116 protein-coding genes and 4 tRNA genes (1 of these 120 running past the window's edge) are annotated in these 109463 nt (G+C 73.5%); 55 read left to right on the top strand and 65 right to left on the bottom strand.

Going from position 1 to position 109463, the window contains the following annotated elements; translation table 11 throughout:
- Nucleotides 1-921: the 3' portion of a DNA topoisomerase IB gene (locus ACXJKA_RS14670; RefSeq protein ID WP_456825941.1), read on the top strand. It extends 84 nt beyond the left edge of the window; 921 of the gene's 1005 nt are visible here — the last part of the coding sequence; its start codon lies off the left edge, out of view; the stop codon is at nucleotides 919-921.
- Between the two features lie 52 nt (nucleotides 922-973).
- The gene (locus ACXJKA_RS14665; protein WP_456825940.1) at nucleotides 974-2587 is read left to right on the top strand and encodes an SDR family oxidoreductase; all 1614 of its coding nucleotides are present in this window, start codon (nucleotides 974-976) and stop codon (nucleotides 2585-2587) included.
- On the opposite strand, the gene ACXJKA_RS14660 is transcribed toward ACXJKA_RS14665, so the two are convergent.
- The 7 genes from ACXJKA_RS14660 to ACXJKA_RS14630 form a co-directional block, all read right to left on the bottom strand.
- Nucleotides 2568-3062, bottom strand: coding sequence for an acyl-CoA thioesterase (locus tag ACXJKA_RS14660; protein ID WP_456825939.1), 495 nt, complete (start codon nucleotides 3060-3062; stop codon nucleotides 2568-2570). The two genes, ACXJKA_RS14665 and ACXJKA_RS14660, sit on opposite strands and share 20 nt — an antisense overlap.
- A gap of 20 nt (nucleotides 3063-3082) precedes the next feature.
- Nucleotides 3083-4684 (bottom strand): GTPase, encoded by a 1602-nt coding sequence (locus ACXJKA_RS14655; protein ID WP_456825938.1) that lies wholly within the window; start codon nucleotides 4682-4684, stop codon nucleotides 3083-3085.
- 14 nt (nucleotides 4685-4698) lie between these two features.
- Nucleotides 4699-6552: a dynamin family protein gene (locus ACXJKA_RS14650; protein ID WP_456825937.1), complete on the bottom strand. Its 1854-nt coding sequence runs from the start codon at nucleotides 6550-6552 to the stop codon at nucleotides 4699-4701.
- 111 nt (nucleotides 6553-6663) lie between these two features.
- On the bottom strand, nucleotides 6664-8346 hold the full coding sequence (gene ettA / locus ACXJKA_RS14645; RefSeq protein WP_456825936.1) for an energy-dependent translational throttle protein EttA: 1683 nt from the start codon (nucleotides 8344-8346) through the stop codon (nucleotides 6664-6666).
- A gap of 160 nt (nucleotides 8347-8506) precedes the next feature.
- Nucleotides 8507-9028, bottom strand: a complete 522-nt coding sequence (locus ACXJKA_RS14640; RefSeq protein ID WP_456825935.1) for a single-stranded DNA-binding protein — start codon at nucleotides 9026-9028, stop codon at nucleotides 8507-8509.
- Between the two features lie 267 nt (nucleotides 9029-9295).
- Nucleotides 9296-10783 (bottom strand): GTPase, encoded by a 1488-nt coding sequence (locus ACXJKA_RS14635; protein WP_456825934.1) that lies wholly within the window; start codon nucleotides 10781-10783, stop codon nucleotides 9296-9298.
- Nucleotides 10780-12546, bottom strand: a complete 1767-nt coding sequence (locus ACXJKA_RS14630) for a GTPase (RefSeq protein WP_456825933.1) — start codon at nucleotides 12544-12546, stop codon at nucleotides 10780-10782. Before ACXJKA_RS14630 ends, ACXJKA_RS14635 begins: the two co-directional genes overlap by 4 nt.
- A gap of 118 nt (nucleotides 12547-12664) precedes the next feature.
- On the opposite strand from ACXJKA_RS14630, the gene ACXJKA_RS14625 reads away from it, so the two are divergent.
- Nucleotides 12665-12737 (top strand) — tRNA-Arg (locus tag ACXJKA_RS14625).
- Here ACXJKA_RS14625 and ACXJKA_RS14620 read toward each other — a convergent pair.
- Entirely contained in the window at nucleotides 12699-14117 is a 1419-nt protein-coding gene (locus ACXJKA_RS14620; RefSeq protein WP_456825957.1) for an APC family permease, read from the bottom strand. The two genes, ACXJKA_RS14625 and ACXJKA_RS14620, sit on opposite strands and share 39 nt — an antisense overlap.
- Nucleotides 14118-14587: 470 nt before the next feature.
- Here ACXJKA_RS14620 and ACXJKA_RS14615 point away from each other — a divergent pair, with 470 nt between their 5' ends.
- Nucleotides 14588-14839 (top strand): hypothetical protein, encoded by a 252-nt coding sequence (locus ACXJKA_RS14615; RefSeq protein WP_456825932.1) that lies wholly within the window; start codon nucleotides 14588-14590, stop codon nucleotides 14837-14839.
- A gap of 3 nt (nucleotides 14840-14842) precedes the next feature.
- Here the strand turns inward: ACXJKA_RS14615 and ACXJKA_RS14610 are convergent, their stop codons facing one another.
- A complete protein-coding gene (locus tag ACXJKA_RS14610; protein WP_456825931.1) occupies nucleotides 14843-15544 on the bottom strand; it encodes a phosphatase PAP2 family protein in 702 nt (233 codons plus the stop codon).
- A 70-nt stretch (nucleotides 15545-15614) separates the two neighbouring features.
- On the opposite strand from ACXJKA_RS14610, the gene orn reads away from it, so the two are divergent.
- Together orn and ACXJKA_RS14600 are read left to right on the top strand one after the other, a co-directional pair.
- On the top strand, nucleotides 15615-16286 hold the full coding sequence (orn, locus tag ACXJKA_RS14605) for an oligoribonuclease (protein WP_456825930.1): 672 nt from the start codon (nucleotides 15615-15617) through the stop codon (nucleotides 16284-16286).
- A 19-nt stretch (nucleotides 16287-16305) separates the two neighbouring features.
- Nucleotides 16306-18567, top strand: a complete 2262-nt coding sequence (locus ACXJKA_RS14600; protein ID WP_456825929.1) for an FUSC family protein — start codon at nucleotides 16306-16308, stop codon at nucleotides 18565-18567.
- On the opposite strand, the gene ACXJKA_RS14595 is transcribed toward ACXJKA_RS14600, so the two are convergent.
- From ACXJKA_RS14595 to ACXJKA_RS14585, 3 genes are all read right to left on the bottom strand, one after another.
- Nucleotides 18546-18621 (bottom strand) — tRNA-His (locus ACXJKA_RS14595). The two genes, ACXJKA_RS14600 and ACXJKA_RS14595, sit on opposite strands and share 22 nt — an antisense overlap.
- Nucleotides 18622-18721: 100 nt before the next feature.
- Complete coding sequence (locus tag ACXJKA_RS14590; protein WP_456825928.1) at nucleotides 18722-19651, bottom strand: ATP-grasp domain-containing protein; 930 nt, start codon at nucleotides 19649-19651, stop codon at nucleotides 18722-18724.
- Nucleotides 19648-20700 (bottom strand): ABC transporter ATP-binding protein, encoded by a 1053-nt coding sequence (locus ACXJKA_RS14585; protein ID WP_456825927.1) that lies wholly within the window; start codon nucleotides 20698-20700, stop codon nucleotides 19648-19650. Before ACXJKA_RS14585 ends, ACXJKA_RS14590 begins: the two co-directional genes overlap by 4 nt.
- Before the next feature lie 99 nt (nucleotides 20701-20799).
- On the opposite strand from ACXJKA_RS14585, the gene ACXJKA_RS14580 reads away from it, so the two are divergent.
- The 4 genes from ACXJKA_RS14580 to ACXJKA_RS14565 all read left to right on the top strand — a co-directional run bounded on the left by ACXJKA_RS14580 (nucleotide 20800) and on the right by ACXJKA_RS14565 (nucleotide 23820).
- Complete coding sequence (locus ACXJKA_RS14580) at nucleotides 20800-21474, top strand: ABC transporter permease (RefSeq protein ID WP_456825926.1); 675 nt, start codon at nucleotides 20800-20802, stop codon at nucleotides 21472-21474.
- A 1-nt stretch (nucleotide 21475) separates the two neighbouring features.
- Nucleotides 21476-22252, top strand: coding sequence for an ABC transporter permease (locus tag ACXJKA_RS14575; RefSeq protein WP_456825925.1), 777 nt, complete (start codon nucleotides 21476-21478; stop codon nucleotides 22250-22252).
- A 71-nt stretch (nucleotides 22253-22323) separates the two neighbouring features.
- Nucleotides 22324-23328, top strand: a complete 1005-nt coding sequence (locus tag ACXJKA_RS14570; protein ID WP_456825924.1) for a glycine betaine ABC transporter substrate-binding protein — start codon at nucleotides 22324-22326, stop codon at nucleotides 23326-23328.
- Between the two features lie 90 nt (nucleotides 23329-23418).
- The gene (locus ACXJKA_RS14565; protein ID WP_456825923.1) at nucleotides 23419-23820 is read left to right on the top strand and encodes a nuclear transport factor 2 family protein; all 402 of its coding nucleotides are present in this window, start codon (nucleotides 23419-23421) and stop codon (nucleotides 23818-23820) included.
- Between the two features lie 55 nt (nucleotides 23821-23875).
- Here the strand turns inward: ACXJKA_RS14565 and ACXJKA_RS14560 are convergent.
- From ACXJKA_RS14560 to ACXJKA_RS14550, 3 genes are all read right to left on the bottom strand, one after another.
- Nucleotides 23876-23951 (bottom strand) — tRNA-Lys (locus ACXJKA_RS14560).
- A gap of 66 nt (nucleotides 23952-24017) precedes the next feature.
- Nucleotides 24018-24221, bottom strand: a complete 204-nt coding sequence (locus ACXJKA_RS14555; RefSeq protein WP_456825922.1) for a hypothetical protein — start codon at nucleotides 24219-24221, stop codon at nucleotides 24018-24020.
- A gap of 132 nt (nucleotides 24222-24353) precedes the next feature.
- Nucleotides 24354-24650 carry a GroES family chaperonin gene (locus tag ACXJKA_RS14550; RefSeq protein ID WP_456825956.1) on the bottom strand — a complete coding sequence of 99 codons (297 nt, stop codon included), beginning with the start codon at nucleotides 24648-24650 and terminating at the stop codon, nucleotides 24354-24356.
- 112 nt (nucleotides 24651-24762) lie between these two features.
- On the opposite strand from ACXJKA_RS14550, the gene bcp reads away from it, so the two are divergent.
- Complete coding sequence (gene bcp, locus ACXJKA_RS14545) at nucleotides 24763-25230, top strand: thioredoxin-dependent thiol peroxidase (RefSeq protein ID WP_456825921.1); 468 nt, start codon at nucleotides 24763-24765, stop codon at nucleotides 25228-25230.
- A gap of 47 nt (nucleotides 25231-25277) precedes the next feature.
- A tRNA-Leu gene (locus tag ACXJKA_RS14540) sits at nucleotides 25278-25363 on the top strand.
- A gap of 76 nt (nucleotides 25364-25439) precedes the next feature.
- Here the strand turns inward: ACXJKA_RS14540 and trxA are convergent.
- The gene (gene trxA / locus ACXJKA_RS14535) at nucleotides 25440-25808 is read right to left on the bottom strand and encodes a thioredoxin (RefSeq protein WP_370503817.1); all 369 of its coding nucleotides are present in this window, start codon (nucleotides 25806-25808) and stop codon (nucleotides 25440-25442) included.
- A 159-nt stretch (nucleotides 25809-25967) separates the two neighbouring features.
- Here trxA and ACXJKA_RS14530 point away from each other — a divergent pair, with 159 nt between their 5' ends.
- Nucleotides 25968-26522, top strand: a complete 555-nt coding sequence (locus tag ACXJKA_RS14530; RefSeq protein ID WP_456825920.1) for an NUDIX hydrolase family protein — start codon at nucleotides 25968-25970, stop codon at nucleotides 26520-26522.
- 12 nt (nucleotides 26523-26534) lie between these two features.
- On the opposite strand, the gene ACXJKA_RS14525 is transcribed toward ACXJKA_RS14530, so the two are convergent.
- The 7 genes from ACXJKA_RS14525 to clpS form a co-directional block, all read right to left on the bottom strand.
- Nucleotides 26535-28208: an ABC-F family ATP-binding cassette domain-containing protein gene (locus tag ACXJKA_RS14525; RefSeq protein WP_456825919.1), complete on the bottom strand. Its 1674-nt coding sequence runs from the start codon at nucleotides 28206-28208 to the stop codon at nucleotides 26535-26537.
- 6 nt (nucleotides 28209-28214) lie between these two features.
- Nucleotides 28215-28841 (bottom strand): RdgB/HAM1 family non-canonical purine NTP pyrophosphatase, encoded by a 627-nt coding sequence (rdgB, locus tag ACXJKA_RS14520; protein WP_456825918.1) that lies wholly within the window; start codon nucleotides 28839-28841, stop codon nucleotides 28215-28217.
- A complete protein-coding gene (rph, locus tag ACXJKA_RS14515) occupies nucleotides 28838-29632 on the bottom strand; it encodes a ribonuclease PH (RefSeq protein WP_456825917.1) in 795 nt (264 codons plus the stop codon). The genes rdgB and rph overlap by 4 nt, the downstream gene beginning before the upstream one ends.
- A 131-nt stretch (nucleotides 29633-29763) precedes the next feature.
- Nucleotides 29764-30552, bottom strand: a complete 789-nt coding sequence (locus ACXJKA_RS14510) for an MBL fold metallo-hydrolase (protein ID WP_456825916.1) — start codon at nucleotides 30550-30552, stop codon at nucleotides 29764-29766.
- Nucleotides 30549-31364, bottom strand: a complete 816-nt coding sequence (gene murI / locus ACXJKA_RS14505; protein WP_456825915.1) for a glutamate racemase — start codon at nucleotides 31362-31364, stop codon at nucleotides 30549-30551. The genes ACXJKA_RS14510 and murI overlap by 4 nt, the downstream gene beginning before the upstream one ends.
- Before the next feature lie 25 nt (nucleotides 31365-31389).
- Nucleotides 31390-32040 (bottom strand): DUF2017 domain-containing protein, encoded by a 651-nt coding sequence (locus tag ACXJKA_RS14500; RefSeq protein ID WP_456825914.1) that lies wholly within the window; start codon nucleotides 32038-32040, stop codon nucleotides 31390-31392.
- The gene (gene clpS, locus ACXJKA_RS14495; protein WP_456825913.1) at nucleotides 32040-32333 is read right to left on the bottom strand and encodes an ATP-dependent Clp protease adapter ClpS; all 294 of its coding nucleotides are present in this window, start codon (nucleotides 32331-32333) and stop codon (nucleotides 32040-32042) included. Before clpS ends, ACXJKA_RS14500 begins: the two co-directional genes overlap by 1 nt.
- A 70-nt stretch (nucleotides 32334-32403) precedes the next feature.
- On the opposite strand from clpS, the gene ACXJKA_RS14490 reads away from it, so the two are divergent.
- On the top strand, nucleotides 32404-33747 hold the full coding sequence (locus tag ACXJKA_RS14490) for a nicotinate phosphoribosyltransferase (RefSeq protein WP_456825912.1): 1344 nt from the start codon (nucleotides 32404-32406) through the stop codon (nucleotides 33745-33747).
- Nucleotides 33748-33876: 129 nt separating this feature from the next.
- Here ACXJKA_RS14490 and ACXJKA_RS14485 read toward each other — a convergent pair whose 3' ends face one another.
- The 10 genes from ACXJKA_RS14485 to ACXJKA_RS14440 all read right to left on the bottom strand — a co-directional run bounded on the left by ACXJKA_RS14485 (nucleotide 33877) and on the right by ACXJKA_RS14440 (nucleotide 43810).
- A complete protein-coding gene (locus ACXJKA_RS14485; RefSeq protein ID WP_456825911.1) occupies nucleotides 33877-34032 on the bottom strand; it encodes a hypothetical protein in 156 nt (51 codons plus the stop codon).
- Between the two features lie 295 nt (nucleotides 34033-34327).
- Complete coding sequence (locus ACXJKA_RS14480; RefSeq protein ID WP_456825910.1) at nucleotides 34328-34864, bottom strand: dihydrofolate reductase family protein; 537 nt, start codon at nucleotides 34862-34864, stop codon at nucleotides 34328-34330.
- A gap of 250 nt (nucleotides 34865-35114) precedes the next feature.
- Nucleotides 35115-36926, bottom strand: a complete 1812-nt coding sequence (locus ACXJKA_RS14475) for a DEAD/DEAH box helicase (RefSeq protein ID WP_456825909.1) — start codon at nucleotides 36924-36926, stop codon at nucleotides 35115-35117.
- Nucleotides 36923-37297 carry a DUF3039 domain-containing protein gene (locus ACXJKA_RS14470; protein WP_456825908.1) on the bottom strand — a complete coding sequence of 125 codons (375 nt, stop codon included), beginning with the start codon at nucleotides 37295-37297 and terminating at the stop codon, nucleotides 36923-36925. The genes ACXJKA_RS14475 and ACXJKA_RS14470 overlap by 4 nt, the downstream gene beginning before the upstream one ends.
- An 82-nt stretch (nucleotides 37298-37379) precedes the next feature.
- Nucleotides 37380-38162 (bottom strand): glucosamine-6-phosphate deaminase, encoded by a 783-nt coding sequence (gene nagB, locus ACXJKA_RS14465; protein ID WP_456825907.1) that lies wholly within the window; start codon nucleotides 38160-38162, stop codon nucleotides 37380-37382.
- The gene (locus ACXJKA_RS14460; protein ID WP_456825906.1) at nucleotides 38162-39160 is read right to left on the bottom strand and encodes an ROK family protein; all 999 of its coding nucleotides are present in this window, start codon (nucleotides 39158-39160) and stop codon (nucleotides 38162-38164) included. Before ACXJKA_RS14460 ends, nagB begins: the two co-directional genes overlap by 1 nt.
- A gap of 1 nt (nucleotide 39161) precedes the next feature.
- Nucleotides 39162-40034, bottom strand: coding sequence for a carbohydrate ABC transporter permease (locus ACXJKA_RS14455; RefSeq protein ID WP_456825955.1), 873 nt, complete (start codon nucleotides 40032-40034; stop codon nucleotides 39162-39164).
- 47 nt (nucleotides 40035-40081) lie between these two features.
- The gene (locus ACXJKA_RS14450; protein ID WP_456825905.1) at nucleotides 40082-41026 is read right to left on the bottom strand and encodes a carbohydrate ABC transporter permease; all 945 of its coding nucleotides are present in this window, start codon (nucleotides 41024-41026) and stop codon (nucleotides 40082-40084) included.
- A gap of 193 nt (nucleotides 41027-41219) precedes the next feature.
- Entirely contained in the window at nucleotides 41220-42548 is a 1329-nt protein-coding gene (locus tag ACXJKA_RS14445; protein WP_456825904.1) for an extracellular solute-binding protein, read from the bottom strand.
- Nucleotides 42549-42634: 86 nt separating this feature from the next.
- The gene (locus ACXJKA_RS14440; protein ID WP_456825903.1) at nucleotides 42635-43810 is read right to left on the bottom strand and encodes an ROK family transcriptional regulator; all 1176 of its coding nucleotides are present in this window, start codon (nucleotides 43808-43810) and stop codon (nucleotides 42635-42637) included.
- 195 nt (nucleotides 43811-44005) lie between these two features.
- On the opposite strand from ACXJKA_RS14440, the gene ACXJKA_RS14435 reads away from it, so the two are divergent.
- Complete coding sequence (locus tag ACXJKA_RS14435; RefSeq protein ID WP_456825902.1) at nucleotides 44006-45055, top strand: LLM class flavin-dependent oxidoreductase; 1050 nt, start codon at nucleotides 44006-44008, stop codon at nucleotides 45053-45055.
- Here ACXJKA_RS14435 and ACXJKA_RS14430 read toward each other — a convergent pair.
- The 4 genes from ACXJKA_RS14430 to ACXJKA_RS14415 all read right to left on the bottom strand — a co-directional run bounded on the left by ACXJKA_RS14430 (nucleotide 45052) and on the right by ACXJKA_RS14415 (nucleotide 48175).
- Nucleotides 45052-45708 (bottom strand): response regulator, encoded by a 657-nt coding sequence (locus tag ACXJKA_RS14430; protein WP_456825954.1) that lies wholly within the window; start codon nucleotides 45706-45708, stop codon nucleotides 45052-45054. The genes ACXJKA_RS14435 and ACXJKA_RS14430 overlap by 4 nt on opposite strands.
- A 49-nt stretch (nucleotides 45709-45757) precedes the next feature.
- Complete coding sequence (locus ACXJKA_RS14425; protein ID WP_456825901.1) at nucleotides 45758-46900, bottom strand: sensor histidine kinase; 1143 nt, start codon at nucleotides 46898-46900, stop codon at nucleotides 45758-45760.
- 79 nt (nucleotides 46901-46979) lie between these two features.
- Nucleotides 46980-47858 (bottom strand): PfkB family carbohydrate kinase, encoded by an 879-nt coding sequence (locus ACXJKA_RS14420; RefSeq protein ID WP_456825900.1) that lies wholly within the window; start codon nucleotides 47856-47858, stop codon nucleotides 46980-46982.
- Entirely contained in the window at nucleotides 47858-48175 is a 318-nt protein-coding gene (locus tag ACXJKA_RS14415; protein ID WP_456825899.1) for a hypothetical protein, read from the bottom strand. The genes ACXJKA_RS14420 and ACXJKA_RS14415 overlap by 1 nt, the downstream gene beginning before the upstream one ends.
- A gap of 222 nt (nucleotides 48176-48397) precedes the next feature.
- Between ACXJKA_RS14415 and pgi the strand changes: the two genes are divergently transcribed.
- On the top strand, nucleotides 48398-50068 hold the full coding sequence (gene pgi / locus ACXJKA_RS14410) for a glucose-6-phosphate isomerase (protein ID WP_456825898.1): 1671 nt from the start codon (nucleotides 48398-48400) through the stop codon (nucleotides 50066-50068).
- A 139-nt stretch (nucleotides 50069-50207) separates the two neighbouring features.
- On the opposite strand, the gene ACXJKA_RS14405 is transcribed toward pgi, so the two are convergent.
- A complete protein-coding gene (locus ACXJKA_RS14405; RefSeq protein ID WP_456825897.1) occupies nucleotides 50208-51443 on the bottom strand; it encodes an amidohydrolase in 1236 nt (411 codons plus the stop codon).
- Nucleotides 51444-51533: 90 nt separating this feature from the next.
- Here ACXJKA_RS14405 and ACXJKA_RS14400 point away from each other — a divergent pair, with 90 nt between their 5' ends.
- Entirely contained in the window at nucleotides 51534-51902 is a 369-nt protein-coding gene (locus ACXJKA_RS14400; protein WP_456825896.1) for an RNA-binding S4 domain-containing protein, read from the top strand.
- A 35-nt stretch (nucleotides 51903-51937) separates the two neighbouring features.
- On the opposite strand, the gene ACXJKA_RS14395 is transcribed toward ACXJKA_RS14400, so the two are convergent.
- Nucleotides 51938-52813, bottom strand: a complete 876-nt coding sequence (locus ACXJKA_RS14395) for a DUF72 domain-containing protein (RefSeq protein ID WP_456825895.1) — start codon at nucleotides 52811-52813, stop codon at nucleotides 51938-51940.
- Nucleotides 52814-52870: 57 nt separating this feature from the next.
- Between ACXJKA_RS14395 and ACXJKA_RS14390 the strand changes: the two genes are divergently transcribed.
- The 4 genes from ACXJKA_RS14390 (at nucleotide 52871) to ACXJKA_RS14375 (ending at nucleotide 56152) form a co-directional block, all read left to right on the top strand.
- On the top strand, nucleotides 52871-53803 hold the full coding sequence (locus ACXJKA_RS14390; RefSeq protein ID WP_456825894.1) for a DNA-3-methyladenine glycosylase family protein: 933 nt from the start codon (nucleotides 52871-52873) through the stop codon (nucleotides 53801-53803).
- 85 nt (nucleotides 53804-53888) lie between these two features.
- The gene (locus tag ACXJKA_RS14385) at nucleotides 53889-54224 is read left to right on the top strand and encodes a YciI family protein (RefSeq protein WP_456825893.1); all 336 of its coding nucleotides are present in this window, start codon (nucleotides 53889-53891) and stop codon (nucleotides 54222-54224) included.
- A 121-nt stretch (nucleotides 54225-54345) separates the two neighbouring features.
- Nucleotides 54346-55851 carry an MDR family MFS transporter gene (locus tag ACXJKA_RS14380; RefSeq protein ID WP_456825892.1) on the top strand — a complete coding sequence of 502 codons (1506 nt, stop codon included), beginning with the start codon at nucleotides 54346-54348 and terminating at the stop codon, nucleotides 55849-55851.
- A 76-nt stretch (nucleotides 55852-55927) separates the two neighbouring features.
- Nucleotides 55928-56152: a hypothetical protein gene (locus tag ACXJKA_RS14375; RefSeq protein WP_456825891.1), complete on the top strand. Its 225-nt coding sequence runs from the start codon at nucleotides 55928-55930 to the stop codon at nucleotides 56150-56152.
- 3 nt (nucleotides 56153-56155) lie between these two features.
- On the opposite strand, the gene ACXJKA_RS14370 is transcribed toward ACXJKA_RS14375, so the two are convergent.
- The 3 genes from ACXJKA_RS14370 to ACXJKA_RS14360 form a co-directional block, all read right to left on the bottom strand.
- The gene (locus ACXJKA_RS14370) at nucleotides 56156-56716 is read right to left on the bottom strand and encodes a DnaJ family domain-containing protein (RefSeq protein ID WP_456825890.1); all 561 of its coding nucleotides are present in this window, start codon (nucleotides 56714-56716) and stop codon (nucleotides 56156-56158) included.
- 64 nt (nucleotides 56717-56780) lie between these two features.
- A complete protein-coding gene (locus ACXJKA_RS14365) occupies nucleotides 56781-58097 on the bottom strand; it encodes an ATP-binding protein (RefSeq protein ID WP_456825889.1) in 1317 nt (438 codons plus the stop codon).
- 2 nt (nucleotides 58098-58099) lie between these two features.
- The gene (locus ACXJKA_RS14360) at nucleotides 58100-58753 is read right to left on the bottom strand and encodes a response regulator transcription factor (protein WP_456825888.1); all 654 of its coding nucleotides are present in this window, start codon (nucleotides 58751-58753) and stop codon (nucleotides 58100-58102) included.
- Between the two features lie 83 nt (nucleotides 58754-58836).
- Between ACXJKA_RS14360 and ACXJKA_RS14355 the strand changes: the two genes are divergently transcribed.
- The 4 genes from ACXJKA_RS14355 to ACXJKA_RS14340 all read left to right on the top strand — a co-directional run bounded on the left by ACXJKA_RS14355 (nucleotide 58837) and on the right by ACXJKA_RS14340 (nucleotide 62418).
- On the top strand, nucleotides 58837-60075 hold the full coding sequence (locus ACXJKA_RS14355) for a LolA family protein (RefSeq protein ID WP_456825887.1): 1239 nt from the start codon (nucleotides 58837-58839) through the stop codon (nucleotides 60073-60075).
- Nucleotides 60072-61070, top strand: coding sequence for an ABC transporter ATP-binding protein (locus ACXJKA_RS14350; RefSeq protein ID WP_456825886.1), 999 nt, complete (start codon nucleotides 60072-60074; stop codon nucleotides 61068-61070). Before ACXJKA_RS14355 ends, ACXJKA_RS14350 begins: the two co-directional genes overlap by 4 nt.
- A complete protein-coding gene (locus ACXJKA_RS14345) occupies nucleotides 61057-61917 on the top strand; it encodes an ABC transporter permease (protein ID WP_456825885.1) in 861 nt (286 codons plus the stop codon). The genes ACXJKA_RS14350 and ACXJKA_RS14345 overlap by 14 nt, the downstream gene beginning before the upstream one ends.
- Before the next feature lie 99 nt (nucleotides 61918-62016).
- The gene (locus tag ACXJKA_RS14340; protein WP_456825884.1) at nucleotides 62017-62418 is read left to right on the top strand and encodes a helix-turn-helix domain-containing protein; all 402 of its coding nucleotides are present in this window, start codon (nucleotides 62017-62019) and stop codon (nucleotides 62416-62418) included.
- Here ACXJKA_RS14340 and ACXJKA_RS14335 read toward each other — a convergent pair.
- Together ACXJKA_RS14335 and ACXJKA_RS14330 are read right to left on the bottom strand one after the other, a co-directional pair.
- Nucleotides 62415-63026 (bottom strand): ClpP family protease, encoded by a 612-nt coding sequence (locus tag ACXJKA_RS14335; protein ID WP_456825883.1) that lies wholly within the window; start codon nucleotides 63024-63026, stop codon nucleotides 62415-62417. The genes ACXJKA_RS14340 and ACXJKA_RS14335 overlap by 4 nt on opposite strands.
- Nucleotides 63026-63634 (bottom strand): ClpP family protease, encoded by a 609-nt coding sequence (locus ACXJKA_RS14330; protein ID WP_456825882.1) that lies wholly within the window; start codon nucleotides 63632-63634, stop codon nucleotides 63026-63028. The genes ACXJKA_RS14335 and ACXJKA_RS14330 overlap by 1 nt, the downstream gene beginning before the upstream one ends.
- Before the next feature lie 109 nt (nucleotides 63635-63743).
- On the opposite strand from ACXJKA_RS14330, the gene ACXJKA_RS14325 reads away from it, so the two are divergent.
- Nucleotides 63744-64535 (top strand): pentapeptide repeat-containing protein, encoded by a 792-nt coding sequence (locus ACXJKA_RS14325; protein WP_456825881.1) that lies wholly within the window; start codon nucleotides 63744-63746, stop codon nucleotides 64533-64535.
- A 95-nt stretch (nucleotides 64536-64630) separates the two neighbouring features.
- Nucleotides 64631-65122, top strand: a complete 492-nt coding sequence (locus ACXJKA_RS14320) for a VOC family protein (protein ID WP_456825880.1) — start codon at nucleotides 64631-64633, stop codon at nucleotides 65120-65122.
- A gap of 21 nt (nucleotides 65123-65143) precedes the next feature.
- Here the strand turns inward: ACXJKA_RS14320 and ACXJKA_RS14315 are convergent, their stop codons facing one another.
- Nucleotides 65144-66019 (bottom strand): LLM class F420-dependent oxidoreductase, encoded by an 876-nt coding sequence (locus ACXJKA_RS14315; protein ID WP_456825879.1) that lies wholly within the window; start codon nucleotides 66017-66019, stop codon nucleotides 65144-65146.
- A 62-nt stretch (nucleotides 66020-66081) separates the two neighbouring features.
- Entirely contained in the window at nucleotides 66082-67005 is a 924-nt protein-coding gene (locus ACXJKA_RS14310) for a UbiA family prenyltransferase (RefSeq protein WP_456825878.1), read from the bottom strand.
- 36 nt (nucleotides 67006-67041) lie between these two features.
- Here ACXJKA_RS14310 and ACXJKA_RS14305 point away from each other — a divergent pair, with 36 nt between their 5' ends.
- From ACXJKA_RS14305 to ACXJKA_RS14295, 3 genes are read left to right on the top strand one after another with little or no spacing between them, the layout of a single operon-like run.
- Nucleotides 67042-68115: a type III polyketide synthase gene (locus tag ACXJKA_RS14305; protein WP_456825877.1), complete on the top strand. Its 1074-nt coding sequence runs from the start codon at nucleotides 67042-67044 to the stop codon at nucleotides 68113-68115.
- The gene (locus ACXJKA_RS14300) at nucleotides 68116-68649 is read left to right on the top strand and encodes an isoprenylcysteine carboxyl methyltransferase family protein (RefSeq protein WP_456825876.1); all 534 of its coding nucleotides are present in this window, start codon (nucleotides 68116-68118) and stop codon (nucleotides 68647-68649) included.
- On the top strand, nucleotides 68646-69683 hold the full coding sequence (locus ACXJKA_RS14295) for an NAD(P)/FAD-dependent oxidoreductase (protein WP_456825875.1): 1038 nt from the start codon (nucleotides 68646-68648) through the stop codon (nucleotides 69681-69683). Before ACXJKA_RS14300 ends, ACXJKA_RS14295 begins: the two co-directional genes overlap by 4 nt.
- A gap of 4 nt (nucleotides 69684-69687) precedes the next feature.
- Here the strand turns inward: ACXJKA_RS14295 and ACXJKA_RS14290 are convergent, their stop codons facing one another.
- Nucleotides 69688-70395 carry an SDR family NAD(P)-dependent oxidoreductase gene (locus ACXJKA_RS14290; protein WP_456825874.1) on the bottom strand — a complete coding sequence of 236 codons (708 nt, stop codon included), beginning with the start codon at nucleotides 70393-70395 and terminating at the stop codon, nucleotides 69688-69690.
- A 122-nt stretch (nucleotides 70396-70517) separates the two neighbouring features.
- On the opposite strand from ACXJKA_RS14290, the gene ACXJKA_RS14285 reads away from it, so the two are divergent.
- Complete coding sequence (locus ACXJKA_RS14285) at nucleotides 70518-71378, top strand: helix-turn-helix transcriptional regulator (protein WP_456825873.1); 861 nt, start codon at nucleotides 70518-70520, stop codon at nucleotides 71376-71378.
- Between the two features lies 1 nt (nucleotide 71379).
- Here the strand turns inward: ACXJKA_RS14285 and ACXJKA_RS14280 are convergent, their stop codons facing one another.
- Nucleotides 71380-71850 (bottom strand): NUDIX hydrolase, encoded by a 471-nt coding sequence (locus tag ACXJKA_RS14280; protein WP_456825872.1) that lies wholly within the window; start codon nucleotides 71848-71850, stop codon nucleotides 71380-71382.
- A 98-nt stretch (nucleotides 71851-71948) separates the two neighbouring features.
- Here ACXJKA_RS14280 and ACXJKA_RS14275 point away from each other — a divergent pair, with 98 nt between their 5' ends.
- The 5 genes from ACXJKA_RS14275 (at nucleotide 71949) to ACXJKA_RS14255 (ending at nucleotide 76795) form a co-directional block, all read left to right on the top strand.
- Complete coding sequence (locus ACXJKA_RS14275) at nucleotides 71949-72410, top strand: S-ribosylhomocysteine lyase (protein WP_456825953.1); 462 nt, start codon at nucleotides 71949-71951, stop codon at nucleotides 72408-72410.
- Nucleotides 72407-73126, top strand: a complete 720-nt coding sequence (gene mtnN / locus ACXJKA_RS14270) for a 5'-methylthioadenosine/S-adenosylhomocysteine nucleosidase (protein WP_456825871.1) — start codon at nucleotides 72407-72409, stop codon at nucleotides 73124-73126. Before ACXJKA_RS14275 ends, mtnN begins: the two co-directional genes overlap by 4 nt.
- Nucleotides 73127-73154: 28 nt before the next feature.
- Entirely contained in the window at nucleotides 73155-74681 is a 1527-nt protein-coding gene (locus tag ACXJKA_RS14265; RefSeq protein ID WP_456825870.1) for an MmgE/PrpD family protein, read from the top strand.
- Nucleotides 74681-75574, top strand: coding sequence for a methylisocitrate lyase (gene prpB / locus ACXJKA_RS14260; protein WP_456825869.1), 894 nt, complete (start codon nucleotides 74681-74683; stop codon nucleotides 75572-75574). Before ACXJKA_RS14265 ends, prpB begins: the two co-directional genes overlap by 1 nt.
- 96 nt (nucleotides 75575-75670) lie before the next feature.
- The gene (locus ACXJKA_RS14255) at nucleotides 75671-76795 is read left to right on the top strand and encodes a bifunctional 2-methylcitrate synthase/citrate synthase (RefSeq protein ID WP_456825868.1); all 1125 of its coding nucleotides are present in this window, start codon (nucleotides 75671-75673) and stop codon (nucleotides 76793-76795) included.
- Between the two features lie 153 nt (nucleotides 76796-76948).
- On the opposite strand, the gene ACXJKA_RS14250 is transcribed toward ACXJKA_RS14255, so the two are convergent.
- On the bottom strand, nucleotides 76949-77539 hold the full coding sequence (locus tag ACXJKA_RS14250; protein ID WP_456825867.1) for a carboxymuconolactone decarboxylase family protein: 591 nt from the start codon (nucleotides 77537-77539) through the stop codon (nucleotides 76949-76951).
- Nucleotides 77540-77563: 24 nt separating this feature from the next.
- Nucleotides 77564-78082 (bottom strand): RDD family protein, encoded by a 519-nt coding sequence (locus ACXJKA_RS14245; RefSeq protein ID WP_456825866.1) that lies wholly within the window; start codon nucleotides 78080-78082, stop codon nucleotides 77564-77566.
- A 55-nt stretch (nucleotides 78083-78137) separates the two neighbouring features.
- Between ACXJKA_RS14245 and ACXJKA_RS14240 the strand changes: the two genes are divergently transcribed.
- Nucleotides 78138-78815, top strand: a complete 678-nt coding sequence (locus tag ACXJKA_RS14240) for a hypothetical protein (protein WP_456825865.1) — start codon at nucleotides 78138-78140, stop codon at nucleotides 78813-78815.
- A gap of 3 nt (nucleotides 78816-78818) precedes the next feature.
- Here ACXJKA_RS14240 and ACXJKA_RS14235 read toward each other — a convergent pair whose 3' ends face one another.
- Nucleotides 78819-79436, bottom strand: a complete 618-nt coding sequence (locus tag ACXJKA_RS14235) for a TetR/AcrR family transcriptional regulator (RefSeq protein WP_456825864.1) — start codon at nucleotides 79434-79436, stop codon at nucleotides 78819-78821.
- Nucleotides 79437-79538: 102 nt separating this feature from the next.
- On the opposite strand from ACXJKA_RS14235, the gene ACXJKA_RS14230 reads away from it, so the two are divergent.
- On the top strand, nucleotides 79539-80978 hold the full coding sequence (locus ACXJKA_RS14230; RefSeq protein WP_456825863.1) for an FAD-dependent monooxygenase: 1440 nt from the start codon (nucleotides 79539-79541) through the stop codon (nucleotides 80976-80978).
- A gap of 4 nt (nucleotides 80979-80982) precedes the next feature.
- Here the strand turns inward: ACXJKA_RS14230 and ACXJKA_RS14225 are convergent, their stop codons facing one another.
- Complete coding sequence (locus ACXJKA_RS14225; protein ID WP_456825862.1) at nucleotides 80983-81252, bottom strand: acylphosphatase; 270 nt, start codon at nucleotides 81250-81252, stop codon at nucleotides 80983-80985.
- Complete coding sequence (locus tag ACXJKA_RS14220; RefSeq protein ID WP_456825861.1) at nucleotides 81249-81599, bottom strand: cupin domain-containing protein; 351 nt, start codon at nucleotides 81597-81599, stop codon at nucleotides 81249-81251. The genes ACXJKA_RS14225 and ACXJKA_RS14220 overlap by 4 nt, the downstream gene beginning before the upstream one ends.
- Nucleotides 81600-81672: 73 nt before the next feature.
- Between ACXJKA_RS14220 and ACXJKA_RS14215 the strand changes: the two genes are divergently transcribed.
- The 7 genes from ACXJKA_RS14215 (at nucleotide 81673) to ACXJKA_RS14185 (ending at nucleotide 89072) form a co-directional block, all read left to right on the top strand.
- The gene (locus ACXJKA_RS14215) at nucleotides 81673-82401 is read left to right on the top strand and encodes a Clp protease N-terminal domain-containing protein (RefSeq protein WP_456825860.1); all 729 of its coding nucleotides are present in this window, start codon (nucleotides 81673-81675) and stop codon (nucleotides 82399-82401) included.
- Nucleotides 82402-82511: 110 nt separating this feature from the next.
- Complete coding sequence (locus ACXJKA_RS14210; protein WP_456825859.1) at nucleotides 82512-83834, top strand: NYN domain-containing protein; 1323 nt, start codon at nucleotides 82512-82514, stop codon at nucleotides 83832-83834.
- Nucleotides 83835-84191: 357 nt separating this feature from the next.
- A complete protein-coding gene (locus ACXJKA_RS14205) occupies nucleotides 84192-85052 on the top strand; it encodes a class II fructose-bisphosphate aldolase (RefSeq protein WP_456825858.1) in 861 nt (286 codons plus the stop codon).
- A 16-nt stretch (nucleotides 85053-85068) separates the two neighbouring features.
- Complete coding sequence (locus ACXJKA_RS14200) at nucleotides 85069-85845, top strand: HAD-IA family hydrolase (RefSeq protein ID WP_456825857.1); 777 nt, start codon at nucleotides 85069-85071, stop codon at nucleotides 85843-85845.
- Between the two features lie 38 nt (nucleotides 85846-85883).
- Nucleotides 85884-86504, top strand: coding sequence for a dihydroxyacetone kinase subunit DhaL (dhaL, locus tag ACXJKA_RS14195; protein WP_456825856.1), 621 nt, complete (start codon nucleotides 85884-85886; stop codon nucleotides 86502-86504).
- Between the two features lie 68 nt (nucleotides 86505-86572).
- Complete coding sequence (dhaK, locus tag ACXJKA_RS14190) at nucleotides 86573-87568, top strand: dihydroxyacetone kinase subunit DhaK (RefSeq protein ID WP_456825855.1); 996 nt, start codon at nucleotides 86573-86575, stop codon at nucleotides 87566-87568.
- A 214-nt stretch (nucleotides 87569-87782) separates the two neighbouring features.
- Nucleotides 87783-89072 carry a glycoside hydrolase family 6 protein gene (locus tag ACXJKA_RS14185; protein WP_456825854.1) on the top strand — a complete coding sequence of 430 codons (1290 nt, stop codon included), beginning with the start codon at nucleotides 87783-87785 and terminating at the stop codon, nucleotides 89070-89072.
- 70 nt (nucleotides 89073-89142) lie between these two features.
- Here the strand turns inward: ACXJKA_RS14185 and ACXJKA_RS14180 are convergent, their stop codons facing one another.
- The 4 genes from ACXJKA_RS14180 to ACXJKA_RS14165 all read right to left on the bottom strand — a co-directional run bounded on the left by ACXJKA_RS14180 (nucleotide 89143) and on the right by ACXJKA_RS14165 (nucleotide 94130).
- Nucleotides 89143-90267, bottom strand: coding sequence for a PP2C family protein-serine/threonine phosphatase (locus tag ACXJKA_RS14180; protein ID WP_456825853.1), 1125 nt, complete (start codon nucleotides 90265-90267; stop codon nucleotides 89143-89145).
- A complete protein-coding gene (locus ACXJKA_RS14175) occupies nucleotides 90248-91060 on the bottom strand; it encodes an alpha/beta fold hydrolase (RefSeq protein WP_456825852.1) in 813 nt (270 codons plus the stop codon). The genes ACXJKA_RS14180 and ACXJKA_RS14175 overlap by 20 nt, the downstream gene beginning before the upstream one ends.
- A 273-nt stretch (nucleotides 91061-91333) precedes the next feature.
- Nucleotides 91334-92890, bottom strand: coding sequence for a DUF222 domain-containing protein (locus ACXJKA_RS14170; protein ID WP_456825851.1), 1557 nt, complete (start codon nucleotides 92888-92890; stop codon nucleotides 91334-91336).
- Between the two features lie 463 nt (nucleotides 92891-93353).
- Nucleotides 93354-94130, bottom strand: a complete 777-nt coding sequence (locus ACXJKA_RS14165) for a glycoside hydrolase family 16 protein (protein ID WP_456825850.1) — start codon at nucleotides 94128-94130, stop codon at nucleotides 93354-93356.
- A 43-nt stretch (nucleotides 94131-94173) separates the two neighbouring features.
- Between ACXJKA_RS14165 and ACXJKA_RS14160 the strand changes: the two genes are divergently transcribed.
- Nucleotides 94174-94839: a DUF998 domain-containing protein gene (locus ACXJKA_RS14160; protein ID WP_456825849.1), complete on the top strand. Its 666-nt coding sequence runs from the start codon at nucleotides 94174-94176 to the stop codon at nucleotides 94837-94839.
- On the opposite strand, the gene ACXJKA_RS14155 is transcribed toward ACXJKA_RS14160, so the two are convergent.
- Both ACXJKA_RS14155 and ACXJKA_RS14150 read right to left on the bottom strand, forming a co-directional pair.
- Complete coding sequence (locus tag ACXJKA_RS14155) at nucleotides 94788-95240, bottom strand: SRPBCC family protein (protein WP_456825848.1); 453 nt, start codon at nucleotides 95238-95240, stop codon at nucleotides 94788-94790. The genes ACXJKA_RS14160 and ACXJKA_RS14155 overlap by 52 nt on opposite strands.
- Nucleotides 95237-95584, bottom strand: coding sequence for an ArsR/SmtB family transcription factor (locus tag ACXJKA_RS14150; RefSeq protein ID WP_456825847.1), 348 nt, complete (start codon nucleotides 95582-95584; stop codon nucleotides 95237-95239). Before ACXJKA_RS14150 ends, ACXJKA_RS14155 begins: the two co-directional genes overlap by 4 nt.
- A 106-nt stretch (nucleotides 95585-95690) precedes the next feature.
- On the opposite strand from ACXJKA_RS14150, the gene ACXJKA_RS14145 reads away from it, so the two are divergent.
- Together ACXJKA_RS14145 and ACXJKA_RS14140 are read left to right on the top strand one after the other, a co-directional pair.
- The gene (locus ACXJKA_RS14145; RefSeq protein WP_456825846.1) at nucleotides 95691-96278 is read left to right on the top strand and encodes a dihydrofolate reductase family protein; all 588 of its coding nucleotides are present in this window, start codon (nucleotides 95691-95693) and stop codon (nucleotides 96276-96278) included.
- Between the two features lie 33 nt (nucleotides 96279-96311).
- Nucleotides 96312-96743, top strand: a complete 432-nt coding sequence (locus tag ACXJKA_RS14140) for a DoxX family protein (RefSeq protein ID WP_456825845.1) — start codon at nucleotides 96312-96314, stop codon at nucleotides 96741-96743.
- Here the strand turns inward: ACXJKA_RS14140 and ACXJKA_RS14135 are convergent.
- On the bottom strand, nucleotides 96740-97918 hold the full coding sequence (locus tag ACXJKA_RS14135) for a flavin-containing monooxygenase (RefSeq protein ID WP_456825844.1): 1179 nt from the start codon (nucleotides 97916-97918) through the stop codon (nucleotides 96740-96742). The two genes, ACXJKA_RS14140 and ACXJKA_RS14135, sit on opposite strands and share 4 nt — an antisense overlap.
- A 137-nt stretch (nucleotides 97919-98055) precedes the next feature.
- Nucleotides 98056-99180 carry a 23S rRNA (uracil(747)-C(5))-methyltransferase RlmC gene (rlmC, locus tag ACXJKA_RS14130; protein WP_456825843.1) on the bottom strand — a complete coding sequence of 375 codons (1125 nt, stop codon included), beginning with the start codon at nucleotides 99178-99180 and terminating at the stop codon, nucleotides 98056-98058.
- 419 nt (nucleotides 99181-99599) lie between these two features.
- Here rlmC and ACXJKA_RS14125 point away from each other — a divergent pair, with 419 nt between their 5' ends.
- From ACXJKA_RS14125 to ACXJKA_RS14115, 3 genes are all read left to right on the top strand, one after another.
- Nucleotides 99600-100709, top strand: coding sequence for an ABC transporter substrate-binding protein (locus ACXJKA_RS14125; RefSeq protein ID WP_456825842.1), 1110 nt, complete (start codon nucleotides 99600-99602; stop codon nucleotides 100707-100709).
- Nucleotides 100710-100771: 62 nt separating this feature from the next.
- The gene (locus ACXJKA_RS14120; protein WP_456825952.1) at nucleotides 100772-101497 is read left to right on the top strand and encodes an ABC transporter ATP-binding protein; all 726 of its coding nucleotides are present in this window, start codon (nucleotides 100772-100774) and stop codon (nucleotides 101495-101497) included.
- Nucleotides 101487-102392 carry an ABC transporter permease gene (locus ACXJKA_RS14115; protein ID WP_456825841.1) on the top strand — a complete coding sequence of 302 codons (906 nt, stop codon included), beginning with the start codon at nucleotides 101487-101489 and terminating at the stop codon, nucleotides 102390-102392. Before ACXJKA_RS14120 ends, ACXJKA_RS14115 begins: the two co-directional genes overlap by 11 nt.
- Here ACXJKA_RS14115 and ACXJKA_RS14110 read toward each other — a convergent pair.
- Entirely contained in the window at nucleotides 102389-102901 is a 513-nt protein-coding gene (locus ACXJKA_RS14110; RefSeq protein ID WP_456825840.1) for a mycothiol transferase, read from the bottom strand. The two genes, ACXJKA_RS14115 and ACXJKA_RS14110, sit on opposite strands and share 4 nt — an antisense overlap.
- A gap of 84 nt (nucleotides 102902-102985) precedes the next feature.
- On the opposite strand from ACXJKA_RS14110, the gene ACXJKA_RS14105 reads away from it, so the two are divergent.
- Both ACXJKA_RS14105 and ACXJKA_RS14100 read left to right on the top strand, forming a co-directional pair.
- Nucleotides 102986-103735 carry an NAD-dependent epimerase/dehydratase family protein gene (locus ACXJKA_RS14105; RefSeq protein ID WP_456825839.1) on the top strand — a complete coding sequence of 250 codons (750 nt, stop codon included), beginning with the start codon at nucleotides 102986-102988 and terminating at the stop codon, nucleotides 103733-103735.
- The gene (locus ACXJKA_RS14100; RefSeq protein ID WP_456825838.1) at nucleotides 103732-104028 is read left to right on the top strand and encodes a DUF1905 domain-containing protein; all 297 of its coding nucleotides are present in this window, start codon (nucleotides 103732-103734) and stop codon (nucleotides 104026-104028) included. Before ACXJKA_RS14105 ends, ACXJKA_RS14100 begins: the two co-directional genes overlap by 4 nt.
- On the opposite strand, the gene ACXJKA_RS14095 is transcribed toward ACXJKA_RS14100, so the two are convergent.
- Nucleotides 104025-104525: an AAA family ATPase gene (locus ACXJKA_RS14095; protein ID WP_456825837.1), complete on the bottom strand. Its 501-nt coding sequence runs from the start codon at nucleotides 104523-104525 to the stop codon at nucleotides 104025-104027. The genes ACXJKA_RS14100 and ACXJKA_RS14095 overlap by 4 nt on opposite strands.
- Before the next feature lie 106 nt (nucleotides 104526-104631).
- Between ACXJKA_RS14095 and ACXJKA_RS14090 the strand changes: the two genes are divergently transcribed.
- The gene (locus tag ACXJKA_RS14090) at nucleotides 104632-105000 is read left to right on the top strand and encodes a DoxX family protein (protein WP_456825836.1); all 369 of its coding nucleotides are present in this window, start codon (nucleotides 104632-104634) and stop codon (nucleotides 104998-105000) included.
- Here ACXJKA_RS14090 and ACXJKA_RS14085 read toward each other — a convergent pair.
- A complete protein-coding gene (locus tag ACXJKA_RS14085; RefSeq protein WP_456825835.1) occupies nucleotides 104997-107171 on the bottom strand; it encodes an alpha/beta fold hydrolase in 2175 nt (724 codons plus the stop codon). The genes ACXJKA_RS14090 and ACXJKA_RS14085 overlap by 4 nt on opposite strands.
- Nucleotides 107168-108247: a class I SAM-dependent methyltransferase gene (locus tag ACXJKA_RS14080; protein WP_456825834.1), complete on the bottom strand. Its 1080-nt coding sequence runs from the start codon at nucleotides 108245-108247 to the stop codon at nucleotides 107168-107170. Before ACXJKA_RS14080 ends, ACXJKA_RS14085 begins: the two co-directional genes overlap by 4 nt.
- Nucleotides 108248-108353: 106 nt before the next feature.
- Between ACXJKA_RS14080 and ACXJKA_RS14075 the strand changes: the two genes are divergently transcribed.
- Nucleotides 108354-109463, top strand: a 1110-nt coding sequence (locus ACXJKA_RS14075) for an ATP-binding protein (RefSeq protein ID WP_456825833.1), incomplete at its 3' end; no start/stop codon positions are given.

Raw genomic sequence — 109463 nt, 5'->3', positions numbered from 1 at the left:
GACAAGCTCCGGATCGTCGACGAGGAGCACCTCGAGCGGATCTCGACGCTCGCGATCCCGCCCGCGTGGAGCGACGTGTGGATCAGCCCGTGGCCGAACGGGCACATCCAGGCGGCCGGGCTCGACGACGCGGAACGGCGCCAGTACCTGTACCACCAGCAGTGGACGGTGCGCCGGGGCCGCCTCAAGCACGACCGGGTGCTCGAGATCGCCCGCCGGCTGCCCGCCGCGCGGCGCCGCGTCCGCGCGCACCTGGCGCTCGAAGGCATGCCGCGCGAGAAGGTCCTCGCCCTCGCGTTCCGGCTGCTCGACCTCGCGTACCTGCGCGTGGGCGGCGAGGGCTACGCGCTCCAGCACGGCTCGTACGGACTGGCCACCCTGCTGCGCACGCACGTCCGCGTCCTGGCGCCCGAGAGCGACGGCGACCCGGGCCGGGTGCACCTGCACTTCCCCGCCAAGTCCGGCCAGGTGCGGGACACGGTCGTCGAGGACGACGTCGTCGCGACGCTCGTCCGCGCGTTGACCCGCCGTCGGGACGACGGCGAGGAGCTGCTCGCGTGGCGCGACGACGACGGCGGCTGGCACGACGTGACCAGCGCGGACGTCGGTGCCTACGTCAAGCAGCAGCTGGGCGACGAGGCCACGCCGAAGGACTTCCGCACCTGGCACGCCACGGTGCTGGCCGCCCGCGGGCTCGCGGACGCGGGCGCGCCCCCGACGTCCGAGCGCGCCCGCCGCCGCGTGGTGACGGCGGTGGTGCGCGACGTCGCCGAGGAGCTGGGCAACACGCCCGCGGTGTGTCGGGCGTCGTACATCGACCCCCGGATCATCGACCTCTGGGAGCACGGCCAGACCATCCGGCCGACCCGGTCGCAGGCCGTCGCCGAGAAGGCGACGCTCGCGCTCCTGAGCGCAGGCTGAGGATCGGGCGCGACCGGGTGCGGGTCGGGCCCGCGCACCACAGACTGCCCAGATGGCCACCGCCCCGGACGACCTCCTGCCCGCACCCGTCGCCGAGACCCTCGTCGGGCTCGTGCCGGGTCTCGGGCCCGACGGTCGGGCACGGGCGGACGCGCCGCTCGTCGCGGTCACCGGCGTCACCGGGTACGTGGGCGGCCGGCTGGTCCCCGAGCTGCTGGCCGCCGGCTACCGCGTCCGTGCCGTCGCCCGGCACCCCGACCGGCTGCGCGGGCACCCCTGGTACGCCGACGTCGAGACCGCCGCGGCGGACGCCGACGAGCCGTCGCAGATCCGGGCGGCCCTCGAGGGCGCGGACATCGCCTACTACCTCATCCACTCGCTCGGCTCCGGCCGCAGCTTCGAGTCGACCGACCGGCACACCGCGCTCACGTTCGCGCGGGCCGCCCGCGAGGCGGGCGTGGGGCGCATCGTCTACCTCGGCGGGCTCTACCCCGAGGGTGAGGACCTCTCCCCGCACCTGGCGTCGCGCACCGAGGTGGGCGAGATCCTGCTTGCCTCCGGCGTGCCGACCACCGTCCTGCGGGCGGCCGTCATCCTGGGCTCGGGGTCGGCGTCGTTCGAGATGATGCGCTACCTCACCGAGCGGCTGCCCGCGATGACGGTGCCGCGCTGGGTGGAGAACCGGATCCAGCCCATCGCGATCCGCGACGTGCTGCGCTACCTCGTCGGGTCGGCCGCGATGCCGTCCGAGGTCAGCCGGGGGTTCGACATCGGCGGCCCGGACGTCCTGACCTACCGCGACATGATGCAGCGCTACGCGCAGGCGGCCGGGCTGCACCGACGCATCATCGTCGGGGTCGGGGTCCTGACGCCGCGGCTCTCGAGCCTCTGGGTCTCGCTGGTGACGCCCGTGCCGTCGGGTCTCGCGCGCCCGCTCGTCGAGTCCCTGGTGCACGAGGTGGTGTGCGACGAGCACGACATCGCCGCCCATGTGCCCGACCCGCCCGACGGGCTCATCGGGTTCGACCGTGCGGTGCGGCTCGCCCTGCGGCGGGTGCAGGAGGCGGCGGTCGCCACGCGGTGGTCGTCGGCCGCCGTGCCCGGCGCGCCCAGCGACCCGTTGCCCAGCGACCCCGACTGGGCGGGCGGCTCCCTGTTCGTCGACGAGCGCCAGGTCACGGTCGACGCCTCGCCCGCGGCGCTGTGGCGGGTGCTCGAGGCCGTCGGCGGCGAGCACGGCTGGTACTCGTGGGGGCTCGCGTGGCGCGTGCGGGGGCTGGCCGACCGGCTGATCGGCGGACCGGGGCTGCGCCGTGGCCGGCGGGACCCGCGGGTCCTGCTGGTGGACGACGCCGTCGACTTCTGGCGCGTCGAGGCCGTCGAGGAGGGCCGGCTGCTGCGCCTGAGGGCCGAGATGCGGGTGCCGGGCCTCGCCTGGTTGGAGCTGCGCGTCGAACCGGGCGGCTCCGCCCCCGACGCCCCGCCGACGGTCTTCGCGCAGCGCGCCCTGTTCCACCCCAAGGGGCTGCTCGGACAGCTCTACTGGTGGTCCGTCTATCCGTTCCACGGCGTGGTGTTCGGCGGCATGCAGCGCAACATCGCCCGGGCCGCCGAGACGGCCGAGCGGGCCCGCACGGATCGACGGGTCAGCGCCGCCGGCGGATGACGACCGGCTCCTCCAGGTACGCGCTCCATGCCTCGCGCCCCGCGCCGTCGATGCGCCGCGGGGTCCCGGTCGCGGCGTCGACCAGCACGAGGGTCGTCAGCGCGCGCGCGTACGTGACGCGCTCGGGGCCGGGCTCCCCCGCGTCCCGGACCTCGTAGCAGACGTCGAGGCTCGCACCGCCGAGGTGCCCGATCCACATCTCGACGATGACCGGCGTGCGGCGGTAGCCGAGCGGCTTGAGGTACTCGATCTCCTGCCGCGCGACCAGCGTCGACAGCTCGGCGCCGGGGCCCGCGTCGAGCACGGCCGTGGGCCACGTGCTCTCCACCCGGCTGCCGTCGGGCGCGGGCGGGTGGCTCCAGAAAGCCTCGATCCGGGCCTCCTCGAGGAGCCGCAGCATCTCCACGTTGTTGACGTGCTGGTACGCGTCCATGTCCGACCAGCGCAGCTGGACGGGAACCTCGAGGCGAGTCATGCGCTCGATCCTAAGAGCGGTCAGGCCGCTGCCCGCGACGCGGCCGCGCGGCACCGGGCCAGGGCGTCCATCTCGGCGCTGACCGGGCCGATGACGTGCTCGTTCACCGCGAGCGCGACCGACGCACCGAGCCCCCGCCGGGCGCGCGCGGCGCGGTGCCGGCCCGCGAGGGCGCCGAGCACCCACCCGACACCGGCGACCAGCAGGCCCGCGAGCAGGCCGGCGGCCAGCAGGAGCGTCGGCGCGGGCAGGCCCCACCACGCGGGCGTCTCGGGCGACGGCAGCTGCAGCCAGCCCAGCCCGACGAGCAGCAGCAGCCACACGAGCCCGGTCGCCGCGACCGCGAGCAGCAGCCACTGCAGCAGCGCGAGCACCCGCCACGTCCACGGGACGCGGGACGTCCCGACGGGCACCCGCACGACGCTCCGGTCGAGCACGTCGTCGAGGTCCACGTCGGCGGCGCGCGAGCGCGCGGCCAGGACCCAGTCGTCCGGCGCCCCGGAGGTCGCGGCGTCGACGTAGGTGCGCAGAGAGCTGACGGCCGCGGCGCGCTCCCCCGCGGCCGGCGCCGAGCGCGACGACCGCAGCAGGTCGTCCTGGCCTGCCTGGGACCGCTCGCGGCCGAGCCCGATCCGGCGCAGCGGGTCGGGACGCAGCCGGGCGACCCAGCGCGTCACGGGCCAGCCGGTGGCCGCCCGCGCGGACCGCTTGGTCGAGCGGCGGACGGCGTCGGCGACCTCGTCGATCCCGGCCGCCGCCTCCCACGCACGCACCAGGGCCGCCGCGGCCCCGACCTCGCGGCGGGTGTTCGGCGGACGACCGCAGGCCTCGACCAGCGCGCGCGCCGCCAGCCGCACGTCACCCGTGACGCGCTCCGTCGCGGCGAGCCTGCGCTGGGCGGCCCGCGCGAGCAGGTCGCGCAGCTCCGGCACCCCGGCACCCGTCGACGCGCTGACGGCCAGGACCGGTGACGCGGCCAGCCCGTCGTCGGCCGCCAGCCGCTGCAGGTCGGCCACCATCGCCCGCTGCTCGGCGAGACTGAGGCGGTCGGACTGGTTGAGCACGAGCACGACGACGCTCGCGTGGTCGGCGAGCCCGCGCAGGTAGCGCGCGTGCAGGGCGGCGTCGGCGTACTTCTGCGGGTCGACCACCCAGACGAGCAGGTCGACGCGCTCGTACAGCCGCTCCGCGATGGTGCGGTGCTCCGTCACCACCGAGTCGTGGTCGGGCAGGTCCAGCAGCACCAGGCCCGTCGCCGACTCCTGGAGCGCACGGCTGCCCGCCACGTGGCGCTCCTGCACGTCGAGCCAGTCGAGGAGCTCGTCGGCACCGTCGTCCATGGACCCTCGCGCGGGCACGATCACCGCGACGGGCCGTCCCGTGGTCGGTCGCCGGACCCCGGCCTCCGCGATCCGCGCCTCAGCCAGGGCGTTGAGCAGCGACGACTTCCCGGACCCCGTCGCGCCGGCGAGCGCGACGACCGTGTACTCACCCGAGAGCGCGGCGCGGTCCCGCGCCCGGGACACGACCACCGCGGGGACGTCGAGCGTCGCGTCGGGCAACCGGCCCCGCGCCAGCCCGACTGCCTCGTCCAGCGCCGCGACCCGTTCCCGGAGGGTCACGACAGCCTGGGGACTCACTCGGACCCCCGACGCCACCGGGTCCACCAGTGGCCGCGGGACGCCGGCTGCCGACCGTCGTCCGCCGGTGCGGCCGACCGTGCGACTACCCCGGTCCCCCGCAGGAAGCCGTCGCCCCCGGCGGGCAGTCCACCCTCGCCCCAGGCCGCCGCCGTCGGGCGGGCGGCCATCGCGGCGTGCAGCCGGGCCGCGGAGCGGCGCAGGCCGTCGCCGTCGCGCGACGCCGCGCCCGTCGCGTCCAGCTGCCGCGTGAACCGCGCGGCCTCCTCGTCCAGCAGCGCTTCCGTGCGCACGGCCAGCCGCTCGTGCGCCTCCCGGGTGAGCCGGCGGACGGCGTCGTCGCCGAACACCGCCTCGAGCGCGCGCTGAGCGAGGAGCGCGGTCCCGCCGACGATGCCCACCTCAGCGCCCGTGAGGCCGCCCGTCGACGCGAAGACCGCGACCATGAGGACGGCGCCGAGGCCGTTGATCCCGTACGAGTACGCGCGCGCGGCCGTCCGTCGCCCTGCGCCCTCCGTCTCGACCAGCGCCAGCACGTCGCTCTGCCAGGCGCGCACCTGCTCGGCCGCGCGGGTGCGCAGGTCCCCCGACGCCCGCGACAGGGCAAGCCCGTCGAGCAGCGCACGGCCCGCCGGGTCGTGCCTCCAGGCCGAGTGCGCGGTCTCGGCGGCCTCCTCGGCGGAGTCCTGCAGGACGGCGGCGAGACCGTGCGCGACGGCCTCGACGAGCGCCGGCTCCGCCGGTCGGCGACCGCGCACGAAGCCGACGACGCGGTCGCGCAACCGGGAGACGCCCTGCTCCAGGGACCGGAACCACTCGCTCGTGCCGACCACGTCCTGCCACCGGGCCAGGACCTCGCCCCGCAGCAGCGATCCGTCGGATGTCGCCTGCTCCACCCGCGTGGCCGCCGCGGCGTACGCAGCCGCGACCGCCCCGCGCAGGCGCACGTCCGCCGCCCGCTGGTCGTCCGCCGCCGTCGCCAGGTCGAGCGCTCGGCGGGACACGTCCGCCACCGCGCCGTCCCACGTCTCCGCGAGCGCGGCGGCGCGCACCTGGGGATCGGTGGCCGTGGTCGTGAGGAAGTCGGCGATCGGGCCGACGGCCGCCTCGGGCAGCAGCCCGTCCTCGAGCTGCACCTCCGGCACCACGACGACGGTCGCCGACGCGAGGCCCGCCTCGGCGAGCATCTGGCGCAGGTGGTCCCCGACCGCGGTCTCCGCGCCGGCGTCGACCCGGTCCAGCACGAGGGCCAGGTGGGTGCCGCGGCGGGCGGCGTCCGCCAGCAGCTCCCACGGCACGGCGTCGGCGTAGCGCGCGGCGGTGGTCACGAACAACCACACGTCCGCGGCGCCCAGCAGCTGGGCGGCCAGGATGCGGTTGCCCTCCTCGACCGAGTCGACGTCCGGCGCGTCCAGCAGCGCGAGGCCCACCGGCAGCGCCTCCGACGCGACGAGCCGCAGCCCAGGCCGGGTCCCGGCCTCCGGGGCGGCGGTCGCGCGGGTCAGGGACGGCAGCACCCGGTCCGAGCTGAACCACCGCACGTCCAGCGGGTGGTGCACCAGCACCGGCCACCGGGTGGTCGGCCGCAGCACCCCGGACGGGCTGACCTCCGCCCCGACGAGAGAGTTCACCACCGTCGACTTGCCGGCGCCGGTCGAGCCACCGACCACCACGAGCACGGGGGCGCCGGGGTCGCGCAGGCGGGGCAGCAGGTAGTCGTCGAGCTGGTCGAGGACCCTCGTCCGGTCCGCCCGACCGGCCGCGGCGGTCGCCGCCTCCAGCGGGAGGCGCAGGTCGGCCACCTCGGAGCGCAGCGCGAGCAGCGCGTCGACGAGCTCGTCGTGCTCCATCGCCGGCACCGCCTCTCGCAGGTCGTGTCGAGCGTATCGGCGCAGGTCGCAGGCGGCGCACCGACGACGAGGCCGCCCGCTCCCAGCGGAACGGGCGGCCTGGTCGAGCACTCAGTCGCGGCGCAGCTTGCGGTACGTCACCCGGTGCGGGCGCGCCGCGTCGGCCCCGAGCCGCGCGACCTTGTTCTCCTCGTAGGAGGCGAAGTTGCCCTCGAACCAGTACCAGTTCGCCGGGTTCTCCTCGGTCCCCTCGTAGGCCAGGATGTGCGTCGCCACCCGGTCGAGGAACCACCGGTCGTGGGACACCACGACCGCGCAGCCGGGGAACTCCAGCAGGGCGTTCTCCAGCGAGCCGAGGGTCTCGACGTCCAGGTCGTTGGTGGGCTCGTCGAGGAGCAGCAGGTTGCCGCCCTGCTTGAGCGTGAGCGCGAGGTTGAGGCGGTTGCGCTCACCACCGGACAGCACGCCGGCCGGCTTCTGCTGGTCCGGACCCTTGAAGCCGAACGCGGCGACGTAGGCCCGCGACGGCATCTCGACGTTGCCGACCTTGAGGAAGTCGAGCCCGTCGGAGACCACCTCGAAGAGCGTCTTCTTGGGGTCGATGCCCCCGCGGGACTGGTCGACGTAGGAGATCGACACCGTCTCGCCGACCTTGAGCTCGCCCTTGTCCAGCGGCTCGAGCCCGACGATCGTCTTGAACAGCGTCGTCTTGCCGACGCCGTTCGGGCCGATGACGCCGACGATGCCGTTGCGCGGCAGCGTGAAGCTCAGGCCGTCGATGAGCACGCGCCCGTCGAAGCCCTTCTCCAGGTCCTTCGCCTCGAGCACGATCGAGCCCAGGCGCGGGCCCGGCGGGATCTGGATCTCCTCGAAGTCGAGCTTCCTGGTGCGGTCCGCCTCCGCCGCCATCTCCTCGTAGCGCGCGAGGCGGGACTTCGACTTGGTCTGGCGGCCCTTGGCGTTGGACCGCACCCACTCGAGCTCGTCCTTGAGTCGCTTGGCGAGCTTGAGGTCCTTCTTGCCCTGGATGGCAAGGCGCTCGCCCTTCTTCTCCAGGTAGGTCGAGTAGTTGCCCTCGTACGGGTACAGGCGGCCGCGGTCGACCTCGCAGATCCACTCGGCGACGTGGTCGAGGAAGTACCGGTCGTGGGTGACGGCCAGGATCGCGCCCGGGTAGTCCTTCAGGTGCGCCTCGAGCCAGAGCACGCTCTCGGCGTCCAGGTGGTTGGTCGGCTCGTCGAGGAGCAGCAGGTCCGGCTTCTCCAGCAGGAGCTTGCACAGGGCGACGCGGCGGCGCTCACCACCGGACAGGACGGTGACGTCCGCGTCCGCCGGCGGGCAGCGCAGCGCGTCCATCGCCTGCTCGAGCTGGGCGTCGAGGTCCCACGCGTCGGCGGCGTCGATGGCCTCCTGCAGCACGCCCATCTCGGCCAGCAGCGCGTCGAAGTCGGCGTCGGGCTCGGCCATCAACGCGGAGATCTCGTTGTAGCGGTCGAGCTTGCCCTTGATCTCGGCGACGCCCTCCTCGACGTTGCCGAGCACGGTCTTCGCCTCGTTCAGCGGCGGCTCCTGCTGCAGGATCCCGACGGTGTACCCGGGGCTCAGCCGCGCCTCGCCGTTCGACGGCTGGTCCAGGCCGGCCATGATCTTGAGGATCGTCGACTTGCCGGCACCGTTGGGCCCGACGACGCCGATCTTGGCGCCCGGCAGGAAGTTCAGGGTGACGTCGTCGAGGATGACCTTGTCGCCGTGCGCCTTGCGCGTCTTGTACATGGAGTAGATGAACTCAGCCACTGGCTCTTCGTCCGCCTCGGTGATCGTGGGGGTCGCCCCGGCGCTGACCTGGCTCGGGGCACTGCTGACCGGCACCGCCGGCGGCGGGCCGACCGCGCAGCACGCGTGCGCGCGGTCCGACCTGTCGCCTCGTCGGGCGCCGGTGCCCCAGCCTAGGCGATCACCTGGCCGCGGCCAGCGCGAGCTCCGGCTCGACGTCCAGCTTCGGCTCCAGCTCGTCGACCGGCACCAGGCCGGCCTCGTCGTCGTCGGGGAGCTCCTCCAGGCCGGAGACGTCGGCCGGGGCGTCGTCGGCCCCCGCCGCCGCGGTCCCGCTCACGGTCCGTGCGAAGTGACTGCTGCCGAACACCAGGTTGTGGCCCAACGCGCTCGCCTCGAGCACGAGCGTGGTGCGAGGCCCCTCCGGCCCGGCCCACTCCTCGGTCGAGAGCTGGCCCTGCACGATCACCGGGTCGCCCTTGCGCAGCGAGCGCGCGGCGTTCACGGCCATCGCGCGGAACACCTTCACGTGGAACCACTCCGTCTGCGCGTCCCGCCAGGCGCCGATGCCCTTGTCGAACCACCGGCGCGTGCTGCCCACGCGGAACGTCGCGTACGGGACACCCCCGTCGGTCTCGTGGAAGATCTTGGGCTCGGTGCCGATCCACCCCACCACGGTCAGGTCCAGGGTCTGCGTGCTCATGCGATGCCTCCCGTGCGCTGCGCCCCGGCGGCTGCGGGGCTCGTGCGACCAGGCTGGACGTGCGCGGACGCGTCGTGCGGCGGTCCGACGAGAACGTGGAGGGCGCGAGCGGGACGCGGGGCTGTGGGCGGCTGAGTCGCGACAAGGACAGCGGCTCAGCGGCAACAAGGGCAGCGGCTCGGCTACCAAGGAGACAGCGGCTCAGCCGCAACGTCGGCGGTGGCTCGGCCACGACCCACGGCAGTGCGCGGCCGCACCCACCACAGCTCAGCCGCGGGCGGCCGTGATGAGCTCGCGCACGGTGCGGTGCTCGGCCAGCACGGCCTCGGTGGGCACGGCGAGCCGCGCGCGAGCCACGCTCTCGAGCGCCACGCGGCCGTCGTGCAGCACCTGGGCGGACCGCCGGCGCGCCGCCGAGCGGCGGGCCACGACGGACCAGATCGCGGCCGCCACTGCCGCGACGAGCAGGACGACCGCTGCGGCCGGCGCCCAGACGTTCGAGCGCGTCCCCCCGACCAGCGACCCGACCGCGATCGACCCGACGAGCACGGCCGCACCGGCGAGCACGACGGCGGCGACCAGCAGCGAGAGCGCCAGGGCGGACCGCCGGGTCGACACGGCGAGGTGCGTGACCGCGTCGGTCACCGCGAGCAGCATCTCGGCCGTCGAGGCCACCCGCGACGCGACGTCCTGGCCCCACCGCCGAGGCAGCCCGCTGGTGACGCCGTCGAGCCAGGCCGCACGGGCGAGCCCGACCGTGTCCTCCTGCACGACCCCGAACCCGGGCGCGCCGGCCGAGCCGGTGCGGACCGCCGAGGCGACGCCGGCGGCCACGGACGGCAGCCCGATCGCCGTGGACAGCCGGTCGACGACGTCGACGACGGAGAGGGCGGCCGGCGCGGGCTCGCGGGCGGCGACCTCGGCCGCGAGCAGCGCCGCGGCGTCGTTGAGCTCGGCACCCGCGTGGCGCGCCGCGGACGAGCGCGAGCTCACGGCGGACGCCAGCAGCTCGCGCAGCACCCCGATGCCCTCGCCGGTGCGGGCCGACGCCTCGCGGACCGGCACCCCGGTGAGGCCGTCGTCGACCAGCAGGTGCTCGACGTCGGCCACCAGCTCCGCCCGGACGTCCTCGGGCACGGTGTCCACCTGGTTCAGCACCACGACCATCGACGCCTCGTGGCCGACGAGCCGGCGCAGGTAGCCGCTGTGCAGGGCGTCGTCCGCGTACTTCTGCGGGTCGACCACCCAGGCGAGCAGGTCGGCCTGCGGCAGCAGGCGGTCGACCACCTCGCGGTGCTCGGGCGCGATCGAGTCGTGGTCGGGCAGGTCGAGGAGCACGAGTCCGCGCAGCGCGGCCTCCGACTCCCCGTCGAGCAGGCTCTCACGCTCGATGCGGCGGTCGGGCACCACGCCGAGCCAGTCGAGCAGCGGACCCCCGTCGTGCCCCCAGACGCACGCGGTGATCTCGGAGGTGGTGGGGCGACGCACCCCGACGTCCGCGAAGTCGAGCCGGCAGATCGAGTTGAACAGGCTGGACTTGCCGGACCCGGTTCCGCCCACCAGGGCGACGACCGTGTGGTCCACCCCGAGGGCGAGCCGCTCACGAACGCCGTCGACGGTCGCGACGACGCTGGTCACGACGGCGGGCGCCAGACGTGTGCCGCCGACCGCGAGCGCGCGGTCCAGCGCGTCCACGCGGACCGCGAGCGCGGCCGTCTCGTCGCCGTGCAGCGGTCCGTCGGGCAGCGCGGTCACGTGAGTCCCTTCAGCACGGCGAGCCGCAGGCGGAGCCGCGAGGCGGCGTCCTCGGCGAGGTCGGGGTCGGCGAGCACGTCGCCGACGGCGGAACGCTCGACCGCCACCTGGCCGGCGACCTGCGCCACCAGGTCGTCGCGCAGCTCCTCGACGGCCCGCTCACCGGCGGTGTCGATCAGGTCCACCAGCAGGTCGTGCGCGCCGCGGACACCGGCGGCGGCGGCGAGCGCCACGGCGGCCAGCCCGTCGTCCCCGAGCGCGTGCTCGGCCTTGCGCCGCCGACGAGCCTCGCGCGCCACGTCCCGGCGGGGGCGGGCGACACCGTCGGGGGACGACTCCGCCGGACCGCTCGACAGCGCGGCCCGCACCACGCGTGGGCCCTGCGCAGTCCACGCGCGCGCGGCCTGCTCGGCCGCGGCGCGCCGTCCGGCGCGCAACCCGGTGGCCACCCAGGCCGCGTCGACCGACGCACCGCCCTCGGGCTGGTCGGGCGAGGTCAGCGCCGCGCGCAGCACCTCCTCGGTGTGCGCACCGGCCGCGGTGAGCACAGCGGCCGCCGAGCGGGTCAGATCCTCGACCAGCGGCGCGACCGCGGCGGCCCGGGCACGGCCCTCGCGCGCCGATCCGCGCACGCGACCCGACGACCGGACCACCCCCGCCAGCGGAGCGCCGTCCGCCGTGAGCTCCGACCAGCGCGCCCGGACCGCACCGTCCGCGACGGCTCCGCCCCGGATGGAGGCCGCCGCCTGCGCGGTCGGCGCCTCGATCACCTGGTCGAGCACGGCCGCGATCCTGCTCGCCGCGTCCGCCTGCGCCTGCACGGCCTCGGCCAGCTCGTCCACCCACGGGCGCAGCGCCGACAGGGACCCCCGCAGCGTGCGGCCGATCACCGTGCGCGCGCGGTCCGGCCCGGCCAGCATCGCGAGCCAGCGCTGGATCGGCGCGACGACGGGCGCCGGGAGCAGGCCCTCGTGCGGTCCCAGGTCCGGGACGACGAACAAGGGCGACCCCTGCAGGCCGTGCCCGCGCAGCCGGTCGAGCAGGTCCCCGCGGACCGTCGGCAGCGACGCGGGAGGAACGCGGTTGAGCACCATCGCGATCGACGCCCCGCGCTCGACCGCGCCCTCGAGCACCCGCCACGGCAGCGCGTCGCCGTACCGGGCCGCCGTCGTGACGAACAGCCAGAGGTCCGCCGCCTCGAGCAGCCGGTGGGCCGACTCCCGGTTCGACTCCAGCACGGAGTCAAGGTCGGGGGCGTCCAGCAGCGCGATGCCGCGCGGCACGTGCTCGTCCGACACGACCGTCACCGACTCGAGGACCGGGTGGTGCGACAGCAGCTCGGCGTCGAGCGGGTGGTGCACGAGCACGGGACGCCGGGTGGTGGGCCGCAGCACGCCCGCCGTGCTGACCTCGGCCCGCACGAGCGAGTTCACCAGCGTGGACTTGCCGGCGCCGGTCGACCCCGACACCACGACGACGGCGGGTGCGGACAGCTCCGTGAGGCGCGGCACCAGGTGCTCGCCCAGCTGGTCGACCAGGCGCGCACGCGAGGCCCGGGCCGAGGTGATGCCGTCGATCTCCAGCGGGAAGCCGGTCGCCTCCACGTCGCGGCGCAGGTCACGCACCGCGTCCAGCAGGGAGGTCGCCGCGAGCGGCCGAGCCAGGACGTCGCGCGGGTCCAGGGCGGCATGGCGCGCCGGTGCAGCCAGCGGCCGCACTGGTTGCGCGGGTTGCACTGGCGCCGTGCCGGGCTGCGCGCTCACGCGACCATTGTCGCGGTGCGATCTGACCTGGCAAAACGCGCCACGCGGTGCGGAGGCGTGCGGTTCGTCGTGAGCGGAGCATCCCGCACCTCGCCGTTAGGCTGTGGGCGCACGCCCAGCCCCCGTAGCTCAACGGATAGAGCAACGGCCTTCTAATCCGTAGGTTGCAGGTTCGAGTCCTGCCGGGGGCGCCCACCATCGGCCGGCGCCGTGCCGGTCAAGTCGCCCCGGGGCACCCTGCGTCGCCGGGTCGCACCGACAGCCACCGCCACCAGCGCGAGCCCCAGCGGCACCACCAGGTGCCATCCCGCGAGCACGACGAGCGCCAGCGACAGCGCGCACGCGAGCACGGCCGCCCACCACCCCCGGGTCCCCCGCGGGAGCAGCCGGACCGCCGCGGCCGTCCCCGCGGCGTAGATGGCGACGATGCAGCTGGTGTGCACCAGCACGAACGGCGCGAGCTCACCGCCGGTGGCGACGGCGATCGCGAAGTACACGGCGGCCAGCACGCCGACGACGGCCAGCGCCCGGCGCGGCACGCCGCCCGGCTGCGCACCCCGCGCCACCCAGCGCGGGAGGTCGCCGTCGCGGCCGAGCGACGCCCCCAGCTTGGCGAACGCCCCGAGGTACGTGCCGAGCACGCCGAGCGTGACGATCCCGGCGACGAGCGCCACCAGCACCCGCCCGACGCCCGGCAGGCCCACGTCGACCAGGTCCATCAGAGGCACGTCCGACGACGCGGCCCGGTCGCCCAGCACCGTCACGGTCACGTACTGCAGGGCGAGGTACGCGGCACCCACCACCACGAGCGCGATCGCCGTGGCCCGCGGGATGGTGCGCCGCGGGTCGCGGAACTCCCCCGCCATGTGGGTCACGGCCTCCCAGCCGGCGAACGCCCAGACGTAGAGGCTCGCGGCGGCGGCGACACCGGTCCGGCCGCGCGGCGCGAACGGCACGAGCGTTGCGGTGTCCGCCGCGGGCAACGAGACGAGGACGACCCCGACGACGAGGACCACGAGCGCACCGGTCAGCGCGAGCTGGACGGGGCCCGCCAGCCGCAGCCCGACCGCGTTCGTGACCAGCGGCGGGACGAGGAACGCGGCGCCCACGGCGTACACCTGCCACTGCGTGCCGCCGAGCATGGCGACGACGTACTGCGCGCCCAGCAGCGCCACGACCGGCGAGCCGACGCACACGCCGAAGAAGAACCAGTAGCCGGTCATCCGCGCCGCGGTCGCTCCCAGGGCGAGCCGGACGTAGGTCGCGACGCCGCCCGAGTCCGGGTGCCGCGTGGCCAGGGCGGCGAAGGTCGCGGCCAGCGGGACCGAGGCGAGCAGGACCGCGGCGACCGCGACCAGGGACGCGGGGCCGGCCGCGCGGGCGGCCAGCGTCGGGAGCAGCAGGATCCCCGTCCCGAGCACGGACGCGACGTACAGGGCGGAGCCGAGCGCCAGACCGATCCGCGGCTGGGCGTCAGCCGGCGCGGTCGGGGCGGCAAGGACGGGCACGCTGCAGCCTCTCCCGGCCTTCTCGTCACGACCATGCGGCAGACAGGCGACGTCCGTCGACATCCTGCCAGCGTCTGACATCGGAAGATGCTCTCCCGAGATCGGGAGAAATGGGCGGAAAAATCATGTGACGGCGACCACACCGACGTGGTCGAGTACTCCCACACCACCCATAGTCCGGGCCTTCGGCCCTGACACCGTCATGCCCAGGAGAGCACACCGTGAACCCGAACATCTATCTCGAGCTCGCGCGCCAGGATCACTCCGAGCGCCTCGCTCAGTCCCATCACGCACGCGTCCGCGCTGCCGCGCGGCACGTCAGACAGCCGTCCGAGAACATCGGTCGGCCACCGGATCCGCGGCGCGTCCCGGCGCGCCAGCCACAGCTCGTCGACGCTCGCTGACCACCGCACCACCCACGGGCGCGGACCACCCTGCACACGCGGGGTGGTCCGCGCCCGTCGTCGCGCGTGCCACCATGACGCCATGTCGCCGCTCCCCCGCCTGCGCCCGCGGCGCCCAGGGACCCGCTGATGGGCCGGCACGCCACGCCGGACCCGGCGGCCGAGCAGCCGCTGCCCAAGCGCCTCGCGCGGCACGTCGTCCTCTGGCTCGAACGCATCGGTCTCGGGCTCGCGGCCGGCGCGGGCACGCTCGGCGTCCTGCGCTGGGCCGGCACCTCGTGGACCGCGAGCCTCTGGATCGCCGGCGCCATCGCCGTCGTCGTCCCGGTCGCGGCGTGGCTGGCCTCGACCGTCCCGGGTCACGACGACACCGCTATCTAGGGCTCAGCCCGGCGGGCCCGTGTGCAGCCGGTCGACCACGGACACCACGCCGAGCACCGCGACCGCGAGCCCGGCCGCCGCCACGACGTCGGTGAGGAAGTGGTACCCCAGGTAGAGCCGGCTCAGCGCGACGAGGGCGGTGCCGACGACGGTCGCGACGCCCCAGAGCACGATCCGCCACACCGACGGGTTCCGGCTGCAGACGAGGTAACCGGCGACGAGCAGCAACGTCGCCGTCCCGAGGGTGTGCCCCGACGGGAACGACGCCGTCACCTCGGCGCCCGGCACCACCATCGTCTCGGACGGCGGCCTCGGGCGGTCGACCAGCCCCTTCACGGCGAGGCCGAGCAGCGTCGAGCCGACCATGGCCGACGCGAGGAGCACCGGCCGCCACCACTCGCGACGGACCATGCCCCACACCACGCACGCCACGCCGACGACGATGGGCAGCACGACCGGCCCTGACACGAACGTGATCGCGGCCAACGCCGCGGTCAGACCGGTGGTGCGGTGAGCGACCATCCAGTCGAGCATCGGCTGGTCGAGGCTCGACAGGTCGTCCTTCTCCCTGACGGCGTCGAGCACACCGAAGAACACGGCGAGGCCCGCGACGACGAGCACCAGGCCTGGCAGGACCGCCCAGAGCGTCGGGCGCGCACGGAGCGCCACGAGCCACTGTGGCGCGTGGCTTTCGTCGTCGGGCACGAGCCGACGTTACCGGCGCCGCGTGTCGGCGCGAGCGCAGGAGCCCGCGCCGCCCCCTAGGCTGACCTGCGTGACCAGCACGCCGACTCCCGCGCCCGCCACCCCCGGACACGAGAGTGCCGACCGCATCGTCTGGATCGACTGCGAGATGACCGGCCTGGACCTCGGCGCCGACGCCCTGGTCGAGGTGGCCGCGGTCGTCACCGACTCGGAGCTGCGCGTGCTCGGCGAGGGCGTCGACGTCGTCATCGCGCCGCCCGCCGAGGCGCTCGAGCAGATGAACGACTTCGTCCGGACCATGCACACCACGTCGGGCCTGCTCGAGCAGCTGGCCGGCGGGACGACGCTCGAGGACGCGCAGGCCACGGTGCTCGAGTACATCCGCGCCTGGGTGCCGGACGCCGGGAAGGCGCCGCTGGCGGGGAACTCCGTCGGCACCGACAAGGCGTTCCTCGACCGCGACATGGCCGAGCTCGTCGGCCACCTGCACTACCGCGTGATCGACGTGTCGTCGATCAAGGAGCTCGCCCGCCGCTGGTACCCGCGGGTGTACTTCGCCTCGCCGCGCAAGAACGGCGGCCACCGCGCGCTCGCGGACATCCTCGAGAGCATCGACGAGCTGCGCTACTACCGGGCGGCGCTCCTGCCCGCCCAGCCCGGCCCCGACTCCGCGGCCGCGAAGAAGATCGCCGCGGAGATCGTCGCGACGTCGGTCAAGGGCGCGCTGCTGCCGGAAGGCTGAGCGCGGGGTCGGAGGTCAGGTGCACCGTCTTCGACCGTGGCTGCGCCGCCACGACCCCGAGGCGTACGCCCAGCACCGGGCCCTCCGGCTCACGCTGGCGGCCACGACGGTTCTCGTGATCTCGGACCTGCTCCTACACGACCCCCAGGTGGTCACGTTCGGGGTCTTCGGGTCGTTCGCCCTCCTCCTGTTCGCCGACTTCCCCGGCAGCCCGGCGGGTCGGCTGGGCTCGTACGCCGGCCTGGTGGTCGTCGGGGGCGTGCTCATCTGCCTCGGCACGCTCGTCTCGACGTCGTGGTGGGCGGCCACGCTCGGGATGCTCGTCGTCGGCACCCTGGTCGCCTTCGCCGGGACGGTCTCCGCGGCGATCGCGTCCGCGCGCAACGCCACGCTCCTGCTGTTCATCCTGCCGGTGACGGTGCCCGCCGCGACGTCGGAGATCCCGTCAAGGCTGCTCGGTTGGGGCCTGGCGGCCGTGGTCTGCGTGCCGGCGGCGCTGCTGCTCTGGCCGCCCCGCGAGCACGACCGGCTGCGGTCGACCTCGGCGGCCGCCTGCGGCGCGCTCGGCGCACAGCTGGCAGCGCTGTGCGACGCCCGCCCGGCCGAGAAGGTCGACGCATCGTTCGAGGACCTTCGGCGGGCGTTGCGCGGCACCGCCTACCGACCGGTCACGCTCACCACCGGCAGCCGGCTGCTGCTGCGCCTCGCCGACGAGCTCGAGTGGCTGCACCAGCTGGTCCGCGTGTCCGACCCCGCGGCGGTCGCGGGCTGGCCGGCGTGGACCCTGCAGGTGGTCCGGTCGTGCGGCGCGGTGCTCACGGGGGCGGGGGCGGTGCTGCGTCCCGACCCGCACTCGGCCGCGTCGGTCGACGCCCGGCGCCAGCTCGACGCCGCGCTCGCGGCGCTGGCCGACACCCGTCGGGCGGCCGTCGACGAGCTGGCCGACGAGCTCGTCCACGGCGTCCCCCTCACCGCCGACCAGCTCGACCACCACACGCAGCGCGCGCACGCGTGGGCCTACGCCTCCGAGCTGGCGGGCCGGACCGCGGCGGCCTCGGCGGCGGCCGACGCCCGGCCGCTGGTCGACCGGCTGCTCGGTCGCGGCACCACGCCCCTCGCGGTCGGACCCGTCACGGCGGCCGGTCGCCTGGCCGCGCAGCAGGTGCACCGCGACTCCGTCTGGTTGCAGAACAGCCTGCGGGTCGGCGCCGGGTTGGCCGTCGCGGTCCTGGTCGCTCAGGTCAGCCACGTCGACCACGGGTTCTGGGTGGTGCTGGGCGCGATGTCGGTGCTGCGGACCTCGGCCCTGACCACCACGTCGACCGTCCTGCGCGCCCTGCTGGGCACGGTCGCGGGGTTCGTCGTCGGCGGCGGGCTGATCCTGCTCGTCGGCTCGGGTCCGGCGACCTTGTGGGTGCTGCTGCCCCTGGCCGTGCTGGTCGCCGGGTTCGCACCGCAGACGGTGTCGTTCGCCGCGGGCCAGGCGGCCTTCACGGTCGCGGTCCTGATCCTCTTCAACATCCTGGCGCCGGTCGGCTGGGAGGTGGGGCTGGTGCGCGTGCAGGACGTCGCGATCGGGTGCGCGGCCGCCCTGGTGGTCGGCCTGCTGCTGTGGCCGGGGAGCGCCGACGCCCGGGTGCGGCACGCGCTGGCCGAGGCGTACCGGACGGCCTCCGACCTGCTCGCGGACACGGTGCGCCGCACGATCACCCCCGACCTGCCTCGCACCGCGGAGCCGGCAGCCGACTCCGCGGCCCTGCGGCTCGACGGTGCGTTGCGGCAGTACCTGGCCGAGCGCGGGATCCGGCCGGACGGCCTGGAGACGGTGACGGCGGTGGTCAACGGCGTGGGTCGGCTGCGTCTCGCCGCCGAGGCGATCGACCAGTTCCCCAACCCGCAGCCTCTCCCGCCCGGCGGCGACGCGCAGATCCCCGCGCTGCTGCTCGGCCGCTCGGCGGGTGCGCAGGGCTGGTACCACGGCATCGCCGGCGCGCTGGTGCAGCGGGGGCTCCCGGTGCCCCCGCCGTTGCCCGCCGACACGCAGGAGCTCGTCGTCGGGCTGCTGGCGGCGGCCCGCAGGCCACGCAGCGACGCCGTCGCACGCCGCGAGCTCCAGCTCGCGTGGGTGGGGTTGTTCCTCGACGACACCGCGGCCCTGTCGGCCCGGCTGAGCGGACCGGTCGCGCGGTTGTGCCTGGGCCACGAGACGGCCCCGGGAACGACGTCGGGCGCCGACCAGCTGGTCGACGCCCGACGCGATGGGGTGGCTAACGGGACTTGAACCCGCGACCCCCTGGACCACAACCAGGTGCTCTACCACCTGAGCTATAGCCACCACGATCCCCCGACGCGCACGTCGGGGCGTCCAGAAGTGTACCCGAGCCGGAGACCACTTCTGGAACCGGTCCGCAGTGGCCTGTGCCACTGCCGTTCCGTCAGAGGCGCGCGACGACCGCGTCCGCGAACCGCTGCGCCGAGCCCTCGCCGTGCGCGAAGAAGAGCGACGGCTCGGTGAGCTCGACCTCGAGGACCACGGGGTTGCCGTCGTCGTCCGGGATGAGGTCGACGCGCGCGTAGAGCAGCGGCCCGTCGGTGCCGGGCACGATGTCGGGCAGTGCGGCGACCACGCGTCCCGCCACCTCGCGCTCGGCCTCGCTCGCCTCGCGCGCCGTCATGATCTCCTGGCGGTACAGCTCGTCCGCGAGCTGCTCGCGGTAGGGGCCCTCCAGCAGCGCCCCCTTGCGGACGGAGTGGCTGAACTGGCCGTCGACGAACACCAGCGCCGTCTCGCCGACCGTGTCCACGTTGCGCAGGTACCGCTGGATCATCACGTGGCGCCCGACGCTGAGCAGGTTCTTCGCGTGCGTGATCGCCAGCGAGCGCTGCTGCGTGATGCCTGCGTCGTACCGGCCGGTGTCCCGCGAGCCGGCACTGACCGTCGGCTTGATGACGAAGTCGCCGAACGCCGGGAACCGCGTGTGGATGGCGCGGGAGTCGTGGTTGCGCTCGGGGTCCAGCCAGATGGTCGGGACGATGGGCAGCCCGGCCTTCTCGAGGTCCCGCAGGTAGGTCTTGTCGATGTTCCAGCCGACGACCTCCGCGGGGTTGAGCAGGGTGCTCGTGCGCTCGACCTTGCGGGTCCAGTCGGCGAACTGCGCGGGCCGGTCGGTGTAGTCCCACGTCGACCGGATGAGGACGTGCGGGTACGTCCCCCAGTCCACGGTCGGGTCGTCCCACACGACGGCGTCGGTCGGGATGCCGCGCTTGAGCAGCGCGTCACGCAGGGCGTGGTCGTCGGTGTCGAGCTCGGGCAGCGCCGCGCAGGTGGCGAGCGCGAGGCGGGCGGTCTGCGGCTGCGTGTTCACGTGCGCAGCGTACCGACGGGGGTGTCGCCGCCGGTTGTGGCGTGCGTCTCGTCCGACGCCTCGGTGAGGCGGTCCAGCGCCCGCACGACGGTGGCCGGAGTGGCGCTGCCCACGACGCGGCCGTCACCGTCCCGGACCGGCAGCAGCCCGTCGGCGCCGACGAACGCGGCGAGGACGTCGCCGAGCTCGGCTCCCACGCGCAACCCTCCGTCGGCCGCCAGCGATCCGGCGGTCGCGGGGTCGGCGGGGTCGAGGTCCACCGGCTCGAGGCGCCCGAGCGCGAGCAGCCGGGCGGTGCGTCCGCGACCCACCAGGTCCGCGACCGCGGGGGTGGCCGGACGGGCGACCACGTCCAGTGGGGACGCCAGCTGCTCGATGTGGGCGCCGGGGCTGAGGACGGCGACGCGGTCTGCCATCCGCACGGCCTCGTCGATGTCGTGCGTCACCAGCATCACCGTGATGCCGACGGTCCGCTGGATGCGTGCGAACTCCGTCTGCAGGCGCCGGCGCCCGACGGGGTCCACCGCGCCGAACGGCTCGTCCATGAGCAGCACCGGGGGGTCCGTGGCCAGTGCGCGCGCGACCCCGACGCGCTGGCGCTCGCCGCCCGAGAGCTCGTGCGGGTACCGGCGGGCGTAGCGGTCCGGGTCGAGGCCGACGAGGTCGAGCAGCTCGTCCACCCGCGCGGCCGTCCGCTTGCGGTCCCAGCCGACCAGTCCCGGCACCGTGGCGACGTTCTGGGCGACGGTGCGGTGCGGGAACAGCCCGACGTTCTGGATCACGTAGCCCATCCGGCGCCGCAGACCCACCGGGTCCACGCTGGTGACGTCCTCGCCCTCGAGAAGGATGCGGCCCGACGTCGGTTCCACCAGGCGGTTCGCCATGCGCAGCGTGGTCGACTTGCCGCAGCCGGACGGCCCGACCAGCACCAGCACCTCGCCGGGGAGCACCTCGAGGGACAGGTCGTCGACGGCCGCGCCGGAGCCCGTCTCGTTGCGCGCGTACGACTTGCTGACGTGCTCGAAGGCGATCGCCGGGTCGTCTGCCACCTCCCGGACGCTAGTGCCTGCGTCCGACAACCGCACCGCCTCCCGCTGACGCGGCCCGTTGGGGGCGCGCCTGTCGGAGGGCCCCGGTACGTTCACGGGATGCGTCTGGCCCAGGCCCCGCCCAACCCGTGGTTCTCGTGGGAGTACGTCGAGCGCAACAGCGCGGACATCGGGCGCGCCCTCGAGCAGCACGCGTCCCTGACGGTCGAGGCCGTGGTCATCGCATTCGTCATCGCGCTGCCGCTCGGCGCGTTCGCGCACCTGCGGCCCCGGCTGGCGGGTCCGGTGCTCGGCGTCGCCGGCGTCCTGTACACGGTGCCGTCCCTCGCGCTGTTCGCCATCCTGGCGCCGTACACGGGCATCGGGCGCGTCACGGTGCTCATCGGCCTCGTGTCCTACGCGTTGCTCGTGCTCACCCGGAACGTCCTCGTCGGCCTGCAGGGCGTCGACCCCGCGGTGAAGGACGCCGCGCGCGGCATGGGCTACGGCCGGACCCGGCTGCTCGTCGCGGTCGAGCTCCCGCAGGCGCTGCCCAGCATCGTCGCCGGCCTCCGGCTGGCGACGGTCACCACGGTCGCGCTGGTCACGGTCGGCGTCGTGGTCGGCTACGGCGGCCTCGGCCAGCTGATGTTCCGCGGGTTCCGCAGCAACTACCACGCGGAGATCATGACGGCGACGGTGCTGTGCCTGCTGCTCGCGCTCGTCTGCGACCTGGTCCTCGCGTTCGTCGGGCGACGGCTGACGCCCTGGGCGCGCGTCGAGAGGCCGGTGTGACGTGGACATCCTGAGCGACGCGATCGCCTGGCTCAACGACCCCCTCAACTGGACGGGTCGCAACGGGGTCCTGGCCCTCACGCGCGACCACATCATCGTGTCCCTGCTCGCGGTGCTCCTCGCCGCCGTCGTCGCCCTCCCGGTGGGCCTCTGGCTGGGCCACCGCCGCCGCGGGGGCACGGTCGGGGTCGTCGTCGCCAACACGACCCGGGCGCTGCCCACCCTGGCGCTGCTCACGCTGCTGGCCGCCAGCGGGCTGTTCGGCAACACGGCCACCGTGCTCGCGTGCGCCGTGTTCGCCGTCCCGCCGCTGCTGACCAACTCGGTCACGGGCCTCGGTGAGGTCGACGCCGACGTGCGCGACGCGGCGCGCGGGGTCGGCATGTCCGGCCGCCGCAGCCTGTGGGCCGTCGAGCTCCCCCTCGCCGTCCCGCTCATCGCCGCGGGCATCCGCACCGCCTCCGTGCAGGTGCTCGCGACCGTCCCGCTGGCGGCCCTCGTGGGCGGCCGGAGCCTCGGCACCATCGTGGTCACGGGCTTCGGCACCCAGGACTACGGGCAGGTGCTCGCGGGCGGGATCCTGGTCGCGGCGCTCTGCCTCGTGTCCGAGGGTCTGCTCGCGATCGTCCAGCACTTCATGACGCCCCGCGGCCTGCGCGCGCTCGCTCGGGACACCTCCGACGACCCCAGCGGGCGAACGCGCCGGTCAAGTACCACGTCGCCAGGGCTTGCCCAGCCCGCGGCGAGCGGATCGAATAGGACCGGCCCATCCTCCTGACCACGTCGACGGCCCCCGTCCGTCACCCGGGACCCCGATCCCTGCCCCGCCGACTCCCCGAGGAGAGCACGATGCGAGCGAGACGCTCCACCACCCTGACCCTGATCGCCATCGCCACCCTGGCACTCGGCGCGTGCGGCGCTCCCGGCTCGGGCGGCGGCGAGGCCGAACCGACCTCGTCGGGCAGCTCCGGGCTCGCCACCTGTGACCCGATCGCGGGCGACAAGCTGGTCGTCCTCGAGGACGACAAGGGCCTGCAGAACGCCGACAACATCATCCCGGCGGTGAACAAGGCCGCCGCCGCGGCGAACCCGTCGGTGATCGATCTGCTGGACACGGTCTCCGCTGCGCTCGACACCGACAAGCTCATCGAGCTCAACAAGGCCGTCGACATCGACCGGAAGACCTCCAGCGAGGTCGCCGCCGACTTCGTCGAGACCGAGAAGCTGGCCGCGACGGACACGCCCGGCACGGGCACGTCGCTGGTCGTCGGCGCCGCGAACTTCTCGGAGAGCGCCACGCTCGCCGAGATCTACGCCGCCGTGCTGCGCAGCGCGGGCTACACGGTCGAGGTGCGGACCATCGGCAACCGGGAGACCTACCTGCCGCCGCTGGCGGACGGCACGCTCACGGCCGTCCCCGAGTACGCCGCGACGCTCGCCGACTTCCTCAACGCGCAGCAGAACGGCGCCGACGCGGCGTCGGTCGCGTCGGCCGACGTCGATGCCACCGTGACCGCGCTGACCCCGCTCGCGGACGCCGCGGGCCTGGTCGTCGGCAAGCCGTCCGCGGCGCAGGACCAGAACGCGTTCGCGGTGACCAGCGAGTTCGCCGCGAAGCACGACCTGAAGACGCTCAGCGACCTGGCCGCCACCTGCGGCGGGCTCGTGCTGGCCGGCCCGGCCGAGTGCCCCGAGCGGCCGTTCTGCCAGCTGGGCCTCGAGGAGACGTACGGGATCGAGTTCGCCGACTTCAAGTCGTACGACTTCGGCCTCATCGGCCAGGCCGTCCGCCAGGGTGAGGCGGCCATCGGGCTGGTGCTGTCGAGCGACGGGTCCCTCGCCGCCGACAACTGACGAACGACCGACCAGTCACCAGCAGGCCCGGCCGGGGACATCCGGCCGGGCCTGCTGACGTCCGCCGCGCACAGGACTACGTTCGGTGAGATGGCGACGATGCACGAGCGCCTGCGCGAGGCCGGCAACTCCCATGACCCGGCCCGCCTCGCGGCGCTCTTCGCGGTCGACTACGACAGTGCCCAGCCCGTCCACCCGGGCCGGACGTTCGTCGGGCGGGCGCAGGTGCTCGCCAACTGGACCTCGATGTTCGCGGGGGTTCCCGACTACTCGTCCGACCTGGTCGCGTGCGCGTCCGACGGCGACCGCGAGTGGGGCGAGTGGCGGTGGCGCGGCACGTTCGCCGACGGCTCACCGTTCGCGATGCGCGGCGTCACGATCTTCGACATCCGCGACGGCCAGATCGTCGCGGGCAGGCTGTACATGGAACCCGTCGACGACGGCGGCGGGGACATCGAGGCCGCGGTCGAGCAGCTCTCCCGCCCCAGGTAGCGCCGACGACGGAGGGCCTCCCTCCAGCGTTGTCGCTGGTGGGAGGCCCTCCGGGTGGTGCGCCATCAGGGACTCGAACCCCGAACCCGCTGATTAAGAGTCAGCTGCTCTGCCAATTGAGCTAATGGCGCGCGGTTGAGAACGCTAGCAGGCCGGACGCCCGATCTGCCAATCGAAAGGCGCCGTCGTGACGACCGTCACGCATCCTCGGCGAGGGGACGCTGCTCCCACCACTCCTGGTCGGGCAGACCCTCCGCCTCGAGGATCTCGGCGGACGTCGCCTCGGGCGTCGCCAGGTCGACGATGAGCGCCAGCGGCACGTGCTCGGCGAGCAGATCGAGGACGTGCTGGGTGGCCTCGCTGTCGTCGGGGACCACGGGGGTGGCGTCGTGCTCAGTCATCTCGTTCGACCTCCTCGGGCCCTCGGACGCGCGTCCGGGATGTCCCATCCACTCATGCCACCACCGCGATCCCGGTGCGGCAAGTCGCTACGCCGACGTCGCCGGGACCGGCACGCCGCGTAGGGGGAACGCTCAGAGGTACAGCCCGGTTCCCTCACCGCTGGCGCGCGGCTCGGCGACGGCGTGCACGTCCTTCTCCCGCAGGAGCACGTACGTCGCGCCGCTGAGCTCGACCTCGGCGCGGTCCTCGGGGTCGAAGAGCACGCGGTCGCCCAGCTGGACCTGGCGCACGTGCTGCCCGACGGCCACGACCCCGCCCCAGGCGAGGCGCTTGCCGACGACGGCGGTCGCGGGGATGACGATGCCGGCCGACGAGCGCCGCTCACCCGCCTCACCGTCGAGCGAGACCAGCAGGCGGTCGTTCAGCATGCGGATGGGCAGCTCGGCCTGCCCGGACGTGGAGGTGCTCACGCGCCCGACGCTACCTCGCGTGCCGTCGTAGGCTGACGCCAGACCGCATCCACCCACGCCAGGAGACACCGTGCCCCGCCTCGCCGTCGGCGACCTCGCCCCCGACTTCACGCTGCCGACCGCCGACGGCGGGACCGTGACCCTCTCCGACCTGCGCGGCCGCCGCGTGATCGTGTACTTCTACCCGGCGGCCATGACGCCCGGCTGCACGACGCAGGCGTGCGACTTCCGCGACAACCTCGCGTCCCTGCAGGGTGCCGGGTTCGCGGTCGTCGGTGTCTCCCCGGACTCCGTCGACAAGCTCGCCGCGTTCGTCGAGCAGGAGCACCTGACGTTCCCGCTCGGCTCCGACCAGGAGCACGCCGTGCTCGAGTCGTGGGGCGCCTGGGGCGAGAAGCTGAACTACGGCAAGACCGTGGTCGGCGTGATCCGCTCGACCGTCGTCGTCGACGCCGAGGGTCGCGTCGAGCTCGCGCAGTACAACGTCAAGGCCACCGGGCACGTCGCCAAGCTGCGCCGGGACCTCAAGGTCGCCTGAGGCGAGGCCTCCCCGCCCGAGGCCGCGCTTGTGGGAAACTTCGCTGCGCGGGAGTGGTGAAACGGCAGCCACGCCAGGTTTAGGTCCTGGTGCCCGAGAGGGCGTGCGGGTTCGACTCCCGTCTCCCGCACCAGACGGGCAGGTCCGCCGCCCGAGCCGGGCCCGGTCACCGGGCACCCCAGTGGGGACCGGCCTTCTCGTGCGTCAGGTCAGGCGGTCGTTGCGGCCGCGGCGATCTTCTCGCGCACCTCGTCCATGTCGAGCGCCTTCACGGCCTCGACCACCTGCTCCAGCGCGGGAGCGGGCAGCGCGCCGGCCTGGTTGAACACCAGGATCCCGTCGCGGAAGGCCATGAGGGTCGGGATCGAGAAGATCTGCAGCTCGGCGGCGAGCTCCTGCTCGGCCTCGGTGTCGACCTTCGCGTGCACGACGTCCGGGTGGTTCTCCGAGGAGTCCTCGAAGACGGGCCCGAAGCGCTTGCACGGTCCGCACCACTCCGCCCAGAAGTCGACCAGGACGATCTCGTTGTCCTTGATGGTCTGGCCGATCGTGCTGCCAGTCAGCTCTGTCGTCGCCATGACGTTCCTCCAGTCTCGGTTGCTGCCATGTGCTGGGAGGTAGAGCACGCAACCACCGACGACTATTCCCGAGGGTGTGGCGATCCACACCTGGACGCGATCCGTACGGGTGAGCGCGCCGCGTCGTCGCCGGCCTCGACGACGGGGTAGACATGGTCGGTGACCGCTTCCGCCGAGTACCCCCGCGGCCCCGAACGCCCCGCCGGCTGGTTGAGCGCCGACGAGATCTCCCGCGCTCGTGCCCAGCTGCCCATCCTCTACGTCGACGCCATCCCCGTGCGCGTGGACGACTCGGGGGACGTCGTCCAGGTCGGCCTGCTGCTGCGCGTGACCCAGGAGGGCGTGATGTCCCGTGCCCTCGTCTCAGGGCGCGTGATGTACCACGAGCGCGTGCGCGACGCCCTCGTGCGGCACATCGAGAAGGACCTCGGGCCCGTCGCGCTCCCCCAGATCCCGTCGTCCCCGCAGCCGTTCACGGTCGCGGAGTACTTCCCGACGCCCGGGGTGACGCCGTACCACGACGCCCGCCAGCACGCGGTCTCGCTCGCGTACGTGGTGCCCGTGCTGGGCGACTGCCGGCCCCAGCAGGACGCGATCGACCTGGCGTGGATGACGCCCGAGGAGGCGTGCTCCGAGCAGATCCAGTTCGAGATGAACGGCGGGCAGGGACTGCTGCTGCGGCAGGCGATGGGCCACGTGGGCCGCCTGCCCTGACGGCCGCCCTCGTCAGAGGCTGAGCTCGGGCCAGTCCGCCAGGTCGGCGCGCATGCGGCGGTCGTGGGTCGCGACGACGACCGCGGCGGACGTCGCGCGCAGTGCGGCCGTGAGCTCGTCGACGAGACCGACCGACAGGTGGTTGGTCGGCTCGTCGAGGATCAGCACGTGCGGCGCGGCGAGCAGCGCGCACGCCAGGTCGAACCGGCGGCGCTGCCCCACGGACAGCTCGCGCAGCGGGCGGTCGAGGTCCTCCTCGGTGAGCAGCCCGAGCGCCGCGACGGGGACCAGCTGGGCGGGATCGAGCAACGAGGCCTCGAGCAGCGTCAGCGCGTGCCGGGCGTAGGCGTCGAACCCCGAGAGCTGCTCGGCCACGCCCGCGGCCCGCGGGTGCGCGACGACGGCGGCCGCGTGCTCGGTCGGACCCTCCTGGGCCAGCACGCCGAGCCGGACCCCGGGGGCGATCGTGCGGACCCCGCGGTCGAGCGCGACCGATCCGGCGAGGGCGGCCAGGAGCGTCGACTTGCCCGAGCCGTTGGGCCCGGTGACGAGCAGCCGCCCGCAGGCCGGGACGTCGATCCGCATGCCGGCCAGGTCGAGCCGCCCCACGACGAGCGGTGCACGCAGGTCGAGCAGGGGCCCGGGCTGTGGCTCGGCGGGCAGCGACGGCAGGTCGGGGAACGAGAGGACGAGCGGCGGGGCGGGTACCTCGACTGCCTCGGCCTCGAGCTTCTGGATCAGCCGGTCCGCCGCCTTCACGTGCCCGCGCGCCCGGGTGGCCCGCCGGTGGGTCTGGGAGCCCTTGGGCGGACGCCACTCGTCCGAGAGGTTCTCGTACGTCGAGTCGAGCCGCTCGGCCAGCGCGATCGCCCGCTTGCGCTCGGCCCGGTACCGCGCACGCCAGCGCCGGACCATCTGGCTCTTGAGGAACCGGTAGTCCGAGTACCTGGTCGCCCCGTACAGCGCCGGCCGCCCGTCCATCGCGGGGTCCAGGTCGAGGATCGCCGTCATCACGTCGTCGAGCAGGCGGCGGTCGTGCGTGACGATGACGACGGCGCCGGGCCACTGGCGCAGCTGCGCGGTGAGGTAGTCGATGCCCGCGACGTCGAGGTGGTTGGTCGGCTCGTCGAGCAGCAGGAGGTCGGCGCGCTCCCCGATCCGGCAGGCGAGCCGCACGCGGTACCGCTCCCCGACGCTCAGCTGGTCCAGGCGACGGTCCGGGTCCCGCGGGGCGCCGAACCGCGTGAGCGCCTCGTCGACCCGGCGGTCGGCGTCCCACGCGGCCAGGTGCTCGTACCTCGCGACGGCGGCGGTGAGCCGGGAGATCTCCCCCGACTCGTGGTCGAACGCGGCGATCGCCGCCTCCAGCTCCGCGGCGGCGTCTCGCACGCCGGCCAGCGCCTCGGCGACGAACGTGCCGACCGTCGCCGCGCTGGGTGCGTCGAGCTCCTGCTCGACCGACGCCAGCGTGCCGGTGCGGCGCACCGTCCCCGCCTGGGGTGCGAGGTCGCCGGCCAGCACACGGAGCAGCGTCGTCTTCCCGGCGCCGTTCTCGCCGACGATCCCGACCCGGTCCCCCGCGCTGACCGTCAGGTCGATGCGGTCGAGCACGGCGTGGCCGGGATAGCCGTAGGTGACGGCGTCGGCGACGAGCTGGACGTCGACCGATGGGTTGGCCTCACTCACCGCAGGTCATCCGCCGAGCACCCGCGCGAGCGTGGGGACCAGCGCGCGGAAGGCCGTGCCGCGGTGGCTGATCGCGTTCTTCTCCTCCGGCGTCAGCTCCGCGCACGACCGGGTCTCACCCGTCGGCACGAGGATCGGGTCGTACCCGAACCCGCCCGCGCCGCGCGGCTCCGTCGCGAGGGTGCCCTCGAGCGTGCCGGTCTCGACGTGCTCGAACCCGTCGGGCGTCACCAGCGCGGCCGCGCACACGAAGCGGGCACCGCGGTGCGGAGAGGCGATGTCGGCCAGCTGCGCGAGCAGCAGCGCCAGGTTCGCCGCGTCGTCGCCGTGCTTGCCGGCCCAGCGCGCCGAGAAGATGCCGGGCGCGCCGCCGAGGACGTCGACCGCCAGCCCCGAGTCGTCCGCGACCGCGGGCAGGCCCGTGAACGCCGCGAGCGCCCGCGCCTTGAGGAGCGCGTTGTCCGCGAACGTCAGCCCGTCCTCGACCGGCTCGGGGGCCCCGACGTCACGGGCGCCGACGACCGACGCGGGGTCGAGGCCCGGCAGCACCGGCCCGAGGATCGCGCGCAGCTCTCCGACCTTGTGCGCGTTGTGCGTGGCCAGGACGAGCCGCGCGCCCGCCGGGAGGCTCACCGCTGGGACCGGGTGGCCGACCCGTCGCCGGGGGCCGACGCCAGCGCCGCGACCTGCAGCGCGGTGAGCTGCGCGGTGCCCGCGACCGCGAGGTCGAGGAGCGAGTCGAGCTCCGCGCGGTCGAACGGCACGTGCTCGGCGGTGCCCTGGACCTCGACGAACGTGCCCGAGCCGGTGACCACGACGTTCATGTCGGTCTCGGCGCGGACGTCCTCGACGTACGGGAGGTCCAGCACGGGCAGGCCGTCGACGATGCCGACGCTCACCGCGGCGACCGAGTCCCGCAGGACCACCTTGTTCTTGGGGATGTGCTTGTTCTCGACCGCCCACGCGACCGCGTCGGCCAGCGCGACGTAGGCGCCGGTGATCGACGCCGTGCGGGTGCCGCCGTCGGCCTGCAGGACGTCGCAGTCGAGCACGATCGTGTTCTCGCCCAGCGCCGAGACGTCGATGATCGCGCGCAGCGAGCGGCCGATGAGGCGGGAGATCTCGTGCGTGCGGCCGCCGATGCGCCCCTTGACCGACTCGCGGTCGGACCGGCTGGACGTCGCGCGCGGGAGCATCGAGTACTCGGCCGTGACCCAGCCCTCGCCGGACCCCTTCTTCCAGCGCGGCACGCCCGGCGTGAAGGACGCCACGCAGAGCACCTTGGTGCCGCCGAACTCGACGAGGACGCTGCCCTCGCCCGCCTCGAGGAACCCGCGGGTCAGGGTCACGGGACGGAGCTCGTCGGCGGCGCGGCCGTCGGCGCGCACGCGCGCGACGGGAGTGGTGGTGGGAGCAGAAGTCATGCGGACGAGCCTAACCGCGCGCCCCGACACGTCCCGACGACGTCCGCCCTCCGCAGGTCGAGACCGGCCAGGACTCCGCGTACGTCCGCACTCCTGTGGGTCAGGACCCTCTTGAGTGCGGACGTCGTGGGCTAGAGGACGTGGACGCCGCCCGGGCGGGCCAGCTCGATCGGGCCGTCGTACACGGCGGACGCCTCCGCCAGCGCGACGGCGGGGTCGTTCCAGGCGGGGATGTGCGTGAGGACCAGGCGGTGAGCGCCCCCGCGCGCCGCGGCCTCACCGGCCCGCCGCCCGCTCAGGTGGATGCCGCGCAGGGCGTCGTCGCGCCCGTCCAGGAAACCCGCCTCGGCGAGGAGGAGGTCGACGCCGTCGGCGAGGGTGTCGAGCCCGGGGCACGCGTCGGTGTCGCCGCTGTAGGCGAGCGTCACGGCGCGGGCAGGATCGGCATCGCTCGGCCCGGTGACGCGGATGCCGAAGGCGGGGACGGGGTGGTTCACCGGCACCGGCTCCAGCACCAGAGGCCCGACGACCACGGGGGAACCCACGGCCCACTCCGACACGACGAACTGCTCGTCCGTGCTCGTGGCGGGGTCCTTGCCGACCAGCTGGTCGAGCCGCTCGGCGGTGCCCACCGGGCCGTGCACGGCGACGGGCGCGCGCGGGCCGTCCGGGTGGTACCGGAGCATCACGTTGAGGACCGCCATGTCCGCCACGTGGTCCGCGTGCAGGTGGGACAGCCCGATCGCGTCGAGCGCCATGGGGTCGCCGAACCGCTGCAGCGCGCTCAGTGCTCCGTTGCCGAGGTCGAGCAGCACCGTCCAGGTGCGACCGTCCGCGTCGTCGGCCTGCACCAGGTAGCCGGACGCGGCGGAGTCGGGGCCGGGGAACGACCCGGCGGAGCCGAGGACCGTGAGCCTCACCGCAGCACCGAGCTGGACTCGACGGCTTCGACCTCCGGGCCGAGGAAGCGTCGCGCGAGGGTGCGGAACTGCGTCGGGTCACCCGTGGCCAGGAAGCGGTGGGTGGGCGGACCGGCCGCCGGGTCGCGCTCCAGGTCGTGCGCGACCAGGGTGCGGTAGACGTCCTTGGCCGTCTCCTCGGCGCTCGACACCAGCGTGACCTCCTCGCCCATGACGTAGGAGATGGCGCCCGTGAGCAGAGGGTAGTGCGTGCAGCCGAGGACCAGGGTGTCCACGCCGGCCGCGCGGACCGGGTCGAGGTACTCGTGGGCCACGGCGAGGACCTCGGGGCCGGATGTGATGCCCGCCTCGACCAGCTGGACGAACTGCGGGCAGGCCTGGGTGGTCAGCTCGACGCCGGGGGCCACGGCGAAGGCGTCGTCGTACGAGCGCGACTCGACCGTCGACTTCGTCGCGATGACCCCGATCCGGCCGGACCGGGTGGCCGCGACGGCGCGGCGGGCCGCGGGGAGGATCACCTCGACGACGGGGATGCCGCGACGCAGCGTGTACCGCTCGCGGGCGTCGCGCAGCATGGCCGACGACGCCGTGTTGCACGCGATGACCAGCAGCTTCACGCCCGCGTCGACCAGGTCGTCCATCACCTCGAGCGCGTGCGCGCGCACCGCGGCGAGCGGCTTGCTGCCGTAGGGGGTGTTGAGGGTGTCCCCGATGTAGAGGGTGGACTCGTGCGGCAGCTGGTCGAGGATCGACCGCGCCACGGTGAGGCCACCGACGCCGGAGTCGAAGATGCCGAGAGGGGCGTCGTTCACGCGGACGAGCCTAACCGCTGCGCGGTCACGGTCCCGCCCGGCGCCCGGAGGCGCGCAGGTCGTGCAGCAAGACCTCGACCAGCGACTCCTGCAACCAGCTCAGCGCGCCGTACACGGCGACGAGGTAGCGGCGGGCCGCCGGGTCGAGCGCCTCGGGGACGTCCTCGACATCCGCCTGCGGGGCGGCCAGGAGCGCGTCGTACAGCCGCTCCGCCTGCTCGTCGGTACGGATGTCCAGGCGTTCCGCGAGCACCAGCCGCAGGTCCGTGATCGAGGCCGCGACGTCCTTCGCGTCGTCGGGGTCCACGACGAACGCGTCCGCCCGCCAGCCCTCGGTCGGCGTGGTCAGTGCGACCCACAGCCGGGTCAGCCGTGCGATCTTGTCCGCGCGCAGGTCGTCCTCGGTGAGCCGGCGGAACTCGGCGGCGACCTCCGGGTCGTCGCGGGAGGCGTCGGGCAGCAGCCGGCGCACCGCGGGATCGGACGGCGGCGTCAGCGGCTCCATGCTCATGCGCGGCGAGCCGTCTCCGGCGCGCACGGTGCTGTCGTCGGGCGCCTCGAGGCGGCCGGCTCCCAGCAGCTCGGCCACGTCCGCGACGAGGGCGGCGATCACCTCCCGCTCGTCGTCGTCCAGCCGCGCGGCGTACATCCCCCGGCGACGCCTGAAGCCCCGCATCACTGCCCGCTGCGCTGCAGCGTCGCCCAGAGCCCGAACCCGTGCATCGCCTGCACATCGACCTCCATCGCCTCGAGCGATCCCGTCGAGACCACCGCCCGGCCCTGTTCGTGGACCTGGCGCATGAGCCGCTCGGCCTTCTCGCGCGGATGACCGAAGTACGACTCGAACACGTACGTCACGTAGCTCATGAGGTTGACCGGGTCGTTCCACACGATCGTCACCCACGGGTCGGCGACCGCGGCCTCCTGAGCCTCCTCGACGCTGGCGTCGGGGAGGGTCTGCACTGGCACGCGCCCACTGTAGGCGCGGGACGGCCAGGTCGGGCACGCGCGCGGACCCCCGCCCGCCTACGTTGGGGCCATGACGGCCCCGCAGGCGCCCAGCGCCGCGCTCCTGACCGACCGCTACGAGCTCACCATGCTGCAGGCCGCGCTGGCCGACGGCACCGCGCACCGACGGTGCGTCTTCGAGGTGTTCACGCGACGGCTCCCCCCCGGCCGGCGGTACGGGGTGCTGGCCGGCACCGGCCGCGTGCTCGAGTCGCTCGAGCGGTTCCGGTTCGGCGCCGCCGAGCTCGACTGGCTGGCGCAGGTCGGCGTCGTCGACGACGCGACGCTGGCCTACCTGTCCGAGTACCGGTTCACCGGCTCGATCGTCGGGTACGCCGAGGGTGAGGCCTTCTTCCCCTCGTCGCCCGTCATGGTGGTCGAGGGCAGCTTCGCGGAGGCGGTCCTGCTGGAGACGCTCGTGCTCTCGATCCTCAACTACGACTCGGCGGTCGCGTCCGCCGCGTCCCGGATGACCAGCGCCGCCGTCGACCGGCCCGTCCTGGAGATGGGCTCGCGTCGGGCGCACGAGGAGGCGGCGGTCGCGGCGGCGCGCGCGGCGGTCGTCGCGGGTTTCGTCGGCACCTCGAACCTCGAGGCCGGGCGGCGCTACGGTCTGCCCACCATCGGCACGGCGGCGCACGCGTTCACGCTCCTGCACGACGACGAGGCGGCCGCGTTCGCCGCGCAGGTCGCCGCCCAGGGCGTCGGGACCACCCTGCTGGTGGACACCTACGACGTGCGCCGCGGCGTCGAGCTGGCCCTGGCCGCCGCCGGTCCCGGCCTCGGGGCGGTGCGGCTCGACTCCGGCGACCTCGGCGTCCTCGCGCACGAAGTCCGCGCCCAGCTGGACGAGGCGGGCGCACGGAGCACGAAGATCACGGTGACGTCCGACCTGGACGAGTACGCCATCGCCGCGCTGGCCGTCGCCCCGGTGGACAGCTACGGCGTCGGCACATCCGTGGTCACCGGATCCGGGGCGCCGACGTGCGGGATGGTCTACAAGCTCGTCGCACGCGAGGGTGCCGACGGGGTGCTCGCCCCGGTGGCCAAGGCCGCGCGGGGCAAGATCAGCGTGGGTGGCCGCAAGGCGGCGGCCCGGCGGCTGGGCACCGACGGCCGGGCGGTCGAGGAGGTGCTGGTCGTCGGCGCCGACGACGACGTCCGAGGCTGGTCGCCCGGGGACGCCTCCCTGCGCCCGCTGCACGTCCCGCTCGTCGAGGACGGCGTGGTCGACCCGCGCTGGGTAGGCCAGGACGGCGTGCGCCATGCGACGGAAAGGCACCGCGCCTCGCGAGACGAGCTGCCGCGCGGGGCGCGGCGGCTGTCTGCCGACGAGGCAGCGGTGCCGACCGTGACGCTGCGGCTCGGGGACTGAGGGGCCCGAGCCGCAGCGTCGGTACTGCGGACTGCGCGCCGCGCGCTCCCGTCAGGGTCCGCGCGGCGGGAGGGTCGATCCGGTGCGGGGGGGCGGCGGTCAGCACGCCCGGTCGTCACCTGACCCTGGCTAGGCGCGCGAGCGGCCCCGACCGACCAGCCCGAGGATGAGGCTGACCACGAGCACGATCACGCCGATCCAGATGAGCCAGGTTCCGATGTTGGTCGCGACGCCGAGGACGACGAGTACGACACCGACAAGGATGAGGATGAGCCAGGTAGGCATGGTTGACCCTTTCGATCTGTGGTCACCGTCCGGCATCCGGGGGTACCCGGCGCCGTGTGTCACAGAACAAATCTGGCAGGGAAATCCGCTCTCGGCACGTCGAGGGAAAAGTTGCGCGGGTGAACCGAAATGCTATGTGGTCGCGCGTCCAGCGCTGTGACCTGGGGTTTTACCCTCTACGATCGCGTCCGCATGGTGAGATGCACCTTGCGGCGAGCTGATCCCGGATGTACGCGCGAGGCTCTCGGAAGCCCACCGGGCGCGACCCGGCCCTGGTCCACCACGACGCGTCGCGTCACCCGACGACGCGGTAGTCCACCAGCAGGTGGCCGGTCGGCGAGGAGGTGGTGTGGATCATGTCGAGCCGGGCCGGTGGCAGTCCCTCGAGCAGCCGTCTTCCGGGACCGGCGACCGCGGGCGCGATCACGAGCCTGAGCTCGTCGACGACGCCCGCGGCGAGCAGGGTCTGCGCGAGCGTGATGCTGGCATGGACGCCGATGTCGCCTCCCGGCCGGTCCTTCAGCTCTCGGACGAACTCCACGAGACCGCCGTCGACAGCGGTCGCGTTGACCCACTCCCGGTCGAGCGGTGTCGAGGTCGCGACGTACTTGGTGACCCCGTTGATGAAGTCCGCGAACGGCTGGATCGTGCTTCCCGGCCAGTACTTCGCCCACTCGTCGTAGCTGCGCCGACCGAGGATGACCGCGTCCTGCGTCGCGATCACGGCGGCGAGGTTGGCGTCCAGCTCGTCGTCCCAGGCGGTGATGAACCTGTCGGGCTCCTCGGCGACCCCGTCGAGGGACAACAACATGTACACGACGATCTTTCGCATGGCGGATTCCTCCGGTGGACACCGAGCGGAGCCGGCCGGGATCGGGCCTGCGGCGCGACGAGGAGTGCAGACGTCGGACCGTTTCCTGCCACGAGCCGACGTGGTGATGGTCCCGCGACAGTGCCGTTCTGTCACGGATGCGGCAGCCGGAAGGACGTGGGTGCGGGCCGCTCGACGGTCGGCCGCGCCATCCCACGAGCAGGAGAGAGTCGAGGCGGTCGGCACATCGACAGGTCGAGGAAGCCGCCCGTCAACGCTTGCCGACGAACCACCCGCGCACCATGGCGACGCGGGCGGTGAGCTGGTCGGGATCCGCGAGGGCCACCTCGGGCCCGCCGCACCGGCGTCGCAGCTCGTTGTGCACCGAGCCGTGCGGCTGCCCGCTCTTGCGCGCCCAGGCACCCACCAGCTGCGACAGCTCCTTGCGCAGCTCGGCCTGCTTGCGGTGGTCCATCTCGGCCAGCGCCTCGGGGGCGTTCTTCCGGCCGCTGATCTGGTCGGCCTGACGCTGGCGCAGCAGTGCGGAGACCTGGTCGGCGTCGAGCAGCCCGGGCAGGCCCAGGAAGTCGAGCTCCTCCTCGGAGCCCATCTCCGCGCCCGTGCCGAACTCGCCGCCGTCGAACAGCACGCGGTCGAACGACGCCTGCGCCTCGAGGGCCTCGAACGCGCCCTGCTTGCCGTCCGGCCCGAGCTCGTCCGGTCCGTTGCGCTCCCGGTTCGCCTCGGCCAGCGCGTCGTCGTCCAGACCGACGTCGACGCCCTGCTCCTCGAGCGTCTTGGGCCGGTCCAGGGCGTGGTCGCGCTCGAGCTCGAGCGTGTGGGCCAGGGCGAGCAGCTGCGGGACGCTGGGCAGGAACACCGAGGCCGTCTCGCCCCGGCGCCGCGCGCGCACGAACCGGCCGACGGCCTGCGCGAAGAACAGCGGTGTGGCCGTGCTCGTGGCGTACACGCCGACCGCCAGCCGCGGCACGTCGACCCCTTCCGAGACCATGCGGACGGCGACCAGCCAGCGGGAGTCGCCCGCGGAGAACTCGTCGATCCGGTCGCTCGCGCCGTCGTCGTCCGACAGCACGACGGTGGGCGACTTCCCGGTGATCCGGGCGAGGTGGCCCGCGTACGCCCGGGCGTCCGTCTGGTCGGTCGCGATCACCATCGCGCCCGCGTCGGGGATCGCGCGCCGCACCTCGGACAGCCGGCGGTCGGCGGCCGCGAGCACGCTCGGGATCCACTCGCCGTTCGGGTCGAGCGCCGTGCGCCACGCCTGCGCGGTGATGTCCTTGGTCAGCGGCTCCCCCAGCCGGGCGCTGATCTCGTCCCCCGCCTTGGTCCGCCAGCGCATCGACCCGCTGTAGGACAGGAAGATCACCGGCCGTACGACGTGGTCGCGCAGCGCGTCGCCGTAGCCGTAGGTGTAGTCCGCGACGCTGCGGCGGATGCCCTGGTGGTCGCGGTCGTACCGCACGAAGGGGATCGCCGCGGTGTCGGAACGGAACGGCGTCCCGGTCAGGGCGAGCCGGCGCGTGGCACCCTCGAACGCCTCGCGCACCGCGTCGCCCCACGACAGCGCGTCACCGCCGTGGTGCACCTCGTCGAGGATCACCAGGGTGGGGGCGCCCGCCGTCCGCGCGGCGTGCAGCGCGGGCTTGCTGGCCACCTGGGCGTAGGTCACGGCGACGCCGTCGAACCCGTGGCCGTGCCGCCCCTGGGCGTTGCTGAAGTTGGGGTCGAGCGTGATGCCCACGCGCGCCGCGGCGTCGGCCCACTGCCGCTTGAGGTGCTCCGTCGGCGCGACGACCGTGACACGGCGCACGAGCTTGGCCTCGAGCAGCTCGGTCGCGATGCGCAGGGCGAACGTCGTCTTGCCGGCGCCCGGCGTGGCCACGGCGAGGAAGTCACGCGGGTTGGACGTCCGGTAGTGCTCGATCGCCTCGGCCTGCCAGGCGCGCAGCTTGCCCGCCGTCCCCCACGGCGCACGCGCGGGGAACGCCGGCGGCAGCTGGGAGGCCGCGGACGAGGACGCGTGGGTCGACGGGAGGGAGGACGGGCGCGGGGCCGCCGTCACGCGCCGCCGCTGCCGGGGTTGCGGCCGAAGCCCCACTTCCGACCGCCGCCGGAGCCCTTGCCGCCCTCGTTCTTGTCGCCGTCCTGCGGCTCACGAAGACCCTCGTAGATCTCCTTGCACACGGGGCAGACGGGGAACTTGTTCGGGTCCCGGCCCGGCACCCAGACCTTGCCGCACAGCGCGATCACGGGCTTGCCGCTCAGCGCGGAGTCGAGGATCTTCTCCTTGCGCACGTAGTGCGCGAACCGCTCGTGGTCCCCCGGCTCGACCTGCTCGACGGTCTCCTCGCGCTCCAGCACGCTGGTCGACGTCCCCGGGTCCGAAGAGAACGGGTCGTCGGGTCCGGTGCTCGGAGGCAGGGGCTCGCTCATGGCGACGAGTGTACGTCGCAGGGCCGACACGACCCCGGTCCGTCCGGGGTGCGGAAGGTCACCGAGCGCCCGCCGAACAGCCTCAGAGACCCTGCCAGGCCGGCTTCGACGCGAAGGTCTCGCGGTAGTAGTCGGCGAGCTGCAGGCGGCTCGCCGCGGCGTCGTCGACGAGCACCGTGACGTGCGGGTGGTGCTGCAGGATCGTCGCCGGCCACATGGCGCTGACGGGTCCCTCGACCAGCTGGTGCACGGCCTCGGCCTTGCCCCGGCCGGTGGCCAGCAGGACGAGGTGGCGCGCCGCCATGATCGTCGCGAGGCCCTGGGTGAGGCAGTGCTGCGGCACCTGGTCGATGTCGCCGCCGAAGAACCGGGCGTTGTCCTCGCGCGTCTGGCGCGTGAGCGTCTTGATGCGCGTGCGCGAGGCCAGCGACGACCCCGGCTCGTTGAAGGCGATGTGCCCGTCCGTGCCGATGCCGAGGAGCTGCAGGTCGACGCCGCCGACCGCCGCGATCGCGTCCTCGTAGGCCGCGCAGGCCGCGACCAGGTCCTCGGCGAGCCCGTCGGGCCCCTGCACGGCGCCCGGCGCGAAGTCGACGCGGGAGGCGATCTCGGTCTCGATGACGTTCCGGTACCGCTCGGGGTGGTCCGCGGCGAGGCCCACGTACTCGTCGAGCATGAACGCCCGGGTGCGGGCGAACGAGAGGCCGTGCTCGGTGTAGCGGCGCGCGAGCTCGTCGTAGACGGCGAGCGGGCTCGAGCCCGTCGCCAGGCCCAGGACCGCGTCGGGCTGCGCGCGCACCAGCTGCTCGATCGCCGCGGCGGCGAGCCGACCCAGCTCGGAGCCGGGTGCGATGACGACCTCCATCAGATGTACTCCCCTCTGCCCAGCAGCGCGGCACCGACGGCGCCGACCGGCACGTCGGCGGGCGCGAGGCTGACGCGCTTGGCAAGCCCCATCGAGGCGAGGAACGGCGACGCCTGCGCCTCGCGCTCCAGCTCCGCCTTCACCGCCCGCAGCAGCGGCTGCCCCAGCGCGCTGACGCCGCCGCCGATGACGACCAGCTCGACGTCGCAGGTCAGGACCAGGATCCGCACGGCCGCCGCGACGGCCCAGGCGAACTGGTCCCGGATCTCGACGGCCCGGGCGTCGCCCGCCTCCGCCGCGACGAAGAGCTCCTCCGGCGCGGGCCGCCCGTATCGGCTGGGCCACGCGGCGTCGAGCGCGGAGCCCGAGGCGTACTGCTCGAGGCAGCCGAGCTGCCCGCACTTGCAGGGCAGGCCCCCGGGGACCAGCGTCAGGTGCCCGATCTCCCCCGCTCCGCCCGTCGAGCCGCGACGCAGGCGGCCCTCGAGCAGCAGGCCCGCGGCGAGCCCCGTGCCGAGCGCGAGGAACGCGAGGTCGTGCACGACGTCGGCGTCGGCGGCCGCGCGGCGACCGTCGACCGTGTGCGCGGCGCCGACGACGGCGACGGTGAGGTCGTTCTCCACCCGGACGGGCAGGCCCAGCCGCGCGGAGACGAGCGCCGCGAGTGGCGTGCGGCGCTCGATGCCGAGGTTGACCGCATGCTCGACGGTGCCGTCGGCCGCGTCGACGACGCCGGGCAGGCCGATCCCCACCCCCGCCAGCTCGGCGACCGGCACGCCGGCGCTCGCGGCGAGCTCCTCGACCACGCCGACGATCGTGTCGACCACGCCGTCGGCGCCGTCCGCCGTGGCCGAGCGCAGCTGGTGCCGAGCGACGCCGTCGGCGTCCAGCAGGACGCCGAGCACCTTGGTGCCGCCGACGTCCAGCCCGACGGACCACGGACGTGCGTTCCCGTCCGACGCCCGCCCCTGCGGCGTCGGGATCCCCTGCGCGCTCACGTCAGCCCTTCACCGCACCCGCGACGAGCCCGGACGTCATCTTGTTCTGGACGAACAGGAAGAACACGATGACGGGGATCGCGATGAGCGCCGAGCCGGCCATGACGACGCCCCAGTCGGTGGCGCGGTTGGACTCGACGAGCCCCTGCAGCCAGAGCGGCAGCGTGCGCTGCGACGGGTCGGTCATGACGACGAGCGCCAGGGTGTACTCGTTCCACGCCTGCAGGAACCCGTACACGCCGGCGGCGACCAGGCCGGGCGCCAGCAGCGGGAACGTGATGCGGAAGAAGGCGCCCGTGCGCGACAGCCCGTCGACCATGCCGGCCTCCTCGAGCTCGATCGGCACCCCGGCGACGAACCCGCGCAGCATCCAGATGGTGAACGGCAGGATCGCCGCGGTGTAGACGAGCGCCAGGCCGGCGACCTTGTTGACCAGGTTCCAGCCGTCGAGCATCTGGTACTGCGAGATGAACAGCCCCTCGGCCGGGATCATCTGCACCACGAGGATGGTGAGGATGAAGCCCTTGCGGCCACGGAACCGGAACCGGCTCACGGCGAGCGCGGCCAGGAACGCGAAGATCAGCGCGGCGATCAGGACGATGACGACGACCGCCAGCGAGATGCGCATCGCGGCCCAGAACGTCGGGTCGTTCAGCACCCGCCGGAAGTTCGACAGCGTGCCGCCCAGCGGGAAGAACGTCGGGTCCGGCGTCTGCAGCTTGTTGAGCGGCAGGAACGCGCTGTTGATCATCCAGTAGATGGGGAACACCCACAGGACCGCGAGGACGATCGCGAGCGCGCCCAGGGCGCGGCGGCCGCCGCGGGACTGCGCGCGGCCGGCCTCGGACGACTTCGTCGCCCTGCGGAGCGGGATCTCGCTCGGCGTGGCCTGCGGCGCGGGTGCCGGGACGTCGACGGCGCTCACAGCTCGTCCTCCTTCAGCATCTGCCGGATGTAGAACCCGGTGAGGGCGAGCGTCAGCACCAGCATGATCGTGGCGAGCGCGCCGGCCAGCGAGAACTCCTTGGCGTAGGAGTAGATGAGGGTGCCCAGCAGGTTGGTCTCGCGCGTCGGCGCGCCGGCCCGCTGGAGCACGTAGATCTGCGTGAACACCTTGAGGTCCCAGATCACCTGCAGCAGCAGCACGATCGAGAGCACCGGCCGGATCATCGGCATCGTGATGTTCCAGAACCGCTGGCGCGACGAGGCGCCGTCGAGCTGGGCGGCCTCCATCGTCTCCTCCGGTACCTGGAGCAGGCCGGCGTAGACGGAGAACGCGACGAACGGCACGGACATCCACACGACGATGACCGTCGCGACGAAGTAGAACGACAGCGGCTGGATGATCCACGAGTGCCCGGCCATGTCCTCGAGGCCGAAGACGTTCGCCAGGACCCAGTTGATGACGCCGTACTGCGAGTCGAACAGCCACTGCCAGACCGTCATCGACGCGAGCACGGGGGTGCCCCACGCCAGCAGGAGAGAGACCTGCAGCGTGATGCGCGAGGCCGTGCCGATCCGCGACATGAGGACGGCGAACGCGATGCCGATGAGCATCGTCACGGCCGCGTTGACCAGGCAGAAGGCGATCGAGCGCCCGATGACCGCCCACACGTAGGGGTCGGTCAGGAGGTCGACGTAGTTCTGGAGGCCGACCCACTCGGCGGGCTGACCGAACTGCTGGCGCAGGCCGTACTCCTGGAAGGAGATGACGAACTGGCGGATCAGCGGGTAGCCGAGGGCGACGCCCATGAGGACGGCGGCCGGGACGAGCAGGCCGTACACGCCGAGCTTGCGTCGGCGGCGGCGCGGGAAGGCGACGGCGACGTCGTCGTCCTGCTGCAGCGCGGGGGCAGAGGCTGCCATGGGGAACTCCTGTCTGGTGGCACGACCGGGCCGGCCTGCGTCGGCAGGCCCGGTCGTGCCCGGATCAGGTGGTCGGCCGATCGAGGATCGGCGGACCGTGATCGTCGAGCGGGAGATCGGCCGAAGGTCGTCCGGCCGATCCAGGTCCCGGCCGGCCGCGTCCCGGGTGGGGAGGCGGCCGACCGGAGCCGGATCAGTTCAGCGCGTCCTCGAGGAGCTTGTCCGTCGCGGCGGCGCTCTCCTTGACGTCCGCACCGGTGGCGAGCTTCTGGAAGAAGTCCTCCAGGATGCGGTCGCCCTCGACGTCGGCCCACTTCTCGGCCGCCGGCGTGAGCTTGGCGTTGAGCGCGGCGGCGACAGCGGCCTGGGCGTACACGTCGTCGCCCATGGAGGCGGCGTACTCCGTGTTGCCCGGGATGAGGCCGTTCTGGCCCAGCTGGTTCTGGAACTCCTCCGTGAAGATGATCTTCAGGAGGCTCTTGGCCAGCTCAGGGTGCTTGGACTTCGCCGCGACGGCGATGTTCGAGCCGCCCGCGAAGCCGTTCGCGTACGAACCGGCGTCGAGACCCGGCAGCGGGAAGACACCGGTGTGCTCCTCGTTGCAGGCCTGCTGCTCGGCGAGCAGCGCCTTGGCCGCGTCCGACTTGTCGTCGGCCGCGACGCCCTTGTTGCAGGCGGGCAGGTCGATGCTCCACCGCGCCCACGTCGGCGCGGAGAACATGGCCGCCTGGCCCGCGTTGAACGGGACCCACGGCTCGTTCGAGTCGCTGTCGGCCGGGGCGTGCGTGGCGTTCTGGAACAGGTCCTGGACCTCCTCGAGGCCCTTGACCGACTCGGGCGAGGAGAGCGCGCCCTTCCAGGAGTCGCCGTCCTTGACCGCGAGGTCGCCGCCGTTGGTGTAGATCCAGGCCGCGCCGTTGTACCAGTCCTGGCCGGGCAGCCAGAAGCCGGACTGCGTGTCCGTCTGCAGCTTCTTCGCGACCTCGGTGAACTCCTCGAGCGTGGTCGGAACCTCGACCCCGGCCGCGGCGAAGGCGTCCTTGTTGTAGAACACGGCGCGCGCGCCGGAGTAGTACGGGGCGGCGTAGAACTTGTCGTCCGCGCTACCGGCGTCGACGAAGCCCTGGAGGAGCTTCTCGCCGCCCAGCTCGTCGTACATGTCCGAGATGTCGGCGAAGGCACCGGCGTAGGTGAAGGTCGGCGACTGCGTGTTGCCGATCTCGACCAGGTCGGGGGTCTGGTCCTCCGAGGCGAGCGCGGTCTGCAGACGCGGGACGAGCCCGCTCCAGTCCTGCTCCTCGATGACGAGCTTCGAGCCGGGGTTCTCCGACTCGAAGGTCGTGGTGAGGTAGTCGCGCAGCGCCTGCGGGGTGTCCGTGCCGTTGAGCCACAGCTTGATCGTGGCGGGCTCGGGCGTACCGGCGGGAGCGCTGGCGTCGTCGCCTGCGTCGTCGCCGGAGCCGCAGGCCGCGAGCGTGAGCGCGGCGGCCACGCCGACGGCCGCGAAACGTAGGATCTTCACGTTGGGGTTCCTCCCGTGAACGAGACGAGCGCCGGACGGCGTCGCCGGGGGTTTCTTCCGACCTGCAAGGGGCCGGCTGGGGGTCGTCACGAGACCCCCAGCTGGCCCGACAGGACCAGGACTGCCGCACCAGCGAGAGCCCCGTCCTCGTCGAGGGATCCCATCCGCATGGCGAGGCCGTGCCCGATGACGGGCATGGTCCGCGCACGGATGGTGGCGAGCGCCGAGTCGCGCAGAGGTCCGTCCAGCAGCTCCGGCGGACCGGAGAACAGGACCTCGGCGAGGTCGAGCGCACTGACGACGGGCGCCAGGGCGATGCCCAGCAGCCGTCCGACCGACGCCAGCGCGGCGTCGGAGTCTTCGCGGGACAGACCGGCGGTCCGTCGGCGCAGGGCCGGGACGCTCAGCACGGTCTCGAGGCAGCCTGAGCGGCCGCACGCGCAGTCGAGCGGGGGCTCGTCGCGCACGTCCCCGTCGACGACGGTCACGTGGCCGATCTCGCCGGCGGCGTGGTGGCGGCCGAGCACGAGCGCGCCGTCGACGACGATCCCGGCGCCGACGCCCTCCCCGACCGTGAGCACCATGCAGCCCGACCCGGCGGCGGAGCCGTAGGTGAACTCGCCGAGCGCGCGGGTGTTGGCGTCGTTGGCGACGTGCACGGGCACGCCCAGCGCCCGCGTGAGGTTCGCGGCGAGCGGGAGGTCGTACCAGCCCCGGTTCGGCGCCTGGACGACCGTGCCCGCCAGGTCGATGACACCGGGCGACGCGATGCCGACGCCGATGACCGGACGGGTCGCGGCGGCCAGCAGGTCGCGGCAGAGGCTCTCGAGCAGGTCGGCCGCGGCGTCGCCCGTGCGGCCCTCCAGGGCGACCGAGCGGCGGTCGACGACGCCACCGACGAGGGTCATCACGGCCCCCAGCAGGCGCGAGTCGTCGGTCAGGTCGACGGCGATGATCTGGAAGTCCGCGGTCCGCATCCCGACGAGCGTGGCCGGCTTGCCGACCTTGCCCTCGACGCGGATACCGAGGTCCTCGACCAGCCCCTCGGCGATGAGGTCGGCCACCAGGCCGGACACCGTGACGCGGGTCAGGCCGGTGCTGCGGGCGATGTCGGCGCGGGACGCGGTCCCGCTGTGGAACAGGTGCGCGAGGACGAGCGACCGGTTGTGCGCACGAGCGTGCTCGGGCAGCACCTTGCCGGTCGGGCGCAGTGCCCGACCGACTCCGCGGGCTGCCGCGAGGGGCTGCGTGGTCGCTGTCACGTTTGTTAGTAGACCTTCCTTACTAATCGAAAGTCAACTCTGCTCTGTGACCGTGACCACATCGTGACCGGACGTTCACCTGGCCGACTCACAGGAAAACGATTCACTTCGCGCGCCCATGGCGGTGACCTGGGGCAGCACCCTCACCTGCGGGAACGCGGGAACAGGCTGCGCGGTCGGTGCGTTCGCACGGGCATGGAACTCGGCCTGTACACGTTCGGCGACGTCCACCCCGACCCCACCACCGGGGTCCAGGTCTCCCCCGGTCAGCGCCTCCGCGAGGTGCTCGAACGGATCCGGCTCGCCGAGGAGGTCGGCCTCGACTACGTCGGGATCGGCGAGCACCACCGGCCCGACTACGCCATCTCGTCGCCGTCCACGGTCATCGCCGCGGCCCTCGCGCAGACGTCCCGGCTCACCGTCGGCAGCGCCGTGACGGTCCTGTCCACCGAGGACCCCGTCCGCGTGTACCAGCAGTTCGCCACGATGGACCTGATCTCCGAGGGACGCGTCGAGCTGCTCGCCGGCCGCGGCTCCTTCATCGAGTCGTACCCCCTGTTCGGGGCGTCGCTCGACGACTACGACGACCTCTACGACGAAAAGATCCAGCTGCTCCTGCGGCTCGACTCGCAGGAGCGCGTGACGTGGAGCGGCCGCTTCCGGCCCGCGCTCGACGACGCCCTGGTCCTCCCCCGCCCCTTCGACCACCCCGGTCGCGGCCAGCACCTGCGCATCGCCGTGGCCACGGGCGGCAACCCGCAGTCGTCGGTGCGCGCCGGGGTGCTCGGGCTGCCCATCAGCTACGCGATCATCGGCGGCCAGCCCGCCCAGTTCGCGCCGCTGGTCGACCTCTACCGTCGCGCGCACGCCGAGTCCGGGCACGACTCCGCCGACCGCTTCGTGTCGGTCGCCGGCATGGGGTTCTTCGCGCAGGACGGCAAGGCGGCCCGGGACTTCTTCTACCCGTACTGGCTGGCGTCGATGAGCAAGATCTCGGCCGAGCGCGGCTTCCCGATGCCCAACCGCATCTCCTACGAGTCGCAGGCGGCGCGCGGCGGCGCGTACTTCGTCGGCGAGCCCGAGCAGGTCGCCGAGCGGATCGTCGCCCTGCACGAGGTGCTGCACCACGACCGGCAGTCGTTCCAGATGGACCTCTCCGGGGTCCCGCAGGCGGAGTCGCTGCGCTCCATCGAGCTGCTGGGCACGCAGGTCGCGCCGCTGGTGCGCGAGGCGCTCGCCGGCTAGCGCGCCATGCGGCCCGTCTCGTAGGCCCACATCGCGAGCTCCACCCGGTTCCGGGCACCGAGCTTGTCCATGAGGCTGCCGAGGTGGGTCTTCACGGTGCCGAGGCTGATGCGGAGCTCCTCGGCGATCTCGGAGTTCGTCTTCCCCCGCGCGACCGTGACCAGCACCTCCTCCTCGCGGACGGTGAGCGGGGCGATGGGCTGGGCCGGCGGCCGACCGTCCCCACCCGCCGCGAACGCCGCGAGCAGGCGGACCGTGACGTTCGGCGCGATCAGCGCGTCGCCGGCGGCCGCCGCGTGCACCGCCTGCACCAGCAGCTCGGGGCCGGCGTCCTTCAGCAGGAACCCCCGGGCGCCGGCCCGGAGCGCGCCGTGCACGTACTCGTCGAGGTCGAACGTCGTGATGACGACGACCGCGAGCGGGTCGGCGACGTCGGGGCCGGCCAGCCGTCGCGTCGCCTCGATGCCGTCCATCTCCGGCATCCGGATGTCGAGCAGGCACACGTCGGGCCGCAGCTCGCGCGCCCGGGCGACCGCCTGGCGCCCGTCGGCGACCTGGGCCACCACCTCGATCCCGGGCTGCGCGGCGAGGATCATCGCCAGGCCCGTGCGGACGATCTCCTGGTCGTCGGCCACCAGCACCCGGATCGTCATCGGCACGCACCCGTCCTCGTCGGACGGCCGTTGCCGCCTCGGCGGGTCCTCATCGGACCGCCCCCTCTCGCGGCAGGACCGCGGCGACCGTCCAGCCGCGGTCCGTGCCCGGCCCCGCGGCGAGGGTGCCGCCGAGCAGGGTCGCGCGCTCGGTCATCCCGACCAGCCCGTACCCGGTCCCGCTGCGTGCCTGGATCTCGCCGTCGTCCTCGACGGTCAGCCGCACGCAGTCGTCGTCCCCCACGAGGCGGACGTCGATCCGTGAGGCGTGCCGGGCGTGGCGCAGCGCGTTCGTGATCGACTCCTGCGCCAGGCGGTAGACCGCGACGCCGACGGCGGGGCGCAGGTCGTCCAGGTCCCCCGAGAGCTCGAGCTCGACGCGGGGCGGGCCGCCGACGGCGCGCGCGAGCCGCTCGATGTCCGCGACGCCCTGCTGCGGGGCCAGCTCCGGGGCACCGCCGTCGCGCAGGGCGCCGACCATGAGCCGCATCTCGGTCAGCGCCCGAGAGGCCTCGGTCTCGATGACCCGCAGGGCGTCGACGGCCGCGTCGGGGTTCGTCGCCGCCACCACCCGACCCGCCTGGGCACGGACCGCGATCGCGGAGACGTGGTGGGCGACCGTGTCGTGCAGCTCCCTGGCGAGCTGCTCGCGCTCGCGCAGCCGGCCCTGCTCCTGCTCGCGGACCCGCGACGTGGCGCCGTACCGGACCCACGCGCCGATCGCGGCCGGCGAGAGCAGGAACACGGCCTCGAGGATGGCGTCGCCGATGCCCGTCCAGTGACCGGCGATCCCGAGCGCCAGGGCGATCGCGACGACGCCCAGCCCGAGGACGATCTCGCGTCCGCTCCCCCACCGGGCCAGCGCGTACGGCAGCAGGAGGATGCATGCCGAGGTGAAAAGCCCCCACTCGCCCACGCCGGCCACCAGGGCCGCCGCGTCGACGACCGCGAGGCTGCCGAACACGACGACGACCACGGCGAGCGGGTGCGTCCGTCGCCACAGCAGCGCAAGGACGGTCACGACGGCGATCACGAAGGACGCGGGCATCCACGCCACGTCGTGCCGCTGGAGGGCCTCGAGCACGGCGGCGGGCAGCAGCAGCCCGACCAGCACCCAGTCCCGCCAGACCCGCGCGGGCGCGCCGGGGGGTCGGGGGGCCGTCCACAGCGGACGGAGGGCGTCGGGGATCACGCGTGCAGCCTAGGCACGGCCCGGTCCTCGACGGCTCGGCCGAACGGCCTACCTGCGCCTCCGCCGTCCGTGGGACTCCTCAGGTCGACGCGCGCACCCAGCCGAGCGCGCCCGGCCATCGCACCGACTCGGACGCCCGCCGGACGCCCTCGGCCAGCGCGGGGAGGATCGGCTGCCCCTGCGCGAGGGCCGCTGCCGTCGCGCCGTGCAGCACGTCGCCGGCCCCCAGCGTGTCGACCACCTGCACGACCGGCGGCTCGATGGCGGACCACGAGACGAGCCCGTCGGGTGCCACGACCCGGAGGCGCACCGGGCCGGCGCCGGCCGACCGCGCGACCGTGCCGGGGCCGAGGGCCGCGACCCGGTCCAGAAGGTCCTCGGGCTCGCCGGGCAGCGCGAAGTCCGCGGAGAGCACCGCGTGGTCGACGACCGCGAGGAGCCGGTCCAGCCCGGGCTTCCAGCTTCCGCCGTCCAGCAGCACGGCGATCCCGCGGTCGTGCGCGGCGGTGGCGAGCGCGAGCCCGGCCTCGAGGTGGTGCCCGTCGAGCAGCAGCGCGGTCGCTCCGTCGAGCACGTCCTGCGTCGGGGGCGGCATCGCCTCCACGGCCGTCGCGTTGACGGACACCACGGCCCGCTCGCCCGTCGCGGCGGTCACCAGCACGGTCGACACCGCCGGCGAGTCGGGGCGGCCGGCCAGCAGGTCGACGACGTCGACGCCCGCGGCGACGAGCCCGTCGCGGACCAGGTCGGCGACCGGACCGGACCCGAGCGCGGTCACCAGGCGCGTGCGCACGCCGAGCGCCACGGCGGTCGCCGCGGCATTGGCGGCCGGGCCCCCGAACGTCACGTCGAGGCTCCGGGCCACCACCTTCTCGTCGGCCCGGGGCAGCCGGTCGACCACCTGCACGACGTCGAGCGTCGCGAGCCCGCAGCAGACCAGGAAGGCGTCGCTCCCCATCAGACCGTCGCCGGCCGCGCGACCGGTCGGTCCACCAGCGCGAAGGTCGCCGCACCGAGCACCAGCGCCGCCACGACGACCGCGGGCCACGCGCCGATCGCCCGCCCCAGCAGGTGCGACGCCGCGAAGCACGCCGCGCCGACCAGCACGACCGCCCCGACCCGCCACCAGCCGGCCGCCCGCGCGCGGACCGCGCACCAGAGCACCCCGGCGACCAGCACGACGCCGCCCAGCGCGCGCACGCCGGTGAGCTCCGCGACGGCGAACCCGACCACGAGGGTGAGCGCGGCGATGAGGGCGGTGGGGATCCGAGACATGTCGCACAACCTAACCGCGGGCCCGGTCCGCGCATCGTGCTCGCGGACGACCTCTGTCATCGCCCGCCTGGTCGTCGCGCGGTGCGGGGGGTCGTCCGCGCGCAATACGGTGGACCCAGCCCGACGTCGCGACCGCCGTCGCGCAGCACTCCGCACACCCGCCGCACACCCGCCGCGCCGCCTTCGCGTGGCCGGGTGGACCTCGGCAGAGAGGGAACACCCGTGACCACGCCGCCCATCGACGCCACGACCACGACCGCCTGGCAGGAGCTCAGCGTCCACGAGTCGACGCTGTCTCCGGACCTGCGCGGCTGGTTCGCCGCCGACCCCGAGCGCGCCGCGCGCCTCACCCTCCCGCTGGCGGACCTCACGGTCGACCTCTCGAAGAACCTCGTCACCGACGAGACCCTCGCCCTGCTCGTGCGGCTCGCCGACGAGGTCGGACTCGCCGACCGGCTGCAGGCGATGCTGCGCGGCGACCACATCAACGTGACCGAGGACCGCGCGGTGCTGCACACGGCCCTGCGCCGCCCGCCCGGCGCGTCCCCGGCGCTCACCGTCGACGGGCAGGACGTCGACACCGACGTCCAGGCCGAGCTGACGAAGATGTTCGCGTTCGCCGACAAGGTCCGCTCCGGGGAGTGGACGGGCGTGACCGGCGAGCGCGTCCGCACCGTGGTCAACATCGGCATCGGCGGCTCCGACCTCGGGCCGGTCATGGCGTACGAGGCGCTCAAGCCCTACGTGCAGGACGGCCTCGAGGTGCGGTTCGTCTCCAACATCGACCCCAGCGACCTCGCGGAGACGGTCTCGGGTCTCGACCCGACGACGACGCTGTTCATCGTCGCGTCCAAGACGTTCGGCACGCTGGAGACGCTCACCAACGCCCGGCTCGCGCGCGCGTGGCTCTGGGAGCAGCTGGGCACGGCCGACGACGACGAGGCGCGCAACGCGGCGGTCGCCAAGCACTTCGTCGCGGTCTCGACTGCGCTCGACAAGGTCGCCGCGTTCGGCATCGACCCCACCAACGCGTTCGGCTTCTGGGACTGGGTCGGGGGCCGGTACTCGGTCGACTCGACGATCGGCACGTCGCTGGCCATCGCGATCGGGCCTGACGGCTTCCGCGACTTCCTCGCCGGCTTCCACGCGGTCGACGAGCACGTGGCGACGACGCCGTTCGCCCAGAACGTGCCCGTCCTCATGGGCCTGCTGAACGTCTGGTACGTCAACTTCCTCGGCGCGCACACCCACGCCGTGCTGCCCTACGCGCAGTACCTGCACCGGTTCGCGGCGTACCTGCAGCAGCTGACCATGGAGTCGAACGGCAAGTCGGTGCGCTGGGACGGCACCCCGGTGACCACGCAGACCGGCGAGGTGTTCTGGGGCGAGCCCGGCACCAACGGGCAGCACGCGTTCTACCAGCTGATCCACCAGGGCACACGCCTGATCCCCGCCGACTTCATCGCGGTCGCCAACCCCGCGCACCCGCTCACCGACGGCGGCGTCGACGTGCACGGCCTCTTCCTGGCCAACTTCTTCGCGCAGACCAAGGCGCTGGCGTTCGGCAAGACCGCCGACGAGGTCCGCGCCGAGGGCACGGCCGAGGACATCGTGCCCGCGCGCGTGTTCTCCGGGAACCGGCCGACCACGTCGATCCTCGCCGCGTCGCTGACCCCGAGTGTGCTCGGCCAGCTCATCGCGCTGTACGAGCACATCACCTTCGTGCAGGGCGTCGTGTGGGGCATCGACTCGTTCGACCAGTGGGGCGTCGAGCTGGGCAAGAAGCTCGCGCTCGAGATCGCCCCCGCGGTGCAGGGCGACGCCGCCGCGCTGGACGCGCAGGACCCGTCGACGCGCGCGCTGATCAGCAAGTACCTCGCGCTGCGCGACTGACGGTCCCGACGGATACCGCGCGCCGGCCCCACGCCGTGGGCGCCGGCGGAGTGCTTGTGTGAAGACTTCGTTGCGTCCGGCGCGAAAAAGTCTTCACGCAGGGCGGCGGGCGCGCCTGCTCGGAGCCGCGCGGCGAGCGTCAGCTCGTGAAGCGCGCCGAGCGCTCCACCACCACGCCGCGCGCGGCCTCGTCGTCCCACGTGTAGACCGTGCGGCCGTCGATGAGCACGTGCTCGGCGCGCGACGCCACGTCGAGCGGGTCGCCCGACCACACCACCACGTCGCCGTCGAGCCCGGGCGCCAGCGCGCCGACGCGCTCGTGCAGGCGCAGGAACGTCGCCGGGTTCACCGTCAGCGCCTCGAGGGCGGTCTGCCGCGGCAGCCCCTCCTTGACGGCGAGCGTGGCCTGGTGGACCAGGAAGTTGATGGGCACCACGGGGTGGTCGGTGGTGATCGCGACCCGCACGCCGGCCGCGGCCAGGGTGGCCAGGTTCGCGATGGCCCGGTCGCGCAGCTCGACCTTCGACCGCGTGGTGAACATCGGCCCGAAGATCACGGGGATGTCGCGCTCGGCCAGCACGTCGGCGATCTTGTGCGCCTCCGTGCCGTGGTTGATGACCAGGCGGTAGCCGAACTCGTCCGCGAGCCGCAGCGCCGTCGCGATGTCGTCGTGGCGGTGCGTGTGCTGGTCCCACGCGAGCTCGCCGTCCAGCACCCGGGCGAGCGTCTCCAGCGCGAGGTCGGCCTTGAACGGCTCGCCCTTGGTCGCCGCGGCGGCGCGGGCGGCCGCGTAGTGCTGCGCCCGCGTGAACGCCTCGCGGATGACCAACGCCGTGCCCAGCCGGGTGGCCGGGGTCTGCTTGCGCTCGCCGTAGACGCGCTTCGGGTTCTCCCCCAGCGCCGACTTCACGCTCACCGACGCCGAGATCACCTGCTCGTCGACCGTGCGGCCGCCCCACGCCTTGATCGCCACGGACTGCCCGCCGATCGGGTTCCCCGACCCCGGCTTCACCACGATCGACGTGATCCCGCCGCTCAGCGCGTCGCGGAAGCCCTCGTCGTCGATGTTGATCGCGTCGATGGCCCGGACCGCAGCCGCGTTGGGCGTCGTCATCTCGTTGGTGTCGTTGCCGGCCGCACCCTCGCCCTCCTCGTGCAGGCCGACGTGCCCGTGCGACTCGACGAAGCCCGGCAGCACCCAGCGGTCCGTCGCGTCGATGATCCGGGCGCCGTCCGGCACCTCGACGTCCGCGCCGACCGCCGTGATGCGTCCGTCGACGACGAGCACGGTGCCGCCGTCGATCGGCTCGGAGACGACGGGGACGACGTAGCCGCCGACGACGGCGACGACCTGCGGGGAGGGGGTGGTGGTCATCGCTCCACCGTATGTCGGCCGGCGTGACCTGCTCGCCTCGCGGGGCCGGGCTCACCGTGACGCGGACTCGCACCGTGAGAGGCTCGGGCCGTGGCTGAGGTGACGCGGGCGCGCGTGGACGCGTGGACCTGGGCGGTGCGACTGTTCCCGACCCGGTCCGCCGCGGCGGCCGCCTGCCGCGCCGGCCACGTGCGCGTGAACGGCGACCGCGCCAAGCCCGCGACGATGGTGGTCCCCGGCGACGAGGTGCACGTCCGCGGCGGCGAGCGCGAGCGGATCGTCGTCGTCCAGCGCACGGTGGTGAAGCGGGTCGGCGCCCCCGTCGCGGTGACCTGCTACCTCGACCGCTCCCCCGCGCCGCTGCCCAAGGAGCACGTGGTCGCCGGTGAGCGCGACCGCGGCGCGGGCCGGCCGACGAAGCGCGACCGCCGCCTGATCCAGCGGCTGAAGGGTCGCTGAGCACCCTCGATCTCGAACGACGGCCGACCCACCACTCACGGCTCCGGCGTGATCCCCAGCCGGGCCGCGAGCGCCATCGAGTCGTAGGGCGCGCGGACCTTGATGTCGTTGTCGAAGTAGACGAAGACGTCCCGCTCACCGGCGGCCTCGGTCGGGGGCGTCAGGGTGCGCGCCCCCGCGGGTGCACCCCCGGCCGCCCAGGTCCGCACCTTCCCCGCCCACCGGTCGAGCGACTCGTCGTCGTAGCCGCTGGTGTAGAGCTCGGTCTCGCCGTGCAGGCGCACGTAGACCAGGTCGGCCGTGACGTCCTCGATCACGGGCCACCGACCGGCCGCGTCGGCGATCACGAGCCCGATGCCGTGCGCGCGCAGGAGCTCGACGAGCTCCGGCACCTCGAAGCTCGCGTGCCGCACCTCGAGCACGTGCCGCAGCGGTCGGTCGGCGTCGGTCGTGGTCCAGGCCCGGTCGTCCAGCCGTTCGTCGTGCTCGGCGGCGAGCTCCGCCGCGGCGGCCGTGCTCCGCGGCAGGAGGTCGAAAAAGGCCGCGAGCTTGTCGGGGTGGAAGCCGAGGTTCGGTGGCAGCTGCCACAGGACCGGGCCGAGCTTCGGCCCGAGGGCGAGCACGCCGCTGGCGAAGAAGTTCGCGACCGGCACCCGGACGTCGGTCAGCTTCTTCATGTGCGTGACGAACCGCGGCCCCTTGACCGAGAACACGAAGTCGTCGGGCGTCTCCGCCGCCCAGCTCGTGTAGTTCTCCGGCCTCTGCAGCGCGTAGAACGAGCCGTTGATCTCGATCGACGTCAGGCGCCGCGAGGCGTACTCGAGCTCGCGGCGCTGCGGCAGTCCGGCCGGGTAGAAGACCGTGCGCCAGGGCGGGTAGCGCCAGCCGGAGATCCCGGTGCGGATGGTCATGCAGGCAGTGTGCCGTGCGCCGGCGCGAGCCTCCTCCCCGCGGCGCATAGTGGTGACGTGATCCCCGCGCCGGCCGATGAGCAGTGGCTCGCCTCGGTCTACCGGCCGGCCGAGGCGGTCGACGTCCGGCGCACGCTCGGCCACCTCCGCCGGGGCGGGGGTGACCCCGCGTGGGTGTTCGCCCCCGACGGCTCGATCTGGCAGGCCACGATGACGCCCGACGGCCCGGCGACCCGGCACCTGGTCCGACGCAGCGACGGCATCCACGTCACCGCGTGGGGACCCGGCGCGGAACGCGCCCTCGCGGGCGTCCCCGACCTGCTCGGCGCCGGCGACGACACCACGGGTTTCGACGCCGCACGGCACCCGGTGGTCCGCGAGGCCCACCACCGCCTGCCCGGCCTGCGGATCCCTCGGTCGGGCAACGTCTTCGAGGCGCTGGTGCCCGCGGTGCTCGAGCAGCGGGTCGTCGGCCTGGACGCCAAGGCGGCCTGGCGGCGGCTGGTGCGGCAGCACGGCACGCCCGCGCCCGGCCCGGCGCCGGCCACGTTGCGCGTGCCGCCGACCGCCGAGGCGTGGCGCGCGGTCCCCGTGTGGGACTGGCGTCGCGCGGGCGTCGAGGAGGCGCGCGCCGGCACGGTGCTGCGCGCCGCGGTCGTCGCGCCCCGGCTGCAGGAGGGCGCACACCTGCCGATCGAGGAGGCGCGCCGCCGCCTGCTCACCGTGCGGGGCATCGGCCCGTGGACGGTCGCCGAGATCGCCTCGCGCGCGCTCGGCGACGCCGACGCGGTCTCCGTCGGCGACTTCCACCTGGCCCACCTGGTCGGCTGGGCGCTCACCGGGCGGCGCACCGACGACGCCGGGATGCTGACTCTGCTCGAGCCGTGGGCCGGCCAGCGGCAGCGCGTGATCCGGCTCCTCGAGATCACGCAGGCCGCGAACGCACCGCGCTTCGGGCCGCGCGCTCCGCGGGCCCGACCGCTCCGTTGAGAAGTTTCTCGCCGGATCGTGTCGATCCGGGGCGCCCGGGTTCGTCCATCAGGTGAAGGATCGACCGACCCGACCTGGAGGACCCATGCGATTCCTGCTGCTCATCTGTGACGACCCGGAGGCCGAGCCGTACCGCGCCGAGGACGACAACATCGTCGACTGGGCGGCCGAGAACGACCGCCGAGGTCTCACTGTCGTGGGCGACCGGCTGCGGCCGGTGCAGGATGCCCGCACCGTGCGTGTGCGCTCCTCGCAGCTCCTCGTCACGGACGGCCCGTTCGCCGAGACCCAGGAGCACATCGCCGGGTTCGACGTCCTCGAGTGTGCCGACCTCGACGAGGCGCTCGAGCGGGCGGCGGCGCACCCCATGGCCCGGTTCGGGCGCGTGGAGGTCCGCGCGACCTGGCCGCTGGGGCTGTGATTCTCCTCCCGGCGAAACACGTCGACCCCGCGGGGTCGCACTGCACAGACTGGCCCTACCGTCCGCGCCGACCCCGTCGGCCGCCTCACACCCTTCCCTCTCACTCCCGAGGTGCACCACTGTGACCGACGAGACCCTGACCACCACCCAGCCACCCGGCAGCGCGACGGAGCACACCGCGCCGGACCACGGCCCGCGCGACCGCCTCGCGGTGCGCCTGCTGCTCATCTCGACGTTCGTCGTCATCCTCAACGAGACGATCATGGGCGTCGCGCTCCCCCACCTGATGACCGACCTGGACATCCCCGCCAGCACGGCGCAGTGGGTGACCACCGCGTTCATGCTGACCATGGCCGTCGTCATCCCGGTGACGGGCTTCGTGATCCAGCGGTTCACGACCCGCACGACGTACATCACCGCGATGACCCTGTTCAGCCTCGGCACGACGATCTGCGCCCTGGCGCCCGGGTTCGGGGTGCTCATCGCCGGTCGCGTGGTGCAGGCGGGTGGCACCGCGATCATGCTGCCGCTGCTGATGACCACCGTCATGACGGTCACGCCACCGGCCAGCCGCGGCCGCACCATGGGCAACATCTCGATCGTCATCTCGGTCGCGCCGGCCATCGGTCCCACCATCTCCGGCCTCATCCTGAGCGTGCTCGACTGGCGGTGGCTGTTCGCGCTGGTGCTCCCGATCGCGCTGGGCGCGCTCGCGCTCGGCGCGGTGCGCCTGCCCAACCTCACCGAGCCGAAGCTCGCCCGTGTCGACATCGGTTCGGTCGTCCTGTCGGCCCTCGCGTTCGGCGGTCTGGTCTACGGGCTGAGCGGGCTGGGTGCCGCGGCGACCACCGGCATCTCCACCACCACGTGGGTCTCGCTCGGGGTCGGCGCCGTCTCGCTGGCGGTGTTCATCTGGCGGCAGATCCAGCTGCAGAAGGTCGACGACGCCCTCCTCGACCTGCGCACGTTCTCGTCGTCGACGTTCCGCATCTCGGTCGGCGTGATGGCGATCAGCATGATGTCGCTGTTCGGGACCCTGATCCTCGTGCCGCTGTACGCGCAGACCGTCCTCGGGCTGGAGGCGCTGCAGACCGGGCTGCTCCTGCTCCCGGGCGGCCTGCTCATGGGCCTGCTCGCCCCGAGCGTCGGCCGCGCCTACGACAAGTACGGCCCCCGGCCGCTGCTGGTCCCGGGCGCGGTCGTGGTCAGCGCGGGGGCGTGGGGCTTCACGCTCCTGGGCACGACGAGCTCGCCGTGGCTCATGCTCGCGTCGCACGTGCTGCTCAGCGCGGGGCTCGCCCTCATGTTCACGCCACTGTTCACGTCAGCCCTGGGCTCGCTGCCGGCGCACCTGTACTCGCACGGCAGCGCGGTCGTCGGCACGGTCCAGCAGGTCGCCGGGGCGGCGGGCACGGCGCTGTTCATCACGGTCCTCACCGCCCAGAGCGCGACGCTCGCGGCCGGCGGCTCTGACGTGCTCGACGCCACCGCCGGCGGCATCCACGCGGCGTTCGTGGTGGGCGCGGTCATCTCGCTCGTGGCCATCCCCGCGGCGTTCTTCGTGCGGGCGGCGCCCTCACCGCACGACGCATCGTCGGACGAGGCGGCGGAGGCCCTCGCCTACTGACTACGCTGGTGGTCCCCGGCCGATCCGGCGCCGGGGGCCGCCAGCCCGTCGGGCACCGCAGTCCAGGAGGACGACCATGAGCTACCCGGTGATCGAGCCTCGCGAGACCGAGTCGAGCAACCCCGGTCGCGCCCTGGCCGTCGTCTTCCCCGCCATCCTGTTCCTACTGGGCCTCGGGCTGTTCACCGTCGCCTTCAACCTCGGCGACGCGGCCCCGTGGGTCTTCGCCGGCGGCATCCTGTCGATCACCCTGGCCTTCGCCATCCCGACGACGATCCTGCCGGCACTCGAGGACCGCTGACCCTCAGCGAGCCCGTCGCCACCGGCGGCGTCTCGGCTGCTCGGGTGGCGTCGGCTCGACCGGCGCGGGCGGCGGCGTCCGGCGCGCGTGCCACTGGCGTACCTCGACCTCCACGTCGCGCAGCGGCGTGACCACCGGCGGACCGCCCATCAGCTGACGCCGCGCGGACACGATCCGCGCGTTGAGCTCGGCCAAGGCCTCGCGCACGTCCTTCTCGGTGCGCAGCGCGTCGAGCCGCTCGAGCAGCACCGCGTCGTCCTTGCGCAGCTGGATCGCCTCGGGCAGGACGCCGGTGATCTGCTCGCGGGCGATGAGCGCCTTGAGCCACCAGTCGGGGTCGTGCTGGGCGCCGATGCCGGGGATGGGCTTGCCGGCCAGCGGCAGGTCGTCGAACTCCCCGCGAGCGATCGCCTGGTCGACCACGACGTCGACCCACAGGTGCCGGTTCGCCATCCGGCCGGCCGCCTGCGGAGGGCCGTCGGCCTGCTGCGGCTCACCGTCGCCCGCCGCGTCGCGGTCCACGCGATACCGGGCGGCGTCGCGCACCGGGTCGTGCTCGGGCATCGTCACCTCCGGGGCTCGTCGCCACCCAAAATACGACGGCCCGGGGCACGTGTGCACGCGCCCTTCACTGCGGCAGCCGCAGCTCCGCCCGCAGCCCGCCCAGCGCGGCGTCCCCGAGCACCACGTCGCCACCCTGCTCCCGCGCGATCTCCCGGGCGATCGCCAGCCCGAGCCCGCTGCCGCCCGCGTCACGCTCGCGCGCCTCGTCCAGCCGCACGAACCGTTCGAACACCCGCTCCCGGTCGGCGGGCGCGAGCCCGGCGCCGTCGTCCTCGACGCGCACACATCCGTCGGCGACCGACACCTCGACGCGGTCGACGGCGTGCCGCGCGGCGTTGTCGACGAGGTTGCGCAGCACCCGGCCCACGGCCGTCGCGTCGCCCCGCGCGCGCCCGTCCCCGGACACGGTGACCGATACGGCACCGCCGGGCCGGACCACGTCGCGCGCCACGGCGCCGAGGTCGAGGTCCTCGTGCGTCAGCGGCGTCGAGCCGACCCGCGCGAGCAGCAGCAGGTCGTCCACCAGCACCTGCATCCGGAGCACCTCCCCCTCCAGGTCGGCGGCGAGCTCGTCGGTGCCGTAGGACGCCGGGTGCGCGCGGGCGACCTCGATGCTGGTGCGCAGGGCCGCGAGCGGGGAGCGCAGCTCGTGCGCCGCGTCGGCGACGAAGGCCCGCTGGCGTGCCGCCCCGGCCTCGAGCCGGTCGAGCATCGAGTTGAGCGTGCGGGCCAGCGCGCCCAGCTCGTCGTCGCGCGCGGGTACCGGCAGCGAGCCCGGCCCGCCGGACGACGCCACCCGGGCCGCGCCGCGGCGCAGCTCCTCGACCGGCCGCAGTGCGCGCCCGAGGATGATCCAGACCACGAGCCCGAGCGCGACGGTGAGCAGGGGCACGACGACCGCGAGCGCGAGCCGCAGGGCGTCGAGCACGCCCTGCACCTCCGTGAGCGGCACGCTCGCGACGACGGTGGCCGGCTCCCCCCGGTAGGTGGTCGCCTGCACGGCGATCCGCGCGACGTCGTCGTAGGCGCTCTGGTCGGTGGTGGAGATGCCGTCGAGACCCTCGAGCGCGTCCGCGGTCAGCACCGGCAGGGTTCGGCTCGCGTTGGGGGACGTCGCCAGCACGGCGCCGTGGGCGTCGATCAGCTGCACGATCTCGCCCGGCTCCGCCACCGGCAGCGTGTCGGGCAGCCGCTCGTCTGCCGCGAGCGCGGCCACGGTCGCGGCACGGTCGCGGACCACGTCGGACAGGGCGGCGACGCGCGTGCTGCGCAGGACGACCGTCAGCGCGATCGCACCCACGATGAGCGCCACGCACAGGGCGCCGGAGGCGAAGAGCGTGAGCCGCAGGCGCAGCGACGCACCCCGTCGCACCTCCGCCACGGCTAGCCCGCCACCCGGTACCCGGCCCCGCGGACCGTCTCGACGACGTCGCGGCCCAGCTTGCGGCGCAGGTAGCCCACGTAGACCTCGACGACGTTGACGTCCTCACCCGTCCCGTCCCAGACGTGGTCCCGCAGCTCGACCTTGCCGACCACGCGGTCGGCGTGGTGCATGAGGTACTCGAGGAGCGCCAGCTCGCGGGTGGTTAGCGACACCGCCTCGCCGCCCCGGCTCACGCGCCGCGTCGCGGGGTCGAGCACGAGGTCGCCCACCGTGAGCACCGGCGGGCGCACCTGCCCCTGCCGGCGCAGCAGCGCGCGCAGGCGCGAGACCAGCACGACGAACGCGAACGGCTTGGTCAGGTAGTCGTCGGCCCCCACGTCGAGCCCGTCGGCCACGTCGTACTCGCCGTCCTTGGCGCTGAGCATGAGCACCGGCGTCCACACGTCCCGCGCGCGCAGCTCTGTGACCACGTCGTACCCGTTGCGGCGCGGGAGCATGACGTCGAGCACGATCGCGTCGTAGGTGTCCTCCGAGGCCAGCTCGAGCCCGCGCTCGCCGTCGTACGCCACGTCGACCGCGAACCCCTCGGCGGTCAGCCCGCGGTGCAGGGCGCGCACGAGCCCGCGCTCGTCGTCGACCACCAGCACCCGCATGCCTCGAGCATCGCACCCGGCGGCCGCCGGGGGGCCCGCGCGCTCTCAGGGTGCCCTCAGCAGGCACGATGCACAGTGGTCGCATGAACGAGTCCCGCCGAACCCTCTCGCCCCGCACCCGCTGGGCAGTCCCCGTCGTCGCCGCCGTCGCGGTCGGCCTGGCCTTCGCGGCCCCGCCGCTGTTCGCCAACGCCGACGACGCGGGCCTGCCGACCATCAGCCCCGAGGACCTCGCCGCGAAGGTCGCGAGCGCGGAGCCGTCGCCGCTGTCCGGCACCGTCGTCTACACCGCGCGGCTCGGCCTGCCGGAGCTCCCCTTCGGCGACGTCGGCGGCGCGAACCCGGTGGCCCTGCTGAGCGGCAGCTCTACCATGCGCGTCTGGTCGGACGGCGCCCAGCGCTCTCGCGTCGCCCTGCTCGGGCCGACCAGCGAGTACTCCGTCGTGCAGGACGGCCCGGAGGCGTGGACGTACTCGAGCACCGACGACGCCGTCGTCCACTACAGCCTGGACCCCGCGGACGCGGCCCGGTACGACGAGCTGGCCGCCCAGGCGGAGGCCGGCGAGCTGCCGGTCCAGGACGACCTGCCGACGCCCGCCGAGGCCGGCCGGGAGGCCGTCGGGCTGGCCAAGCAGTCGTCGACCGTCACGCTCGACGCCCAGACCGAGGTCGCGGGGCACGCCGCCTACCAGCTGGTGGTCACACCGACCAGCGACGCGACCCTCGTCGGGAGGATCGTGGTGGCCGTGGACGCGAAGACCTCGACCCCGCTGCGCGTGCAGGTGTGGAGCAAGAACGACACCACGACCCCGGCGCTGGAGATCGGGTTCACCGACGTCTCGTTCGCGACGCCCGCCGACTCGGTCCTCGCCTTCTCGGCCCCCGCAGGGGCGTCGACCCGCGACGTCGTCGTGCCGCTCCCGGACGAGCCCGCCGCGGCGAGCGCCGCGCCTGAGAAGGGTCTGCCCGAGGGCGTCACCGTCACCGGCACCGGCTGGGACACCGTCGTGCAGGCCTCCGACCTGGACGTGGCCGGCCTGATCGCCGGTGACCCGAGCGCCGCGGGCGCCCTGCCGGGTGTCGACAAGAGCTTCGGCTCGCAGGGTGCCGAGCAGCTCTACAAGGAGTTCGTGCCCGAGGAAGGCTCCGGATCACCGATGGGGTCCCTGGACAGCTCGGCGCTCTACGACACGCTCACGACCGCCGTGCCCGAGGGTCGGCTGCTCCAGTCGGCGCTGCTGTCCGTGCTGGTCACCGACGACGGCCGCGTGCTCGTCGGCGCGGTGCCCGGCGCCACGCTGCAGGCCCTGGCGGCGCAGTGACCGAACCGCTGACCGAAGCCGCGCTCCCGCCGAGCGCGGCTCCGGTCGCGTCTGATGTCGATCTCGCGATCCGCACCGACGGGCTCACCAAGCGGTTCCGGTCCGGGCAGGTGGCCGTGGACGGGATCGACCTGCGGGTGCCGCGCGGCGCGGTGTACGGGTTCATCGGTCCGAACGGCTCGGGCAAGACGACGACCATCCGGATGCTGCTCGGGCTGGTCCGCCCGACCAGCGGGCGCGCGTACCTGCTGGGCTCGCCGATGCCCGAGGCCGGCGCGGTCGTGCTCCCCCGCGTCGGCGCGCTGGTCGAAGGCCCGGCGTTCCACCCGTACCTGACCGGACGCGCGAACCTCGGCCGGCTCGACGCGGGTGACTCGACCGCCGACCCCCGGACGGCCACCCAGCGGGCCGACCGGGCCCTCGAGCGCGTCGGCCTCGCCGCGGCGGCCACGAAGCCGTACCGGCAGTACTCCCTCGGCATGAAGCAGCGGCTCGGCCTCGCGGCGGCGCTGCTGCGGCCGCGCGACCTGCTGGTGCTCGACGAACCGACGAACGGGCTCGACCCCCAGGGCACCCGCGAGGTCCGCACCCTGGTCCGCGAGCTGGCCGACCACGGGACGACGGTCCTCGTCTCGTCGCACCTGCTCGCCGAGATCGAGCAAGTCTGCTCGCACATCGGGATCATGGGACGCGGCCACCTGCTGCTGCAGGGCGACCGTGCGGCCCTCACCGAACGCGGCGCCGCCCGGGTGTCCGTGCTGACGTCGGTCGACCACGTCGGGGTCGCGACCGAGGTGCTCACCGGGCTCGGCCTGACCGAGGTCGGCGCGGCGGGTCTGACGGTCAGCGGGCTGCTCGGCGGCGTGCCGCCCGAGAAGGTGTCGGCCGCCCTCGTGCACGCCGGCGTCGACCTGCTGGGCCTCCAGGTGCGCCGGCCGAACCTCGAGCAGATCTTCGTCGGGCTCACCGGGGAGGGCTTCGATGTCGCTCGTTGACGAGGCGCCGACGTTCACCCCACGCCGCGGCTCCCTGCTGCGACTCACGCGCAGCGAGCTGCGCCTCGTGCTGGGCCGGCGCCGGAACCTCGTGCTGCTGTCTGGGCTCGCGCTGGTGCCGCTGCTGCTGGGCACGGTCCTGTTCGTCACCCAGGACTCCGCGCTCGACGGCCAGGGGCCCGGCTTCATCGGCCAGGTGACCGGCAACGGGCTGTTCCTCGTCGTGGCGTCGCTGTTCCTGTGCCTGCCGTTCCTGCTGCCGCTGACCATCGGCATCGCGTCGGGCGACGCGATCGCCGGCGAGGCGTCGGCCGGCACGCTGCGCTACCTGCTCACCGTGCCCGTCGGGCGCGGCCGGCTGCTCGCGGTCAAGGCCGTCGGCGCGCTCGCGTTCGCGGCGTCCGCGGTGCTCGCCGTCGCAGTCGTCGGCCTGGTCACCGGGGCGGTCTACTTCGGGCTGCACGGGGTCACGCTGCTCTCGGGCACCACCGTGCCGCTGGGGGCGGGCGTGCTGCGGGTCGCGGCGATCGTCGTCTACGTCGGGCTCTCGATGACCGGGCTGGTGGCCGTCGGGCTGTTCTTCTCGACGCTCACCGAGGTGCCCGTCGGCGCCATGGCCGCGACCGTGGTCACCGCGATCGTCTGCGGCGTCCTGGACCAGCTGCCCCAGCTGCACGCCATCGCGCCCGCGCTGCTCACGCACCACTGGCTCGACTTCGCCGAGTTCCTGCGGCTCGAGCCCGACTGGGGCGTGCTGGGTCAGGGGCTCGCGCTGCAGGCCGCGTGGGTGGTGATCTTCGGCGCTCTGGCGTGGAGCCGCTTCACGACCGCGGACGTGTCGAGCTGAGGGCGTGTCCGCTCAGGGCAGACGGGTCGCGGCGACGGGCGGCCGGGTTCGCGGGCTAGCGTGGCTGCAGAGCACCCCGCCGCACCCCCGGAGGACGCCATGACGCCGCACCTGGAGCACCGTCCCGAGCCGCTGCTGCGCCGGCTCGTCGGCGCCATCCTCCGTGGGCAGCGCGTGCGTCAGGGCCGGACCCTGCGCGACGTCGCCGAGGACGCGCGGGTGTCGGTCGCGTACCTGAGCGAGGTCGAGCGCGGTCGCAAGGAGGCCTCGTCGGAGGTGCTGGCCGCCGTGTGCCGGGCGCTCGGGCTGCGGCTCGTCGACCTCATCGGCACCGCGCACGCGCAGCTCGCGCTGGCCGAGGGCCGCGTCGTCGTGGACCTCACCGCACCCACCGCCGGCGAGCGGGCCGCGGCCGCGGCCGGCCGGGAGCTCGCCGGCGTCACGACGCTGACCGCGCGCGCGGCCCAGACGGTCCCGACCGGCCTGCTGCTCGCCGCCTAAGCCACGGCGGGGAGCTCCTTGAGAGTGGTCACCACCCGGTCCGCCAGCCCGTAGTCGACGGCCTGCTGCGCCGTGAGGATGAGGTCGCGCTCGGTGTCGGTGCGCAGCTTGGCCAGGGGCTGCCCGGTGTGGCGGTGCAGGATCTGGTCGACCTCCTCGCGCAGACGGGCGATCTCGCGCGCCTGGATCTCCAGGTCCGCCGCCGTGCCCTCGCCGCCGCCGGAGGGCTGGTGGAGCAGGACGCGCGCGTGCTCGAGGACGTGCCGGTTGCCGGGCGTGCCCGCGGCCAGCAGCACGGCCGCCGCGGACGCCGCCTGGCCCAGGCAGAACGTGGCCACGGTCGGCTTGATGTACTGGATCGTGTCGTAGACGGCGAGCAGCGCCGTGATCGAGCCGCCCGGCGAGTTGATGTACAGGTGGATCGGCGAGTCCTGGCTCTCCGACTGCAGGTGCAGCAGCTGGGCGATGACGACGTTGGCCACGCCGTCGTCGATCTCGGTGCCCAGGAAGATGATCCGGTCGGTGAGCAGCCGCGAGTAGACGTCGGACGCGCGCTCCCCGGTCGGCCGCTGCTCGATGACCACGGGGATCGTGTACTGGCCGGCCATCACAGGCCCGCCCGCCGCAGCGAGGCGTCGGGCCGGACGTCGTCGAGGTGCTCGACCACGCGGTCGATGAACCCGTACGCCAGCGCCTCCTCGGCGGTGAACCAGCGGTCGCGGTCGGCGTCGCGCTCGATCGTCTCGACGGACTGGCCGGTGTGCTCGGCAGTCAGCGACTGCATGGTGCGCTTCACGTGGGCCATGTTCTGCGCCTGGATCGCGATGTCGATCGCGGTGCCGCCGATGCCTCCCGAGGGCTGGTGCATGAGGACCCGCGAGTGCCGCAGCGCGAACCGCTTGCCCGGGGTGCCCGCGCTGAGCAGGAACTGGGCGGCGCTGGCCGCCAGGCCCATGGCCAGCGTGGACACGTCGTTCGGGATGAGCCGCATCGTGTCGTACATCGCGAGCGCCGCGCTGACCGAGCCGCCGGGCGAGTTGATGTAGAGCGCGATGTCGCGCCGCGGGTCCTCGGCCGACAGCAGCAGCAGCTGCGCGCAGACACGGTTGGCGATCGCGTCGTCGACCTCCTGGCCGAGCACCACGATGCGCTGGTGCAGCAGGCGGGTGGACAGGTCGTCGTCGAACGGGCGGACGGTGGGTGGGGCGGTGCTCATGTCTACCTCCGGGGTGTGCTGTCCCTCGACCGTCACACGGCCGGGGCGCCGAGTGACCCCCGGTCTGCCGTCGGCGGATCCGCCCACGGCAGACGGCTAGCCTCGACGGGTGCCCTGGGAGCTTCGGTCCGACTGCGACCGCTGCGTCGGCCTGTGCTGCGTCGCGCTGCCGTTCGCGCGGTCGTCGGACTTCGCGTTCGACAAGGCCGCGGGCGAGCCGTGCCGGAACCTGACGACGGACTTCCGGTGCACCATCCACGCGAGCCTGCGCGACCGGGGCATGGCCGGGTGCACCGCTTACGAGTGCTTCGGCGCCGGCCAGCACGTCACGCAGGGCACCTACGGCGGGCGCAGCTGGCGCGACGACCCCGAGATCCGGTCCGAGATGTTCGCCGTCTTCCCCGTGGTGCGGCACCTGCACGAGCTGCTGACGTACCTCACCGAGGTGCTCGCGATGCCGGCCGCACGCCCGGTGCACGAGGACGCCCGACGCGCGTCCGACGACCTCGCCCGGCTGGCCGACGCCGATCCCGCGACCGTCCTCGCGGTCGACGTCGGCGCGCAGCGCAGGAGCGTGGGTCCGCTGCTGGAACGCGCGAGCGAGCTGGCCCGCGCCGGGCTGCCCGGGCGCCGGCACCGGGACGCGGATCTCGTCGGCACGAGCCTGCGCGACGCCGACCTGCGCGGGGCCGACCTGCGCGGCGCCTACCTGCTCGGCGCGGACCTGAGCGGCGCGGATCTCCGGCTGGCCGACCTGCTCGGTGCGGACCTGCGGGGCGCCCGGCTGCACGGCGCCGACCTCACGGCCGCACTGTTCGTCACTCCACCGCAGGTCGCGTCCGCCCAGGGCGACGCGACGACCCGGCTGCCGGCGGGACTGGAACCTCCTGCGCACTGGTGAGACGTCGGGTGTCGAGATCCGCGACGCGGCTCCGACCACCTCACGTAGGGACGCCGGGCATCGGGCCTCGCGTCACGCACACCGGAGGTACCGAGATGCCGAGCATCAGCCCGTTCCTGTGGTTCGACGACCAGGCCGAGCAGGCCGCCGAACGCTACGTCGAGATCTTCCCGAGCTCCCGCATCACCGACGTGGCTCGCTACGGAGAGGGTGCGCCGCAGCCCGCCGGCACCGCGATGTCCGTGAGCTTCGTGCTCGACGGGCTCGAGGTGACCGCCCTCAACGGCGGGCCGCAGTACCGGCTCACCGACGCGTTCTCGCTGCTGGTCTCGGTGCCTGACCAGCAGGAGTGCGACCGCGTCTGGGACGCCCTCGTCGCCGACGGCGGCGAGCCGGGTCGGTGCGGCTGGCTCAAGGACCGCTTTGGCCTGTCGTGGCAGGTGATCCCGACCGCCCTGCCCGAGCTGCTGAGCGACCCCGACCACGCCCGGGCGAACCGCGCGATGAACGCGATGTTCACCATGTCCAAGATCGATGTCGCGGCGCTCCAGGCGGCGGCGGACGACGCCGGCGTGCCGGTGGCGTAGCCGTCGAGAGCGGGACCGCCGTCAGCCCAGGTCCGCCAGGCGCGGCACCGCGGGCGCGACGCGGTCCCGCACCCACGCCGACAGGCTCGTCGTCGGCGGGCGCAGGATGACCGTCTCGACGCCCAGCGCGGCGTACGGCGTGATGTCCTCGACGAACTGGTCGACGTCGCCCGAGAGCAGGGCGCCGCCGCCGTGCAGCAGGGTCACCCGGATCTCCGCCGGGTCGCGCCCCACGTCCTGGCAGTGACCCGTGAGGACGTCGAGCTTGTGGGCGACCTCGTCGGGCGTCGTCGCGAAGAAGTTGCACGCGTCGCCGTACTGCGCCACCAGCCGCAGCGTCTTGCGCTCCCCCGCCCCGCCGATGAGGATCTCGGGTCGCTTCAGCGGCTGCGGCGAGCACAGGGTCTGCGCCAGCTGGTAGTGCGTGCCCGCGTACGGGCCGTCGTTCGTCGGGTCCCACATCTGGCGGCAGATCTGCAGCGTCTCCTCCAGACGCTCGAACCGCTCGGCCAGCGGCGGGTACGGCACGCCGAGCCCGAGGTGCTCCTCCTCGTACCAGGCGGCGCCGAGGCCCATGGTCGCCCGCCCGCCGCTGAGCACGTCGAGCGTCGCGCCGATCTTGGCCAGCAGGCCGGGGTACCGGTACGTCACGCCCGTGACCAGCACGCCGAGCTGGACGTTCGAGGTCACGCCGGCCAGGTAGCCCAGCGTGGTGTAGGCCTCCAGCATCGGGTCCTCGGCCGGGAACCCGGCGCGGACCATCTGGAAGTAGTGGTCCATGACCGAGACCCAGGCGATACCGGCCTCGTCGGCGGCCGACGCCGTGTCGGCCAGCTCCTGACGCAGCGCCGAGGGCTCGACCGAGTCGAAACGCATGAGGTGGACGCCGACGCGCACGGGAATCTCCTTCGGTGGGATGTCCTTGCACCTTGCCCCTGAGGGCACGCTCTCAGTCAAGGTCAGTAGACCACCCAGTCGGACAGCACCAGCAGGACGACGTCCACCGCGGCGACCGCGATCGCTAACGCGAACGGCAGCCGGTTGCGGCCCCCGCCCAGCGCGAGCACGGTGCCCACGATCGTCAGCCCGACGGCGACGACGAGCACCCCCGCGGCCGCGGCCCGCGGCGGCCCGGCGGGCGCCAGCACGACGACGACGGTCGCGGCCACGAGCGAGACGCCCGTGCCGATCGACGTCGCCACGCCCCCCACCCGGTGCGGCAGCCCTCGGACGCCGGTCGCGCGATCGTCCTGCAGGTCCGGCACCACGTTCGCGCCGTGCGCACCGATGCCGAGCAGGGCGCCCGCGGTGATGGCCCACCACGCCGCGACGGGAGCCCCGGGCAGGGCGAGCGCGATGGCCAGCGGGAGGAAGCCGAACGAGAACGCGTACGGCGCCCACGACCACGGCGTGCTCTTGAGCCGCACGTTGTACGCCCACGCCGAGGCGACCGTCGCCAGGTGGACCAGCCCGGCCCGCCAGCCGAGGGCGAACGACAGCGCGACGCACGCGGCTGCGGCGGCCAGGGCGGCCGTCCGCACGGTCGAGACCGCCAGCCGACCGACCCCGACGGGCTTGTCCGGGCGGCCGACGGCGGCGTCGCGACCGGCGTCGATCCAGTCGTTCGACCAGCCGACGGAGAGCTGGCCGGCCAGGATCGCGGCGCCGACGAGCACGGTGGTCAGCGGTGGGGCACCCGCGCCGGCGGCCATCGCGACGGCGAACACCGTCACCGCGACCGTAGGGCCGGGGTGGCAGGCGAGGGCCAGGTCGACGGCGCGGGAGCGCCGCGGGTGCTCGGTCAACCGGCCCACCTCCTCGGACGGGCCATCGTCGCAGGTCGCGTGCCGGACCAGCGACGAGTCGTCAGTTGCCCGCGTCACGTGACGGGACCGACCGGCGCGTGACACGATGCCCGGATGGTGCGCATCGCGTCGATCGCCCCGGTCCTGCCCGCGCACGTGCACGCCCAGGCCGAGATCACGGACACGATCGCGCCCCTGCTCACGTCCGACCCGCGCCGCCGCCGCACGATCGACCGGATCCACGCCGCGACCGGCATCGAGACGCGGCACCTCGCGCTCCCGCTCGAGGCCTATGCCGACCTGACCACCTTCGCCGCCGCCAACGACGCGTTCGTCCGCGAGGGCACCCCGCTCGCGGCCGAGGCGTGCCGCGCGGCGCTGGCCGCCGCGGGCCTCGAGGCGGCCGACGTCGACTTCCTGCTGTTCACGTCGATCACCGGCATCGCGACGCCGTCCGTCGACGCGCTGCTGGTCGACCGGCTCGGCCTGCGCCCCGACGTCAAGCGGCTGCCCGTGTTCGGGCTCGGGTGCGTGGCCGGCGCCGCCGGGATCGCCCGCGTGCGCGACTACCTGCAGGGGCACCCGCAGGACGTGGCGCTGCTCGTCTCCGTCGAGCTCTGCTCGCTCACGCTGCAGCGCGACGACGACTCCATGGCCAACATCGTGTCGAGCGGCCTGTTCGGGGACGGCGCGGCGGCGGTCGTGATGGTGGGCGCCGACCGTGCGCGCGACGTCGAGGGCGGGGTCGACGTCGTGGGTGCGCGCAGCGCTCTGTACCCCGACACCGGCGACGCGCTCGGCTGGGACATCGGCGGCAGCGGCTTCCGCATCGTGCTGGCGGCGAGCCTCGCGGACATCGTCGAGCAGCACCTCGGGCGGGGCGTCGTCGACCTGCTCGCGGCGCACGACCTGAAGATCCCCGACGTCGGCACGTGGGTGGCGCACACCGGCGGCCCGAAGATCCTGCAGGCCGCGGCGCGGGCGCTCGACCTGCCCGACGAGGCGTTCGCCGCGAGCTGGCGGTCTCTGGCCAGGGTGGGCAACCTCAGCTCGTCGGGGGTTCTCCACGTGCTTGCCGACGAGCTGGCGGCGGGCGGCCAGATCCCCGGCTCGGCCGGCGTCCTGTTCGCCATCGGCCCCGGTGTGTGCACCGAGACCGTCCTGCTGCGCTGGCCCGAGGAGCCGTAGGTGATCGGTTACGACTGGCTGATCGTCGTCGTCGCGCTCGAGCGCCTGGCCGAGCTGGTCGTGTCCCAACGGCACGTGACCTGGGCGTTCGCCCACGGCGGCATCGAGACCGGCAAGCGGCACTACCCGCCGATGGTCGCCCTGCACACCGGCCTGCTCGTCGCGTGCGTCGTGGAGGTGCACGCGGCGGACCGGCCGTTCCTGCCCGCGCTCGGGTGGACGGCGCTCGTGTTCGTCGTCGCCGCGAACGCCCTGCGCTGGTGGTGCATCGCGACCCTCGGCAACCAGTGGAGCACCCGCGTCATCGTGGTCCCTGGCGTGGCGCTGGTGCGGCGCGGCCCGTACCGCTGGCTCAGCCACCCGAACTACGTCGCCGTGGCGGTCGAGGGCGCGGCCCTCCCCCTGGTGCACACGGCCTGGGTCACCGCGTGCGCGTTCACGGTGCTCAACGCCGTGCTGCTGCTCGGCTTCCGCATCCCCACGGAGGAGCGCGCCCTGCGCTCGGTCAGCTCGGCGACCCCGGCTGCGGCGTGACACCCGACGCCGACCTGCTGATCATCGGCGGTGGGCCTGTCGGGCTCGCCGCCGCCATCGAGGGGAGGCTGGCGGGGCTGTCGGTGATCGTCGTCGAGCCGCGCGCGACACCCGTGGACAAGGCCTGCGGCGAGGGCCTGATGCCCGGTGCCGTCGCCGCGCTGGCGCGCCTGGGTGTGCGTCCGCAGGGACACACGCTCACCGGGATCCGCTACCTGCGCGGGCCTCGCGTGGCGGACCACCTGTTCGCGACGACCCCCGGGCTCGGAGCCCGGCGGACGGCCCTGCACGCCGCGCTCGCCCAGCGCGCCGCCGAGCTCGGTGTGGTCGTGGTGCCCGGCCGCGGCGGCGCCGTGGAGCAGGATGCGGACGAGGTCGTGTGCGCCGGCATCCGCGGACGCTGGCTTCTCGGCTGCGACGGCCTGCACTCGACCGTCCGGCGGCAGGTGGGGCTGGCGCTGGACCGGGACGGGACCGGTCGCCGCTTCGGTGTCCGTCGGCACTTCCGGGTGGAGCCGTGGACCGACCTCGTGGAGGTGCACTGGGGGCACTCCGTCGAGGCGTACGTGACGCCGGTCGCCGACGACGTCGTCGGCGTGGCCCTCCTCGGGCCCGCGCACCAGGACTACGAGCGCACGCTCGACTCCTTCGAGGCCCTGCGCCGCCACCTGGGCGATGCCGAGACGCTGGGCCCCGCCCGAGGCGCCGGACCGCTGCACCAGCGGACCCGCCGGCGCACGGCCGGCCGGGTCCGCCTGGTCGGCGACGCGTCCGGCTACGTCGACGCCCTGACCGGCGAGGGCGTGCGCGTCGGGCTGGCGCAGGCGCGTGCCGCGATCGAGACCCTGGACGACGACGTGACCCGCTCCAACGCCGCGTACGAGAAGGCGTGGACCGCGGCGACCCGCGACTACCGGTTGCTCACCAGCGGCCTGCTCATGGCGGCGCGCTCACCACTGCGGCGCAGCATCGTGCCCCTTGCCGCCACGGCGCCGCGCCTCTACGGCGCCGTGGTGGAACGCCTCGCTCGCTGACTCGCTACCAGGGCACGACGCCCGACCGGTCGGTGAACGTGCCGGTGGCCGCGCCGGGCTCCATCGTGGCGGCCGCGACCACGGCGTCGGTGCCCTCCTGCACGGTCTGCGTGCCGCGGAACCCGTTGAGCGCGGTGCCGGTGTAGCCCGGGTCGACGGCGTTCACCTGGTAGCCGGTCAACGACTTGGCGTACTGCGAGGTGATCATGTTGAGCGCGGTCTTCGACGACGGGTAGACGAGCCCGTGCAGGGTGGACTCGAACCGGTCCGGGTCGGTGGTGACGCCGAGCGACCCCATGCCGCTGGACACCATGACGACCCTCGGCTGCGCGGACCGGTCGAGCAGCGGCAGGAACGCGTGCGTCGTGCGGACCGGTCCGAGCACGTTGACGCCGTAGACGCGCAGGAAGTCGGCCGCGGTGGTCTCGCGCGGGGCGAGCATCCCGCCGCTGATCCCGGCGTTGTTCACGAGCACGTCGAGCCGGCCGCTGTGCTCGTCGATCATGCGAGCCGCGGCGTCGACCGACGTGTCGTCGGTGACGTCGAGCTGGACGGCGCGGACGTCGCCGTCGATCTCGTCGGCGAGCCGCGTGCCCAGGGCGATGTCCCGCGCGCCGAGCCAGACGGTCCAGCCGAGCGCCGCGAGCCTGCGGACGGTCTGCGTACCGAGTCCTTGGGTGGCCCCCGTGACGAGGGCGATGGTGGTGGTCATGGGTCCACCGTCGCCCCGGCCGACGCCCCCATCCAGTGCCGGCGGACCCTAGGACCGGCGGTACCCGGCTGCGGCCCGACTGCAGCCCGCCGTCGGCCCGGGCCGTGGGGCATCCTGGGGAGATGGACCGCTCCGAGCTCGCTCAGGTGCTCAAGCGCGCCAGGACCGCGCTCTCGCCGCAGGACGTGGGGCTCCCCGCGGGCTCCCGTCGACGGGTGTCCGGTCTGCGGCGCGAGGAGGTCGCGCAGCTGGCGGGCGTGAGCGTCGACTACGTCGTGCGGCTGGAGCAGGGCCGCGGGCCGCACCCGTCGCCGCAGGTGCTTTCCGCTCTGGCGCGGGCGCTGCGGATGGACGACGACGCCCGCGCCGAGCTGTTCCACCTGGCCGGCAACGCGCCGCCGTTGCCCGGCCGGATCGACGAGCACGTGCGCCCGAGCGTGCAGCGGCTCCTGGACCGGCTGGACGACCTGCCGACCATGGTGCTCAGCGCCCGCGGCGACATCCTCGCGTGGAACGCGATGGCCTCGGCGCTGCTCGGGGACTGGTCGCTGGTCCCTCGTCGCCAGCGCAACATCATCTGGCTGCGGTTCCTGGGCACGCCCGACCCGCGGCGCAGCCGGGTGGCGATGGGCGACGAGGAGCGCGCCGCCACCGAAGCCCAGTCGGTGGCCACCCTGCGGGCCACCGCCGCCCGCTACCCGCGTGACCCGTCCGTGCGCGACCTGGTCAGCGAGCTGCGCCGCGGCAGCCCGCGCTTCGACGAGCTGTGGCGCGCCGGTGGATCGTCGACGTCGTGGCCGTTCCACGGCAAGACGATCGACCACCCGAGCCTCGGGCTGATAAGCCTCGACTGCGACTCCCTGCACGTGCCGGACACCGACCAGACCGTGATCGTCTACTCAGCCGAGCCGGGCACGGCCGACGCGGAGGCGCTCGCGCTGCTGCGGGTCGTCGGCACCCAGTCGATGAGCACCGCCGGCTGACTCAGACCCCGAACGCCGCCGGGCCCTCGGGTGCCAGCGCCTTGGCGATCCGCGCGTGCATCTCCGCCGACATCGGCGGCAGCGCGTCGGGCGCGAACCAGGCCGCGTCGGTGTTCTCGCCATCCGCCGGGAACGGCTCGCCCGAGACGTAGCGGAAGCGGAACGTGTGGTCGAGGTACTGCGCGCGGTCACCGTTCTCGTAGACCATCGGCGGTAGCACGTGCACCCAGACCAAGCGCTCCGGGACGGCGACCACCGACGCCTCCTCGACCACCTCGCGGGCGCCGGCGTCGGACGGCTCCTCCCCCGGGTCGATGATCCCGGTGACCGGGGTCCACTCGCCGTTGTCCGCCCGCCGCACCAGAAGCAGGTGGCCGTCGTCCCGCACCACGACGGCGGTGACGCCGGGCAGCCAGAGGAGGTCGTGACCGACGGCGGCGCGCAGCGCGAGGACGTACTCGGGGATGGACACGCGGTGATCGTACGAGCACCGTTCGGCCGCACGCTCAGAGGAGGGGACAATGGGCGCGTCGCCGATCGAGAAGGATCTCTGCCGTGAACCAGCCCCGCATGAACGTCGAGTCGTTCAACCTCGACCACCGGACCGTCGCCGCGCCATACGTGCGCCTGGCCGACACCAAGCAGCTGCCCGCCGGGGACGTGATCCAGAAGTACGACGTCCGCTTCACGCAGCCGAACGTCGCGCACCTCGAGATGCCGGCGGTCCACTCGCTCGAGCACCTGTTCGCGGAGCACTCCCGCAACCACTCGGACCGCGTCATCGACTTCTCGCCCATGGGCTGCCAGACGGGCTTCTACCTGATCCTGCAGGGCGAGTGGGACTACGACGACGTGCTCGGCCTGGTCGAGGACACCCTCACGGACATCACCACGGCGACCGAGGTGCCCGCGGCGAACGAGGTGCAGTGCGGCTGGGGCGCCAACCACACCCTCGCCGGCGCGCAGGACGCCGCCCGGACGTTCCTCGCGGCGCGCGAGGAGTGGGAGCACGTGAGCGCAGCGACCGCATGATCGCCGTCGACGCGGTCATCGTCACCGCGATGCCCGACGAGTCCGCCGCGTTCCTGAGCCGCGCGGACGTCGTCGGCGACCCGACGGCGATGGGCCACGCCGAGCACCGGCTGCTCACGATCTGCGGTCGGCAGGTGCTGCTCGTCCAGTGCGGCATCGGCCTGGTGAACTCCGCGACCGCCGCGGCCGTCGCCATCCAGGGCACGCACCCGCGCGCGGTCATCAGCGCCGGCAGCGCGGGCGGCGTGGGCCTCGACGTGCGGGTGGGCGACGTCGTCGTCGGCTCCGAGTACGTGTACTCCGGCGCCGACGCCCGGGCCTTCGGCTACGAGCTGGGCCAGGTGCCGGGCATGCCCGAGGTCTACGAGGCCGAGCAGATCCTGCACGACGCCGCGGCCACCGCGACCGTCGACCTGCGGGTGCTGTCCGGCACGGTGCTGTCCGGGGACGCGTTCATCGACGCCAGCCGGATCGACCGGATCCGCGCGGCCTTCCCGACCGCGATGGCGACGGACATGGAGTCCGCGGCGCTGGCCCACACCGCCCACCTCTACGGGGTGCCGTTCCTCTCGGTCCGCGGCATCTCGGACCTCTGCGGTCCCGTCGCCGGCGAGGACTTCCTCACGCACGTGGACGACGCCGCGGACCGGTCCGCCGCCGTCGTCATCGAGGTCCTGCGACGGCTGGCCGTCGGGGACATGGCCCACGCCCGCTGACCGTCAGAACTCACAAGGAAGTGACCCGATGACCGTGAACCACCCTGTCCGCGTGCACCCGAGCGCCGACCGCCTGGCCCGTGCCGACCAGCTGGCCTGGGCCATCGCCGAGGTCGCCGCCGACCCCGTCGAGGTGCCGGACGAGGTGGTCGACATGATCATCAACCGGGTCATCGACAACGCCGCGGTCACGGTCGCCTCGCTCACGCGCACGCCGCCGTCGGCGGCCCGCGCCCAGGCGCTGGCGCACCCGTATGCCGGCGCCAAGCACGGTGCGACGGTGTCCGGCGTCGCGCCCACGACCCGCGTCAGCCCCGAGTGGGCGGCCTGGGCCAACGGCGTCGCCGTCCGCGAGCTCGACTACCACGACACGTTCCTCGCGGCCGACTACTCCCACCCGGGCGACAACATCCCGCCGCTCGTCGCGGTGGCGCAGCACACGGGCCGTGACGGCGCCGCGCTGGTGCGCGCGATCGCCACCGGCTACGAGATCCAGGTCGACCTGGTCCGGGCGATCAGCCTGCACGCGCACAAGATCGACCACGTCGCGCACCTGGGCCCGTCGGTCGCGGCCGGGCTGGGCACACTGCTCGACCTGCCGCCCGAGGTGATCTTCCACGCCGTCGGCCAGGCCCTGCACACGACGACGGCCACGCGGCAGTCCCGCAAGGGCGAGATCTCGAGCTGGAAGGCCTACGCCCCGGCGTTCGCGGGCAAGGTCGCCATCGAGGCCGTGGACCGGGCGATGCGCGGCGAGACGTCGCCGACGCCGATCTACGAGGGCGAGGACGGCGTCATCGCCTGGATGCTGGACGGCCCCGACGCGGCGTACGACGTCCCCCTGCCCGCGCCCGGCGAGGCCAAGACGGCGATCCTCGACACGTACACCAAGGAGCACTCGGCGGAGTACCAGTCGCAGGCGCTCATCGACCTGGCCCGCCGCCTGCACGGCGAGCGCCCGGACCTCACGGACCCGGCGAACGTGGCGTCGATCGTGATCCACACGTCGCACCACACGCACTACGTCATCGGCTCGGGCGCGGGCGACCCGCAGAAGTACGACCCGGCCGCCTCGCGCGAGACGCTCGACCACTCGATCCCGTACATCTTCACGGTCGCTCTCCAGGACGGCGCCTGGCACCACGTGGACTCGTACGCGCCGTCCCGCGCGGGCCGCGCCGACACCATCGCCCTGTGGCTCAAGGTCACGACGACCGAGGACCCGTCGTGGACCGCCCGGTACCACTCGACGGACCCGGCTGAGAAGGCGTTCGGCGGCCGCGTCGTCATCACCACGACGGCCGGCGAGGTGGTGGAGGCCGAGATCGCGGTGGCCGACGCGCACCCGCTGGGCGCCCGGCCGTTCGCCCGCGCGCAGTACGTGGCGAAGTTCCGCACGCTCGCGGACGGCGTGCTGGACGAGGCGGAGATCGAGCGGTTCCTGGACGTCGCCCAGCGCCTGCCGTCCCTCACCGCCGAGGAGCTGGCCGGCCTGACGGTCGTCGCCCCCGGCGGCCTGCTGGACACCGTGAGCACCCCGGAAGGACTCTTCTAATGCTGTACGCCACCACCACCGCGGCCGACAAGCGCGTCGCGCTGCGCGAGCGCCTCGCCTCCGGCCGCCTGCTGCAGCTGCCCGGCGCCTTCAACCCGCTGTCGGCGCGGCTCATCGAGGCCAAGGGCTTCGACGGCGTGTACATCTCCGGCGCCGTGCTGTCGGCCGACCTCGGGCTGCCGGACATCGGGCTCACGACCGCGACGGAGGTCACTGTGCGCGCCGGGCAGATCGCGCGGATGACCGGGCTGCCGGCGATCGTCGACGCCGACACCGGCTTCGGCGAGCCCATGAACGTCGCCCGGACCGTCCAAGGTCTCGAGGACGCCGGGGTGGCCGGCTGCCACATCGAGGACCAGGTCAACCCCAAGCGCTGCGGCCACCTGGACGGCAAGTCCGTGGTCGACGACGACACCGCGCTCCAGCGCATCCGGGCGGCCGTCGACGGGCGGCGCGACCCGAGCTTCCTCGTCATCGCGCGCACCGACATCCGCGCCGTCGACGGTCTGGCTGCCACCATCGACCGGGCCAAGGCCCTGGTGGACGCGGGCGCCGACGCGATCTTCCCCGAGGCGTTGACTGGTGCCGACGAGTTCGCCGCGGTCCGCGCCGCCGTCGACGTGCCGCTGCTGGCAAACATGACGGAGTTCGGCAAGGGCGAGCTGCTCACGGCGCGCCAGCTCGAGGACCTCGGCATCAACATCGTCATCTACCCGGTCACGCTGCTGCGCCTGGCCATGGGCGCCGCGATGGCCGGCCTCGACACCATCCGCGCCGAGGGCACGCAGGCCGGCCTGCTGGACCGGATGCAGACGCGCGCGGAGCTCTACCAGCTGCTCGACTACGAGTCCTACAACCACTTCGACGCGGACGTGTTCAACTTCCGCCTCTGACTCTGCATGCGCGACCGACCCGGGTGGCAGTGCACCCGGTGGATGAGGGCATGATGCTCCTGATCTTCTGACCATCACCGACGATGGAGGCACTGCATGACCGAGTCCGACGTCCAGATCCACAAGGGCCTGGCGGGGGTGGTCGTCGACACCACCGAGATCAGCTCCGTGGACGCCGCCAGCAACTCGCTGCTGTACCGCGGCTACCCGGTCCAGCAGCTTGCGGCCTCGCGCTCGTTCGAGGAGGTCGCGTACCTGCTCTGGCACGGCGAGCTGCCCACCGAGGACCAGCTGGCGGCGTTGCAGGGCGCCGAGCGGTTGCAGCGAGGGCTCGGCGACGCGGTCGTCGCCGCGATCCAGGCGCTGCCGCTCACGTGCCACCCGATGGACGTCGTCCGCACGGCGGTCAGCGTGCTCGGCGCGCACGACCCGACCGCGGAGGACTCGTCGCCCGAGGCGAACCTGGCCAAGTCCGTGCGCCTGTTCGCCCAGCTGCCGGGGATCGTCGCGCTCGACCAGCGGCGGCGGCGCGGCGAGGAGCCGATCGAGCCCCGCCAGGACCTCGGGTTCGCGGAGAACTTCCTCTGGGTGACGTTCGGCGAGCTGCCCGACCCCGTCGTGGTCCACGCGTTCGAGGTGTCGATGGTGCTCTACGCGGAGCACTCGTTCAACGCGTCGACGTTCACCGCGCGGGTCATCGCCTCGACGCTCTCGGACCTGCACTCGGCCGTCACGGGCGCGATCGGCGCGCTCAAGGGGCCGCTGCACGGCGGTGCCAACGAGGCGGTCATGCACACCTTCGAGGAGATCGGCACGGCCGACCGCGCCGCGGCCTGGCTCGACGACGCCCTGGCGAGCAAGCGCAAGATCATGGGCTTCGGCCACCGCGTCTACAAGCACGGCGACTCCCGGGTGCCCACCATGCACGAGTCGCTGGTGACGCTGGTCGAGCACTACGACCGGGCAGACATGCTCGACCTGTACGACGCCCTCGAGTCGGCCATGACCGAGCGCAAGAACATCCTGCCCAACCTCGACTACCCCACCGGCCCCGCGTACCACCTCATGGGGTTCGACACCCCGACGTTCACCCCCCTGTTCGTCGCGAGCCGGATCACGGGCTGGACCGCGCACATCATGGAGCAGCTCGGCGCCAACTCGCTGATCAGGCCCCTCAGCCAGTACGTGGGTCCGGCGCGACGGGACGTGCCCACCGCCTGAGCTGGCCCGTCAGGTGCCCGGGCCGCGCCACCACGGACAACGAGAGCGCCGGCGTGCCGACGAGGACCGTGCGGCGGATCGGGGAGCGCCCCCTTGTGCACGCAGCGGGTCTGTCGGCGCTCCGCGCGGACGCTGTGCAACCCCAGTGGCCCGTCAGGCCGAGGCGATCGGCCGCCCCACCGTCAGCGCGTCCCGCATGGGTCCGTCCAGCGCCGAGTACGCCGCGTCCGGCTCCACGCCCACCGCCTCGAGCACCGTGCTGAAGAAGCCGCGTGCCGCGGCGGCGAGGACCACGTCGAGGACCTCGTCGTCGGTGAACCCGAGCCCGCGCAGCTCGTCCAGGTCGTCGGGCCGCACGTCGGCGGCGCCCGCGGCGACCTTGTCGGCGAGCCGAGCGACCGCGTGGTCGACCTCGGTCAGCTCGTCGGCGTCGTCACCCTGCGCGAGCGCGCGCACCGCGTCCGGGCTCATGTGCGAGCGCGCGAGGACGCCGCCGTGCGCGAGCGCGCAGTAGCTGGACCGCAACCGCAGGGCGGCGGATGTCGTCGCGACCTCGTAGCGTCGCGCGTCCATCCCCTTGATGGCTCCGTTCAGCCCCTGCCACCCGCGCAGGACCGCGGGCCGGCGGGCGAACACCCGGGTGTAGTTGGCGACGTACCCCAGCGTCGCCCGGTCCTTCTCGAACGCCGCGGCGACCTCGCCGGTGGGGTCGTCGTCCTCGCTCGCCTCGCGGATCCAGCTCATGTGCCCTCCCGTGCGTCACCCCGATCATGGCGCCGGGACGTCGTGCACGTCGAGGACGATGGTGCCCGCCAGGAGGTCGGCCACGGTGCGCCCGTCGCCGCGGGCCGCCTGGACCGCCAGGCCGATCAGGCACGCGTAGGACGAGCCCAGCAGCAGCGCCGCGGCCACGTTCTGCTCGCCGCGGGCCGACCAGACTCCCTGGTGGGCGAGCTCCCAGGGCAGCGTCGTGGTGACCGCCCGGCGGAGCACCGCGGCGCCGACGGTGAGGTCACCGCCGCCCACCGGCGCCGTCGCCAGGCCGAGGGCGCGCATGCCCGGGGTGCCGCCGTGGGCGTCGGCAAGTCCGAGGACCAGGGCGGCCGGGATGGTCACCAGGACGGGGACCATCAGCCGGGGACGCCGAGCCAGGGTGATCGGCGGTGCGGCACCCCGCCGGATCGCCAGTGCGTTGACGGCGGCGACCGCCGCCAGCGGGACGGCGACCGCTGCGCCGTCGATGAGCGCCGCGACCGCGCGACGTCCTGCGTGCCGGAACCCGGGCATGCCACCTCCGTGCGTCTGCCCCCCGCACAGCACCGTAGCGGGCAGAGTGGGCGTCGTGTCAGGGCCTACCGCCGCCGCGGCTGCCGCGAACAACGCCTCCTGGTGCGACCTCGTCGTCCGCGCGGCCGGTGCGCCGACGGAGTCCCGGCCGGGACTGTGGTCGACGCCGCGACGCTCCCCGGAGGCGTATCCGGATGCCGTCACGCTGCGGCCCGGCGTGAGTGCGGCCGAGGTGCTGGGCGCGATCGACGACTCCCCCGGCGCGTCGGTGAAGGACTCGTTCGCCGACCTGGACCTGGCGCCGCACGGCTATGCGGTGCTGTTCGAGGCGCAGTGGCTGACCCGCCCTGCGCGGTCGCCGATGGTCCCGGGGCTGCCGTGGCGGGCGGTGGACGCCGCGACGCTCCCGCAGTGGCTCGCCGCGCACGGGTCAGCCGCGATCACGCCCACCGTGCTCGACGACCCCGCCGTCCGGCTGCTGCTGGCGGCGGACGCCGACGGCCCGATCGGCGTCGCGGCGCTGAACCGGTCCGGTGACAGCCCCGTCGTCGGCGTCTCGAACGTGCGCGCGCTGCGGATCGAGCCGGAGGTCGTGTGGTCCGAGCTGACGATGGTCGCCCGCCGCGAGCTCGGGCCGTTCCCGCTGGTCGGCTACGAGTCGGGGCCGGACGTCGTCCCGCCGGTCAGCGCGGGCTTCGAGCCGGTCGGCCGGCTGCGCGTCTGGCTGCGGTGACGCTCACCGTTCCCAGAGCGCCCGCTCCGCCATCGCGCCCAGCCTCGCGGCGACGCCCTCCTCGTCCAGGCCACGGCCCGTGTAGAGCTGGTCGAAGGTCTCGAAGCTGCTGATGACCCAGAGGATGTCGGTCGCCTCGTCGACCGTGACGTCGGACCGGAGGTGCCCCTCCTCCGCGAGCCGCTCGGCCAGCCGTCGCTGCCCCTCGGCGCGCCCACGCTCGACCACCTCGAACGCGCGGCGCACCGCCTCGGGCTCGAGCGACCACATCGAGTAGATGGTCCGCGAGACGTCCCGCTCGGCCGCGTAGACCGCAGCGGCGGCGACGAGCGACTGCCGGACGGCGTCTCGGGCGTCAGGCAACGCCACGGCGTCGACGATCCGCTGGAACCCCGTCCGCTCGAGCAGGTCCTGTCCGAGCGCCTCGAAGAGCCCCGCCTTCGAGCCGAACACGAGGTAGACCGTCGACCTCGCCACGCCCGCCTCCTGCGCGACCCGCTCGATGCTGAGCGCCTCGCTCGGGGCAGCGCGCAGCCGGTCGCGCATCGCGTCGAGGATCCGCCGACGGGTCTCGTCGGCCGCCACGGCCCGCGCCTGCTGGGTGTACTTCCGCGTCGTCACGACGAACATCCTACTTTCACTTGACATCAAGTCCGACAAAAGACACTCTGTCTTGTGAAAGACACCATGTCCGATGAAACATCCCACAGGAAGAGCACGACCATGCCACTCACCACCACCCCGACCGTCGTCGTCGTCGGCGCCGGTCCCGCCGGACTCACCGCCGCGATCGCGCTTGCCTGCCACGGCGTCCGCACGCTCGTCGTCGAACGGCGGACCGCGCTGTCCCCGTTCCCCCGAGCCACCGGGATCAACCTGCGCACCATGGAGCTGATGCGGGCCTGGGGCCTGGAGGACGCGGTGCGCGCGGGCGCGATCGACGTCAGCGAGACGGGCTGGATCGGCCGCTCGCTCGCCTCGACCGACGGCGTCGAGATGTCGATGGGCTTCCCGTCCACCGAGGTCGCGGCGTCGCTCAGCCCGACGACGACCGCCATCGCACCGCAGGACCACCTCGAGCCCGTGCTGCTGGAGCACCTGCTCTCGCTTCCCGGCACCGAGGTCCGGCTGGGCACCGAGCTGGTCGCGCTCGACCAGGACGACGGCGGCGTCACGGTGACGCTGCGCCGTGACGGTGAGACGTCGACCGTGCGCGCCCAGTACGTGGTCGGCGCGGACGGCGCCCACAGCGCGGTCCGCCGCAGCACGGGCATCGCGATGGAGGGCCCCGGCGACCTCGGCGCATACCTGGCCGTGCTGTTCCGGGGGCCGGTCGCGGACGTCGTCGGCGAGCGACGGCACGGGCTCTACATGGTGGCCCGGCCGGGTCCGCCGTGGGTGTTCCTGCCGACCGACCGCGTCGACCGCTGGGTCTTCTCGATGACCTGGGACCCGACGACCGAGACGCGCGACGACTACCCGCGCGAGCGGCTCGTCGAGCTCATCCGGGCCGGAGCCGGCGCACCGGACCTCGACCCCGAGATCGTCTGGACCGGCGACTTCACGTTCACGGCGCAGATCGCGTCGCGCTACCGGCAGGGTCGGGCGTTCCTCGTCGGCGATGCCGCGCACCGCATGACCCCGCGCGGCGCGGCCGGCATGAACACGGCGATCCACGACGGGTACGACCTCGGCTGGAAGCTCGGCTGGGTGCTTCGCGGCTGGGCGCACGAGTCGCTGCTCGACAGCTACGAGGCCGAGCGTCGGCCCGTCGGTCTGCGCAACATGCAGCGCTCGGCCGTGGCCGCCGACCAGCGCGACGTCTCCGAGGACTACCTCGACGACCTGGTCGACCGGATCCCGCACGCGTGGCTGCCGGATGGCCGGACGTCGACGCTCGACCTGCTGGGCGACGGTCTCACGGTCCTGGCCGGACCGGACGCTCGCGTGGTCCAGGGGTCGGCGCACGGCGTCCCCGTGGACGTCCGTCGCGTCGACACGTCAGCCGCGAAGGCGCTGCGCCTCGGCGACGACGGCGCCGTCGTCGTGCGGCCGGACGGGCGGCCCGTCGCCCGCTGGACGGCGTCGTCGAACGCGTCGTTCCCGTCGGCTGCCGTGTGTGCGGCGCTGCGCGGGTCGGCGACGGCGGCGGCGGCCGCGTAGGTGCCTACGGCTCGATCGTGAACCCGGTCAGCCCTTCCGGGTTCTCGATCGTGACGTCCACGCCGGACACCCCGGCCCCGCCCGGTCCGGAGCGGCACCACGACTCGAGGGCGTCGACGGCCTCGTCGGCGCCCTCGAGGACGGCCTCCACGGTCCCGTCCGAGCGGTTGCGCACCCAGCCCTGCACCCCGAGCCGACGCGCCTCGCGGGACAGCGACCACCGGTAGCCGACGCCCTGCACGAACCCGTGGACGACGACGCGGTGGCGGATCATCGCGACGCCGCCGCACCGTCGGGCTCCGCAGAGCTGCCCGCGTTGCCGTGCTCCGCCGGCCCGAAGACGACCAGCACGTGCAGTTCCTCCGCGATGTCGACGAACCGGTGGGGCTCGAGCGCGGGCACGAACGCGACGTCGCCTGGACCCACGTCGACGGTCACGTCGGGTGTCCACAGCCGCCCCCGACCCCGCAGGACGACGTAGATCTCGTCCTCGGTGTGCGGCTGCTGACCGTCGACGTCTCCGACGCGGAGAACGTAGGTGCCGACGCTCAGCGCGGGGACGCGGAGGTGCTCGGTGTACGAGGTCTCGCCGGGCAGGCCGGCGCCCTGAAGCAGATGCACCTCGCCAGTCTGCCCCCGGCGGCGCGTCAACACTCGGTTGACGCCTCGTTCATCGTCAACCTAGGGTTGACGCATGACGACGACTCGCCTCCAGAACCCCGTCCGGCTCGACGACCTCATCCAGGCCATCACCACGACCCAGCCGACCGTCCTCGACCAGCTCTCGACCGCCGTGCTCACGGCGCAGTCGCTCGACGACATCGCCGACCACCTCATCGGCCACTTCGTCGACCAGGCCCGCCGGTCCGGCGCGTCGTGGACCGAGATCGGCGCGAGCATGGGCGTGACCAAGCAGGCCGCGCAGAAGCGGTTCGTGGCCAAGGACCCCGGGACGCCGTCCGAGCCCTCCGCTGCGCAGGGTTTCGGCCGCTACACCGACGCCGCCCGCAGCGTCGTCGTCGCGGCGCAGAACGAGGCGCACGCCGCCGGCAACGCCCAGATCACGCCGGCGCACCTGGCGCTGGGCCTGCTCGGCGCACCAGACGACGTCGCCGCACGCGCGGTCGCGGCCCAGGGCACGTCGATCTCCGACGCCCGCGCCACGCTCACCGCCGCCCTCGCGCCGGCAGTCTCCCCCGTGCCCGCCCTCATCCCGTTCGACGCCGGCGCCAAGAAGGCGCTCGAGCTGGCGTTCCGCGAGGCCGCGCGTCTCGACGACGAGGGCGTCGACACCGGTCACGTCCTGCTCGCCCTGCTGGAGGCCGACGACGGGACCGGACCGGTCGCCGCGCTCGGGCTCGACAAGGCCCCCGTCGAGGCGTTCCTGCTGGCTGCGCGGCCCGCAGCCGATGCTGCGGAGTGAGTCGCCGAGGCCCGTCGATGACCTGGCCCGTCGTCCGTCGCCGATAGTGAGCTCGTCGTCGACACCCGTTCTGGTACGCGTCCGTCCGCGTCAGCAGGGAAGATGCTCGGGTGACCTCCACGAGCGTGACCTCTGCCGACCGCGTCGACGCCGCTCGGCGTTTTCGTACCGCCCTGTTCGTCGACTTCGACAACGTGTACATCGGCCTGCAGCGCCTCGACCCCGTGGCCGCTGAGGCGTTCGCGACGAACCCGGCGCACTGGCTCGGCGAGCTCGAGACCGGCAGCGACTCCGAGGGCGACTTCACCCGTCGCTTCCTCATCCGCGCCTGCTACCTCAACCCGTCGAGGTTCTCGCAGTTCCGCCCCAACTTCACGCGTGCCGGATTCCAGGTGGTCGACTGCCCGTCGCTGACCCAGCAGGGCAAGAGCAGCGCCGACATCAACCTCGTCCTCGACGCCGTCGACGCCCTCGCCGCGTCGACCCACTACGAGGAGTTCGTCATCGTGTCCGCCGACGCCGACTTCACTCCCCTCGCCCTGCGCTGCCGCGCCGCCGACCGGCGCGTCACGATCATCACCGCCAGCCCCGCCGCGAGCGCCTACCGCTCCGTGGCCGACGCGGTGGTCACGGCCGACGACCTGGCCGACCTGGTCACGCAGACGGCGTCGACCCTCGCCGTCGACAGCGCGGTCACCGAGGCGCCGGTCGCGACCGAGGCGCCCGCCGTCAGCGTCGCACCGGCCACCGCGGCGCCTGCGCGCTCGAAGAAGGCGACCGCCGTCGAGACGCCGCCGGCCAGCACTCCCGCCCGCAAGGCCGTCCTGCAGCGCGTCCGGACCGCCGACCGGCCCGTCCCGCTCGGCACGATCGCCCAGCTGGCGCAGAAGACCGAACCCTCGCTGCCGGAGACTCGGTGGGCGGGCGCCGGGGGCTTCCTGCCGTGGCTGGCCAAGAACGTGCCCGAGGTCGGCGTCTCGTCCCGGCCGCCGGGCTTCGTCTGGGATGCCAACCGGTTCGGCGAGGCCGACCTGCCAGGTGCGGTGACGGATACGTCCTCGAGTGCCCTGCAACGTCAGGTCGTCGCGGTGACGGACACCCCGGGTCTGAGCCAGTCGAACTACCGCGTGCTGCTGACTGCGCTGGCCGCCGATCTCGCGGCGCACCCGTTCGACCGCGCCGAGACGTCGAGGCGCGTTCGGGACGCCTGCCAGAAGGCGGGCGCGCAGGTCGGCCGCTCGACGGTCAACTTCGTCATCGGCGGCATCATCTTCGCCGGCCTCGAGCTCACGCCGACGACGGGTGCAGGCGACCTCGCGCTGGCGTGGACGGAGAACGTGGTCGGGCTGTGCCGCGGTGCCCGCATGCAGCTCAGCCCGGGCGACGTGACCGCCATCGGCTCGTGGGTCGGCGGCGGGCTGCTCGAGGACTGACTCCCCGGTCGTCGTCGGACCGGAGCCGCATCCGGTCGCCGCGGGAACACGATCGAGGAGTACTCGAACGGCTGCGACAGGCCGTCGGCGATCACCTCCTGCAGCTGGAGGGCGGGCGGCCACGTCAACCTCGTCTGCCTCGCCGAGCGCGAGCCGCTCGCGCACGCCCTGCGACGCAGCCTCGAGCGCGAGCGAGACCAGCCGCGTCGCTGCCCGGGCCCCCACTCGCCGCCGGAGCAGACGTGTCTAGACTGCGAAATGATCGGGACGATGCGGTCCTGGTCGATCGGGAGCGCGCTCGTCCCACGACGACGAGGCCACCCGGTCACGCAGGGCCGCTCCCCGGGAGGGCTGAGCATGATCTCGTCGACGCTGACGATGACGCGGATCGCTCGCGAGCACGGCTACGCCGTCCCCGCTGTCAACATCCTCGACGACCTGAGCCTGCGCGCCGTGATCGCCGCCGCCGTGGCCGCGAGCTCGCCGATGATCATCCAGATCTCCGTGAAGACCGTCCGCTCGATCGGCACCGACCTGGTCACCACCATGTTTCGGTCCGCGGCCGCCGACGTCCCCGTGCCCGTCGCCCTGCACCTCGACCACTGCCCCGACCGGGCCGTCATCTCGGACGTCGTCCGCGCGGGCTGGTCGTCCGTGCTGTTCGACGCCTCGAACCGGGACCTCGCCACCGCCGAGCGCGAGACCGCCGAGGTGGTCGCGGAGGCGCACGCCGCCGGGGTCGACGTCGAGTCCGAGCTCGAGAACATCATCGGGGTCGAGGACGGCGTCGGCTCCGACGTCTCCCTGCACTCCTACGACGTCGAGACGTTGGCCGGGGTGGCCGAGCGCACGGGCGTCGACCTGCTGGCCCCCCAGCTCGGCACCGCGCACGGGGAGTACAAGGCCCAGCCGGTGCTGCTGCCCGAGCGCGTGCGCGAGCTCGCCGCCCTGACGGACCGACCGATCGTCCTGCACGGCGGGACCGGGCTATCCGCCGACGACTTCGCGAGGTTCATCGGCGCCGGCGTCTCGAAGATCAACATCTCGACCGGGGTCAAGGTCGCGTACATGCGCTCGGCCGAGAAGCACCTGGCCGAGGCACGCGCCCGCGACAAGTGGGACCCACCCTCGATGTTCCGGGACATCTCCGCCGCCGTGCAGGCCGCGATCGCGGTGCACATCGAGGAGTTCGGCGCCGCGGGCAGGGCCGACCGATGAGCGCCGGGAGCACCTCATGAGCCCGACGCTGATCTTCGACTGTGACGGCGTGCTCGCCGACACCGAGCGCGACGGCCACCTGCCCGCGTTCAACCAGACGTTCGCCGACGCCGGTCTGCCGATCCACTGGAGCGAGCAGGAGTACGGGCAGCTCCTCGCGATCGGCGGTGGGAAGGAGCGGCTCGCGACGGTGTTCACTCCCGTGTTCGTCGAGACCGCGCACCTGCCCGTCGACCCCGACGAGCAGCGCGACCTGATCGCCCGCTGGCACAAGGCCAAGACCGCGCACTACACGGCGATGGTCGCCGACGGCGTGATGCCGGGGCGGCCGGGCATCGCGCGCATCGTGGCCGACGCGTCGGCCGCGGGCTGGCGGCTCGCGGTCGCGTCGACGTCGGCCGAGGCCTCGGTGCGGGCCGTCCTGGAGCATGCCGTCGGCGAGGAGCTCGCCGCGCAGTTCGCGGTGTTCGCCGGTGACGTCGTCCCCAAGAAGAAGCCGGCGCCCGACATCTACCTGCTCGCCCTGCGCGAGCTCGGGGTCGGGCCGGAGCAGGTCGTCGTCGTCGAGGACAGCGCCAACGGCCTGCGGGCCGCGCTGGGGGCCGGGCTGCGGACGGTCGTCACGGTGAGCAGCTACACCGCCGAAGAGGACTTCACCGGCGCGTCGCTCGTCGTGAGCTCGCTGGGCGACCTCCCCGACAGTCCCGCCACCGTCCTGGCCGACCCGCACGGCCTCGACATCCAGGGGCAGGTCGAGCTGTCCCACGTCGAGCGCCTCCTGCAGACGCCATAGTCCCCGAAGCTGCCGATCCCGAGAGAGAGCGAAGCGCCGTGTCCGATGCCCGCGTCGAGTCCGTCGTCCGCACCATCGCCCATACCTGCGTCGAGAACGAGAAGTACTTCGGCGACCTCGACTCCGTCGTCGGCGACGGGGACTTCGGGTTCTCGCTCGCGCGCGGCTTCGAGAACGTGGAGACCCAGTGGGACACGTTCGACCGCAGCGACACCGGCACGTTCCTGCAGAAGGTCGCCATCGTGATGACGGGCCGGATCGGTGGCACGTCGGGACCGATCTGGGGCACCGCGTTCCTCCGGGCGGCCGGGCAGGTCAAGGGCAAGCAGGAGGTCACGGGCGACGACGTGGTCGCGATGCTGCGGGCCGCCATCGAGGGCATCAGGGCGCGCGGCGGCGCCGACCTCGGGGAGAAGACGCTCCTCGACGCCCTCGCGCCCATGACCGACACGATCGAGAAGGAGCTCGCCGCGGGCTCGTCGGCACCCGACATCGCGCGCGCTGCTGCTGTGAGCGCGCGCGACGCGGCCGAGGCGACCAAGCCGATGCAGGCCCGCCGCGGCCGGGCGTCGTACACGGGCGAGCGCAGCATCGGGTCGGTCGACCCGGGCGCGATAGCGATCGCGGTGCTGGCGGAGCGGATCGCCGACACCTGGTGACACACGTCCGCGTCCGGGGGCGGCGCGGCGGCAGGTCAGAAGAACACGACGATGTGGAGGAATGACTGATGAAGAAGTTCGTCAACGACCCGAAGAACTTCGTCCCCGAGATGCTCAAGGGCATCGCCCTGGCCAACCCCGACACCCTGCGCTACGTCCCCGAGTACAACCTGATCATGCGGGCCGACGCCCCGAGCCACGACAAGGTGTCGATCATCCAGGGGTCCGGGTCCGGCCACGAGCCGGCGCACGTGATGGTCGTCGGCAAGGGCATGCTCGACGGGGCGTGTCCCGGTGACGTGTTCGCCGCGCCGCCCATGGAGTACGTGCTGGAGACGGCGAAGCTGCTGGCCTCGGACAAGGGCGTCCTGCTGCTGGTCAACAACTACACCGGCGACAAGATGGCGTTCGAGATGGCCGCCGAGCTGGCCGAGGCCGAGGGCCTCAACGTGAAGACGCTGTTCATCAACGACGACGTCGCCGTCAAGGACTCGACCTGGACGGTCGGCCGGCGCGGCGTCGCGGGGAACTTCTTCGTCATGAAGGCCGTGGGGGCCGCGTCGGAGGCCGGCGCCTCGCTGGAGGAGCTCGTGCGGATCGGCGAGAAGGTCAACTCCGTCACCCGGACCATGGGCATCGCGCTGACCCCGTGCACGCCGCCGGCCAAGGGCTCCCCCCTGTTCGAGCTCGCGGACGACGAGATGGAGGTCGGGGTCGGCATCCACGGCGAGCCCGGTCGCCGCCGCGCCAAGCTGGTGAGCGCCGACGAGATCGTCGACGAGCTGCTCGGCGCGGTGGTCCCCGACCTGCCGTACTCGTCGGGCGACGAGGTCGCGCTCATGATCAACGGCCTGGGCGGCACCCCGATCAGCGAGCTGTACCTGCTGTACGGGCTGGCGCACGAGAAGCTCGCCGCGCAGGGCATCACCGTGGGACGCAGCTATGTGGGCGAGTACTGCACGTCGCTCGACATGGCCGGCGCCTCGCTCACGCTGGTGAAGCTCGACGACGAGATCAAGCAGCTTCTGCTGGCGCCCGCGGAGATCGCCAACCGAGTCTTCTGACCCCGCTGTCCACCCGGCCGCCACGCGCGGCGGCACCCCCTGTACACCGCCGCGCGTGGTTTCCGTGAGCCAGGCTCCCGTGCCTCTACTGCCCACCTCCGGAATCTTCCTTACCGGTATACCTTGTGCTCGAGCGCCCGGATTGTCATGCTTCCCGGGACGGCTCACGCCCGTCGCTCGCGAACGGTCATCCGACAACGACGTAGGAGACTCCGTGTCCAGACCCCTGCCCCGCACCCGCTCGATGCTGCTCGCTACCGCCAGTGTGGTAGCGCTCTCACTCGCCGTTGCGGCCCCCGCCGCGGCTCACGACGGCCGCGGCCACCACGCGCCGCCGCCGGCCACGCGGCTCTTCACTCCCCCGCCGGACACAGGCGCCGTCCAACAGATCAAGCAGCTGGTCAAGACGCACCAGTGGGCCGATGCCGCGGAGCTGACCACGATGGCCGCCACGCCGCAGGCCGTCTGGTTCACCTCGGGGACGCCCAAGGAAGTCAAGAAGGCCGTCCAGAAGACCATGCTCCAGGCCCGGATCACGCACTCGATCCCCGTGCTGGTCGCGTACGACCTCCCGTTCCGCGACTGCGCCCAGTACTCCGCGGGCGGCGCGGCGGACACCGCGTCCTACCTGGCGTGGATCGACGCGTTCGCCGCCGGCGTCGGCGACGGCCAGGCGATCGTGCTGCTCGAGCCCGACGGCCTCGGGATCATCCCCTGGTACACGACGATCAACGGGGCGAAGGAGTGGTGCCAGCCCGCCGAGCTCGACCCGGCCACCGCCGCCGCCGACCGGTTCACGCAGGTCAACGGCGCGGTCGACCGGCTCACCGCCCTGCCGAACACCTCCGTCTACCTCGACGGCACGCACTCCGGCTGGCTGGGCGTCGGCGACATCTCCGACCGCCTGCACAAGGCCGGCGTCGAGAAGGCCGACGGGTTCTTCCTCAACGTGTCCAACTACGAGACGTCCGAGCGCCAGGTCAAGTTCGCCTCCTGGATCTCGCAGTGCCTCTGGTACGGGACGAACACGGCCGAGGGCGGCTGGCGCGTCGGCCACTTCGAGTACTGCGCGTCGCAGTACTACCCGGCCGACCCGGCCGACTTCAGCACCTGGACGAAGACCGACGACTGGTACACCAAGGAGGTCACCAACGCCGCGGGCGCGCCCAGCGGCCCCGACGTCCTGGAGCACGCCGTCATCGACACGAGCCGCAACGGGCAGGGTCCGTGGACCGCACCCGCCGACCACCCCTCCGGTGACCCCCAGGTCTGGTGCAACCCGCCAGAGCGCGGCCTCGGGCTCAAGCCGACCCTGACCACCGGTAGCCCCTACGTCGACGCCTACCTGTGGGTGAAGATTCCGGGCGAGTCCGACGGCGAGTGCACCCGGTGGGACCCGGCCGGCGGCATCGACCCCGTCCGCGGCTACGCCGACCCCGCCGCGGGCGACTGGTTCCCGGAGATGGCGCTGGAGCTCGTGCACAACGCGAACCCGGGGCTCTGACCGCGGTCAGACGCTGACGGTCGTCGGTGGGCCGCAGAGGTGCCCACCGACGACCGTCTTACTCCGCTCGCTATCCGTCACCCGACCACGCCATGACGAGCACGCACACGTCGTCGCGCTCGTCGCCCGCGTGCGCGAGCAGGTCCGTGACCAGCGACGACACCGAGCCGCCCGGTTCCAGCAGGGCGGCGCTCGCTTCCGCGAGGGCGTCGAGGCCCTCGCGCAGGGAACGATTGCGGCGCTCGATGAGGCCGTCCGTGTAGAGCACGAGAAGGTCGCCCGGGAGGAGGGTCGCCTCGGCCTCCACCCGATCGGTGCCGATCCCGAGCGGCGTGGACCGCCCCGCCCAGAGGAACTCGTGCCCGCCCGCCGCCGTCAGCCGAAGCGGTGGGAGATGGCCCGCGCACGCGTACCGCACGCGGCCGGTGTCCAGCTCGATCTCCACGTACGCGAGGGTGGCCATGAAGCCGACCGCGGTTTGCTCGACGAACCGGTCGAGACGCCCGAGCAGCGCCGCGGGCCCCACGCCTGGTTCGGCGACCGCACGGACCGCGCTGCGCAGCTGACCCATGGCCGTGGCGGCGCGCAGCCCTCGCCCGACCACGTCACCGACGACGACCGCGAGTCGGTCGTCGTCGAGCAGGAAGGCGTCGTACCAGTCGCCGCCGACCTCGAGGGCCTGCACACCCGGCCGGTACTCCGTGGACACGAGGAAGCGGCCGTCCGTCGGCAGGTTGGTGGTGAGCAGCGCGAGCTGCAGCTCGTGCGCGACGGACGCCTTCTGCGCCGCGTCCGAATCAGCGGCGGTCCGCGCCGCGAGCAGCTCGCGCTCGTAGCGGGACCGCTCGACGGCGCGGGACAGCGCGACGTCCACCACACGCTCGCCGTCGTCGGTGGCCCACGCGCGCGCGGACATCAGGACCGGCATCCGACCGTCGGGTCCCCGCAGCTCGACCGCGACCTCGTCGATCCGGCCCTGCATGTGCAGCAGCGGTGACAGGTGGGTCTCCCAGTAGATCCGGCCACCCACCGAGAGCAGCTCGCTCAACCGCGTGGCGCCGACGAGTTCATCGGGCTCGCGGCCGACCCACTCGAGGAACATCCGGTTGGCGTCGACGATCGTCCCGTCGGCGTCGAGCCGCAGCAGCGCGACCGGCGCGACGTCCCAGGCGTGGCTACGCCCGGACGGGGGCATGGGCCAGGTAGGCGGTGATGGCGTCGACCACCTGGTCGGGCGCGCTCAGGTTGGGGCAGTGCCCGACGGCGTCGAGAAGCACGAGCTCGCTGCCCGCGAGGTGCTCGTGCACGTACTGCCCGACCTCGGGCGGCGCGATGACGTCCTGCCGGCACTGCAGCACGAGTGCCGGCGTGGTCACGGCAGCCAGGTCGTCGCGGTTGTCGGACAGGAAGGTGGTCCGCGCGAACCGCTTGGCGATCGCCGGGTCCGTCCGGCAGAACGAGTTGGTCAGCTCCTCGCCCAGTTCCGGCCGGTCGGCGTTGCCCATGATGACCGGCGCGATGAACGTCGACCAGCCGAGGTAGTTGTCGTCCATCGTCTCGAGCAGCTCGTCGATCTCCACGGCGCTGAACCCGCCGCGGTATCCCTCGTCGTCGACGTACCGCGGGCTCGGGCCGACGAGCACCAGCCGATCGAACAGGTCGGGCCGCCGGGTCGAGGCCAGTGCGCCGATCATCGCGCTGACCGAGTGGCCGACGAACACCGCGGGCCCCAGGTCGAGCTCGTCCAGCAGCTCGACGACGTCGTCCGCATAGCCGTCGAGCGAGCCGTAGCGCTCCGGGTCGTAGGCAGTGAGATCCGAGCCGCCCGCACCCACGTGGTCGAACAGAACCACCCGGTGCGTCGCCTCGAACGCGGGAGCCACGAACCGCCACATGCTCTGGTCGCACCCGAACCCATGCGCGAACACCATCGCCGGCGCGCCGGGCACGCCGGCGAGCACGACATTGTTCCTGGTGAGCACGCTCATGTGTCGAGAGTAAGCCGCTCGGGAGTCCCCACCCGACAGTCCGGCGCCCGGCCGGAGCGAACGCCCGACCCCAAGAACCTGCCACCGTCAGGGGTGTCGAACAGCGCGCACGGATGAGCCCCGGCGCGTCGAGGGTGCTCACATGCCCAGCCGTAGCCGCGTGGTCAGCCGAGTTTCAGGGCCTGGGGTTTCACGGCCCGAGTTGACGCGTAGTCAGGCGCGTTCGCCGGTCCGACCCCGTCGCCTGGTGGCGCGGTCCGGTGTTTCGCCGGGTCAGAACGGCGGGTCGCCCCAGTCACGTGGCGGGGGTGGTGCGGTGGACGGGCGCAGGTGCTCGTACGACGACGCTGCTGCCAGGACGGGCTGTGGACGTCTCGCGTAGGTCAGGCCCAGTGGACTGGTCCAGGTGGAGACGCCGGTGGCTCGGTCGTACGTGACCTTCCAGCGGCCCTCGGTCTTGGCCCGGTGGTGATGGCGGCACAGGCAGTGGAGGTTCGCCTCGCACGTCTGCCCCTCACCCGACCGGCCGTGGTCGTAGGGCTCGCGGTGGTCCAGGTCGCAGCGCGCCGCGGGCTGCCGGCACCCGGGGAAGGTGCAGGTCTGGTCCCGCGCCTGCACCAGCCGGGTCAGATCTGCGCCCGGTCGGTAGGCGACAGACCCGACCTCGGACACCTGGCCCGCCGGGTCGGTCAGCACCCGACGCCACGTGCCGTCCTGGGCGAGCTCGCGTGCCATCGACGCGGGGATCGGACCGTACGACCCGAGGTGGCCCGGAGCGTCGTCCAGCCCGAGCAGGGTGGTGGCCGCGACGGTGAGCTGCACGGCGACACGCTGGCCGCCGCGCGTGGGCAGCGGTTGTCCGTCGGGCGTCGTCTGCCGTTCGAGGATGCCCACGAAGACGTCCGCGAACGCGTCCGCGCGCCGCTGGTCCGCCGTGCGCTCGTCGCCGCCGACCCGCGTCGTACCGGCGAGCGCGTCCACCGTGGTGAACACCGCCAGCGCCTGGTCGGCGGGCAGGTACGCCCCGATCCACGCCATCGCGTCGCGCACGGGAGTCAGCTCCACGCGTCGGTCCGCGCGCTGCTTGGCGGCCCGACGCTCAGCGGCCGCGGCATCCGCGCCGATCACGGCTGCACGGACGTGCCGGGCGAGCTGCGGTGCCGTCATCTCGCCGGCGGCGGCGACGGCGTCCGCCACCACACCGGCGGCGGACGCACGGTCGGCCACCGCGACCTCGTCGAGGATGACGTCGATCTTCCGGGCTCCGACCAGGCCGGCGGACCAGGCATCGGACAGCGACGGGTGTTCAGCCGCCAGCTCCGCGCGGACGACCAGCCGCTCGGCAGCCGGGCGCGTGCACACCAGGGCGCTCGCCAGCTCGTCACCGGCGACGCGGAGGGCATTCGGCCCGCTCCGGAATGCAAGCTCGCGCACCAACGACGCCTGCTCGGCCTGCGCCGCCGCGATCGTCTGCTCCCAGCCGATGATCGCGTTGACCAGGTGGGCACCAGGCAGGTCGGCGGGCTCGACCTGCTCGAGGATCCCCGCCAACGCAGACACCGAGAGCCGCGGCTCGACGACCGGGAACGCCGGGAGCATCGGCACGCCATCGCCCTGGCGGCCGCGCGCGAACGGGGTGAGGACGGCGAACGTGAACTCCGGCAGCGGGTCGGGGACGTACGGCTCCGACCAGTCGGCCAGCGACGGCGAGGGTGGCGTCGAGGGCGGCTGCGTCGGCGACGGGCGCGGATCCCAGTCCTCGGCGGTGTCGACCCACGACGGCCACGGGAGCTCGAGCTCGCCGGTCTCAAGCTCGTACAACGCCGTCATCCCCGAGACCTCCCCACATCCGCCGCCTCGTCCGTTCGTACAAGTGTACGAACAACGGCTGGCATCGACTTTCCGGCGGCGAAGCCGTGGGCCAGGGCGGCGACGACGGGGGCTGTGGGCGGCTCAGTCTCGTGGGCGGCGATCGCGCGCGCGACGGATCGGTGCCGACTGGCAACTCCGGCAGAGCCTCGAGGGCTGTTCGAACACGCCCGCCCGGTTGGCTCCCCTCGACCAGCGCCCACCAGCATCGAGGTCCGGCGGAGAACGTCAACGTGATGGGCCCGAGCGAGCTTGGGCTTGAGGTCGAACCGCCCTCAGAACCTCTCGCGCCGCCCCGACGAGCGCCCGCGAACGGCAGCGTGCGCGTTCCGAGCCGGCGGCCGACACGACCTGCTTCCAGCGGTGCGTCGGCGCCACGCGTGCGCGTGCCGACGCAGCGAGCAACCGACGACCAGCAGCGCCGTCAGCGCCGCGCGTGCTCGCGGACGCTGTCGACGACGAGCTCCGGCACGGCGTCGCCGTCGTCGCCCACCGATCGCTCTGGAAAGTCGAAGACGGCCAGCATCAGCTGCATCGGGTACGTCGGTGGACGCGCGCAGCTGCGCACGACTGCACCGTCGACGAGGAAGTCCGCCTGCTCCCGGTCCCAGTCGACCGCGTACGTGTGGAAGTCGGCGACGTCGATCGGCAGACGCACCGCCGCCCAGTCCTCGACCACGGCGGGGTCCCGGAACGGGTGCAGGCCGACGCCGACCTCCGCCGACCCGGGACGGACCGCATCCCCGAACACCTCCATCACGCAGATCTCCGCGGACCGCTCGGGCTCGTCCTCCAACCCGACCAGCCAGAACGCCACCATCGACCGCGGCGTCACCACGGCACGGGCGCGCAGCTCGAGGAGCCCGCCGGACGGGATCCAACCGCGGAACGCCTCCTGCGCCTCCTTGACCACGAGCCCGTCGCGGTAGGGCTGCTGCCCGCGAGTTCCGCCCACCGGCCCCGACCAGTTCCCGGACTGGATGCCCGAGACGCGCGTGGGCGGGCGGTGGTCGTCGGCGCACCAGAGCCCCTGCGACGGCGGGATGGACAGGTGCAGGCAGGAGTCGCGGAGCTCGTACGACGCCGCGGTCAGCGCGCGCGAGCTCCAGGCCGGCAGGTAGTGCGGCAGCCAGCGGGCAGGATCGAGGTCGGGCCCGTCGAAGTCGTCCTCGACGACCCGTCCGTCGGGGTGGTCGGCCACGAACCCAGTCTCCGACAACTCCGACCGGAAGGGCAGTCCCTCGATGACCGTCCCCCGCTGGGCGCTCGCGTCCGCGATCGCCGCACCCGTCGCAATGATCGGCGGCTGGACCCTCGCGGCCGCCCAGCAACCATCGTTCGACGCCGTGCAGGAGACCATCAGCGCGCTCGCGGCGTCGACCGCGACCGACCCCTGGATCATGACCACGGGCCTCGCGATCACCGGCGTGGCGCACATGGTCACCGCCGCAGGCCTGCGGCCGGTCCCCCGCGCCGCCCGGGCGATGCACGCGCTCGGCGGCGCCGCCACGCTCGCGGTCGCAGCCCTCCCGGTCGACGCATACCCGACGGCGCACGGCATCGCGGCGGGCATCGGCTTCGGGGCTCTCGCCCTGTGGCCCGCGCTCGCCCGGCGCCGCGGGGCGACCGGCGTCCTGCGGCCCGCCGTGGGTCTCGGCGCCTCCGCGGCGCTGGTCGGCCTGCTCGGCGTGTTCGTCGTCGAGCTGCAGGTCGACGGCGATGCGGTCGGCCTCAGCGAGCGCGCCCTCGCCGGCGCGCAGGCGCTCTGGCCACTGGTGGTCGTCGTCGCCCTACGGCGCGACGCGCGCCGAGCCCCGCCGACCCCCGAGGGCCGGCGGGGCGGCGGGCGCAGAAAGCGTCAGGCGAGCCGCTCCGACAGGACGTCGAACGCGGAATCCCACCCGTCGTAGACGCTCTCGTCGCCGGGCTCCCCACCCACGCCGTCCAGGTGGAAGACCATGCGCGTCCGCGGCCCCAGGTCCTCCAGGGTCACGGTGATCACGGGGGCGTCTTCCTCCGGGTCGCCCGGGTCGACCCAGGTGAAGACGAGCCTCGACGGCTCGACCACCTCGCGGTACGTGCCGCTCGTCGGGTAGGTGCTGCCGTCGGGCGCGACCATCGTGTAGCGGTACGTCCCGCCCGGGCGCACGTCGAGCTCGACGGAGTCGCGGGGCGTCTCGACCCCGCGCGGGTGCCACCACGCGGCGGCCTCGTCGGGGTCGGTCCACGCGCGCCAGATCTCGGCGCGCGGCGCATCGAAGATGCGCGTGATGGTGAAGGCCTTCTGCAGGGTCTGGTCCGTCTCGATCATCGGTCTGCCTCTCCTGAGTGTTGTCGGGTCTGTCGCAGTCGCTCGTCCAGCAGATCGAAGCGCTCCTCCCAGTGCCGACGGTGCCCGTCGACCCAGGCGGCGACCTCGTCCAGCGGCTCCGTGCGCAGCGCGCAGGTGCGCCACTGGGCCGTGACCGTGCGCTCGATGAGCCCGGCCTCCTCCAGCACCCGCAGGTGCTGCGAGACGGCCGACCTGCTCATCGCGAACGGCGCGGCCACCTCACCGGCGGTCGTCGGCCCCTGCGAGAGCTGCGTGAGGATCGCCCGCCGGGTCGGGTCCGCGAGCGCGGCGAACACCACGCTGAGGGCGTCCCGTTCGGGCATGTGAGCAACTCCTTAATTAAGCGACGCCTTCAACGTAGGCCGGCGATCCGACGCGCGCAACCCCTGGGGGCACACTCGATGGTGAAAGACACCAGAGGAGGAGCGCATGGGCATCGTCCGCGTCAGCGCATCGGTCTCGCTCGACGGCTTCAGCGCGGGGCCGGACACCTCCGACGCGAACCCCCTGGGCGTCGGCGGCGAGCGCCTGCACAGGTGGCTGTTCCCCGACGACGGGACCGCCGCTCACGCCGACGACGCCTCGGTCGCCGCCCGGCAGCGCGCGAGCACCGGAGCGGTCGTGGTCGGGCGGCTCACCTACGACATCGGCGTCGAGCTCTGGGGCGACGTGCCCTTCCCCGTGCCGACCTTCGTCGTGACGCACCGGCCGCACGCGCCGCGGGCGATGACGAGCGCCGACTTCACCTTCGTCACCGACGGGATCGCGAGCGCCGTCGAGCAGGCGCGGGCGGCCGCGGGCGACCGGGACGTGCTGGTCATGGGCGGGGCCGCCGTATCCCAGCAGGTCATCGCCGCAGGGCTGGCCGACGAGCTGCTGCTCAACCTCGTGCCCGTGCTGCTGCACCGCGGGGAGCGACTGCTGGACCACGTCGGCGGCGGGTTGACCGAGCTGGAACGCACCGAGGTCGTCGCGACGCCGCAGGCCACCCACCTGCGCTACCGGTTCCTCCGCTGAGCGCAGCGCACCCGCGCGTGACACGCTGGGCCGATGGCGCCGACCGACCGCGAGAGCCCCTCCATCGCCCGCACCGTCGGCCGGATCGCGCTCGGCGCGGGCCTGCTGTTCGCGGGTACCAGCCACCTCAGCTGGAGCCGCACCGAGTTCCGCGCGCAGGTGCCGCCGTGGATCCCGCTCAGCACCGACGCCGTCGTCGTTGGGTCCGGGGTCGTCGAGCTGGCGCTCGGCGGCGCGCTGGTCGCCCTGCCCAAGCAGCGCGTCACCGTCGGCGGGATCGCCGCGGCGTTCTTCGTCGCGATCTTCCCGGGCAACATCTCCCAGCTGGTCACGCGCACCGACGCGTTCGGCCTCGACTCCGACCGTGCGCGCGCGATCCGCCTGCTGTTCCAGCCGCTGCTCGTCGTGTGGGCGCTGTGGTCGACCGGCGCCTGGCGGGCGTGGCGCCAGCGGGCGGCCGGCTAGCCCGGAGTCACGGCCGTCGGCAGCGACGCCTGCCGGCTGCGGTCCGTCGACCGTGCGCGCGCGATCGAGCGCGCGATCCGGCCGGCGTCGATCCGCAGCTCGCGAAACATGCCGCTGATCGGGTTGGTGTAGCCGGTGAAGTACAGCCCCGGCGCGGCCGGGCGCGGACCGTGCGCCGTCGGCAGCCCGCGGTCGTCGAGCACGCCCAGGTCGCCCACGAGAGCCTCCAGGCCGCGGCGGTAGCCCGTCGCCGCGAGCACGACCTCGGGCGTGATCCGCGACCCGTCCGCCAGGACGACCTCCGCGCCGTCGACCGACTCGACGGCCGCGACGGGCTCGACCTTCCCGGCCTGCACGGCGGCCAGCAGACCGACGTCCTGCACGGGCACCGACCCCTCCATGACGCGCGAGTACAACCCGGTGGTCGGGCGCGGCAGGCCGTACCGCGCCAGGTCGGGGACCTCGACGCGCGCCACGGCGCGGGCGATCGCGTCGACCACCGGCACGGGCAGGTGCCGCACCACGATCCCCGTGCCCTGCGCGGGCCAGCCGAAGTTCGACCGACGCACGATGTGCGGCGCCGTCCGCACGGCGAGCCGGACGCGCGACGCCCCGCCCTCGACCAGGTCGACCGCGATCTCGGCGCCGGTGTTCCCGACGCCGACGACGAGGACGTCGCGACCGCGGTACGGCGCCGGGTTCCGGTACGTCGAGGCGTGCAGCACCTCGCCCGGGAACCCCTCGACGCCCGGCCACGCCGGCGGCACGGGCGTGTGGTTGTACCCCGTGGCGACGACGACCTCGGCGGCGTCGAGCGTCTCGCCGTCCGCGGTGCGCACCGACCAGCCGCCGGCGGCACGCTCGATGCCGGTGACCTCCACGCCCGTGCGCACGTCCAGGTGGTGCCGTACCGCGTACGCGTCCAGGTAGTCCACGACGTCCTGGCGGGCGACCCACCGGCCGTAGCGGCGCGGGAACGGCATGCCGGGCAGGCTGGAGAGCCGGCGCGTGGTGTGCAGGTGGAGCCGCTCGTAGTGCCGACGCCAGGACGCGCCGACGGCGTCGGACCGCTCGAGGACCAGGGCCGGGACGCCGCGTCGGCCGAGCGCGGCGGCGACGGCGAGGCCGGCGGGGCCTCCGCCGACGACGATGACGGGGAGGCTGCCACTGTGCATGCCTCTTCCTACGTTCCCGGGGCAACCCGCGACCAGAGGCCGTTCGGGTGGTAGTTATCGACAGTCAACCGGACAGTCTGATGTGTCGAATTGACGATGAGCCCATGGATCACCCGATCTCGGACACCGCGGCTGAGCTATGCCCGCTCGAGCAGCGTCAGCACCTCGTAATGCGTGGTCTGCGGGAACATGTCGAGCACCTGGGCGCGACGCGGTCGTAGCGACGGCATCGCCGCGAGGTCCCGGGCGAGCGACGCCGCGTTGCAGCTGGAGTACACAACCTGCCGGACGCCCGACGCCTCCAACCACCGGCTGAGCTCCTCGCCGATCCCGCGCCGCGGCGGGTTGACGATCACGAGGTCCGGCGCCCGCGCCTCCCCCAGCGCGAACGCGGTGGCGTCCCCGGCCGCGAAGCGCACGCGGGAGAGCCCGGCGTCGGCGGCACTCAGCGCCGCGCTGGCGATCGCCTCGGCGCTGGTCTCGATCCCGATGACCTCGCGGGCGGGGTCGGCGCAGTGCAGGGCGAACCCGCCGACGCCGCAGTAGAGATCCCAGACGGAGGCTGGCGCGAGCTCGTCGACCCACGCAGTCGCCTGCCGGTACAGCGCCGCGGCGATCTCGGTGTTCGTCTGGAAGAAGCTCTGGGGGCGCAGGTGCAGGTCGATCCCGTTGAGGCGCATCCGCAGGGTCTCGTCGGCGGTGAGGAGGATCTCGCGGTCGCCCTCGAGCACGGCCTTGTGGTCCGGCAGCAGGTTGACCGACACCACGCGCAGCGCCGGCAGCGCCTCGAGCAGCCAGGCCAGGTGCTTGCGGATCCGGGCGACCGGCTCCTGGGAGCGCAGCACGAACCGGAGCATGAGCTCACCGTCCGGTGACTGCGTGACCAGCAGGTTCTTCAGCTCACCCGAGCGCGCCGGCACGTCGTACGGCGTGAGGTTCGCGCGCGTGACGAACGCGGAGAGCATCGGGAACGTCGCCGCGAGGTCGTCCGGGTAGAGGCCACAGCCCTGCAGGTCCACGCCGCGCCCCTCGGCGTCGAGGATCCCGAGTGTCGGCGCGGCGGCCGTGCCGCCGACGACCATCTTCGCCTTGTTCCGGTACCCCGACTCGCGGCCGCTGACCGGCGGGAGCCAGACCAGATCCTCGCGCTCGCCGAGCAGGTGCTGGCAGTGCCGCTCCTTGTCCGCGACCTGCTCGCCGTGCGGGCGCCCCATCCACGTGCACGACCGGCAGCGGTGCGCGTCGAAGTAGGGGCACTGCATGGCCGCGACTCTACGTCGCCGCCTGCGAGGCGATCGTGCACAGCTACCGCGACGGCTGCCCAAATCCTGAGTATCCCGATCAACATACGAGACGAGGGTGTCCGAAACCGGCGGCAGCCGTCATCCTCGTCCCATGCAGTCCACCCGCCGCCCCGTCACGACGTGCTGTCCCGTCGTCACGGTCGCCGCGCGCCCCTGCTGTCCGCGGACCGTCTGAACCCAGCTCCGCCCGTCCCCCCTGGCGAAGCGCTCGACGCCCCGCCACCTCGGACCGCGGCTCGACGCACCGCCACACCCGTCCCCCACGGAGGTCACGCCTCATGGCGTCCACCCATGTTCCTGCCCTGGTGTCGCCCGAACGATGTCGCTGAGCCCGCCCGCTCACCGACCGCTCGCCCTCGACACCCCAAGGATCTGACATGACTGCCCGGACCACGCGCCGCGTCGCCCTCGCACTGACCGCCCTGCTCACCGCCTCGCTGGCCGCCTGCTCGTCGAGCGCCGCGGGCGACGACACCGCCGACGCGGCCGCCTCGCCCTCCGAGAGCGCGGCCCTCGCGGAGGCCCCCGAGCTGCGCCTCGGCTACTTCGCCAACCTCACGCACGCCAACGCGCTCGTGGGCGTCGACGACGGCACCTACCAGAAGGCGCTCGGCGACACGAAGCTGACCACGCAGATCTTCAACGCCGGCCCTGCCGCCGTCGAGGGCCTGTTCGGCGGCGCCATCGACGCGTCGTTCATCGGCCCCAACCCCGCCATCAACGCGTTCGCGCAGTCCAACGGCGACGCGATCCGCATCGTCAGCGGCGCGACCTCGGGCGGTGCCCAGCTGGTGGTCCGTGACGGCATCGACAAGCCGGCCGACCTCAAGGGCACCACGCTGGCCACCCCGCAGCTGGGCAACACCCAGGACGTGGCCCTGCGCGCGTGGCTCGACGACAACGACCTCAAGACGTCGCTGACCGGGGGCGAGAGCGACGTGACCATCGCCCCGCAGGAGAACTCGCAGACGCTCGACGCCTTCAAGGCGGGCACGCTGGACGGTGCCTGGCTCCCGGAGCCGTGGGCGTCGCGCCTCGTGGTCGACGCGGGCGCGCACGTGCTGGTGGACGAGAAGGACCTGTGGCCCGACGGCGACTTCGTCACCACGCACCTCATCGTCACCACCGACTTCCTGTCGAAGTACCCCGGCACGGTGAAGAAGCTCATCGAGGCCGAGTACGAGACGAGCCAGTGGATCGAGGCGAACCCCGAGGAGGCCAAGACCACGGCCAACGCCGCGATCGAGAAGCTCAGCGGCAAGCCGCTCTCGCAGGAGGTGCTCGACCGGGCGTGGGGCAACCTGCGCCTCACGCTCGACCCGATCGCCTCGAGCCTGCAGACGTCGGCCGACAACGGCGTCGCGGCGGGCGTCTCCAAGGAGACCGACCTGCACGGCATCTACGACCTGACGCTGCTCAACCAGGTCCTCGCGGACAACGGCCAGGACCCGGTCGACGACGCAGGGCTCGGGGCGTCGGGCAAGTGACGACCACGACCGCGACGGCGACCCCGGTGACCACCGACTCCGGGGCCGCCGTCGCGGCGCGCCTGACGGACGTCACGCAGCACTTCGGCGAGGCGTCCCGGCCGCCCGTGCTGGAGCACATCGACCTCACCGTCCACCGCGGGGAGTTCGTCAGCCTGCTCGGCGCGTCCGGCTGCGGGAAGTCGACGCTGCTCTCGCTCGTCGCCGGGCTGGACAAGCCCGTCTCCGGCACGGTCGAGGTCACCGGTGGCCGGCCCGCGCTGATGTTCCAGGAGCCGGCGCTGTACCCGTGGCTCACGGCCGGCGCCAACATCGAGCTGGCCCTGCGGCTGCGCGGGATCGGGCGCACCGAGCGGCGCGAGGAGGCCCAGCGGCTGCTCGCGCTGGTCCGGCTCGAGGGCGCTGGCCCCAAGCGCGTGCACGAGCTGTCCGGCGGCATGCGGCAGCGCGTGGCGCTGGCCCGGGCGCTCGCCCAGGAGGGCGACCTCCTGCTCATGGACGAGCCGTTCGCGGCGCTCGACGCGATCACGCGCGACGTCCTGCACGAGGAGCTCATGCGCATCTGGGCCGAGACCGGCCGCGCGGTCATCTTCGTCACCCACAACGTCCGCGAGGCGGTCCGGCTGGGTCAGCGGGTCGTCCTGCTCTCCTCGCGGCCCGGTCGCGTGGTGCGCGAGTGGACCGTGGGCCTGCCGCAGCCGCGGCGCATCGAGGACCCGGGGGTGTCGCGCCTGAGCGCCGAGATCACCGAGCACCTGCGTGAGGAGATCGCCCGTCATGGCCACTGAGACAGCCGCCCCCGTGCGCACCAGCGAGCGCGACCTGGCCGCCGGGCTCGACGCGCTCGAGACGCCGATCGCGGTCCCCCGACGGTCGGCCTGGCAGGAGGCCTGGCGCGCCATTTGGCCGGTGCTCGGCGCCCTCGCCGTCCTCGTCGCCGTCTGGCAGGTCGCCTACGTCCTCGAGCTCAAGCCCCCGTACGCCCTGCCGAGCCCGGCCGACGTCTGGCAGACGCTGCTCGCGTCGATCCAGGACGGCTCCGCCTGGCGGGCCGTGAGCCTCAGCCTGCAGCGCGCGGCCGTCGGGTTCGTCATGTCCGTCGTCGTCGGCGTGACCATCGGTGTCGTGCTCGCGGCCTCTCCCCTGCTGCGGCGCGCGTTCGGCCCGATCGTCACGGGCCTGCAGTCGCTCCCGTCGGTGGCCTGGGTGCCTGCCGCCATCATCTGGTTCCAGTTCAGCAACGCCACGATGTACGCGGTCATCCTGCTCGGTGCCGTGCCGTCGATCGTCAACGGGCTGCTCGCCGGGACCGACCAGGTGCCGCCGCTGTACTTGCGCGTCGGCCAGGTGCTGGGCGCCCGCGGCTGGACCCGCATCCGCTACGTGCTCCTGCCCGCGGCGCTGCCCGGCTTCCTGGGCGGGCTCAAGCAGGGCTGGGCGTTCGCGTGGCGTTCCCTCATGGCCGCCGAGCTCATCACGTACTCGCCGCAGCTGGGCACCGGCCTGGGCCAGCTGCTCGACATCGGCCGGACGACCAGCGACATGTCGCTCGTCATCGCGGCGATCAGCCTGATCTTCCTGGTCGGCATCCTCATCGAGCTGCTGGTGTTCGCTCCGCTCGAGCGGCACGTGCTGCACTCGCGTGGGCTCACCGGCGCGGTGTCGTCGAAGGGCCGCGGCTAGGACCGCGCGCGCCCCAGCATCCCGCGCACGTACGACGCCTGGCCCGCGTGCTGCAGGCTGTCGCCGACGATGCTGACCAGCCGCACTCCGAGCGTCACCGGCGGGTCCCAGCGCTCGTCGACCACGACGTCGAGGTCGGCGTCGGTCAGTCGCTCGAGGTACGCGGTCGTCTGCTTCTCGACCGCGCCGTAGTACCCCAGCAGGAGCTCGCCCGACGCCCGGACCCCGGCGACCTCGGCGGCGCTCTGCCCGTACCCGCTGGCGGCGCGGTCGAACGGCAGGTCGAAGCGGTCCGCCCACCCCTGGGCGGTCCAGACCTGCTCGACGCCGGCGACGTCGGCGATCTGCGCGTCCTGGCCGCGGCCCGCGTGCCACGCGAGCCAGGCGATGGTGTTCGCGGCGGGATCGGGCCGCCACGTCAGGTCATCGACGGACAACCCGCCGACGGCGCGCTCCAGCACCTCCCCCACGCGGGAGAACGACTCGGTCAGCAGCTGGGAGATGTCCACGAGCACCGACGCTACGACGAGCGACCTGGACCCGCGCGATGGGGAAGGATGACGACAGGCGCAGGGCCCCGACGAGGAGGATCAATGACCGGCACAGTCGTGGTCACGGGCGCGGCCGGACGGGTCGGCACGTACCTGCGGCACGCGGACGGCGGCCTCGCGGCGCGGGGCTGGACGCCGATCCTGCTCGACGTGACGGACCCGGGCGAGCCGTTCAGGCACGTCGACATCCTCGACGAGGACGCGCTCACCGCGGCGATGACCGGCGTGGACGCTGTCGTGCACCTGGCCGCCATCCCGGGCGAGGACACGTGGGACGCCATCCTGCGCACCAACATCGACGGCACCTACCGAGTCCTCGAGGCCGCCCGGCGCGCCGGTGTCGGGCGGGTGGTCCTGGCCAGCTCCTGCCACGCCGTCGGCTACTACCCGGCCGACGAGATCGCCCGCACGGACCGGACGACGCGCCCCGACACCCTCTACGGCGTCTCCAAGGTCGCCGACGAGGCGCTGGCCAGCCTGTACGCCGACCGGTACGGGCTCGAGACGGTCTCCCTGCGGATCGGGCAGTGCGACGACGTGCCGCGGACCGCGTTCCACCTGGGCATCTGGCTCAGCCCCGGCGACCTGGTCCGGCTGGTCGACGCCGCTCTGCGCGGACCGGTCGGCGGGCACTGCATCGCGTACGGCATCTCCGCGAACACGCGCGGCTGGTGGGACCTGACCACCGCGCGGGCGCTGGGGTACGAGCCGCAGGACGACGCCGAGCGCTACGTCGACGACGTCGCGCCGTACGACGGCCCGCAGCTCCTGGGCGCCGACATGGTGACGTGAGCTACGCGTTCGAGGCGCCGCTGTGGCTCTGGGATGCCCGGCGCACCGACGTGTGGACCTTCGTCAACCTCCCGACGGAGATCGCTGACGAGGTGCTCGACCTCGTCGGCGACCGCACCCGCGGGTTCGGGTCCGTGCGGGTCGAGGTCACCGTGGGCGGCACGGTGTGGCGGACGTCGATCTTCCCGTCGTCGGACACCTACGTGCTGCCGGTGAAGAAGGCCGTGCGCCGGGCCGAGTCGCTCGAGGTCGGCGACCCGGTCCGCGTGCAGCTGACGCTGGTGGACTTCTAGGTCCCGGCCCGGCATCGGCGAAGGATCTCGTCGACGACGGCCTCGATCGGCGCGGTCGCGTCGATGACCTCGCCGTTCTGCGGAACGTCCGCGCCGGTCTGGTGAAACCGCACGATGAGCGCTCGGTCCGTGGGCACCCCGCCACCCCACTCCTCGTCGGGACGCGCGTTGAGCCGCTCGTGCAACGTGGCGAGGTCGACCCTGAGGACGAAGACCTTGTCGAACAGGTCGAGGAAGCGGGAGAAGTTGCGCGAGCCGCCGCAGAAGAAGGTCGCCGCCTCCCTCTGGTCGGCCGCCAGGGCCCTGACCTTGTCGACATCCCAGAGGTGGTTCTCGTGCGCGCCGACCGTGGTCGGTGCGCCGGTCTCCGGGTCGCCCTGGTACGCCAGCTCCCGGTCCCCGTGGATCACCTGGTACCCGCGCCGCGCCAGCTCGTCGGCCACCGACGTCTTGCCGGTGCCGGACAGGCCCTCGACCAGATAGTTCCGCCTGCCCACGTCAGCGCCTCCCGTGTGGGTAGCGAACATCGATGTGCCGTGTGTCGACCCCTCCGATGATCACTGATGATGTGGCTACCAACCAGTCGTCACCATCGGAGCCCGCATGACCGTCGCCTACTGGGTCCTCGCGTCCCTGCTCGCCGCCCTGTACCTCTACTCGGGCGGCAAGAAGGTGCTGCAGTCGCGGGACCAGCTGCGGCCGATGATGGCGTGGGTGGACGACCTGCCCTTCCGGCTCGTGCGCACGATCGGCGTCCTGGAGGTGCTGGGCGCCGTCGCGCTGATCGTGCCTCCCCTGGTCGGCGTCGCCCCGTGGCTCGCCCTCGTCGCCGCGATCGGCTTCGTGCTCCTGCAGATCGGCGCGATCACGCTGCACGTGTCGCGCGGCGAGGTCCGGTCCGCGATCGCGTTCAACGGGACGCTGCTCGTCCTGGCCGGCATCACGGCCTGGCTCGCGACGAGCTGGGTCTAGACGAGGCCCGCCAGCAGCGCCGCGGCCCGCGCCGCGCCGTCGGTCTGCACCGGCCGGTAGCGGACGTCCCGACCGGCCTCCTTGAGGATCGCCTCCGCGAGCGCGTCCGGGTCGAGCGCGTCCTCGTAGGCCAGGTGCCGACCGGCCTCGTACCGGTCGAGCCGCTTGCGCACGTGCACGTTCTGCTCGAAGTGGTGGCGCAGCGGCACGAAGACGAACGGCTTGTTCAGCGCCGTGAGCTCCATCGTCGTCGTCAGGCCGCCCTGCACCACGGCGACGTCGCTCGCCGCGAGGTGCCGGAACAGGTCGGGCACGTAGCCGAGCACCGTCGAGCCCTCGCCCGTCGGCAGCGAGTCCGGGTCGATGCGGGGACCGGTGACGAAGGCGAACCGGAGCTCCGGGGCCGCCTCGCGCACCAGCGGCACGACGTCCATCACGCGGCGCAGCAGCGAGGTGCCGACGCCCGAGCCGCCGACGGTCACCACGCAGAGCTTCTCGCCCGGCCCCACGCCCAGCTCGGCGCGCAGCCGCTCGGTGCCCTCCAGCGACGCCGGGTCGAACCCGGTCACGTACCCGGCGAAGTCGAAGTTCTCCTCCGTCCAGGCGCGGATGCTGGGCAGGCCGGGACCGAAGTCGTCCTCGACCACGTCGTCGGGATCGCCGACGAACACCGACCGGTCCCGCACGCGCGCGAACCGGGCGCGCTGCTCGATCATCTCGGCGTTGTAGTCGGCCGTCAGCGCGGCCTCCGCGGCGCCGCCATCGGCCATCGGCAGCCAGCCGACGAAGTCCGTCATCCAGGCGAACGCGAACCGCTTGAGCTCGGGGTTCTCGTGCAGGAAGTAGTCGACGTCCCACGCCTCGTCGCCGATCACCAGGTCGTAGTCGCCGTCGGCCACGACCTCGTCGAACACCATGAAGTTGTGCACCAGGATCTCGTCCATCCGGCGGATGGCCTGGAACGCGTGCAGGTCGTGCTCGCCGGCCTCGTGCTCGATGTGGCCCGACTCGTTGCGCAGCCACGCCGACGCCGGATGGACGCGCTCGCCGTGCTGCGCGAGCACCCGGGTGACCGGGTTCTGCGCGAGCCAGTCGATCTGGAGCCCGGGGCGGCGCGCGCGCAGCTCGGCCGCGATGGTGACGTCGCGCTGGGCGTGCCCGAGGCCGATGGGCGACGAGAGGTACAGCGCGCGCGGCGCCCGGCTCGCGGCTCGCCGCCACGTCGGTCGGGGGGGCGCCGGGTGCAGCCGGTCGACGAACTGCGCGATCAGGTGATTGACCTTCACCGGGTCGCGCGCCGACGGGCCGTGCCCCGCGTCCTCGAGGAGGACCAGGTCGCCGCGGGTCAGCTCGGCCAGCTTCTCGCCGAACGCCTGCGGACGGATGCGGTCGTCGGTGCCGTGCACCACGACCACGGGACAGGTGACCTTCTCGGCCAGCGGGGCGATCGGCTCGCAGATCGCCCCGTCACACCCGAGGCGGCCGGCGGTCGTGTCCGCGAGCACCTGCGGCGTGATCTCGTGCGCCCAGCCGATGCAGTCCTCGATCTGCTTGGTCGAGTGCGGCTCCGGGAACATCTTGCGGAAGAAGAACGCCGTGAAGTCGTCGTATCCGCCGCCCAGCCAGTAGTGCTTGTTGTACTTGGACCAGCCGTGCGTGTCCTCCAGCGGCTCGTCCCACGGCACGTGGTCGCGGCCCGGAGTCGCCACGTCCAGGCCGCACGACGGGGCGATCGCCATCAGCCCGGTCACGCGCTCGGGGTGCTTGGCAGCGACGTGCACCGCCCAGGACGCCCCGCACGACTCGGTGACCAGCACCGCCGCGTCAGTCGCCGTGACGTCGAGCACGGCGACGATGTCCGCGGCGTACTCGACGTCCGTGTAGGCGGCCGCCCCCTCCGGCCGCCCGGAGCGACCGCTCCCCCGGCCATCGAACATGATCACCCGGTAGTGCCGGGCGAGGAAGCCGATCTGCGCCTTCCAGAACTGCGACGGCACGATCGACCAGGTGGGGACCAGCACCACGGTGGGCGCGTGGTCCTGGCCGTAGACCGCGTAGGCGAGCTCCACCCCGTCCCGGACGACGACGCCCTCGTCGTCGGGGTCTGCAGACCTGCTCGGGTGCATGACTTGCACCCGAGCAGTGTCCGCCTCACGGGTGCCCTTCGTCACGGGCGCACCTCGAACACATTGTTGAACGGCGTGCTCGCGGCGGTGCGGAAGGTCGAGAACCCGGCGGCCGTGGAGACGTCGCGGATCTTGGCCGGGCCCGCCTGCGTGCCGAGGGCGAGCCCGACGTCCTGGCTCAGCGACGCGGGCGTGCACAGGAGCGTCGAGAAGCCGTAGTAGGCCCGGCCGACGGTGTTCAGGTTGTCCTCGACGCGGTCGCCCGCCATCGGCTCGACCACCATCCAGGTGCCGTCCTCCGCGATCGCGCTGCGCACGTGCCGCGCGGCGCCCACCGGGTCGCCCATGTCGTGCAGGGCGTCGAAGACCGCGATGAGGTCGTAGCCGGTGCCGGTGAACTCGGTGGACGACGCGACCTCGAACGTGACCCGGTCCGCCACGCCCGCGTCCACGGCGCGCTCGCGAGCGACGGCGATCGACTCGGCGTGGTAGTCCGAGCCGACGAAGACCGAGCTCGGGAACGCCTTCGCCAGCAGGATCGTCGAGGCGCCGTGCCCGCAGCCGACGTCGGCCACGCGGGCGCCGGCCTCGAGCATGGCCTGGACGCCGTCGAGCGCGGGGATCCACTCGGTGAGCAGGTGCCCGTTGTACATGGTGCGGAAGAACCGCTCACAACCGTGGTGCACGTCCGCGTGGTGCTGGTGCCAGCCGAGGCCGTCACCGTCGCGGGCAGCGTCGAAGATGGCCGGGGCGTCGTGGACGGTGCCGAACGCCAGCTGGAAGAAGCCGGCCAGGTACGCGGCGCTCGACGGGTCCGCGAGCGCGACGGCGTGCTCGGCCGGCAGCGTGTAGCGCCGGTCCTCGGCGTCGAACTCGACGTAGCCGCCGGCGGCCTGGTTGTTGAGCCACTCGCGGGCGTAGTGCTCGCTGGTGCCGGTCTGCTCGGCGAGCTCGGCCGGGGTGGTCGGGCGCCCGTCGGCCATCGCCGTGTAGTAGCCCAGCTTGTCGCCCATCACGACCAGCGCCGTGTTCAGGGTCGCGCCGACCTCGTCGACGGCGCGGAACACGAAGGACATGAGCTTGTCGGGGTCGATGGTCCGCTGGGGAAGGGTCTCCGTCATGGTCGTGCGCTCCTCGGTTGGGGTGGACCTGTCCCTGTCGACACTGGCGGGGACGGGCACCCGTCGGATCAGGTGGCCCCCCTGGTCCGCTCCCTAGACTCGATCTGTGCTGGTCGGCCGCGAGCGCGAACGCCAGGTCATCGCGACGCTGGTCGCCGCCGCGCGCGTCGGCGAGAGCGGCACGCTGGTGCTCACCGGCGAGGCGGGGATCGGCAAGAGCGCGCTGCTCGAGGACGCCGTGTCGGCCGTGTCCGACGCGGGGATGCGCGTGCTGCGCGCCGCGGGGATCGACGCCGAGCGGGAGGTGCCGTTCGGCGGGCTGCTCCAGCTCCTGCGGCCCGTGCTCGGCCTGCTCGACGCCATCCCGGCGCCCCAGGCTGAGGCGCTCGGCTCGGCGCTCGCGCTGGTGCCGGGCTCCGGCGGCGAGCGGTTCGCGGTCGGCGCGGCGGTGCTCAGCCTGCTGAGCCGCGTGGCCGAGGACGGCCCGGTCGCGGTGGTCGTCGACGACGCCCACCTGCTCGACCCTCCGTCGGCCCAGGCCCTGTGCTTCGCGGCCCGGCGCCTCACGGCCGACCCCGTCGTCGTCCTGCTCGCGGCCCGCGACGAGGCGCCGTCGGTGGTGGGCTCGGCCGGCCTGCCGGAGCTCGCGCTCCGGGGCCTGGCGGACGACGACGCCGCGTCGCTCGCCCGCTCGGTCGGCCACCGCCTCTCCGACGAGGCCCGCGCGCACCTGCTGGCGGCGACCGGCGGCAACCCGCTCGCGCTGCTCGAGCTCACCGACGACGGGGTCGACGCCGTCCCCCCGGGCGCGCCGATCCCGGTGCCCGCCTCCCTGGCCAGGACGTTCGCCCGACGGGCGGACCAGCTCTCGCCGGCGGCCCGGACGGCCCTGCTCGTCGCGGCGGCCGGTGGCGGAGACCTCACCACGATCACCGGGGCGTGCGCGCTGCTCGACGTCTCCGTGACCGACCTCGACGAGGCCGCGCAGGCGCAGCTGCTCACCGTCGGGCCCGACCGCGTGACGTTCCGGCACGACCTGGTCCGCTCCGGCATCTACGCGGAGGCGGTGCCGGCCACCCTCCGTGCCGTCCACGCGGCGCTCGCCCGCGCGGTGCCGGCCGACGACGTCGACCGCCGCGCCTGGCACCTCGGGGAGGCGACGGCCACCCCCGACGCCGCCGTCGCGACCGTGCTCGACGACGCCGCGACCCGCGCC

Source organism: Cellulomonas sp. P5_E12, from assembly GCF_054049315.1.
Note: the sequence above shows the minus strand (reverse complement) of the source record. Positions and strands in the feature narration are given on the sequence as shown.

What these genes read in the sequence shown, in the direction of transcription:
- ACXJKA_RS14665 (WP_456825940.1), top strand. Translation starts at nt 974, where the DNA reads ATGGCCACCGCCCCGGACGACCTCCTGCCCGCACCCGTCGCCGAGACC.
- ACXJKA_RS14660 (WP_456825939.1), bottom strand. Translation starts at nt 3,062, where the DNA reads ATGACTCGCCTCGAGGTTCCCGTCCAGCTGCGCTGGTCGGACATGGAC.
- ACXJKA_RS14650 (WP_456825937.1), bottom strand. Translation starts at nt 6,552, where the DNA reads ATGGAGCACGACGAGCTCGTCGACGCGCTGCTCGCGCTGCGCTCCGAG.
- ACXJKA_RS14640 (WP_456825935.1), bottom strand. Translation starts at nt 9,028, where the DNA reads ATGAGCACGCAGACCCTGGACCTGACCGTGGTGGGGTGGATCGGCACC.
- ACXJKA_RS14620 (WP_456825957.1), bottom strand. Translation starts at nt 14,117, where the DNA reads ATGTCGACGGACGTCGCCTGTCTGCCGCATGGTCGTGACGAGAAGGCC.
- ACXJKA_RS14615 (WP_456825932.1), top strand. Translation starts at nt 14,588, where the DNA reads ATGGGCCGGCACGCCACGCCGGACCCGGCGGCCGAGCAGCCGCTGCCC.
- ACXJKA_RS14580 (WP_456825926.1), top strand. Translation starts at nt 20,800, where the DNA reads ATGCGTCTGGCCCAGGCCCCGCCCAACCCGTGGTTCTCGTGGGAGTAC.
- ACXJKA_RS14570 (WP_456825924.1), top strand. Translation starts at nt 22,324, where the DNA reads ATGCGAGCGAGACGCTCCACCACCCTGACCCTGATCGCCATCGCCACC.
- ACXJKA_RS14565 (WP_456825923.1), top strand. Translation starts at nt 23,419, where the DNA reads ATGGCGACGATGCACGAGCGCCTGCGCGAGGCCGGCAACTCCCATGAC.
- ACXJKA_RS14555 (WP_456825922.1), bottom strand. Translation starts at nt 24,221, where the DNA reads ATGACTGAGCACGACGCCACCCCCGTGGTCCCCGACGACAGCGAGGCC.
- ACXJKA_RS14550 (WP_456825956.1), bottom strand. Translation starts at nt 24,650, where the DNA reads ATGCTGAACGACCGCCTGCTGGTCTCGCTCGACGGTGAGGCGGGTGAG.
- trxA (WP_370503817.1), bottom strand. Translation starts at nt 25,808, where the DNA reads ATGGCGACGACAGAGCTGACTGGCAGCACGATCGGCCAGACCATCAAG.
- rph (WP_456825917.1), bottom strand. Translation starts at nt 29,632, where the DNA reads ATGACTTCTGCTCCCACCACCACTCCCGTCGCGCGCGTGCGCGCCGAC.
- ACXJKA_RS14500 (WP_456825914.1), bottom strand. Translation starts at nt 32,040, where the DNA reads ATGCGGGGCTTCAGGCGTCGCCGGGGGATGTACGCCGCGCGGCTGGAC.
- ACXJKA_RS14490 (WP_456825912.1), top strand. Translation starts at nt 32,404, where the DNA reads ATGACGGCCCCGCAGGCGCCCAGCGCCGCGCTCCTGACCGACCGCTAC.
- ACXJKA_RS14485 (WP_456825911.1), bottom strand. Translation starts at nt 34,032, where the DNA reads ATGCCTACCTGGCTCATCCTCATCCTTGTCGGTGTCGTACTCGTCGTC.
- ACXJKA_RS14480 (WP_456825910.1), bottom strand. Translation starts at nt 34,864, where the DNA reads ATGCGAAAGATCGTCGTGTACATGTTGTTGTCCCTCGACGGGGTCGCC.
- ACXJKA_RS14470 (WP_456825908.1), bottom strand. Translation starts at nt 37,297, where the DNA reads ATGAGCGAGCCCCTGCCTCCGAGCACCGGACCCGACGACCCGTTCTCT.
- nagB (WP_456825907.1), bottom strand. Translation starts at nt 38,162, where the DNA reads ATGGAGGTCGTCATCGCACCCGGCTCCGAGCTGGGTCGGCTCGCCGCC.
- ACXJKA_RS14450 (WP_456825905.1), bottom strand. Translation starts at nt 41,026, where the DNA reads ATGGCAGCCTCTGCCCCCGCGCTGCAGCAGGACGACGACGTCGCCGTC.
- ACXJKA_RS14435 (WP_456825902.1), top strand. Translation starts at nt 44,006, where the DNA reads ATGGAACTCGGCCTGTACACGTTCGGCGACGTCCACCCCGACCCCACC.
- ACXJKA_RS14430 (WP_456825954.1), bottom strand. Translation starts at nt 45,708, where the DNA reads ATGACGATCCGGGTGCTGGTGGCCGACGACCAGGAGATCGTCCGCACG.
- ACXJKA_RS14420 (WP_456825900.1), bottom strand. Translation starts at nt 47,858, where the DNA reads ATGGGGAGCGACGCCTTCCTGGTCTGCTGCGGGCTCGCGACGCTCGAC.
- ACXJKA_RS14415 (WP_456825899.1), bottom strand. Translation starts at nt 48,175, where the DNA reads ATGTCTCGGATCCCCACCGCCCTCATCGCCGCGCTCACCCTCGTGGTC.
- ACXJKA_RS14405 (WP_456825897.1), bottom strand. Translation starts at nt 51,443, where the DNA reads ATGACCACCACCCCCTCCCCGCAGGTCGTCGCCGTCGTCGGCGGCTAC.
- ACXJKA_RS14395 (WP_456825895.1), bottom strand. Translation starts at nt 52,813, where the DNA reads ATGACCATCCGCACCGGGATCTCCGGCTGGCGCTACCCGCCCTGGCGC.
- ACXJKA_RS14385 (WP_456825893.1), top strand. Translation starts at nt 53,889, where the DNA reads ATGCGATTCCTGCTGCTCATCTGTGACGACCCGGAGGCCGAGCCGTAC.
- ACXJKA_RS14375 (WP_456825891.1), top strand. Translation starts at nt 55,928, where the DNA reads ATGAGCTACCCGGTGATCGAGCCTCGCGAGACCGAGTCGAGCAACCCC.
- ACXJKA_RS14370 (WP_456825890.1), bottom strand. Translation starts at nt 56,716, where the DNA reads ATGCCCGAGCACGACCCGGTGCGCGACGCCGCCCGGTATCGCGTGGAC.
- ACXJKA_RS14360 (WP_456825888.1), bottom strand. Translation starts at nt 58,753, where the DNA reads ATGCGGGTGCTGGTGGTCGACGACGAGCGCGGGCTCGTGCGCGCCCTG.
- ACXJKA_RS14355 (WP_456825887.1), top strand. Translation starts at nt 58,837, where the DNA reads ATGAACGAGTCCCGCCGAACCCTCTCGCCCCGCACCCGCTGGGCAGTC.
- ACXJKA_RS14345 (WP_456825885.1), top strand. Translation starts at nt 61,057, where the DNA reads ATGTCGCTCGTTGACGAGGCGCCGACGTTCACCCCACGCCGCGGCTCC.
- ACXJKA_RS14340 (WP_456825884.1), top strand. Translation starts at nt 62,017, where the DNA reads ATGACGCCGCACCTGGAGCACCGTCCCGAGCCGCTGCTGCGCCGGCTC.
- ACXJKA_RS14335 (WP_456825883.1), bottom strand. Translation starts at nt 63,026, where the DNA reads ATGGCCGGCCAGTACACGATCCCCGTGGTCATCGAGCAGCGGCCGACC.
- ACXJKA_RS14330 (WP_456825882.1), bottom strand. Translation starts at nt 63,634, where the DNA reads ATGAGCACCGCCCCACCCACCGTCCGCCCGTTCGACGACGACCTGTCC.
- ACXJKA_RS14320 (WP_456825880.1), top strand. Translation starts at nt 64,631, where the DNA reads ATGCCGAGCATCAGCCCGTTCCTGTGGTTCGACGACCAGGCCGAGCAG.
- ACXJKA_RS14305 (WP_456825877.1), top strand. Translation starts at nt 67,042, where the DNA reads ATGGTGCGCATCGCGTCGATCGCCCCGGTCCTGCCCGCGCACGTGCAC.
- ACXJKA_RS14290 (WP_456825874.1), bottom strand. Translation starts at nt 70,395, where the DNA reads ATGACCACCACCATCGCCCTCGTCACGGGGGCCACCCAAGGACTCGGT.
- ACXJKA_RS14285 (WP_456825873.1), top strand. Translation starts at nt 70,518, where the DNA reads ATGGACCGCTCCGAGCTCGCTCAGGTGCTCAAGCGCGCCAGGACCGCG.
- ACXJKA_RS14275 (WP_456825953.1), top strand. Translation starts at nt 71,949, where the DNA reads ATGAACGTCGAGTCGTTCAACCTCGACCACCGGACCGTCGCCGCGCCA.
- mtnN (WP_456825871.1), top strand. Translation starts at nt 72,407, where the DNA reads ATGATCGCCGTCGACGCGGTCATCGTCACCGCGATGCCCGACGAGTCC.
- ACXJKA_RS14265 (WP_456825870.1), top strand. Translation starts at nt 73,155, where the DNA reads ATGACCGTGAACCACCCTGTCCGCGTGCACCCGAGCGCCGACCGCCTG.
- prpB (WP_456825869.1), top strand. Translation starts at nt 74,681, where the DNA reads ATGCTGTACGCCACCACCACCGCGGCCGACAAGCGCGTCGCGCTGCGC.
- ACXJKA_RS14255 (WP_456825868.1), top strand. Translation starts at nt 75,671, where the DNA reads ATGACCGAGTCCGACGTCCAGATCCACAAGGGCCTGGCGGGGGTGGTC.
- ACXJKA_RS14250 (WP_456825867.1), bottom strand. Translation starts at nt 77,539, where the DNA reads ATGAGCTGGATCCGCGAGGCGAGCGAGGACGACGACCCCACCGGCGAG.
- ACXJKA_RS14245 (WP_456825866.1), bottom strand. Translation starts at nt 78,082, where the DNA reads ATGCCCGGGTTCCGGCACGCAGGACGTCGCGCGGTCGCGGCGCTCATC.
- ACXJKA_RS14230 (WP_456825863.1), top strand. Translation starts at nt 79,539, where the DNA reads ATGCCACTCACCACCACCCCGACCGTCGTCGTCGTCGGCGCCGGTCCC.
- ACXJKA_RS14225 (WP_456825862.1), bottom strand. Translation starts at nt 81,252, where the DNA reads ATGATCCGCCACCGCGTCGTCGTCCACGGGTTCGTGCAGGGCGTCGGC.
- ACXJKA_RS14215 (WP_456825860.1), top strand. Translation starts at nt 81,673, where the DNA reads ATGACGACGACTCGCCTCCAGAACCCCGTCCGGCTCGACGACCTCATC.
- ACXJKA_RS14205 (WP_456825858.1), top strand. Translation starts at nt 84,192, where the DNA reads ATGATCTCGTCGACGCTGACGATGACGCGGATCGCTCGCGAGCACGGC.
- ACXJKA_RS14200 (WP_456825857.1), top strand. Translation starts at nt 85,069, where the DNA reads ATGAGCCCGACGCTGATCTTCGACTGTGACGGCGTGCTCGCCGACACC.
- dhaK (WP_456825855.1), top strand. Translation starts at nt 86,573, where the DNA reads ATGAAGAAGTTCGTCAACGACCCGAAGAACTTCGTCCCCGAGATGCTC.
- ACXJKA_RS14180 (WP_456825853.1), bottom strand. Translation starts at nt 90,267, where the DNA reads ATGCCCCCGTCCGGGCGTAGCCACGCCTGGGACGTCGCGCCGGTCGCG.
- ACXJKA_RS14175 (WP_456825852.1), bottom strand. Translation starts at nt 91,060, where the DNA reads ATGAGCGTGCTCACCAGGAACAATGTCGTGCTCGCCGGCGTGCCCGGC.
- ACXJKA_RS14170 (WP_456825851.1), bottom strand. Translation starts at nt 92,890, where the DNA reads ATGACGGCGTTGTACGAGCTTGAGACCGGCGAGCTCGAGCTCCCGTGG.
- ACXJKA_RS14160 (WP_456825849.1), top strand. Translation starts at nt 94,174, where the DNA reads ATGACCGTCCCCCGCTGGGCGCTCGCGTCCGCGATCGCCGCACCCGTC.
- ACXJKA_RS14155 (WP_456825848.1), bottom strand. Translation starts at nt 95,240, where the DNA reads ATGATCGAGACGGACCAGACCCTGCAGAAGGCCTTCACCATCACGCGC.
- ACXJKA_RS14150 (WP_456825847.1), bottom strand. Translation starts at nt 95,584, where the DNA reads ATGCCCGAACGGGACGCCCTCAGCGTGGTGTTCGCCGCGCTCGCGGAC.
- ACXJKA_RS14145 (WP_456825846.1), top strand. Translation starts at nt 95,691, where the DNA reads ATGGGCATCGTCCGCGTCAGCGCATCGGTCTCGCTCGACGGCTTCAGC.
- ACXJKA_RS14140 (WP_456825845.1), top strand. Translation starts at nt 96,312, where the DNA reads ATGGCGCCGACCGACCGCGAGAGCCCCTCCATCGCCCGCACCGTCGGC.
- ACXJKA_RS14135 (WP_456825844.1), bottom strand. Translation starts at nt 97,918, where the DNA reads ATGCACAGTGGCAGCCTCCCCGTCATCGTCGTCGGCGGAGGCCCCGCC.
- rlmC (WP_456825843.1), bottom strand. Translation starts at nt 99,180, where the DNA reads ATGCAGTGCCCCTACTTCGACGCGCACCGCTGCCGGTCGTGCACGTGG.
- ACXJKA_RS14125 (WP_456825842.1), top strand. Translation starts at nt 99,600, where the DNA reads ATGACTGCCCGGACCACGCGCCGCGTCGCCCTCGCACTGACCGCCCTG.
- ACXJKA_RS14115 (WP_456825841.1), top strand. Translation starts at nt 101,487, where the DNA reads ATGGCCACTGAGACAGCCGCCCCCGTGCGCACCAGCGAGCGCGACCTG.
- ACXJKA_RS14105 (WP_456825839.1), top strand. Translation starts at nt 102,986, where the DNA reads ATGACCGGCACAGTCGTGGTCACGGGCGCGGCCGGACGGGTCGGCACG.
- ACXJKA_RS14090 (WP_456825836.1), top strand. Translation starts at nt 104,632, where the DNA reads ATGACCGTCGCCTACTGGGTCCTCGCGTCCCTGCTCGCCGCCCTGTAC.
- ACXJKA_RS14080 (WP_456825834.1), bottom strand. Translation starts at nt 108,247, where the DNA reads ATGACGGAGACCCTTCCCCAGCGGACCATCGACCCCGACAAGCTCATG.